The 109,601-nt window shown below is 63.8% G+C and carries 118 protein-coding genes and 1 pseudogene (1 of these 119 running past the window's edge); 71 read left to right on the top strand and 48 right to left on the bottom strand.

The genetic code is table 11. The annotated features are described in order from the left end of the window. Together ACK4FH_RS00005 and ACK4FH_RS00010 are read right to left on the bottom strand one after the other, a co-directional pair. A pseudogene (locus ACK4FH_RS00005) lies at window positions 1-181 on the bottom strand (ATP-binding protein); the annotation flags it as partial. Continuing rightward, on the bottom strand, window positions 162-740 hold the full coding sequence (locus ACK4FH_RS00010; RefSeq protein WP_409809797.1) for a hypothetical protein: 579 nt from the start codon (window positions 738-740) through the stop codon (window positions 162-164). The pseudogene ACK4FH_RS00005 and the gene ACK4FH_RS00010, both read right to left, overlap by 20 nt. Here ACK4FH_RS00010 and ACK4FH_RS00015 point away from each other — a divergent pair. The 4 genes from ACK4FH_RS00015 (at window position 732) to ACK4FH_RS00030 (ending at window position 2,999) form a co-directional block, all read left to right on the top strand. Next, window positions 732-1,205 (top strand): MaoC family dehydratase, encoded by a 474-nt coding sequence (locus ACK4FH_RS00015; RefSeq protein WP_409809800.1) that lies wholly within the window; start codon window positions 732-734, stop codon window positions 1,203-1,205. The genes ACK4FH_RS00010 and ACK4FH_RS00015 overlap by 9 nt on opposite strands. A 4-nt stretch (window positions 1,206-1,209) precedes the next feature. Further along, on the top strand, window positions 1,210-1,695 hold the full coding sequence (locus ACK4FH_RS00020) for a MaoC family dehydratase (protein WP_409809803.1): 486 nt from the start codon (window positions 1,210-1,212) through the stop codon (window positions 1,693-1,695). A 15-nt stretch (window positions 1,696-1,710) separates the two neighbouring features. Further along, on the top strand, window positions 1,711-2,388 hold the full coding sequence (locus tag ACK4FH_RS00025; RefSeq protein ID WP_409809806.1) for a dienelactone hydrolase family protein: 678 nt from the start codon (window positions 1,711-1,713) through the stop codon (window positions 2,386-2,388). Window positions 2,389-2,504: 116 nt separating this feature from the next. Beyond that, window positions 2,505-2,999: a glutathione peroxidase gene (locus ACK4FH_RS00030; RefSeq protein ID WP_409809809.1), complete on the top strand. Its 495-nt coding sequence runs from the start codon at window positions 2,505-2,507 to the stop codon at window positions 2,997-2,999. 151 nt (window positions 3,000-3,150) lie between these two features. Here the strand turns inward: ACK4FH_RS00030 and ACK4FH_RS00035 are convergent, their stop codons facing one another. The 7 genes from ACK4FH_RS00035 to petA all read right to left on the bottom strand — a co-directional run bounded on the left by ACK4FH_RS00035 (window position 3,151) and on the right by petA (window position 9,296). Next, on the bottom strand, window positions 3,151-3,798 hold the full coding sequence (locus tag ACK4FH_RS00035; RefSeq protein WP_409809812.1) for a class II aldolase/adducin family protein: 648 nt from the start codon (window positions 3,796-3,798) through the stop codon (window positions 3,151-3,153). Beyond that, a complete protein-coding gene (gene mtnA / locus ACK4FH_RS00040; protein WP_409809815.1) occupies window positions 3,782-4,888 on the bottom strand; it encodes an S-methyl-5-thioribose-1-phosphate isomerase in 1,107 nt (368 codons plus the stop codon). Before mtnA ends, ACK4FH_RS00035 begins: the two co-directional genes overlap by 17 nt. Window positions 4,889-4,912: 24 nt before the next feature. Beyond that, complete coding sequence (locus tag ACK4FH_RS00045) at window positions 4,913-5,440, bottom strand: adenine phosphoribosyltransferase (RefSeq protein ID WP_409809818.1); 528 nt, start codon at window positions 5,438-5,440, stop codon at window positions 4,913-4,915. 197 nt (window positions 5,441-5,637) lie between these two features. Then, complete coding sequence (locus ACK4FH_RS00050; protein WP_409809821.1) at window positions 5,638-6,531, bottom strand: S-methyl-5'-thioadenosine phosphorylase; 894 nt, start codon at window positions 6,529-6,531, stop codon at window positions 5,638-5,640. A 112-nt stretch (window positions 6,532-6,643) separates the two neighbouring features. Next, window positions 6,644-7,426, bottom strand: coding sequence for a cytochrome c1 (locus tag ACK4FH_RS00055; RefSeq protein ID WP_409809824.1), 783 nt, complete (start codon window positions 7,424-7,426; stop codon window positions 6,644-6,646). 26 nt (window positions 7,427-7,452) lie between these two features. After that, on the bottom strand, window positions 7,453-8,742 hold the full coding sequence (locus ACK4FH_RS00060) for a cytochrome b (protein WP_409809826.1): 1,290 nt from the start codon (window positions 8,740-8,742) through the stop codon (window positions 7,453-7,455). A 14-nt stretch (window positions 8,743-8,756) separates the two neighbouring features. Next, window positions 8,757-9,296 (bottom strand): ubiquinol-cytochrome c reductase iron-sulfur subunit, encoded by a 540-nt coding sequence (gene petA, locus ACK4FH_RS00065; RefSeq protein WP_409809829.1) that lies wholly within the window; start codon window positions 9,294-9,296, stop codon window positions 8,757-8,759. Between the two features lie 265 nt (window positions 9,297-9,561). Between petA and ACK4FH_RS00070 the strand changes: the two genes are divergently transcribed. After that, window positions 9,562-10,032, top strand: coding sequence for a tRNA (cytidine(34)-2'-O)-methyltransferase (locus tag ACK4FH_RS00070; protein ID WP_409809832.1), 471 nt, complete (start codon window positions 9,562-9,564; stop codon window positions 10,030-10,032). A 37-nt stretch (window positions 10,033-10,069) separates the two neighbouring features. Next, entirely contained in the window at window positions 10,070-10,954 is an 885-nt protein-coding gene (gene hemF / locus ACK4FH_RS00075) for an oxygen-dependent coproporphyrinogen oxidase (RefSeq protein ID WP_409809835.1), read from the top strand. A 122-nt stretch (window positions 10,955-11,076) separates the two neighbouring features. Here hemF and hemN read toward each other — a convergent pair whose 3' ends face one another. The 5 genes from hemN to ACK4FH_RS00100 form a co-directional block, all read right to left on the bottom strand. After that, a complete protein-coding gene (gene hemN, locus ACK4FH_RS00080; RefSeq protein WP_409809838.1) occupies window positions 11,077-12,426 on the bottom strand; it encodes an oxygen-independent coproporphyrinogen III oxidase in 1,350 nt (449 codons plus the stop codon). Between the two features lie 304 nt (window positions 12,427-12,730). Then, the gene (locus ACK4FH_RS00085; RefSeq protein ID WP_409809840.1) at window positions 12,731-13,267 is read right to left on the bottom strand and encodes a hypothetical protein; all 537 of its coding nucleotides are present in this window, start codon (window positions 13,265-13,267) and stop codon (window positions 12,731-12,733) included. A 22-nt stretch (window positions 13,268-13,289) separates the two neighbouring features. Next, on the bottom strand, window positions 13,290-14,543 hold the full coding sequence (locus ACK4FH_RS00090; protein WP_409809843.1) for a CCA tRNA nucleotidyltransferase: 1,254 nt from the start codon (window positions 14,541-14,543) through the stop codon (window positions 13,290-13,292). 77 nt (window positions 14,544-14,620) lie between these two features. After that, complete coding sequence (locus ACK4FH_RS00095; protein WP_409809846.1) at window positions 14,621-15,286, bottom strand: CoA pyrophosphatase; 666 nt, start codon at window positions 15,284-15,286, stop codon at window positions 14,621-14,623. Between the two features lies 1 nt (window position 15,287). Next, complete coding sequence (locus ACK4FH_RS00100) at window positions 15,288-15,938, bottom strand: DUF1285 domain-containing protein (RefSeq protein WP_409809849.1); 651 nt, start codon at window positions 15,936-15,938, stop codon at window positions 15,288-15,290. Window positions 15,939-16,100: 162 nt separating this feature from the next. Between ACK4FH_RS00100 and ACK4FH_RS00105 the strand changes: the two genes are divergently transcribed. The 8 genes from ACK4FH_RS00105 to ACK4FH_RS00140 all read left to right on the top strand — a co-directional run bounded on the left by ACK4FH_RS00105 (window position 16,101) and on the right by ACK4FH_RS00140 (window position 25,792). Then, on the top strand, window positions 16,101-17,111 hold the full coding sequence (locus ACK4FH_RS00105) for an AAA family ATPase (protein WP_409809852.1): 1,011 nt from the start codon (window positions 16,101-16,103) through the stop codon (window positions 17,109-17,111). A 13-nt stretch (window positions 17,112-17,124) separates the two neighbouring features. Next, entirely contained in the window at window positions 17,125-18,072 is a 948-nt protein-coding gene (locus ACK4FH_RS00110; RefSeq protein WP_409809854.1) for a DUF58 domain-containing protein, read from the top strand. A gap of 18 nt (window positions 18,073-18,090) precedes the next feature. Further along, a complete protein-coding gene (locus ACK4FH_RS00115; RefSeq protein ID WP_409809858.1) occupies window positions 18,091-20,895 on the top strand; it encodes a DUF4159 domain-containing protein in 2,805 nt (934 codons plus the stop codon). 8 nt (window positions 20,896-20,903) lie between these two features. Continuing rightward, a complete protein-coding gene (locus tag ACK4FH_RS00120) occupies window positions 20,904-22,979 on the top strand; it encodes a hypothetical protein (protein ID WP_409809861.1) in 2,076 nt (691 codons plus the stop codon). A gap of 90 nt (window positions 22,980-23,069) precedes the next feature. Then, entirely contained in the window at window positions 23,070-23,231 is a 162-nt protein-coding gene (locus ACK4FH_RS00125) for a hypothetical protein (RefSeq protein ID WP_409809864.1), read from the top strand. Further along, window positions 23,228-23,965, top strand: coding sequence for a metal ABC transporter ATP-binding protein (locus ACK4FH_RS00130; RefSeq protein ID WP_409809867.1), 738 nt, complete (start codon window positions 23,228-23,230; stop codon window positions 23,963-23,965). Before ACK4FH_RS00125 ends, ACK4FH_RS00130 begins: the two co-directional genes overlap by 4 nt. Then, window positions 23,962-24,831, top strand: a complete 870-nt coding sequence (locus ACK4FH_RS00135) for a metal ABC transporter permease (protein WP_409809869.1) — start codon at window positions 23,962-23,964, stop codon at window positions 24,829-24,831. The genes ACK4FH_RS00130 and ACK4FH_RS00135 overlap by 4 nt, the downstream gene beginning before the upstream one ends. Before the next feature lie 10 nt (window positions 24,832-24,841). After that, entirely contained in the window at window positions 24,842-25,792 is a 951-nt protein-coding gene (locus tag ACK4FH_RS00140) for a metal ABC transporter substrate-binding protein (protein WP_409809872.1), read from the top strand. A 7-nt stretch (window positions 25,793-25,799) separates the two neighbouring features. Here the strand turns inward: ACK4FH_RS00140 and ACK4FH_RS00145 are convergent, their stop codons facing one another. Both ACK4FH_RS00145 and ACK4FH_RS00150 read right to left on the bottom strand, forming a co-directional pair. Beyond that, window positions 25,800-26,546, bottom strand: a complete 747-nt coding sequence (locus tag ACK4FH_RS00145; RefSeq protein WP_409809875.1) for an SAM-dependent methyltransferase — start codon at window positions 26,544-26,546, stop codon at window positions 25,800-25,802. A 16-nt stretch (window positions 26,547-26,562) separates the two neighbouring features. Further along, window positions 26,563-27,066, bottom strand: coding sequence for a GNAT family N-acetyltransferase (locus tag ACK4FH_RS00150; RefSeq protein ID WP_409809878.1), 504 nt, complete (start codon window positions 27,064-27,066; stop codon window positions 26,563-26,565). A gap of 359 nt (window positions 27,067-27,425) precedes the next feature. On the opposite strand from ACK4FH_RS00150, the gene ACK4FH_RS00155 reads away from it, so the two are divergent. After that, entirely contained in the window at window positions 27,426-28,340 is a 915-nt protein-coding gene (locus tag ACK4FH_RS00155) for an SDR family NAD(P)-dependent oxidoreductase (RefSeq protein WP_409809881.1), read from the top strand. 64 nt (window positions 28,341-28,404) lie between these two features. On the opposite strand, the gene ACK4FH_RS00160 is transcribed toward ACK4FH_RS00155, so the two are convergent. Continuing rightward, window positions 28,405-28,728, bottom strand: coding sequence for a helix-turn-helix domain-containing protein (locus tag ACK4FH_RS00160; RefSeq protein ID WP_409809884.1), 324 nt, complete (start codon window positions 28,726-28,728; stop codon window positions 28,405-28,407). Between the two features lie 42 nt (window positions 28,729-28,770). Further along, window positions 28,771-29,706: a LysR family transcriptional regulator gene (locus ACK4FH_RS00165; RefSeq protein WP_409809887.1), complete on the bottom strand. Its 936-nt coding sequence runs from the start codon at window positions 29,704-29,706 to the stop codon at window positions 28,771-28,773. Window positions 29,707-29,849: 143 nt separating this feature from the next. On the opposite strand from ACK4FH_RS00165, the gene wrbA reads away from it, so the two are divergent. From wrbA to ACK4FH_RS00180, 3 genes are all read left to right on the top strand, one after another. Further along, window positions 29,850-30,461, top strand: coding sequence for an NAD(P)H:quinone oxidoreductase (wrbA, locus tag ACK4FH_RS00170; protein WP_409809890.1), 612 nt, complete (start codon window positions 29,850-29,852; stop codon window positions 30,459-30,461). 142 nt (window positions 30,462-30,603) lie between these two features. Then, a complete protein-coding gene (locus ACK4FH_RS00175) occupies window positions 30,604-31,314 on the top strand; it encodes a pirin family protein (RefSeq protein ID WP_409809893.1) in 711 nt (236 codons plus the stop codon). A gap of 25 nt (window positions 31,315-31,339) precedes the next feature. After that, entirely contained in the window at window positions 31,340-32,341 is a 1,002-nt protein-coding gene (locus ACK4FH_RS00180; RefSeq protein WP_409809897.1) for a glutathione S-transferase family protein, read from the top strand. Window positions 32,342-32,343: 2 nt separating this feature from the next. Here the strand turns inward: ACK4FH_RS00180 and ACK4FH_RS00185 are convergent, their stop codons facing one another. Both ACK4FH_RS00185 and ACK4FH_RS00190 read right to left on the bottom strand, forming a co-directional pair. Further along, window positions 32,344-32,709 (bottom strand): hypothetical protein, encoded by a 366-nt coding sequence (locus ACK4FH_RS00185; protein ID WP_409809900.1) that lies wholly within the window; start codon window positions 32,707-32,709, stop codon window positions 32,344-32,346. 130 nt (window positions 32,710-32,839) lie between these two features. Next, the gene (locus tag ACK4FH_RS00190) at window positions 32,840-33,241 is read right to left on the bottom strand and encodes an NUDIX domain-containing protein (RefSeq protein WP_409809903.1); all 402 of its coding nucleotides are present in this window, start codon (window positions 33,239-33,241) and stop codon (window positions 32,840-32,842) included. A 209-nt stretch (window positions 33,242-33,450) separates the two neighbouring features. On the opposite strand from ACK4FH_RS00190, the gene ACK4FH_RS00195 reads away from it, so the two are divergent. From ACK4FH_RS00195 to ACK4FH_RS00220, 6 genes are all read left to right on the top strand, one after another. After that, window positions 33,451-34,245: a hypothetical protein gene (locus ACK4FH_RS00195; protein ID WP_409809906.1), complete on the top strand. Its 795-nt coding sequence runs from the start codon at window positions 33,451-33,453 to the stop codon at window positions 34,243-34,245. Window positions 34,246-34,297: 52 nt separating this feature from the next. Then, the gene (locus ACK4FH_RS00200) at window positions 34,298-35,173 is read left to right on the top strand and encodes a class I SAM-dependent methyltransferase (RefSeq protein WP_409809909.1); all 876 of its coding nucleotides are present in this window, start codon (window positions 34,298-34,300) and stop codon (window positions 35,171-35,173) included. A gap of 181 nt (window positions 35,174-35,354) precedes the next feature. Beyond that, a complete protein-coding gene (locus ACK4FH_RS00205) occupies window positions 35,355-35,852 on the top strand; it encodes a response regulator (protein WP_409809912.1) in 498 nt (165 codons plus the stop codon). Window positions 35,853-35,863: 11 nt separating this feature from the next. Further along, window positions 35,864-36,424 (top strand): hypothetical protein, encoded by a 561-nt coding sequence (locus ACK4FH_RS00210; protein ID WP_409809915.1) that lies wholly within the window; start codon window positions 35,864-35,866, stop codon window positions 36,422-36,424. Further along, complete coding sequence (locus ACK4FH_RS00215) at window positions 36,421-36,921, top strand: response regulator (RefSeq protein ID WP_409809918.1); 501 nt, start codon at window positions 36,421-36,423, stop codon at window positions 36,919-36,921. Before ACK4FH_RS00210 ends, ACK4FH_RS00215 begins: the two co-directional genes overlap by 4 nt. Window positions 36,922-36,991: 70 nt before the next feature. Next, on the top strand, window positions 36,992-37,453 hold the full coding sequence (locus ACK4FH_RS00220) for an NUDIX hydrolase (protein ID WP_409809921.1): 462 nt from the start codon (window positions 36,992-36,994) through the stop codon (window positions 37,451-37,453). On the opposite strand, the gene ACK4FH_RS00225 is transcribed toward ACK4FH_RS00220, so the two are convergent. From ACK4FH_RS00225 to ACK4FH_RS00235, 3 genes are all read right to left on the bottom strand, one after another. Then, the gene (locus tag ACK4FH_RS00225) at window positions 37,450-38,958 is read right to left on the bottom strand and encodes an inorganic phosphate transporter (protein WP_409809924.1); all 1,509 of its coding nucleotides are present in this window, start codon (window positions 38,956-38,958) and stop codon (window positions 37,450-37,452) included. The genes ACK4FH_RS00220 and ACK4FH_RS00225 overlap by 4 nt on opposite strands. Before the next feature lie 110 nt (window positions 38,959-39,068). After that, window positions 39,069-39,455, bottom strand: a complete 387-nt coding sequence (locus tag ACK4FH_RS00230) for a DUF2177 family protein (protein ID WP_409809927.1) — start codon at window positions 39,453-39,455, stop codon at window positions 39,069-39,071. A 60-nt stretch (window positions 39,456-39,515) separates the two neighbouring features. Then, window positions 39,516-39,977, bottom strand: coding sequence for a YcgN family cysteine cluster protein (locus ACK4FH_RS00235; protein ID WP_409809930.1), 462 nt, complete (start codon window positions 39,975-39,977; stop codon window positions 39,516-39,518). A 199-nt stretch (window positions 39,978-40,176) separates the two neighbouring features. On the opposite strand from ACK4FH_RS00235, the gene ACK4FH_RS00240 reads away from it, so the two are divergent. The 10 genes from ACK4FH_RS00240 to ACK4FH_RS00285 all read left to right on the top strand — a co-directional run bounded on the left by ACK4FH_RS00240 (window position 40,177) and on the right by ACK4FH_RS00285 (window position 50,805). After that, complete coding sequence (locus tag ACK4FH_RS00240; RefSeq protein WP_409809932.1) at window positions 40,177-42,219, top strand: transglycosylase domain-containing protein; 2,043 nt, start codon at window positions 40,177-40,179, stop codon at window positions 42,217-42,219. Between the two features lie 72 nt (window positions 42,220-42,291). Then, window positions 42,292-44,088, top strand: a complete 1,797-nt coding sequence (locus tag ACK4FH_RS00245) for an ABC-F family ATP-binding cassette domain-containing protein (protein WP_409809935.1) — start codon at window positions 42,292-42,294, stop codon at window positions 44,086-44,088. A gap of 156 nt (window positions 44,089-44,244) precedes the next feature. Beyond that, the gene (locus ACK4FH_RS00250) at window positions 44,245-44,832 is read left to right on the top strand and encodes a DUF1214 domain-containing protein (protein WP_409809938.1); all 588 of its coding nucleotides are present in this window, start codon (window positions 44,245-44,247) and stop codon (window positions 44,830-44,832) included. Further along, complete coding sequence (locus tag ACK4FH_RS00255; protein ID WP_409809941.1) at window positions 44,829-45,350, top strand: DUF1254 domain-containing protein; 522 nt, start codon at window positions 44,829-44,831, stop codon at window positions 45,348-45,350. Before ACK4FH_RS00250 ends, ACK4FH_RS00255 begins: the two co-directional genes overlap by 4 nt. A gap of 97 nt (window positions 45,351-45,447) precedes the next feature. Further along, window positions 45,448-46,488 carry an ABC transporter substrate-binding protein gene (locus tag ACK4FH_RS00260; protein ID WP_409809944.1) on the top strand — a complete coding sequence of 347 codons (1,041 nt, stop codon included), beginning with the start codon at window positions 45,448-45,450 and terminating at the stop codon, window positions 46,486-46,488. Then, window positions 46,485-47,261, top strand: a complete 777-nt coding sequence (locus ACK4FH_RS00265; RefSeq protein ID WP_409809946.1) for an ABC transporter ATP-binding protein — start codon at window positions 46,485-46,487, stop codon at window positions 47,259-47,261. Before ACK4FH_RS00260 ends, ACK4FH_RS00265 begins: the two co-directional genes overlap by 4 nt. Beyond that, entirely contained in the window at window positions 47,258-48,064 is an 807-nt protein-coding gene (locus ACK4FH_RS00270) for an ABC transporter permease (protein WP_409809949.1), read from the top strand. The genes ACK4FH_RS00265 and ACK4FH_RS00270 overlap by 4 nt, the downstream gene beginning before the upstream one ends. 211 nt (window positions 48,065-48,275) lie before the next feature. Continuing rightward, entirely contained in the window at window positions 48,276-48,611 is a 336-nt protein-coding gene (locus tag ACK4FH_RS00275; protein WP_409809952.1) for a DUF2849 domain-containing protein, read from the top strand. Window positions 48,612-48,647: 36 nt separating this feature from the next. After that, window positions 48,648-50,306 carry a nitrite/sulfite reductase gene (locus tag ACK4FH_RS00280; protein ID WP_409809955.1) on the top strand — a complete coding sequence of 553 codons (1,659 nt, stop codon included), beginning with the start codon at window positions 48,648-48,650 and terminating at the stop codon, window positions 50,304-50,306. Next, a complete protein-coding gene (locus tag ACK4FH_RS00285) occupies window positions 50,293-50,805 on the top strand; it encodes a DUF934 domain-containing protein (RefSeq protein ID WP_409809958.1) in 513 nt (170 codons plus the stop codon). Before ACK4FH_RS00280 ends, ACK4FH_RS00285 begins: the two co-directional genes overlap by 14 nt. A gap of 125 nt (window positions 50,806-50,930) precedes the next feature. On the opposite strand, the gene ACK4FH_RS00290 is transcribed toward ACK4FH_RS00285, so the two are convergent. Further along, a complete protein-coding gene (locus ACK4FH_RS00290) occupies window positions 50,931-51,314 on the bottom strand; it encodes a phasin family protein (protein ID WP_409809961.1) in 384 nt (127 codons plus the stop codon). Window positions 51,315-51,482: 168 nt separating this feature from the next. Then, window positions 51,483-52,769, bottom strand: a complete 1,287-nt coding sequence (locus ACK4FH_RS00295; protein WP_409809964.1) for a D-amino acid dehydrogenase — start codon at window positions 52,767-52,769, stop codon at window positions 51,483-51,485. A gap of 103 nt (window positions 52,770-52,872) precedes the next feature. Between ACK4FH_RS00295 and ACK4FH_RS00300 the strand changes: the two genes are divergently transcribed. Then, the gene (locus ACK4FH_RS00300; protein WP_409809966.1) at window positions 52,873-53,562 is read left to right on the top strand and encodes a TetR/AcrR family transcriptional regulator; all 690 of its coding nucleotides are present in this window, start codon (window positions 52,873-52,875) and stop codon (window positions 53,560-53,562) included. After that, a complete protein-coding gene (locus ACK4FH_RS00305) occupies window positions 53,559-54,755 on the top strand; it encodes an Acg family FMN-binding oxidoreductase (RefSeq protein WP_409809969.1) in 1,197 nt (398 codons plus the stop codon). Before ACK4FH_RS00300 ends, ACK4FH_RS00305 begins: the two co-directional genes overlap by 4 nt. 9 nt (window positions 54,756-54,764) lie before the next feature. Here ACK4FH_RS00305 and ACK4FH_RS00310 read toward each other — a convergent pair whose 3' ends face one another. After that, window positions 54,765-55,907 (bottom strand): mechanosensitive ion channel family protein, encoded by a 1,143-nt coding sequence (locus ACK4FH_RS00310; RefSeq protein ID WP_409809972.1) that lies wholly within the window; start codon window positions 55,905-55,907, stop codon window positions 54,765-54,767. Between the two features lie 39 nt (window positions 55,908-55,946). Further along, the gene (locus ACK4FH_RS00315) at window positions 55,947-57,569 is read right to left on the bottom strand and encodes a peptide chain release factor 3 (RefSeq protein ID WP_409809975.1); all 1,623 of its coding nucleotides are present in this window, start codon (window positions 57,567-57,569) and stop codon (window positions 55,947-55,949) included. Window positions 57,570-57,734: 165 nt separating this feature from the next. On the opposite strand from ACK4FH_RS00315, the gene ACK4FH_RS00320 reads away from it, so the two are divergent. Then, a complete protein-coding gene (locus tag ACK4FH_RS00320) occupies window positions 57,735-57,953 on the top strand; it encodes a hypothetical protein (protein ID WP_409809978.1) in 219 nt (72 codons plus the stop codon). Window positions 57,954-57,979: 26 nt separating this feature from the next. Here ACK4FH_RS00320 and ACK4FH_RS00325 read toward each other — a convergent pair whose 3' ends face one another. Then, window positions 57,980-58,315, bottom strand: a complete 336-nt coding sequence (locus tag ACK4FH_RS00325) for a DUF1491 family protein (RefSeq protein WP_409809980.1) — start codon at window positions 58,313-58,315, stop codon at window positions 57,980-57,982. A 226-nt stretch (window positions 58,316-58,541) separates the two neighbouring features. On the opposite strand from ACK4FH_RS00325, the gene ACK4FH_RS00330 reads away from it, so the two are divergent. The 3 genes from ACK4FH_RS00330 to ACK4FH_RS00340 all read left to right on the top strand — a co-directional run bounded on the left by ACK4FH_RS00330 (window position 58,542) and on the right by ACK4FH_RS00340 (window position 60,933). Then, complete coding sequence (locus ACK4FH_RS00330; RefSeq protein WP_409809983.1) at window positions 58,542-59,633, top strand: hypothetical protein; 1,092 nt, start codon at window positions 58,542-58,544, stop codon at window positions 59,631-59,633. 304 nt (window positions 59,634-59,937) lie between these two features. Then, window positions 59,938-60,348: a DUF5330 domain-containing protein gene (locus tag ACK4FH_RS00335; protein WP_409809986.1), complete on the top strand. Its 411-nt coding sequence runs from the start codon at window positions 59,938-59,940 to the stop codon at window positions 60,346-60,348. Window positions 60,349-60,501: 153 nt separating this feature from the next. Beyond that, window positions 60,502-60,933, top strand: coding sequence for a SufE family protein (locus ACK4FH_RS00340; protein ID WP_409809989.1), 432 nt, complete (start codon window positions 60,502-60,504; stop codon window positions 60,931-60,933). On the opposite strand, the gene ACK4FH_RS00345 is transcribed toward ACK4FH_RS00340, so the two are convergent. Continuing rightward, window positions 60,891-61,460: a DUF6456 domain-containing protein gene (locus ACK4FH_RS00345; RefSeq protein ID WP_409809991.1), complete on the bottom strand. Its 570-nt coding sequence runs from the start codon at window positions 61,458-61,460 to the stop codon at window positions 60,891-60,893. The two genes, ACK4FH_RS00340 and ACK4FH_RS00345, sit on opposite strands and share 43 nt — an antisense overlap. Next, a complete protein-coding gene (locus ACK4FH_RS00350; RefSeq protein ID WP_409809994.1) occupies window positions 61,457-61,798 on the bottom strand; it encodes a helix-turn-helix domain-containing protein in 342 nt (113 codons plus the stop codon). Before ACK4FH_RS00350 ends, ACK4FH_RS00345 begins: the two co-directional genes overlap by 4 nt. A gap of 130 nt (window positions 61,799-61,928) precedes the next feature. On the opposite strand from ACK4FH_RS00350, the gene ACK4FH_RS00355 reads away from it, so the two are divergent. Beyond that, window positions 61,929-62,522: a helix-turn-helix domain-containing protein gene (locus ACK4FH_RS00355; protein ID WP_409809997.1), complete on the top strand. Its 594-nt coding sequence runs from the start codon at window positions 61,929-61,931 to the stop codon at window positions 62,520-62,522. On the opposite strand, the gene ACK4FH_RS00360 is transcribed toward ACK4FH_RS00355, so the two are convergent. The 4 genes from ACK4FH_RS00360 to ACK4FH_RS00375 form a co-directional block, all read right to left on the bottom strand. Further along, complete coding sequence (locus ACK4FH_RS00360) at window positions 62,497-62,970, bottom strand: hypothetical protein (RefSeq protein WP_409810000.1); 474 nt, start codon at window positions 62,968-62,970, stop codon at window positions 62,497-62,499. The two genes, ACK4FH_RS00355 and ACK4FH_RS00360, sit on opposite strands and share 26 nt — an antisense overlap. A gap of 79 nt (window positions 62,971-63,049) precedes the next feature. Continuing rightward, a complete protein-coding gene (locus tag ACK4FH_RS00365; protein WP_409810003.1) occupies window positions 63,050-63,595 on the bottom strand; it encodes a PAS domain-containing protein in 546 nt (181 codons plus the stop codon). Between the two features lie 79 nt (window positions 63,596-63,674). Continuing rightward, window positions 63,675-64,067: a MucR family transcriptional regulator gene (locus tag ACK4FH_RS00370; RefSeq protein WP_409815079.1), complete on the bottom strand. Its 393-nt coding sequence runs from the start codon at window positions 64,065-64,067 to the stop codon at window positions 63,675-63,677. A gap of 329 nt (window positions 64,068-64,396) precedes the next feature. Further along, entirely contained in the window at window positions 64,397-65,344 is a 948-nt protein-coding gene (locus tag ACK4FH_RS00375; protein ID WP_409810005.1) for an alpha/beta hydrolase, read from the bottom strand. 145 nt (window positions 65,345-65,489) lie between these two features. Here ACK4FH_RS00375 and ACK4FH_RS00380 point away from each other — a divergent pair, with 145 nt between their 5' ends. Together ACK4FH_RS00380 and ACK4FH_RS00385 are read left to right on the top strand one after the other, a co-directional pair. Beyond that, a complete protein-coding gene (locus ACK4FH_RS00380) occupies window positions 65,490-65,753 on the top strand; it encodes a hypothetical protein (protein ID WP_409810008.1) in 264 nt (87 codons plus the stop codon). Further along, window positions 65,750-66,541 (top strand): helix-turn-helix domain-containing protein, encoded by a 792-nt coding sequence (locus ACK4FH_RS00385; protein WP_409810011.1) that lies wholly within the window; start codon window positions 65,750-65,752, stop codon window positions 66,539-66,541. Before ACK4FH_RS00380 ends, ACK4FH_RS00385 begins: the two co-directional genes overlap by 4 nt. Window positions 66,542-66,544: 3 nt before the next feature. On the opposite strand, the gene ACK4FH_RS00390 is transcribed toward ACK4FH_RS00385, so the two are convergent. After that, the gene (locus tag ACK4FH_RS00390; protein ID WP_409810014.1) at window positions 66,545-67,627 is read right to left on the bottom strand and encodes a DUF2336 domain-containing protein; all 1,083 of its coding nucleotides are present in this window, start codon (window positions 67,625-67,627) and stop codon (window positions 66,545-66,547) included. Between the two features lie 160 nt (window positions 67,628-67,787). Between ACK4FH_RS00390 and ACK4FH_RS00395 the strand changes: the two genes are divergently transcribed. Together ACK4FH_RS00395 and ACK4FH_RS00400 are read left to right on the top strand one after the other, a co-directional pair. Continuing rightward, window positions 67,788-68,093 (top strand): hypothetical protein, encoded by a 306-nt coding sequence (locus tag ACK4FH_RS00395; protein ID WP_409810017.1) that lies wholly within the window; start codon window positions 67,788-67,790, stop codon window positions 68,091-68,093. 16 nt (window positions 68,094-68,109) lie between these two features. After that, window positions 68,110-68,379: a hypothetical protein gene (locus ACK4FH_RS00400; protein ID WP_409810020.1), complete on the top strand. Its 270-nt coding sequence runs from the start codon at window positions 68,110-68,112 to the stop codon at window positions 68,377-68,379. Here ACK4FH_RS00400 and ACK4FH_RS00405 read toward each other — a convergent pair. Continuing rightward, window positions 68,376-69,521 (bottom strand): saccharopine dehydrogenase NADP-binding domain-containing protein, encoded by a 1,146-nt coding sequence (locus ACK4FH_RS00405; RefSeq protein ID WP_409810023.1) that lies wholly within the window; start codon window positions 69,519-69,521, stop codon window positions 68,376-68,378. The genes ACK4FH_RS00400 and ACK4FH_RS00405 overlap by 4 nt on opposite strands. A gap of 272 nt (window positions 69,522-69,793) precedes the next feature. On the opposite strand from ACK4FH_RS00405, the gene ACK4FH_RS00410 reads away from it, so the two are divergent. Further along, window positions 69,794-70,729: an ABC transporter ATP-binding protein gene (locus ACK4FH_RS00410; protein ID WP_409810026.1), complete on the top strand. Its 936-nt coding sequence runs from the start codon at window positions 69,794-69,796 to the stop codon at window positions 70,727-70,729. After that, on the top strand, window positions 70,726-71,493 hold the full coding sequence (locus ACK4FH_RS00415; RefSeq protein WP_409810029.1) for an ABC transporter permease: 768 nt from the start codon (window positions 70,726-70,728) through the stop codon (window positions 71,491-71,493). The genes ACK4FH_RS00410 and ACK4FH_RS00415 overlap by 4 nt, the downstream gene beginning before the upstream one ends. A gap of 158 nt (window positions 71,494-71,651) precedes the next feature. On the opposite strand, the gene ACK4FH_RS00420 is transcribed toward ACK4FH_RS00415, so the two are convergent. Together ACK4FH_RS00420 and ACK4FH_RS00425 are read right to left on the bottom strand one after the other, a co-directional pair. Further along, window positions 71,652-72,800: an alpha/beta hydrolase family protein gene (locus ACK4FH_RS00420; RefSeq protein WP_409810032.1), complete on the bottom strand. Its 1,149-nt coding sequence runs from the start codon at window positions 72,798-72,800 to the stop codon at window positions 71,652-71,654. Window positions 72,801-72,867: 67 nt separating this feature from the next. Then, a complete protein-coding gene (locus ACK4FH_RS00425; protein WP_409810035.1) occupies window positions 72,868-73,989 on the bottom strand; it encodes a citrate synthase/methylcitrate synthase in 1,122 nt (373 codons plus the stop codon). 116 nt (window positions 73,990-74,105) lie between these two features. Between ACK4FH_RS00425 and ACK4FH_RS00430 the strand changes: the two genes are divergently transcribed. The 3 genes from ACK4FH_RS00430 to ACK4FH_RS00440 are packed head-to-tail and all read left to right on the top strand — an operon-like array spanning window position 74,106 to window position 77,350. Beyond that, entirely contained in the window at window positions 74,106-75,326 is a 1,221-nt protein-coding gene (locus ACK4FH_RS00430; RefSeq protein ID WP_409810038.1) for a citrate/2-methylcitrate synthase, read from the top strand. Window positions 75,327-75,369: 43 nt separating this feature from the next. Beyond that, on the top strand, window positions 75,370-76,038 hold the full coding sequence (locus ACK4FH_RS00435) for an NAD(P)H-binding protein (RefSeq protein ID WP_409810041.1): 669 nt from the start codon (window positions 75,370-75,372) through the stop codon (window positions 76,036-76,038). A gap of 58 nt (window positions 76,039-76,096) precedes the next feature. Then, window positions 76,097-77,350, top strand: a complete 1,254-nt coding sequence (locus ACK4FH_RS00440; protein ID WP_409810043.1) for an MFS transporter — start codon at window positions 76,097-76,099, stop codon at window positions 77,348-77,350. Between the two features lie 52 nt (window positions 77,351-77,402). Here ACK4FH_RS00440 and ACK4FH_RS00445 read toward each other — a convergent pair whose 3' ends face one another. Continuing rightward, the gene (locus ACK4FH_RS00445) at window positions 77,403-78,902 is read right to left on the bottom strand and encodes a flavin-containing monooxygenase (RefSeq protein WP_409810045.1); all 1,500 of its coding nucleotides are present in this window, start codon (window positions 78,900-78,902) and stop codon (window positions 77,403-77,405) included. Window positions 78,903-79,117: 215 nt separating this feature from the next. Between ACK4FH_RS00445 and ACK4FH_RS00450 the strand changes: the two genes are divergently transcribed. Beyond that, on the top strand, window positions 79,118-80,359 hold the full coding sequence (locus ACK4FH_RS00450; protein WP_409810048.1) for an MFS transporter: 1,242 nt from the start codon (window positions 79,118-79,120) through the stop codon (window positions 80,357-80,359). 35 nt (window positions 80,360-80,394) lie between these two features. Here the strand turns inward: ACK4FH_RS00450 and ACK4FH_RS00455 are convergent, their stop codons facing one another. Further along, the gene (locus ACK4FH_RS00455) at window positions 80,395-81,300 is read right to left on the bottom strand and encodes a crotonase/enoyl-CoA hydratase family protein (RefSeq protein ID WP_409810051.1); all 906 of its coding nucleotides are present in this window, start codon (window positions 81,298-81,300) and stop codon (window positions 80,395-80,397) included. Window positions 81,301-81,546: 246 nt separating this feature from the next. Here ACK4FH_RS00455 and ACK4FH_RS00460 point away from each other — a divergent pair, with 246 nt between their 5' ends. The 9 genes from ACK4FH_RS00460 (at window position 81,547) to ACK4FH_RS00500 (ending at window position 90,724) form a co-directional block, all read left to right on the top strand. Further along, entirely contained in the window at window positions 81,547-83,112 is a 1,566-nt protein-coding gene (locus ACK4FH_RS00460) for an AMP-binding protein (protein ID WP_409810053.1), read from the top strand. Window positions 83,113-83,237: 125 nt separating this feature from the next. Beyond that, window positions 83,238-83,729 carry an OmpA family protein gene (locus ACK4FH_RS00465; RefSeq protein ID WP_409810056.1) on the top strand — a complete coding sequence of 164 codons (492 nt, stop codon included), beginning with the start codon at window positions 83,238-83,240 and terminating at the stop codon, window positions 83,727-83,729. A gap of 116 nt (window positions 83,730-83,845) precedes the next feature. Next, window positions 83,846-84,298, top strand: coding sequence for a MaoC family dehydratase (locus ACK4FH_RS00470; protein ID WP_409810059.1), 453 nt, complete (start codon window positions 83,846-83,848; stop codon window positions 84,296-84,298). Between the two features lie 84 nt (window positions 84,299-84,382). Next, the gene (msrB, locus tag ACK4FH_RS00475; protein WP_409810062.1) at window positions 84,383-84,787 is read left to right on the top strand and encodes a peptide-methionine (R)-S-oxide reductase MsrB; all 405 of its coding nucleotides are present in this window, start codon (window positions 84,383-84,385) and stop codon (window positions 84,785-84,787) included. Window positions 84,788-84,798: 11 nt separating this feature from the next. Then, window positions 84,799-86,898 carry a S9 family peptidase gene (locus ACK4FH_RS00480; RefSeq protein ID WP_409810065.1) on the top strand — a complete coding sequence of 700 codons (2,100 nt, stop codon included), beginning with the start codon at window positions 84,799-84,801 and terminating at the stop codon, window positions 86,896-86,898. 68 nt (window positions 86,899-86,966) lie between these two features. Beyond that, window positions 86,967-88,508 carry a N,N-dimethylformamidase beta subunit family domain-containing protein gene (locus ACK4FH_RS00485; RefSeq protein ID WP_409810067.1) on the top strand — a complete coding sequence of 514 codons (1,542 nt, stop codon included), beginning with the start codon at window positions 86,967-86,969 and terminating at the stop codon, window positions 88,506-88,508. 54 nt (window positions 88,509-88,562) lie between these two features. Further along, the gene (modA, locus tag ACK4FH_RS00490; protein WP_409810070.1) at window positions 88,563-89,339 is read left to right on the top strand and encodes a molybdate ABC transporter substrate-binding protein; all 777 of its coding nucleotides are present in this window, start codon (window positions 88,563-88,565) and stop codon (window positions 89,337-89,339) included. Between the two features lie 7 nt (window positions 89,340-89,346). Further along, complete coding sequence (gene modB, locus ACK4FH_RS00495) at window positions 89,347-90,015, top strand: molybdate ABC transporter permease subunit (protein ID WP_409810073.1); 669 nt, start codon at window positions 89,347-89,349, stop codon at window positions 90,013-90,015. Beyond that, complete coding sequence (locus tag ACK4FH_RS00500) at window positions 90,008-90,724, top strand: ABC transporter ATP-binding protein (RefSeq protein ID WP_409810076.1); 717 nt, start codon at window positions 90,008-90,010, stop codon at window positions 90,722-90,724. The genes modB and ACK4FH_RS00500 overlap by 8 nt, the downstream gene beginning before the upstream one ends. 6 nt (window positions 90,725-90,730) lie before the next feature. On the opposite strand, the gene ACK4FH_RS00505 is transcribed toward ACK4FH_RS00500, so the two are convergent. Beyond that, entirely contained in the window at window positions 90,731-91,588 is an 858-nt protein-coding gene (locus tag ACK4FH_RS00505; RefSeq protein WP_409810079.1) for a TauD/TfdA dioxygenase family protein, read from the bottom strand. Between the two features lie 136 nt (window positions 91,589-91,724). On the opposite strand from ACK4FH_RS00505, the gene ACK4FH_RS00510 reads away from it, so the two are divergent. Beyond that, entirely contained in the window at window positions 91,725-92,516 is a 792-nt protein-coding gene (locus ACK4FH_RS00510) for a DNA-binding transcriptional regulator (protein ID WP_409810082.1), read from the top strand. Here ACK4FH_RS00510 and ACK4FH_RS00515 read toward each other — a convergent pair. Then, on the bottom strand, window positions 92,503-94,476 hold the full coding sequence (locus ACK4FH_RS00515) for a cellulase family glycosylhydrolase (protein WP_409810085.1): 1,974 nt from the start codon (window positions 94,474-94,476) through the stop codon (window positions 92,503-92,505). The two genes, ACK4FH_RS00510 and ACK4FH_RS00515, sit on opposite strands and share 14 nt — an antisense overlap. 74 nt (window positions 94,477-94,550) lie before the next feature. Between ACK4FH_RS00515 and ACK4FH_RS00520 the strand changes: the two genes are divergently transcribed. Further along, window positions 94,551-95,594: a serine hydrolase domain-containing protein gene (locus tag ACK4FH_RS00520; protein ID WP_409810088.1), complete on the top strand. Its 1,044-nt coding sequence runs from the start codon at window positions 94,551-94,553 to the stop codon at window positions 95,592-95,594. Window positions 95,595-95,652: 58 nt separating this feature from the next. On the opposite strand, the gene ACK4FH_RS00525 is transcribed toward ACK4FH_RS00520, so the two are convergent. Further along, complete coding sequence (locus ACK4FH_RS00525) at window positions 95,653-95,883, bottom strand: hypothetical protein (protein WP_409810090.1); 231 nt, start codon at window positions 95,881-95,883, stop codon at window positions 95,653-95,655. A gap of 75 nt (window positions 95,884-95,958) precedes the next feature. Here ACK4FH_RS00525 and ACK4FH_RS00530 point away from each other — a divergent pair, with 75 nt between their 5' ends. Both ACK4FH_RS00530 and ACK4FH_RS00535 read left to right on the top strand, forming a co-directional pair. Further along, window positions 95,959-97,200, top strand: a complete 1,242-nt coding sequence (locus ACK4FH_RS00530) for a serine hydrolase domain-containing protein (protein ID WP_409810093.1) — start codon at window positions 95,959-95,961, stop codon at window positions 97,198-97,200. 21 nt (window positions 97,201-97,221) lie between these two features. Next, window positions 97,222-98,127 (top strand): EamA family transporter, encoded by a 906-nt coding sequence (locus ACK4FH_RS00535; protein ID WP_409810096.1) that lies wholly within the window; start codon window positions 97,222-97,224, stop codon window positions 98,125-98,127. Between the two features lie 423 nt (window positions 98,128-98,550). On the opposite strand, the gene ACK4FH_RS00540 is transcribed toward ACK4FH_RS00535, so the two are convergent. Beyond that, on the bottom strand, window positions 98,551-99,420 hold the full coding sequence (locus ACK4FH_RS00540) for a TauD/TfdA dioxygenase family protein (protein WP_409810099.1): 870 nt from the start codon (window positions 99,418-99,420) through the stop codon (window positions 98,551-98,553). Between the two features lie 70 nt (window positions 99,421-99,490). Continuing rightward, complete coding sequence (locus tag ACK4FH_RS00545) at window positions 99,491-100,330, bottom strand: TauD/TfdA dioxygenase family protein (RefSeq protein WP_409810102.1); 840 nt, start codon at window positions 100,328-100,330, stop codon at window positions 99,491-99,493. 88 nt (window positions 100,331-100,418) lie between these two features. On the opposite strand from ACK4FH_RS00545, the gene ACK4FH_RS00550 reads away from it, so the two are divergent. Continuing rightward, window positions 100,419-101,120, top strand: a complete 702-nt coding sequence (locus tag ACK4FH_RS00550) for a Crp/Fnr family transcriptional regulator (RefSeq protein ID WP_409810105.1) — start codon at window positions 100,419-100,421, stop codon at window positions 101,118-101,120. Window positions 101,121-101,172: 52 nt separating this feature from the next. Here the strand turns inward: ACK4FH_RS00550 and ACK4FH_RS00555 are convergent, their stop codons facing one another. Then, window positions 101,173-102,171: an NAD(P)H-dependent flavin oxidoreductase gene (locus ACK4FH_RS00555; protein WP_409810108.1), complete on the bottom strand. Its 999-nt coding sequence runs from the start codon at window positions 102,169-102,171 to the stop codon at window positions 101,173-101,175. A gap of 229 nt (window positions 102,172-102,400) precedes the next feature. Here ACK4FH_RS00555 and ACK4FH_RS00560 point away from each other — a divergent pair, with 229 nt between their 5' ends. The 4 genes from ACK4FH_RS00560 to ACK4FH_RS00575 all read left to right on the top strand — a co-directional run bounded on the left by ACK4FH_RS00560 (window position 102,401) and on the right by ACK4FH_RS00575 (window position 105,653). Further along, the gene (locus tag ACK4FH_RS00560) at window positions 102,401-103,315 is read left to right on the top strand and encodes a LysR family transcriptional regulator (RefSeq protein WP_409810111.1); all 915 of its coding nucleotides are present in this window, start codon (window positions 102,401-102,403) and stop codon (window positions 103,313-103,315) included. A 92-nt stretch (window positions 103,316-103,407) separates the two neighbouring features. Further along, window positions 103,408-104,415, top strand: coding sequence for an NAD(P)H-dependent flavin oxidoreductase (locus tag ACK4FH_RS00565; protein ID WP_409810114.1), 1,008 nt, complete (start codon window positions 103,408-103,410; stop codon window positions 104,413-104,415). A gap of 95 nt (window positions 104,416-104,510) precedes the next feature. Further along, window positions 104,511-105,281 carry a helix-turn-helix domain-containing protein gene (locus tag ACK4FH_RS00570; protein WP_409810117.1) on the top strand — a complete coding sequence of 257 codons (771 nt, stop codon included), beginning with the start codon at window positions 104,511-104,513 and terminating at the stop codon, window positions 105,279-105,281. A 30-nt stretch (window positions 105,282-105,311) separates the two neighbouring features. After that, window positions 105,312-105,653: a DUF3703 domain-containing protein gene (locus ACK4FH_RS00575; protein ID WP_409810119.1), complete on the top strand. Its 342-nt coding sequence runs from the start codon at window positions 105,312-105,314 to the stop codon at window positions 105,651-105,653. 143 nt (window positions 105,654-105,796) lie between these two features. Here ACK4FH_RS00575 and ACK4FH_RS00580 read toward each other — a convergent pair whose 3' ends face one another. After that, complete coding sequence (locus tag ACK4FH_RS00580; RefSeq protein WP_409810122.1) at window positions 105,797-106,795, bottom strand: NAD-dependent epimerase/dehydratase family protein; 999 nt, start codon at window positions 106,793-106,795, stop codon at window positions 105,797-105,799. A 98-nt stretch (window positions 106,796-106,893) separates the two neighbouring features. Between ACK4FH_RS00580 and ACK4FH_RS00585 the strand changes: the two genes are divergently transcribed. Then, window positions 106,894-107,805, top strand: coding sequence for a LysR family transcriptional regulator (locus ACK4FH_RS00585; RefSeq protein WP_409810125.1), 912 nt, complete (start codon window positions 106,894-106,896; stop codon window positions 107,803-107,805). Between the two features lie 88 nt (window positions 107,806-107,893). Further along, window positions 107,894-109,117, top strand: a complete 1,224-nt coding sequence (locus ACK4FH_RS00590; RefSeq protein ID WP_409810128.1) for an acyl-CoA dehydrogenase — start codon at window positions 107,894-107,896, stop codon at window positions 109,115-109,117. Here ACK4FH_RS00590 and ACK4FH_RS00595 read toward each other — a convergent pair. After that, window positions 109,102-109,601, bottom strand: partial view of a class I SAM-dependent methyltransferase gene (locus tag ACK4FH_RS00595; protein WP_409810131.1) — the 3' portion only. The gene runs 178 nt beyond the window's last position; only the last 500 of its 678 coding nucleotides appear in the window; the start codon falls outside the window, past its right edge; the stop codon is at window positions 109,102-109,104. The genes ACK4FH_RS00590 and ACK4FH_RS00595 overlap by 16 nt on opposite strands.

The raw sequence follows: 109,601 nt of genomic DNA on the forward strand, positions 1-109,601 counted from the left end.
CGCCGATAAGCGCGATGCGGCCAGCACGGCGGGCCATGACTTCGGCCTGCACCCATTCGGCGCCGGCGCGGGTTTTCCCCGCGCCGCGGCCGCCAAGCACGAGCCATGTGGTCCACTCGCCTTCGGGCGCCAACTGATCGTCGCGCGCCCAGAAGCGCCAGTCATGCGCGAGAAGCGCCACCTCCCTCGGCGTCAGCGAGACGAGAAAGCTCTGTCTCAGCCATGACGGCAGCGAGGCGAGAGATGCGGCCTGCAAGCGAGGCGCGCAGAGCCTCGTCTTCGGCCCTGCTTCGTTCTCTGTCCGTTGTATGTTCATCTATTTTTGCACGCCTTGCCGCCTGTTCTATTTCATGAAGCTGGTCGATGGAGCGGGCCAGCGTTGCTATGCGTCTTGCCTGTTTTTCACCTTCGGATTCGTCGCGCGCCATCATGCGCTGCTGCTCAAGATCCGCGATTTCGCGGGCGATCACGGTTCGCAGCCGCGCGGCAAGCGCGCCTGCCTCTTCCTGCTCTGCGGACATGGAGGTGCCCTTCGCCGGTTTTTCTGCCGTCGTCATTTCGATCCACACAATTCTGGAGATAAACAGAAGGTGGGAATTGAGCGTGACGCTGACAAGGGGGGATATCTCGCCGCGTGCAGATTTTTTGTGTCGCTCGCGAAAAACGGCGGACTTGCGCGGGCCCGCACAAACAGGGAAGCTTCCGGCCACAGAAATTGGCAGGCAGGCGACATGCGGCAACCGAAATATTACTGGGAGGATTTCCGCCCCGGCGAAGTGGCGGAATTCGGCGGGAAGACCGTCAGCAAGGAAGAGATTATCGAGTTCGCGAGCGAGTTCGACCCGCAGCCCTTTCATCTGGATGAAGAGGCGGGGCGGCAATCCATTCTCGGCGGGCTTTGCGCGAGCGGCTGGCACTCATGCGCGATGATGATGCGGATGATGTGCGATGCCTATGTGCTGGAGAGCGCCTCGATGGGCGCGCCGGGCGTGGACGAGGTGCGGTGGAAGAAGCCGGTCTATGCGGGGGATACGATCAGGCTCAGGCGCACCTGCCTCGAACGGCGGGCATCGAAAAGCCGGCCGGAAATGGGGCTGACGCGGTTCCGCCTCGAACTCGTGAACCAGAAGGGCGAAGTGGCGCTCTCCTCCGAGGGCTGGGCGATGTATGGGCGGCGGCACCCCGGCGCGCCGGTGGAGGCGTAAGGTCATGCCCTGGTTCGAGGACACCAAGATCGGCAGCAGGCTGGAGCTTGGCAGCCATGTATTCACGGCGGAGGAGATCATCGGTTTTGCGCGGAAATACGATCCGCAATATTTCCATGTGGATGAGGAAGCGGCGAAGGCGGGGCCCTTCGGCGGGCTCACCGCCAGCGGCTGGCACACATCGGCGACATGGATGAAGCTGATGATCCGCGCGAGGCAAGGCGCGAAGGAGCCGCCGGATGCTGATGGGCGCGTGCCGCCCGCGGGCGGGCCCTCGCCCGGCTTTCTCGAGATGAAATGGCCGAACCCCGTTCGCCCCGGCGATACGATCACCTATGCTTCGGAAGTCGTGGACAAGATCGACATGAAAACGAGACCCGAATGGGGCATCGTCAGAAGCCTCAATACGGGCGTGAACCAGCGGGGCGAGCCCGTGCTCAGTTTCATCGGACAAGGGCTCGTGCAGAGGCGCACACCGCGAGGAAAATAAAAGGGAGGAGAGGACATGGCACATAAAGGCAAGATGGTGACGCTGACGAGCGGCGATGGCGCGGATATCCTCTGCTATCACGTGAAGGCGGAGGGCGCGCGCAAGGGCGGGCTCGTGCTCATCATGGAAATTTTCGGCGTGACCGCGCATATCAAGGATCTCTGCGACGGCTATGCGCAACGCGGCTATGACGTGCTGTCGCCGCAGCTCTACGACCGGCAGGTGACGGATTTTCAGGCGACATACAGCCAGGAAGACATCCAGCGCTCGCTTGAGCTGCGCGCGGCGAACACATACGAGAACACGGTGCTCGATGCGCAGATGTGCATCGACCGGTTGCGCGCCGACGGCAACGAAAAGGTGTTCATCACCGGCTATTGCTATGGCGGCTCGGTGAGCTGGGTGGCGGCGTGCCGCGCGACGGGGCTCGATGCGGCATCGTGCTATTATGGCGGGGCGATCAAGCAGTTCATCGGCGAGAGCCCGAAATGTCCGACCATCTGCCATTTCGGCGAGAAGGATCACGGCATTCCGATGGAGGATGTGCGCGCAATCGAGGCGGCGCATCCGGACGTGAAGGTCTATGTCTATGATGCCGACCACGGCTTCAATTCCGACCGGCGCAACAATTACGACAAGGCGGCGGCGGAACTGGCGCTGAAGCGGACGCTTGCGCTGTTCGACGGGGTGTGAGGGGGAGCCTTCATATCTATCTTCCGCCGCGCCCCCTCACCCTTCCGCGGGCTTACGCCCGCTCCTTCCCTCTCCCCGCTGGGGAGAGGGATCATTCGGATGAACAGGACATCGCCATGAGCGACGCCGGGAAGACGATCCATGATTTTGAGCTGAAGACGCTCCGGGGTGAGCCGCTGCCGCTTGCCGAGCACAAGGGGAAGGCGGTGCTTGTCGTCAACACGGCGTCGAAATGCGGGTTCACGCCGCAATACAAGGAGCTGGAGGCGATCTGGCAGAAATACCGCGATGAGGGGCTGCTCGTTATCGGCGTGCCGTCCAACGATTTCGCGGGCCAGGAGCCGGGGAACGCGGAGGAGATCGAGCAGTTCTGCGAGATCAATTTCGGCGTCGATTTTCCGCTCACCGAAAAGGTGCATGTGACGGGCGCGGACGCGCATCCACTGTTCAAGTGGCTGGGCGCCCAGGGCGGCATTCTCTCGAAGCCCCGCTGGAACTTCTACAAATATGTGATCGGGCGGGACGGGAAGCTTGTCGACTGGTTTGCGAGCACGACGGCGCCGGGCTCGGCGAAGGTCGAGAAGGCTATAAAGAAGGCGCTGGGGAAGTAGGAGCCCCCTCACCCTTCCCACTACCGCTGCGCGGTAGCGGGCGCCTTCCCTCTCCCCCTAAAGGGGGCGAGGGAGAGAAAGGACGCACTTAATCCCTCTCCCCTCCGGCGAGAGGGAGGGGGCCGTCGTCAGACGGCGGAGGGGTGAGGGGCTACGGCCTCCGCCCGTAAGTCCTGAACTTCTCGACATTCAGCGCCATCTCTTCATCGGAAAGAAGATCCGGCTCACCGAGCTGGAGGGCGTGGAAATATTGGGTGGCTAGGGTTTCGACTTCATGGGCGAGGTGGAGGGCGGCTTCGACGGTCGGCCCGAAGGCGATCTGGCCGTGATGGGCGAGGAGTGAGGCGCGTCGGCCCTGAAGCGCGGCGACGGCATTTTGCGCGAGCTCCGCTGTGCCGAAGGTGGCGTAGTCCGCGACGCGGATGTTTCGTCCGCCGGCCACCGCCACCATGTAGTGGAAGGGCGGGATTTCGCGTTTCATGACGGCGAGCACGGTCGCGAAACCGGAATGGGCGTGGACGATGCCGCCCGCTTCCGGGAAAGCTTCGTAGATCGCCGCATGCATCTGCCATTCGGAAGATGGCGCGTGGGGGCCGGCGAGCACCTCTCCGTCCATCGCGATTTCGGAAATATCGTCCGGGGAAAGCTCCGTATAGGGAATGCCGGATGGTGTGATGAGGATGGTATCGCCATGGCGCGCGGAGACATTGCCGGACATTTGCGGCGAGAGGCCCGTCGCCGCGAGGTCGCGCGCGGCGGCGATGACGCGACTGCGAAGCGAGCTAGGCTTGTCCGCCATTGCGGCGCTCGGGGTAAAGCGTGAGGAGGCCTTCGCGGCTGGCGGCGCAGACGCCGCGCTCGGTGATGAGGCCGGTGACATATCGCGCGGGGGTGACGTCGAAGCCGTAATTCGCCGCCGGGCTGCCGGGCGCGGAGATTTCGACGGTGACGATCTCGCCCTTGTCCGTCCGCCCCGTCATATGCGTGACCTCGCGCGGGCTTCTCTGCTCGATCTCGATTTCGCGCACGCCGTCCGACAGGGTCCAGTCGACGGTGGTGTGCGGCAGCGCGACATAGAAGGGAACGCCGTTCTCATCCGCGGCGAGCGCCTTCAGATAGGTGCCGATCTTGTTGGCGACATCGCCTGTGGCGGTGGTGCGGTCGGTGCCGACGATGCACATATCGACAAGACCATGCTGCATCAGATGGCCGCCTGCGTTATCGGGCAGGATGGTGTGGGCCACGCCGTGGCGGCCAAGCTCGAAGGCGGTGAGCGATGCGCCCTGATTGCGCGGGCGCGTCTCGTCGACCCAGACATGGACGGCAATACCCGCATCATGCGCCATGTAGATGGGCGCAAGCGCTGTGCCCCAATCGACGCAGGCGAGCCAGCCCGCATTGCAATGGGTGAGGATATTGACCGTGGCGCCCTTTTTTGCTTCCGACAGGCCGCGAATGATGCGCAACCCGTTCTCACCGATCTGGCGGCAGATCTCCACATCCTCGTCGCAGAGGCGGGCGGCGGTCGCATAGGCGGCTTCGACGCGGGCCGCGCCGGAGAGGGGCTGAAGCGCCTCGCGCATCGCATCGAGCGAATATTTCAAATTCACCGCCGTGGGGCGCGTGGCGAGCAGCGTGTCGTAAGTGCTGGCGAGCGCATCGTCCGACGCATCAATGCGGAGCGCGAGACAGAGACCGTAAGCGGCGGTGGCGCCGATCAGGGGTGCACCGCGCACCAGCATGTCCTTGATGGCGCGGGCGGCATCATCCGGGGTTTCGAGGCGGACGACCGCAAATTCATGCGGCAGGCGCGTCTGGTCGATGATCTCGACGGACCAGCCGTCATCGGCGAGCCAGATGGTGCGGTAGTGGATGCCGTCGATCTTCATGGTCTCGTCCTTTCGGGGACGGGTTCAGTGGCCTTCAAAGGCGCAGAGCGAGAGCACTTCGATGTCGAGCGCCTCGAGACGCTGACGGCCGCCAAGCTCCGGCAGCTCGATCACGAAGCTCGCCGCGGCGACGGAACCGCCTGCACGCGAAAAGAGCTTCACCGCGGCTTCCGCCGTTCCGCCCGTCGCAATCAGATCGTCGATCAGCAGGATGCGGGCATTCGGCGCGACGGCATCGGCATGGATTTCAACCGTATCGGTGCCGTATTCGAGATCGTAGTCCTGGCCGATCGTCTTCCAGGGGAGCTTGCCCTTCTTGCGCACGGGAATGAAGCCGAGGCCAAGCTGATGCGCGACCGCGCCGCCGAGAATGAAGCCGCGCGCCTCGATGCCGGCCACCGCATCGAAGGTGCCCTTGCTGTGCAGCGCCACCAGCGCATCGACCGCGCCGCGAAAGCCCTCCGGGTCCGACAGCAGCGTGGTGATGTCGCGGAACTGGATGCCTGCTTTCGGGTAGTCCGGGATGGTGCGGATGAAGGTCTTGATGTTCATTTTCGTCGCTGTCCGTTTCCTGCGGTGCTGGCGGGTGACTCGCCTTCCGATTTCCTCGCTTACCCCTCCCCAAAATTCACTTCGCGAATTTTGGGGAGGGTGGGAATTTTATCTTAGTCCTTCGATTGAGCTGCCAATCGGCTTTCGCCGGGATGACACTCTTTATTTCGAGATGCGCCGTGGCCAATCAAACCTCCTCACGCGCCGTGCAGCACGCGGCCGGCGACGGCGTCGAGTTTCTTCACGAGGTCGGGGTCGCGCTGCGCGGGCGCGGTGATGAGGGCGGTATCGAGGACGCGGTCATGGCCTTCGGGCGAGGGCGTGCGCTCGGGCCCGAAGCTCTCGGCGACGGAGCGGATCAGCGCGCGGGCATGGCCGGCATTTTCCTCAAGCACGCGCACGACATCGGACACTTCCACATGGGCGTGGTCCGGGTGCCAGCAATCGTAGTCCGTGACCATCGCGACGGTCGCGTAGCAGATCTCGGCTTCGCGGGCGAGCTTCGCTTCCGGCATGTTGGTCATGCCGATGACGGAGCAGCCCCATGAACGGTAGAGATTGCTCTCGGCGAGCGTCGAGAATTGCGGGCCTTCCATGACGAGATAGGTGCCGCCGCGCCGGTGGCGGATATCGTACTTCCTGCAGGCGGCCTCGATATGGTTGCCGAGCCGGGCGCAGACGGGATGTGCCATCGAGACATGGGCGACGAAGCCTTCGCCGAAGAAGCTCTTTTCGCGCGCGAAGCTCCTGTCGATGAACTGGTCGACGATGACGAAGGTGCCGGGCGGCAGCTCTTCCTTGAGCGAGCCGACGGCGGAGACGGAAATGATGTCGGTGACGCCCGCGCGCTTCATCGCGTCGATATTGGCGCGGTAGTTGATGCTGGAGGGCGAATGGGGATGGCCGCGGCCGTGGCGCGGCAGGAAGACCATTTCCACCGCGCGGCCGTCGCCAAGCGGCAACTCGCCGAAGTGGAGCGCATCGGAGGGCTCGCCCCACGGGCTTGCCACATGCTCCCAGCGATCGTTGCGAAGGCCCGGAAACTCATAGACGCCGCTGCCGCCGATGACGCCGAGTACGGTTTTGGTCACGCTTGTCTCCTCAGGAACTGCAATGCCGGTCCGGTATAACAAACCACGGCGACGGCGCCATGAAAAAGGGCTCCCGAAGGAGCCCTTTTCCGCAAGTCATGCCGCGCGGCGATCAGTGGGCGTCGGCCCAGACCTTGCGCATGGCGAAGTAGAGAACGCCGGTCAGCGCGATCAGATAGATCAGCACCTGGAAGCCCATGCGGTGGCGCTGCTCGAGCTTGGGCTCGGCGGTCCACATCATGAAGTGGGTGACGTCCGCCGCCATCTGCTCGACGGTGTTGGGCGTGCCGTCTTCATAGTCGACCAGACCGTCCGAGAGCGGGTTCGGCATGGCGATGAGGTGGCCGGGGAAGTACTTGTTGTAGGTGCCGGTCGTGACCTCGAAGCCTTCCGGCGCCTCTTCGTAGCCGACGAGCAGCGAGTAGACGTAATCCGGGCCGCCGAAACGCGCCTTGTTCATCAGCGACAGGTCCGGCGCATAGGCGCCGAGCGCGGCGGCAGAGGCTTCGCGGTTCGGGTAGGGCTTCGGGAAGCGGTCCTTGGGTTCGCCCGGACGCTCATACATTTCGCCTTCCGAGTTCGGACCGTCGATGACGGTGATCTCGGCGGCAAGCGCCTTGACCTGGCCTTCGGTGAACTCCGGCCCGCCCGGTTCCATCAGGTTGCGGAAGCGGACGAATTCCATCGCATGGCAGACGGCGCAGACTTCCTTGTAGACCTTGTAGCCGCGGCGCAGCGCATCGCGGTCGTAGGTGCCGAAGAGGCCTTCGAACGACCACTGCATGTCGATCGGCTTCTCGGCTGCAGCCGCGGCCTTTGCAGGCTCGGCGGAGAAGAGCGAGAGGCCGAGCGCAGCAACAGCGGCGAGCGATACGGCACGGAAGAAGGTGTTCATTGTCTTTTTCACTTTCTTCTACCCCCTCAGCTCGCGGACTTTTCCGCCGGCAGCACCGACGCGGCGATGCTCTCGGGCAGGGGTTCCGGTTTCTCGATCAGCCCCAGCACGGGGAAGACCACAAGGAAATGCAGGAAGTAGTAGGCCGTCAGCACCTGCGAGAGATGCGTGACCGTGAAGCCGCCATCGCCCACCGGGATCAGGATGTCGTCCGGCATGGCGCCGCCGCAATAGCCGAGGCCGAGGCAGACCAGCACGAAGATCCAGAAGAACTGGCGATAGAGCGGACGGAACCGCGCCGAGCGCACCTTCGACGTGTCGAGCCAGGGCAGAACGAAGAGGATGGCGATGGCGCCGAACATGGCGATGACGCCGCCGAGCTTCGAGTCGATCGGGCCGATGTCGAAGGTGACGGCACGCAGGATCGCGTAGAACGGCAGCAGGTACCATTCGGGCACGATATGCGCGGGCGTCGAGAGCGGGTTCGCCACGATGTAGTTGTCCGGTTCGCCGAGCGAGTTCGGATTGAAGAACACGAAATAGGCAAAGAGGATCATGAAGATCGCCATGCCGAAGGCGTCTTTCATCGTCGCATAGGGCGTGAAGGGCAGTGTGTCCTTCTTCGGGTCCTTGACCTCGATACCCGCCGGATTGTTCTGCCCCGTCACATGCAGCGCCCAGACGTGAAGGATCACGACGCCGGCGATGAGGAAGGGGAAGAGGTAGTGCAGCGAGAAGAAGCGGTTGAGCGTCGGATCGCCGACCGCGAAATCGCCCCAGAGCCAGGTGCGCAGGCTTTCGCCGACAAGCGGGATGGCGCCGAACAGGTTGGTGATGACGGTGGCGCCCCAGAAGCTCATCTGGCCCCAGGGAAGCACGTAACCGAAGAAGGCAGTGGCCATCATCAGCACGTAAAGCAGCACACCGAGAATCCACAGCACTTCCCGCGGGGCCTTGTACGAACCGTAATAGAGGCCGCGGAACATGTGGATATAGACGGCGATGAAGAACATCGACGCGCCGTTCGCATGAACGTAGCGGATGAGCCAGCCGTAATTCACGTCTCGCATGATGTGCTCGACGCTGGCGAAGGCGAGTTCGGTGGTCGGCACGTAATGCATCGCAAGCACGACGCCGGTGACGATCTGGATCGCGAGGCAGAGGGTGAGAATGCCGCCGAAGGTCCACCAGTAGTTCAGGTTCCGCGGCGTCGGGTAATCGACGAAGCTGTCGTTGACCAGGCGCAGGACCGGAAGTCGCGCATCGAGCCAGCGGGTGAAGCCGTTTGACGGCGTGTAGGTGCTTTGACCGCTCATTATTATGTGCCCCCTCAGCCGATCAGGATTCGCGTGTCGGACAGGAATTCATACGGCGGCACCTCGAGATTGAGAGGAGCCGGTCCGCGGCGAATGCGCCCCGACGTATCGAAGACCGAGCCGTGGCAGGGGCAGAAGTAGCCGTTGTACTCGCCTTGATATTTCAGCGGCACACAACCGAGATGGGTGCAGACGCCGATCAGCACCAGCCACTGGCGCTCCAGCTCGCCGGACGGACCGGGGCGGACACGGGCATCGTCGGCCTCGGGATCGGGTAGCGACTTGATGTCCACGGCGTCGGCCGCGGCGATTTCCTCTTCCGTGCGGTGACGGATGAAGATCGGCTTGCCGCGCCATTTCACCGTGATCTCCTGACCGACGGGAATGCCGCCGAGATCGAATTCGGCGGAGGCGAGCGCCAGAACCGAGGCGTCGGGATTCATCTGGTCGATGAGAGGCCAAACGGCAAAGGCCGCGCCGACGGCGGCCATGGATCCGGTTGCCACATACAGGAAATCGCGCCGTGTGGGCTCGTCCGCGTGGGTATCTGCCACGGTTCAGGTCTCCTCGTTGAATTGGCCGAACGCCGCAATCATCGCCTTTTGGAAACGATGTCCCCGGACGGGGCCTCCCCCCTTGGACGGAGGAGTCAGGCACGGCGCCGAACATACCGTTACATGGCACGAAAGACCGGCGAATCCCCTGCTTTCGCCCCATGCATTGCGTGGTTTTGTGGCATCCAATCGGCATGTTGTCCAGCCCCGCCGCGCCTGTGGCAGGATGACGCATCGCCGCAGTCCCCTCCGCCGGAAGAAGCCCATGCGTCTTGCCCTTTATGAACCCGATATTCCACCCAATCTGGGGACACTGATCCGGCTGGGCGCATGCCTCGGCGTGGCGCTCGATGTGATCGAGCCATGCGGCTTCCCCTGGGACGACCGCGACCTGAAACGCGCGGCGATGGACTATGGCGCGCTGGGCGAGGTGACGCGGCATAGTTGTTGGGAGTCGTTCGCAACAAGCCGGCCGGCGGGGGCGCGGATCGTGCTGCTGACGACGAAAGCGGCCGAACCCTTCACGCGCTTTGCCTTCCGGCCATCCGACATTCTTCTTCTGGGGCGGGAGAGTGCCGGCGTGCCGGACGCGGTGCATGAAGCGGCGGATGCGCGCATTCTCGTGCCGATGCGGCCCCCTGCCCGCTCGCTCAATGTGGCGCTTGCGGCGGCGATGGTTCTTTCCGAGGCGCTCAGGCAGACAAATGGCTTTCCCGGCGGCTTTGCGGGCGGGTAAGTAGGGGCCTGGTTCCGCAAGACAAGAAGAAGACGAGATGACCGACGAGACGATGATTGCCGCGCGCAAGGCGCGGGCCGAGGCCTGGTTCCGCGAACTGCGCGACATGATCTGCGCCGAGTTCGAGCGGCTCGAAGACGAGCTGACCGGGACTTTCGCGGAGCGGCCTGCCGGGCGCTTCGAGCGGACGCCGTGGAAGCGCGGCGACGGGAGCAAGGATGAAGGCGGCGGCGAGATGTCGGTGATGCATGGCCGCATCTTCGAGAAGGTGGGCGTTCACATCTCGACCGTGCATGGCGAGTTCTCCGAAGAGTTCCGCAAGCAGATGCAGGGCGCGGAGGACGATCCGCGCTTCTGGGCGAGCGGCATTTCGCTCATCGCGCATATGCAGAACCCGCGTGTGCCCGCCGTCCACATGAACACGCGGCATGTCTATACGACCAAGAGCTGGTTCGGCGGCGGCGGCGACCTGACACCCGTGCTCGATGTGCAGCGGCGCGAGGATCATCCCGATACGGTGGAATTTCACGCGGCCTACAAGGCAGCCTGCGACAGGCATGATGCGGACTATTATCCGCGCTTCAAGAAGTGGTGCGACGAATATTTCTTCTTGGCCCACCGCAACGAACCGCGCGGCACGGGCGGGATCTTCTACGACCACCTCAACACGGGCGACTGGGACAAGGACTTCGCCTTCACGCAGGATGTTGGCCGGGCGTTTCTCAGCGTCTATCCGAAGCTCGTCCGCCGCCACATGAACGAGGCGTGGACGGAAGCGGAGCGCGAGGAACAGCTCGTGCGGCGGGGGCGCTATGTCGAGTTCAACCTGCTCTACGACCGCGGCACGGTGTTTGGCCTCAAGACGGGCGGGAATGTGAATTCGATATTGTCGTCGATGCCGCCGATGGTGAAATGGCCGTAGAGAAGTTAAATCTGTCATTCCGGGATTCATTCCCGGGACCCAATCCACATCTCCGCAAGATCAAATGCCAATGGGTCCCGGCAACAAGTGCCGGGATGACGCCTGTTTGATTGGCGCGTGCCTCACACCGCCTTCGAATGCCTTGCCGCGCCCTTGCCCAGATATTCGTCGAAGACGGCGCAGACGGCGCGGACAAGGGGGCGGCCTTCGTCGGTGATTTCGAGGCGGCGGCCGGTGCGCGTGACGATGCCGTCTGCTTCGAGCGACGCGAGGCGGGAGAGGTCGGCATCGAAGCTTTCGGCCTCCACGGCATGCATCAGCGCGATTTCCTCGAGGTCGACGGACATATCGCACATGAGGCGCTCGATGATGGCGCGGCGGAGCTTGTCCTCGCCGCTGACGGCGATGCCGCGCGTGACGGGCAGGCGCCCCTCGCGCACCGTTTCCTTGTAGCGGTCGATCGCGATTTCATTTGCGGCATAGCCTTGCGGCAGCGCGCCGATGGAGGAAGCGCCGAGGCCGATCAGCACCGGGGCTTCGTCCGTCGTATAGCCCTGGAAATTGCGGTGGAGCGCGCGGGCGGCCTGCGCCTTCGCCATCGCGTCATCCGGCAGGGCGAAATGATCGAGGCCGATCATGACATAGCCATGCGCGGCGAGGCGCTCCGCCGCCGCCTCATATTGCTCCCAGCGTTCCTCGATGCCCGGCAGCGCCTCTTTGGGGATGAGCTTTTGATGCGGCTTCATCCAAGGGACATGCGCATAGCCGAAAAGCGCGATGCGCGAGGGACGGAGGGCGGCTGCCTTGTCCACCGTGCCGAGTAGGCTTGCCACAGTCTGATAGGGCAGGCCGTAGCAGAGGTCCATGTTGATCGCGGAGACGCCATGCGCGCGCAGCCAGTGGATCACGCGCGCCGTCACGTCATGCGGCTGGATGCGGTTGATCGCCTTCTGCACGCGGGCGTCGAAATCCTGCACTCCGATAGAGGCGCGGGTGACGCCGGCCCGCGCCATCGCCGCCACGTAAGCCTCGTCCGCCGTGCGCGGATCGAGCTCGACGGCGATCTCGGCATCGAGCGTCACATTATAACTTTCGCGGAGATGGGCGAGCGTGCGGCCGAAATCGCCGGGCGTCAGCAGCGTCGGGCTGCCGCCGCCGAAATGGATGTGGTCGATCCGCATGCGCGCGGGGAGCGCGCGGGACACGAGGCGGGCTTCGGCGAGCAGCGCATCGAGATAATCGGCGACCGGCGCGTATTTCCGCGTTGCCTTTGTGTGGCAGCCGCAGAACCAGCACATCTCGGCGCAATAAGCGATGTGAAGATAGAGCGAGAGAGGCGATGCCGGATCGAGCGCGGCGAGCCAGCGCGCATAAGTATCGCCGTTCACCGCAGGAGAGAAATGCGGCGCCGTCGGATAGGATGTGTAGCGCGGCACGGCCAAGTCGTACCGCCTGATGAGATCCTCGCGCATGAGGGAAGCGTAAGGCGCGCGCGGGGACCCGCCTATGGCCACAATTGCCGCAGGGAAATTTGTCGCAGTCGCCTGCTTGTGCTCCACCCTCCCCTTGAGGGAGGGTCGGAGAATTCAAGCGAAGCGCAGAATTTTCCGGGAAGGGGGACTCCGCTGTCAGCGCCTGACTCGCCTTCCGTTTCCCCCGCCTACCCCTCCCCAAAATTTGCGATGCAAATTTCGACCCTTCCTCAGGGGGAGGGTTGGGCAGATGGCAAAGGCAATGCCTTTGGCTAACGCAACCTTCGCTGTCGCGAACCGCCTCTCACTCCTCCGCTTCGATGACGGAGCGGAGCATGTCTTTCAGATTGCCTTTGGGGGCGAAGTCCCAGCCGCCGCCATAGGCGATGTCGTCGACGAGCCAGGCATTGCCGGCGCCTGCGACAAGCATGACGCGATCCTTCCACTGCACCGGCTCTTCCGCGTCGTGCACGAGCTGCACCTCACACTCGATGAGGCGTTCGCTCTTTTCGTCGCAATCGGAAATCTCGTAGCCGGTCGCGCCCTCGAACAGCGAGGAGAAGATGTCGCCTTGCAGATAGGGTGGTTCTTCATTGTTGGTGCGTGCGGTGTGGCGGCGCTCGGCCTCGGCGGCCTGGGCGAGCAGGCTGTCGAGATCGGGCGAGATGACGGGGCGGAGCCTTGCGCGCATATCCGCCTCCGGCACACCGCCGGAACGCTCGCTCAACACGATGTCGTAGAACGTGGCGGCGGCGCGCGTCGCATCCGCCTCCTGCTCCGTCTCGCTGCAGGCGGCAAGCGATGCTGCAACGCAAAGCGCGAGAATAGCCTTACGGATCATGGGCTCCCCTCCCTTTTGCCATTCAGTAAACAGTGGCCTGCACCACTGCTTTCAGGCGTTCGATGATGGAGAATTCATCGTCGATGAAGTCGCTGTCAATCCACCATTCCTCGACTTCCCTCCGTACGCGGCCGATTTCCGGGCCTTCGGGGACGCCGGCGGCCTTTATCATGTCTCCGGTGAGCGGCAGTTCGGGCTTCTGCCAGCTATCGGCCATGGCAAGAAGGGCGCGCCACTGAAAGGTGTTGTGGCCGGGGCGGTCTTCGGCCCAGCCGAGCAGCACGCGGTCCTTGAAGAGATCGCGGCCCATGAGATAGAGCGCGCGGCGCACCTCGCGCATGGAGAGGTAGCAGACGATCTTCGTCTTGTCGGTGAGCATCGCGGTGAGGCGGTCGCGATCCTTGTTGGAGAGTTTGAGACGCGCGGCGAGCGCCTTCACGCCCGCCTCGTCGAGATCGAGCATGGCGCCGAGGCGCGGGATCGGATCGGCGTCGAGTACAAATAGCTGTTGCACCTCGATGCCGACGAGTTTTTCAAAGCGGTCGAGGCGGCTCGCCTCGGGCAGCACCACGGCGAGGATGCCCGATGCCGCCATCTGGCGGAAGGCGGCGCCGGCTTCATCGGCCCTGGCGATTTTCAGCAGTTCGTCGCGGACGCGCTCGCCCGAAAGCTGACGCAGGCCCTCGCGCTCCTCGGCGCAGGCGCGCAGGCTCGCGACGTCGGGCTCGCCCTTGCCATACCAGGCATGGAAGCGGAAGAAACGCAGGATGCGCAGATAGTCCTCGCGGATGCGCTGATGCGCGTCGCCGATGAAGCGCACACGGCGCGCCTTCAAGTCTTCGCGGCCGCCAAGCGGATCGTGCACCGTGCCATCGGCATCGCAATAAAGCGCGTTGATGGTGAAGTCGCGGCGCTTCGCATCTTCCAGCCAGTCGCCGGTGAAGGCGACATCGGCGCGGCGGCCATCGGTCGCCACATCGACGCGGAGCGTGGTGATTTCGATATGGCGCGTGGGCGTGACCGCCGTGATGGTGCCATGCTCGATACCGGTGGGGACGACCTTGATGCCCTTCGCCTCGAGCAGCGCCTTCGCCTTTTCCGGCGTTTCTGTCGTGGCGATGTCGATGTCGCTCACCTTTTCGCCGATCAGCGCGTTGCGGACGCAGCCGCCCGCAAAACGCGCCGAGCCGCCGCCCGCATGGAGCGCATCCATAACCGCCCTGGTGTCGGCTTCGTTCAGCCAGGCCGCACGGGCCAGTTCCTTGTCGGCGCTCATCGGTGACTTTCCTCACTCACTGTTCTTGATCGTTGCCCCCACATTATTGAAGAGGGGTCGCGGGGCCTCTGAGGCATTCAGTCGCCATAAAGCCGGTCATACATGTTCTTCAACATGCCGGCGGTGGCCCCCCAGATATAATGACCATTATAGGGCATCGCATAATATTCGCGACGCCTGCCGCGCCAGACCGCGCTGTGGCGCTCGTGATTGGCGGGGTTCATCAGGAAGGACAAGGGCACCTCGAAGGCTTCCGCGACCTCATGGGGGGAAATGGTGAGGCTGAAGCCCGGCCGCACGAAGGCGACGACGGGCAGGATGCGGAAGCCGGTGCCTGTCTCATAGGCATCGAGATAGCCCGCCACCTCTACATATGAGCGGTGGAGGCCGACCTCTTCCTCGGCCTCGCGGAGCGCGGCTTCGGCGGGCGTTTCGCCGGGGTCGATCTTGCCGCCCGGAAAGGCGACCTGGCCCGAATGGGTGCCGAGATGATCGGCGCGGCGCGTCAGCAGCACATGGGGGCCATGCGCATGTTCGATGATGGGCACGAGAACGGCGGCGGGCCGCAGCGAGGCGCGCTCCTCCGGCTCGACCCAGACATTGCCCTCGGGCGGCTGCCTTTCGGGCGGATTGAGGTCATGGTCGCCCCTGAGGCCCGGCAGGCCGTCTGCCGCCAGAAGCGCGGCCAGAGCCGGGGGCTCCCGGTCGGTGCGGGAGAGAATGAGATGACGATGGGCGTTCATGTCAGAGCGTCACTTCTTCCGCCGGCTGGATGGGGAAGAAGGTGCCGCCGGACCAGATGCCGAACCATCTCCTGCCCTCATGCTCCTCTTCCACGCCCAGTTCGACGAGGTCGTAGAACACCGCGCGGTTGATGAGCGCGTCGAGGCGGGCGCGGACATGGACGTAAGGTGCGGGCTCGCCGGTCTCCTCGCCGATTTCGAATCGCATGGGGTGATCGGGTCCGGCCACGGTTTCATCGCCGACATTGGTGGTGAAAGTGAGCACCTGATCGCGGCCCTTTCCTTCCACCTTCATGGCGACGGCAACGAAGGGCGCGTCGTCCACCTTGATGCCGACCTTCTCGACCGGCGTGACGAGATAGTATTTCCCGTCCTCGTCATGGCGCAGAACGGTGGAGAAAAGGCGCACCAGCCGCTCGCGGCCGATCGGCGTTCCCAGATAGTACCAAGTGCCGTCGCGGGCGATGCGCATGTCGAGATCGCCGCAGAATTCGGGATTCCAGAGGTGAACCGGCGGCAGGCCCTTTGCTTTCTTTCCGGCCTCCTCGGCGGCGGCGAGGCCCTTCAGCCCGCCCGGCGCGCTGCCGGAAGCGCGGCCCTGGGCACTTGGCTTTTCGCCGTTTGCGGCTGTCTTTCCGGTCACGGCGGCCATATTTCCTCTCCTCGCGCGATATTGATCTTCGATTTCGTGCCCCACGCCCCGGAATCCGGCCATATTATCGTCACGAAGGCCCGCGCCAATGGCGGCGCGCAACAAAACAGGGATGTGGCATGACGGCGGGTGCGAACCCGCCCGTCACCAATATGTAGGTCAATGCAGACACTGAGTGAAGCCGACACGGGAACCGAATCCGCTGCCGTCCGGGAAATCGAGGAAACGGGCGCGAAGATCGCCGCCGCCCGCGAGGCCATCGGCGAGGTTATCTACGGGCAGGAACAGGTCATCGACCAGACGCTGGTGACGGTGCTGGCGGGCGGCCATGCGCTGCTGGTCGGCGTGCCGGGGCTTGCCAAAACGCTGCTCGTTCACACTATGGGACAGGTACTCGGGCTCGACGACAAGCGCGTGCAGTTCACGCCGGACCTGATGCCCGCCGATATTCTCGGTTCCGAAGTGCTGGAGGAAAGCGACAAGGGCACGCGGAGCTTCCGCTTCATCAAGGGGCCGGTGTTCTGCCAGCTCCTGATGGCGGACGAAATCAACCGCGCGAGCCCTCGTACGCAATCCGCGCTTTTGCAGGCGATGCAGGAAAAGCAGGTGACGGTGGCGGGTGTGCGCTACGAACTGCCCGCCCCCTTCCATGTGCTTGCGACGCAGAACCCGCTGGAGCAGGAAGGCACCTACCCGCTGCCGGAGGCGCAGCTCGACCGCTTCCTCATGCAGATCGACGTGATGTATCCCGATCTCGAAAGCGAACGGCGGATGCTGCTCTCGACCACGGGCGAGACGGTCGCCAGCGCGCGCAATGCGATGTCGGCGGCGGACCTGATGGCAGCGCAGCGCCTCGTGCGGCGCGTGCCCGTGGGCGAGAAGGTGGTGAACGCCATTCTCGACCTCGTGCGCGCAGCGCGGCCGGAAGAAGGCGCGTCGGAAGAAGTCGAACGCCATGTCGCCTGGGGCCCCGGCCCGCGCGCGAGTCAGGCGCTGATGCTGGCGGTCCGCGCCCGCGCACTTATCGACGGGCGTTTTTCGCCTTCGATCGAAGATGTGAAGACGCTTGCAGCCCCCGTGCTTCGCCATCGCATGGCGCTCAATTTTTCGGCGCGCGCCGAAGGCGTCACGGTGAGCGGCGTCATCGACAGGCTGTGCCGCACTATCGGCTGAACGAAAGATCGACATGACTGCCACACCGTCACACGCGGCGTCTCCCGGTGCGATCGGCCTGCGCGAACAGGCCGAGGCGCTGAGCGAGGCCATGCCGCCGCTGGTGACGGAAGCCGAGCATGTCGCCTCCACCATCGCGCAGGGCGTTCACGGAAGGCGGCGCACCGGCATGGGCGAAACCTTCTGGCAGTTTCGCCGCTACCGCGAGGGCGACGCCGCGTCATCGGTCGACTGGCGCCACTCGGCGCGCTCGAACCATCTCTTTGTGCGCGAGACGGAGCGCGAGGCAGCCGAAAGCATCTGGATCTGGCGCGACGGTTCGGCCTCGATGGATTACGCATCCGACTTTGCGCCTTGCAGCAAGAAGGACCGGGCCACCGTTCTCGCGCTCGCGCTTTCCTCGCTTCTTGTGCAGGGCGGCGAAAGCGTTGCGGCACTCGGACACGGTTTTGCGCCGGCGCCGGGGCGCGCCGCACTCCGCCGCATGGCCCATGCGCTGATCGACCATGCCGATGGCGACGACGACGCGGCGAAGCGCGGCAGCCTGCCGCCGGCAGAGCGCGTTCCGCGATATGCGCAGCTTGTGCTCATCAGCGATTTCCTGTCGCCTGCCGACGAGATCATCGCGCGCATGAAAGCCTATGCGGCGGACGGCATTCGCGGCCACATGATCCAGGTGCTCGATCCGGCGGAAGAAGACCTGCCCTTTTCGGGCCGCACCGAATTCGAAGGCGTCGAGGAAGACCTCCGCCTGATGGTGGGGCGTGCGCAAAATCTGCGCGAGGCCTATCACCAGAGGCTCGAAATCCATCGCAACCGTATCATCGAGATGGCGCGGCGCGTGGACTTCACCTTCGCGACACATCGCACCGACCGTGGCCCGCAAACGGCGCTGCTCGCGCTTTACTCGGCGCTATCCGGCGCACTTCTGGCGCGCAAGGCGCCCCGGGCAGGTCAATAGATGGCTGGCTGCTAGATCATGCTTGCGCTCGGTCTCCTCTCCTTTGCCGCACCTTGGATGCTGCTCGGCCTTGCCGCGCTGCCCGCGATCTGGTGGCTGCTGCGCATCAGCCCGCCGCTACCCAAGCGCGTGCGCTTTCCCGCGATCCGCCTTCTTGTCGGCCTTGTGCGCGAGGAGGACACGCCGGCGCATACGCCGCTCTGGCTGCTGATCCTGCGCATGACGATTGCGGCGCTGATCGTGCTGGCGCTGGCGGAGCCCGTGCTGAACCCGGCAAGGCCGGCCGCGGGTTCGGGACCGCTTGTCATCATCGTCGACAATGGCTGGGCATCCGCCGCGCGCTGGAGCGACCGGCGCTTCACGATGGATGGGCTCATCGCCGATGCGCGGCGCGCCGACCGCTCCGTCCTCGTCGCGGGAACGGCGCCGGAGATCAACGCGCCGACGCTCAATTTCGAATCCGCCGGGGACGCCAATGCACGCGCGCGCGCCATTGAGCCGCAGCCGATCGAACCGGACCGCATCGCACTCATCGAACGTCTCGAAGGCGCGGCGGTGCTGACGCGCGGCGCCGAGATCGTCTGGATCGGCGACGGGCTCGACTATGGCGCGGCGGCGCAATTCGCCCGGCGTCTTTCCGCCCTGGCGGGCGATGGCAGGCTGACGCTGATCGAACCCGCGCCGGGCCAACGCGCGCTGGCGCTGCTGCCGCCGGAGCGCGACGCGGGCGGGATCGTGCCGCGCGTTCTGCGCGCGGAGGGAACAAGCTTGCGCGAAGGCGCGGTTCGCGCACTCGACAGCGACGGCAATGTGCTTGGCGAGGCGCGGTTCGCGCTTTCTGAGGGCGAGGTTCTGGCGCCGGTTCCCTTCGACCTGCCGCTCGAACTCCGGAACCGGATCTCGCGCCTCGAAATTGCGGGTGAGGCGTCGGCGGGCGCGGTCATTCTTGCCGATGAAAGCTGGCGGCGGCGCAATGCCGGCATCGTCTCGGGCGCAAGCGCGGAAGAGGCGCAGCCGCTGCTCTCCGACGTCTATTATGTACGGCGCGCGCTCGCGCCTTACGTAGAGCTGCGAGAGACGGCGAATGAGCGCGATGCGGAAGCTGCCATCGACGAACTTCTTTCCGCGCCGCTTTCCGTGCTGATCCTTGCCGATATCGGCAATCTCACCCAGCCCACGCGCGAACGCATCGACGCATGGGTCGCAAGCGGGGGCATGCTGATCCGCTTTGCGGGGCCCCGCCTTGCCGAGCATGGCGACGAGCTTGTGCCGGTGCCGCTGCGGACCGGCGGCCGCGCGCTGGGCGGCGCGCTGTCATGGAGCACGCCGCAGAGCCTTTCGCCGTTCGAGGAGGACAGTCCCTTCTTCGGCATCGACGTGCCGGAGGATGTGAGCGTTTCGCGGCAGGTGCTGGCGGAGCCGGTGCCCGACCTTGCGCGCCATACATGGGCACGGCTTGCCGACGGAACGCCGCTCGTGACCGCCGCACAGCGCGGCAAGGGAGCGATCGTTCTCTTTCATGTGACCGCCAATCGCGACTGGTCGAGCCTGCCGATCTCCGGCCTCTTCGTGGAGATGCTCAGGCGCGCGGTCGAACTTTCGCAGGGCGTGGTCGCGCAAGGCGGCGATGGCGATACGGGCAGCGCGCGGGAGCGGCAATTGCTGAGCCCGCTGACGACGCTCAACGGTTTTGGCAGGCTCGGGACGCCGCCCGCAACGGCAACGCCGATCGCGGCGGAGCGCCTCACAAGCGCGGAACGCAGCCCCCGCCATCCGCCCGGCTTTTACGGGCTGGCGGGTGCGCCGCGCGCGCTGAACCTTGCAACGGCCGACCATGAACTGACGCCGCTTGGCGAGGTGCCGGGCATCAGCGAACGCCGCTCCTTCGAAGGCGGCCCGGAGCTTCGCCTTGCCGCAGTGCTGCTCGTGCTCGCGCTCTTCCTTGTGGTACTGGACACGCTTGCCGCGCTCTGGGTGACCGGGCTTTTCGAGACCGAGAAAATCCGCCGGGTACGCTTTGCATCGCGGGCGGCACCTGTGCTGCTGGCCGTTCTGCTGGTGCTTCCGGCAAGCGATGCCCTGGCGCAGGAGAACGACGCTTTCGCGCTCAAGGCGACGCTCGACACGCGGCTTGCCTATGTCATCACCGGAGACAGCGAACTCGACGCGGTGAGCGAGGCGGGGCTGTTCGCGCTGAGCCAGGCGCTTCGTGCCCGCACCGCCTTCGATGCGGCAGAGCCGATGGGCGTCAATATCGAACAGGACGAACTTGCCTTCTTCCCCCTGCTCTACTGGCCGATGTCGGGGATGCAGCCCGATCTGACGCCGCAGGCGCTCGGCAAGATCAACACCTACATGAAGAATGGCGGCACCATTCTCTTCGATACGCGCGACGGCGACCGCGCGGCGGGTGGCGATGTGCCGCCGGGCATGGCGGCGCTCAGGCGGCTGCTCGGGCAGCTCGACCTGCCGCCGCTGGAGCCCGTGCCTGCCGATCACGTGCTGACGAAATCCTTCTATCTGATGCAGAATTTTCCCGGACGCTTCGACGGCGGCGAATTATGGGTCGAGGCGCGGACGGGCGACGACGAACTTCTCGTCAATGACGGCGTTACCACCATCGTCGTCGGCTCGAACGATTTTGCGGCCGCATGGGCGCGCGATGCGAGCGGCCGTGCGCTCTATGCGGTGACGCCGGGCGGCGAGAGGCAGCGCGAGATGGCCTATCGCTTCGGCATCAATCTCGTGATCTACGCACTGACCGGCAACTACAAGGCGGACCAGGTTCACGTGCCCGCGCTTCTCGAACGGCTTGGCCAGTAGGAGCGCGCATGGCCTGGCACATCGTTTTCGAACCGCTTGCACCCGTCGCGCTCATTCTGACGCTGGCGCTGCCCGGCGTTCTGCTGCTCGTCTATTCGGCATTCCGCCGTGCGCGCGGCGCGCCGCTGCGCACCGTGGCGCTCGCCGTGCTTGTGATCGCGCTGCTCAACCCGACGATCCGCAGCGAGGAACGCGAGGCGGTGGCCGATGTCGCGGCGATCATCGTCGACCGCAGCCAGAGCCAGGACATCGCCACCAGGCCGGAACAGACGCAAGCGGCGCTCGAACGCATCACATCGCGGCTTGCCGAGGAAGACGGCATCGAAACGCGCGTGGTGGAAGCGCGCAGCGACCCGAACGATGCAAACGGCACGGCGCTTTTCCGCGCGCTGGAAGAGGCGCTGGCCGATGTGCCGCGCGAGCGTGTGGCAGGCGCCATCCTCATCACCGACGGGCAGGTGCATGACGTGCCGAAGAGCGCCGCCGAACTCGGCTTCGATGCGCCGGTGCACGGGCTCATCACCGGGCGGCCGGGCGAACGCGACCGGCGGCTGCATGTGCTCGAAGCGCCGCGCTTCGGCATTGTCGGCGAGCCGGTGGCACTTTCGTTCCGCGTGGAGGAAACCTCGGCCAGCGACGGCGCGACCGGCGAGACGGCGCGCGTGACAATTTCCATCGATGGCGAGCGCGTGGCGGAGAAGATTGCCACGATCGGCGCCACCGAGACCGTGACGCTGTCGCTTGAGCGCGGCGGACCCAACGTGATCGAGATCGAGGTGGAGGAAGGGCCAAACGAGCTGACGCTGCTCAACAACCGTGCCGTCGTCGTTGCCAATGGCGTGCGGGACCGCTTGCGCGTGCTGCTCGTTTCGGGCGAGCCGCATCCGGGCGAGCGGACATGGCGCAATCTTCTGAAATCCGATCCGTCGGTCGATCTCGTTCACTTCACCATTCTCAGGCCGCAGGACAAGCATGACGGGACGCCCGTCAACGAGCTTTCGCTGATCGCCTTTCCGACGCATGAGCTGTTCGACGAGAAGCTCGACCAGTTCGACCTCATCATCTTCGACCGCTACAAGCGGCGCGGTGTGCTGTCGATGGCGTATTTCCTGAATATCGTCGATTACGTGGAAGGTGGCGGCGCGTTTCTGGCGGCGGACGGACCGGCTTATGCCACGCCCTTTTCTATTGCGCGCACGCCGCTTGCCGCCATTCTGCCGGCGCTGCCGACCGGCGAGACGAGCGAGGGCGGCTTCAGGCCGGGGATCACGCCGAAGGGCGCACGCCACCCCGTGACCGCCGGTCTGCCGGGCAGTGAGAGCGAGACGCCGAGCTGGGGCCGCTGGTTCCGCACCATCGACGTTACGACCGAGACCGGCGACATCGTGATGGAAACGCCGGACGGCAAACCGCTGATGGTGCTGGCGCGCGCGGGCGAAGGCCGCGTGGCGCAAATTCTTTCCGATCACATCTGGCTCTGGTCGCGCGGCTATGAAGGCGGCGGGCCGCAAGCTGAGCTTCTGCGCCGCCTGGCGCACTGGCTGATGAAGGAACCGGACCTCGAGGAAGAAAACCTCTCCGCCGCCATGCAGGCAGGGATGCTGACCGTGCAGCGCCGCACCATGCAGGACGAGGCGGCGCCCGCGCGCGTGACGCTGCCTTCCGGCGGGACACGCGAGATCGAGATGCAGGAAGTGGCGCCGGGGCGCTTCGAGGGCGTGATGGAGGCGAGCGAACTCGGGCTCTACCGCGTGCGGCAAGGCGAGTTGTCGGCGGTCGCCGCCGCCGGGCCGCTCAACCCGCGCGAGATCGCCGATATGCGCGCGACCGACGCCCTTCTCCGCCCGCTTGTGGCGCAGACGGGCGGGGGCATCTGGTGGACGGGCGACGACGCCGGCGGCGTGCCCTCGATCCGCGCGGTCAGGGCGGGACAGGATGCCGCGGGCAGCGGCTGGATGGGGCTTCGCCGCAACGAGCAGTTCCATGTTCATGCCGTGCATCAGGCGCCGATACTTGCCGGACCGCTGGCGCTGCTTCTGCTTCTCGGCACGCTTGCTCTCGCCTGGTGGCGCGAGGGGCGGTGACCCACCCATCTGTGCGGCTTGCGTTTCGGCGGAAAGATGCCTAGTTTCGCGATGTTATAATATTACAGATCAGCAGCCGGAGCGGATTTCGTGGGCCATCGCGACACCGGACTTAGCCATGCGCCCGGCCATGCGCGGCAGCGCGCGCCGCGTATCTCCGCCTTTGCGGCGGGGATCGGGCTCAGGCTCGCCGTGGCGCTCGGCGCCGCGGCGCTTCTCTGGCTTGCCGTTTTGTGGGCGCTCGCAAGATGAACGCCTATCGACATGCCGTTCCCGCCATCGAGCTTGCCGATCTCACCGTCGCCTATGACCGCGAGCCGGCGGTGCATCACCTGACCGGCCGTTTCGAGCCCGGCAGCCTCACCGCCATTGTCGGCCCGAACGGCGCGGGGAAATCGACGTTGCTCAAATCCATCGCCGGGCTCGTCAGCCCAAGCGAAGGCGGCATCGCCATCGAAGTCGGCGCGCGCGAGCGGATCGCCTATTTGCCGCAGCTTGCCGAAATCGACCGCAGCTTTCCGATCAGCGTGATCGACGCGGTGTCGCTCGGCCTCTGGCGCGACATGGGCATGTTCCGCGCGATCACGGGGGCGCATGTGACGCGGGCGCGGGCCGCGCTTGCCGCTGTCGGCCTCGAAGGCTTCGATGCGCGGCAGGTGGGCACGCTGTCGGCGGGGCAATTGCAGCGCGTGCTTTTCGCGCGGCTGATGCTGCAGGATGCAGGCGTGGTGCTGCTCGACGAGCCGTTCGCGGCGGTGGATGAGCGCACGGCGGGCGAGCTGCTCGATCTCGTCGGCGTCTGGCACCGCGAGGGCCGCACCGTGATTGCCGTGCTGCACGATCTTCAGCGCGTGCGCGAGGCATTTCCCGAGGCGCTGCTGATCGCGCGCGAGCCGGTGGCCTGGGGGCCGACAGATGAGGTTCTCACGCCGGACAATCTGCGCCGCGCGCGCTACATCTCCGACGGCTGGAGCGATGCGGCATGATCTATGATGCGCTGATCGCCCCCTTTGCCGATTACGGCTTCATGCGCCGGGCGCTTGTGGCCTGCATGGCGCTTGCCATTGGCGGCGGGCCCATCGGCACGTTTCTCATTCTGCGGCGCATGAGCCTGATGGGCGATGCGATGAGCCATGCCATCCTGCCGGGCGCCGCCATCGGCTTTCTTGCCGCCGGGCTTTCGATCTGGTGGATGAGTCTCGGCGGACTTCTTGCGGGTCTTGCCATCGTGCTGCTGGCGGCGCTCATCAGCCGGACGACGGCGCTGCGCGAGGACGCAAGCCTTGCGGGATTCTATCTCATCAGCCTGGCGCTTGGCGTATTGCTCGTCTCGTTGCGCGGTTCGAATATCGACCTTCTGCATGTGCTGTTCGGCACCATTCTGTCGGTGACGGACGATGCGCTGCTCCTCATTGCCTCCATCGCCACGCTCACCGTGGTGACGCTTGCGGTGATCTACCGGCCGCTCGTCATCGAATGTTTCGACCCCGCATACCTTCGCGCGACGACGGGCGGCGGCACGATCTGGCATTTCATGTTCCTGTCGCTGGTGGTGGTGAACCTCGTTGCGGGGTTTCAGGCGCTCGGCACGCTGATGGCGCTGGGGCTGATGATATTGCCCGCCGCTGCCGCGCGTTTCTGGGCGGGAGCGGTCTGGTCGCTGGCGGCGCTGTCCTCGGCGCTTGCCTTTCTTTCGGGCTTTGCGGGGCTCCTCCTCTCCTACAATTTCAACCTGCCGTCGGGGCCGTCGATCGTGCTGACCGCCGGCCTCTTCTATGTCGGCTCCATCATGCTCGGCACGCGGGACAGCCTGCGTACGCGCTATTTCCCGCGGGCCCATTTCCACGAGTAAGGAGAAAGCGATGAAACATCTGCTTGCGCTCTGCCTCACGCTTGCGCTCGGCTTTACGGCCCTGCCCGCGCGCGCGGAAGAACCCGCGCCGCTCAAGATCGTCACGAGTTTCAGCATTCTTGCGGACATGGCGAAGAATGTTGCGGGTGCGCGCGCCACCATCACCTCGCTTGTCGGGCCCGATGCGGATGCGCATGTCTTCGAGCCGGGGCCTGCCGATGTGGCGATGCTCGCGGAAGCCGATGTTCTCATCATCAACGGACTCGGCTTCGAGCCCTGGCTGGTCAGGCTTGCAGCCTCTGCCAAGAGCAAGGCGAAATTCGTGACGGCGAGTTTCGGCGTGAACCCGATCGACCTCGAAGAAGGCCATCACCATCATCACGGGCACGGGCACAGCCATGACAAGGACGGCCATCCGGCAGTACCGCAGGATTTCGATCCGCATGCCTGGCAGGATCTGCGCAACGGCATCATCTATGTCCGCAATATAGCGGATGCGCTGGCCGAGAAAGACCCGGCGAACGCAACGCTCTATCTTGCGAATGCGGAAAGCTACATCACGGAACTCAAGAAGCTTCATGAATGGGCGCGCGCGGAAATCGGAAGGCTGCCGAAGGAGAAGCGCAAGGTCATTACCACGCATGATGCCTTCGCCTATTTCTCGAAAGCCTATGGCGTCGAGTTCCTTTCGCCGGCCGGCGCCGGCACGGCTTCGGACCCGAGCGCCGAGGCGCTGGCGCGGCTCGTCGACCAGATGCGGCGCGAGAATATCCGCGCGCTCTTCATGGAGAACATGGGCAATCCGCGCATGATGGAAACCATCGCGCGGGAAACGGGCATCGAGAATGGCGGCACGCTCTATTCCGACGCGCTGTCGGCGCCGGGCGGGCCGGCACCGACCTATGTCGCGATGTTCCGGCACAATGTGCCGGTGCTGATCGAGGCGATGCAGAAGAATTGAGGGCGGATCAGCGCGCCATCAGGGCGAAGGTGCCCCAGCCGAGATATGCGCGCGTACAGGTAGCGTAGCGGACGGGCTCGGATGCGAGTTTGGCGCGGATTTCACCTGTGAGTTCGTCGCGGGGATTTTCATCGAGCCAGCGGCGCATGGTGAGCCATTTCGCGGCTTCGTATCTATCCCAGCCTTCACGGTCTGCCAGCACCATTTCCACGACGTCATAGCCGAGATCGCGGAACGAGTCGAGCAACCCCGGCAGGAAATGAAAGTCGGCAATCGAACCCGCGAGGCAGCCCCTTGCAACGTCTTCGGTGGGCGGCAGCTCGAGCCAATAGGGCTCGCCTATCAGGATGATGCCGCCGGGCTTGAGGCTCTGTGCGAGGAGCGCGATCGTGCCCGCGACGCCGCCGCCGATCCATGTGGCACCGACGCAGGCGGCAACGTCCGCCTTTTCGCTTGCGACATAGCCCGCTGCATTGCCATGAACGAAGGCGACACGATCGGCAACGCCGAGTTCTTCCGCGCGGCGTTTCGCTTGTTCCGAGAAGAGCCTGCTTAAATCGACGCCCAGGCCGGTGACGCCATGATCGCGCGCCCAGGTGCAGAGCATCTCGCCCGAGCCGCTGCCGAGATCGAGCACATGCGTGCCGGGCGCGAGCCGCAGGACCGCGCCCAGCGTGGCGAGTTTTTCCGGCGTGAACGGATTATGGATGCGGTGCGCGCTTTCCATGATGTTGAAGATGCGGGGGATATCCATAGCGGCGCCTTTGCAATCAGCGGTCTGGCTTCGCGATCGGGCCCTTGGCGCGGGTGAAGGCGCCGATGTCGAGCTCGCGGTAGAGCAGCCGCGCGGGATCGACCGGACCCGGCATGGTGAGGCGGCCGGACGGCACGGGGCCGAAGCCGACCTTGGCGTAGTATGGTGCGTCGCCCACCAGGATCACCAGCCTGTGCCCAAGCTTCTTCGCGTCGGCGAGGCCCTTTTCCATCAGCTTGATGCCGCAGCCCTTGCCGCGCAGCACGGGATCGACCGCGAGCGGACCGAGCATGAGGCCCGGCACGCCGCCGATGACGACCGGCCAGAAGCTCAAACTGCCGACCATGCGCCGCTCCGCCCCCTCGCCCGCAAAGGCGACATAGCAAAGCTCGGGCACGGGATGATTGCCTTCGCGCAGGCGCTGCGCGGTTTTCGCGTAGCGGCCGGGGCCGAAGGAGAGGTCCAGCAGGGCTTCAATGGCAGGCCGGTGCTCCGGCCGCTCGGCTTCTATCTCGAACATGGGTGTCTCACGGGGCTCAGCGAAGGGTCATGGAGGTCAAGGCGCTCACCCCTCGCGGGCCTGGCCGCCGCTCAGGCGGAGGCAAGGACCGGAATGGCGCGCGCGGAAAGGCGGCGGGGGCGGCGATGCGCCCCTTCCCTCTCTCGTCGTCGCTGCTCTGCGAGCCTCAGCGCCATGATGCGGTCCCCTGGTGCCGGGGCGCGAGACCCCGGAAGATCAGGCGGATAGCACGGGGCGGGTTTCCCGTAAAGCGGCTTTGGCGCGGCGGACCGCCGCTGCGGCAGGGCTAAAAAGGCTGGAATGGCGCCCGGCGCTTCGCTAGCTTGCCCGCAATCAATGACAACCGAGAGGGAAACGTCATGGGAATTCTGGAAGGCAAGGTGGTGCTCGTCACGGGTGCCGCGGGCGGCATCGGCAAGGAATGCGCGATGATCGCGGCGAAGCAGGGCGCGAAGGTCGTCGTGAACGATCTCGGCGGCAGCGTGAAGGGCGGCGATGCGGGCGATGCGAGCGCGGCGCAGAAGACGGTGAACGAGATCAAGGCGGCGGGCGGCGAAGCGGTTGCCAATTCGGACAGCGTGTCGCTGAAATCGGGCGCGGAAAACATGATCGCGCAGGCGCTCGACACCTATGGCGCGCTGCATTCGATCATCAGCCCGGCGGGCATCCTGCGCGACGGCATGTTCCACAAGATGCCGGACGAGGACTGGGACGCCGTTCTCGAAGTGCATCTGAAGGGCAGCTACAACATCACGCGCGCGGCGATCAATCATTTCCGCGAGAAGGAAGAAGGCAATTTCGTCCTCTTCACCTCGACGAGCGGCCTCATCGGCAATATCGGCCAGGCGAACTATGCCGCGGCGAAGATGGGCATTGCAGGTCTCTCGCGCATCATCGCAATGGAAGGGGCGGCGAAGAATGTGCGCTCCAACATCATCGCGCCTTTCGCCTGGACGCGCATGATCGCCACCATTCCGGTGAAGGACGAAGCGTCTGCGAAGCGCGTCGAGCGCATGAAGAATGCGATGCGGGCGGAACAGGTCGGCAATTTCGCGGTCGCGCTCGCCTCGCCCGGCTGCACGGCAAACGGGCAGATCTTTGCGGTGCGCGGCAATGAGCTGGTGCTCTTCTCGCAGCCCCGGCCCGTGAAGTCAGTCGCGCGGATCGACGGCTGGACGCCGGAAACGATCCTCTCCCATGCCTTCCCGGCGATGGAAGGCGGCTATACCGACCTCGGCGCAACCGGCGCCGTGTTTACGTGGGAGCCTGTGTAGGCGTTACACGCTGGATTGAATGCGGAAAAGGCGGGCTTCAGGGCCCGCCTTTTTTGTTCGTGTTTTAGTTTAACACTTGAAGTCCATGCTTGCGGACGACAGTGAGCAGTTTGAGCGCCATGCCGCTCGGTTTCTTTGCGCCAGTCTCCCACTTCTCGACTGTACTCTCGCTCGTATTGAGATAACGGGCGAAGACCGGCTGGCTTACCTTGTTCCGCTCGCGGATGCGCTTGATCTCGGCGGGTGCAATTTCCGCCGGCACTTCAAGATGACGCGCATCGAAGCCGCGCATCGTCGTCTTGTCGAGCGCGCCCGCCTTGTGCAGCGCTGAGGCTGCCGAATGCAGTGCGCCTGAAATGTCGCTCTGGTACTTTTTCGTGTTCGCCATGACATGTACTCCCACGACACAGGATAGCATCAGGCGACCTCTTCAAGAAGCTTCCGTCGCCTCATGCCCCGCACCCCATGGCGCCTTCCCCGGGCCGAATTTCTCTACTGTGAAATCCACGAAGGCGCGGGTTTTGGCGGAGAGGTGGCGGGAGTGGGGGTAGATGGCGTGGAGGGTGAGCGAGGGCACGGACCAGTCTTCGAGAACGCGGGTGAGAGTGCCGCTTTTCAGGTGGTCGCAGCCGATGAAATCCGGCAGGAGGGCGAGGCCCGTGCCGGCGGCGATGGCATCGAGCATCGCATCCGCATTGTTGCAGAGGAGACGGGCCTTCAGCTCCACCTGTTCGCGCTCGCCTTTCTCATTTTCCATTTCGAGATGGGTGGGGCGCGCGAGCAGCGTGTAGAGCAGGAAGGGATGGCCTGCGAGATCGGCCGGGCGTTTCGGCACCCCGTGCTTTTCAAACCAGGACGGCGCACCGACGATGTGGCGCTCGACGGGGGCGAGCTGGCGCGCGATCAGGCTTGAATCCGTGAGCGCGGAAATGCGAAGGGAAACGTCGAAGCCTTCCTCGATGAGATCGACGCGGCGGTCGTTCAGCGCGAGGTCCACCGTCAGCTCCGGGTGGCGGGCGAGAAATTCCGGCAGCACGGGGCCGAGCTGGCGGATGCCGAAGGTCATGGGCGCGTTGACGCGCAGCGTGCCCCGCACCGCGCCCTCGACGCAGTTTGCCTCCTCCACCGCTTCGGCGGCCTCCGACACGATGCGGCTTGCGCGCTCGAAGACGACGGCGCCCGCTTCGGTTAGGCTGATGCGCCGCGTGGTGCGGTTCAGCAGGCGGACGCCAAGCTCGTCCTCAAGCTGCGAGACCTGGCGGCTCACCATCGACTTCGACAGGCCGAGCGCATCCGCCGCCGCGGTGAAGCCGCCCGTTTCCGCCACTTTCACGAAGACCGCGAAGCCATTGAGATCGAGCGCCATGTTCCGGCTTCATTGTTCCTATATATGCAACAATATGTTTCATCATATGGGAATTATATTCTCCAGCAAATCAATTACATCCGATCCATCGAATTCAGCAATGCCCCTTCCCTGATGGACGGGGTCTTCCGATGGAGGGAAGAATGAGCGGAAAAACGAAGATCCTGGTGCTCTATCACAGCGCCTATGGCCATATCGAAACGCTGGCGAAGGCTGTCGCGGAAGGCGCGGGCTCGGTTGCCGGCGCGGAAGTGACGCTGAAGCGCGTGCCCGAGACCATGCCCGAAGAGGCGATGAAGAATGCGGGCATGAAGGTCGAGCAGGATGCGCCCGTCGCCACCCCGCAGGAGCTTGCCGATTACGATGCGATCATCTTCGGCACGCCGACCCGCTTCGGCAACATGACCGGGCAGATGCGGACCTTCCTCGACCAGACCGGCGGGCTCTGGGCCAAGGGCGCGCTGGCGGGTAAGGCGGGCTCCGTCTTCACCTCGACCGGCACGGGCGCGGGCAACGAGACGACCATCACCTCGTTCCACTCGACGCTGCTTCACCACGGCATGGTGATCGTCGGCCTTCCCTATCCGGTCGGCACGGAACTTTTCGATATTTCCGAGGTGCGCGGCGGCTCGCCCTATGGCGCCTCGACGCTGGCGGGCGGCGATGGCAGCCGCCAGCCCACGGAGAAAGAACTCAGCCTTGCGAAGAAGCAGGGCGCGCATGTGGCCGCGATCGCGGCGAAGCTCGCGGCCTAGGTACGAATACAAACTCCAGAGGCTCCGTATGGGCAGTACCGCGTAACGGAGCCTCGGGCCCGGCCGGCCGCTTTCCGCTCCCCTCCCTCCCCCGAGTGTGGGGGCCGGCCGGGCACCTTTCCTGAAGAAAGGCAGGACCACCATGATCGAAGTTCGCGATTTCAATTCTCTCGGCGGCGCCAATCACGGCTGGCTCGACGCGAAGCATCACTTTTCCTTTGCGCGCTATTACGACCCCAAGCGCATGGGCTGGGGGGCGCTGCGCGTCTGGAACGACGATCTCATCCGCGCGAAGACCGGCTTTCCGCCGCATCCGCACCGCGACATGGAAATCATCACCTATGTGCGCGAAGGCGCGATCACGCATCGCGATCACCTCAACAATGAAGGCCGAACGGTGGCGGGCGATGTTCAGGTGATGTCGGCGGGACGCGGCATCCAGCACGAGGAATGGAACCTCGAGGACGAGGACGCCCGCATCTTCCAGATCTGGATCGAGCCTAACCGCGAGGGCATCACGCCCCGCTGGGAGACGGCGCGCTTTCCGAAGGATGGCCGCAAGGGCGTGCTCGTGCCGCTCGCAAGCGGCAAGAAGGATGCGCCGGCCGAAGCGCTCTGGATCGCGCAGGATGCCGAAGTGCTCGGCGCGACACTGGACGCGGGCACGAGTGTGACCCATGTCATGGAGAAGGGCCGGCTCGCCTATCTCGTGCCGGCAAGGGGCCGGATCGAGGTGAACGGCGTCGAAGTCGGCGAGCGTTCCGGCGCGGCGATCCGCGATGTGGATCTGCTCACCATCCGCGCACTCGACGATGCGGAGATCGTGCTCGCCGATCTGCCGCCGGAAGAATAATCAACACGGATGAAAGGACGGAACGATGGGACTTCTGGTCGAAGGAAAATGGACCGACAAATGGTACGACACGAAGTCGACCAGCGGCGCTTTCAAGCGGCAGGAGTCCTCGTTCCGCAACTGGGTGACGGCGGATGGAAGCGCGGGGCCCACGGGCGAAGCGGGCTTCAAGGCGGAGGCGGGGCGCTATCACCTCTATGTCTCGCTCGCCTGCCCCTGGGCGCATCGCACGCTCATCTTCCGCAAGCTGAAAGGGCTCGAGGACAAGATCAGCGTGAGCGTCGTCGATCCCTTGATGCTGGACGAGGGCTGGACGCTGAAAGGCGCGGACGATGCGGCGGTGCCCGATTTCGTGAACCGCAAGACGCGGCTCTATGAAGTCTATCTGCTGGCCGACAAGGATTATACCGGCCGCGTCACCGTGCCGGTGCTGTGGGACAAGCATCGCCAGACCATCGTGACGAATGAATCCGCCGAGATCATCCGCATGTTCAACTCCGCATTCGACGGGATCGAAGGCGTGAATGCGGCGCTCGACTTCTACCCGGAAGAACTGCGCAGCACGATCGATGCGGTGAATTCAGCTGTCTACGACCATGTGAACAACGGTGTCTACAAGGCGGGCTTTGCCACCGAGCAATCCGTTTACGAGAAGGAAGTGACGGTGCTCTTCGAGGAACTCGACCGGCTGGAAGCGCGGCTCGGCAAGCAACGCTATCTCGCGGGCGACAGGATCACCGAGGCCGACTGGCGGCTCTTCACGACGCTGATCCGCTTCGATGCCGTCTATCACGGCCACTTCAAGTGCAATCTGCGCCGCATCGCGGACTATCCGAACCTCTCGAACCATATGCGCGAACTATATCAGGTGCCGGGCATTGCAGAGACGGCGAACATGGATCACATCAAGCAGCACTATTACGGCAGCCACAAAACGATAAACCCCACGGGCATCGTACCCGCGGGGCCCAACGAGGATTTCACCGCGCCGCATGACAGGGCGCGTTTCGGGGCACGGCTCGGCTGACGTCACTGCAGCGCCTTATTGCGCGCCTCGGCGACGCGATCCACCGCCGCTTCGCGGTGGCGGTTCTCGTCATAGCGCATGGGCCGCGGCAGCGCGAAGTGATAGGCCTCCAGCGCCTCGCCGCTCTGCCGCATCGCGCGGTCGAGATCGAGAAGCACGCAAGCCGAATTCCGGCCGCGCGCCTGACCGATGGAAATGCAATGGCGCACCGAATTGCGAAGCGCGCGATGCTGTTGATAGTCGAGCGCGGCAAGCGCCTCGCGCTCGGCGGGCAGCGCCGCCCAGTTCACCTGTTCCTGCGCGCTTGACGCCGCTGGCGCGACGAACAGAAAGGCCGCAGCGAGACCGGAAAGAAAAAGGCTCTTCATCCATCGCTCCCATCATTCATCGCCCCCGCAGATCAACCGATAGAACCGAAATGTGGCAAAAAAAGTCTGGATGGCCGGGTCAAGCCCGGCCATGACGGACTGGGGAAGGAATTTCCAATTCCTTTCCCGCCTACCACAACTCGTCCGGCGTGTGACCCAGCATGGCTTCGGCGATGCGCCGCGCTGTCGATGGCGTGACGCCTTCGGGCAGCGCATCGGGAGGGAAGAAGCCGCTTTCCGCGATCTCCAGAGAGCGGCGCGGTTCATGCGAATAGGCGCCATGCGGCACGACATAAAGCGCCACGTGATCCGACTTGAACTCGCGGAAATTCGCGTAGAGGCCGGCCAGCCGCGCCTCGCCTGTGAGCGTCACGCCCACTTCCTCTTCCAGCTCGCGGCGAAGCGAGGTCAGCATGGTTTCGCCGCGTTCCACCCCGCCGCCCGGCAGATACCAGCCATGAATATAGGTATGGCGGACGAGGAGAACGCGGCCTTCGGCATCAAGTACGAGGCCGCGGACGCCCGCCGTCAAAGGACGGCGCACCCGCCAGTACAGGCGGAGAAGCAGGCGGGCCAGGTGCCAGATCAGTATTTTCGGGTTCGGCATGGGCGGCAGACTAGCATGTCCGTTTCACTTATGCCGCAGGGGCCTTTAGATGTCGTCAACCCTATGGCCTTACTGTCTGGCGCAGGGCGGCGCGCTTCAGCCGCCGGGGCAAGACGTTTGGGCAATACCGGGTCATGGGTCTTTTTTCGCTGTTCAAGGGCAACAAGAAGCTCGAACCGCCGCCTGCGGAGGATGCGCCGCCGGTGACGCCCGCTGCCATGCAGCGTGCGCTGCGCGCGACTTCCATCACCAAAGGTTCCTACAACGCCGCCGAACTCGGCGAGCGGATTGCAACGGCGCTTTCGACCATCGAGACTTCGGTACTTGCGATCGACGCGATCATGGACCGGCTGCGCGAGGCGGCGGATCTCGTTGCCGATGCGGGCACGAGCGCAGATGACGGCAGGCGCGCGCTGCTGGCCGGGCGCTATGACGAACTCCGCGAAGAAATCGACGCCATTGCCGGTTCGGCGACGCATAACCGCGTCAACCTGATTGCCGGCAGGCGCATCGGCGGCAAGCAAACGACATTCGACATCGCTTTCGATGATGAGGCGCGCTCCGGCGTCGCCATTCCGATCGTCAATCTCACGACCGGCGAAGCGGGTCTGTCCCTGTCGCCGCCGCGCGATGCCTTTGCGCCGGACGAGGAAGTGGCGGCGATCGCCGCCGAGATCGAAGCCGCCCGCGCAACGGCCGCCCGCGTCAGCGACCGCCTTGTCGACCATGCGGCGCTCATCTCCGAGCGGCTTGCGCGCCTCATGGAAATGGCGGGCCCGCGCGAAATCGGAACGCGGCTGCCGACGGGCGCCGACCCGCCGGAAGAAGCCGCACCGGCCATAGACCCCGCCATGGCGGAAGTGGAAGAAAAATTGCGGGCGCTTTCGGAGCGGCTCAACGACCGCGAACCCCTGGTCCGCAAGGCCTGATACGCACCCCGTTTTCCGTGCTATCAATGGCCTCCAGCAAGGGAAGCCGCTCATGTCATCGCCAGAACAGAAAAACGAAGCCAAAGGCCCGAATGCCGACCAGATCGAATACTGGAACGGCGATGCGGGCGAGAAATGGGCGCGGCACCAGGACAGGCTCGACGCCATGCTCGCGCCATTTTCAAAGGCGCTGCAGTTGCTTGCTGCCGTGGAACCCGGCGAGCGCGTCATGGATATCGGCTGCGGCTGCGGCGCGACCACATTCGACCTTGCAAATGCGGCGGGAGACGGGGGAAGCACGCTCGGCGTCGATATTTCCGGGCCGATGATCGCGCGGGCGAAGGAACGCGCCGCCGCACTTCGCAGCAAGGCGGAGTTCCTGCTCGCCGATGCGGCGACGCATGATTTCGGCACAAGGCAATTCGACGTGCTTGCCTCGCGCTTCGGCATCATGTTTTTCGACAATCCGGCTCCCGCCTTCGGGCATATGCGCAAGACGCTTGCGCCGGGTGGCCGGACGGGGTTCGTCTGCTGGCGGCCCTTCCGCGAAAATCCCTGGGCTGCACTTCCGATGATGGCGGCGCTGCCGCATCTGCCGCCACAGGAGCCGCCGGTGCCCGGCGCGCCGGGCCCCTTTGCCTTCGACGATGCAAGCCGGTTCCACGATGTGCTGTCGCAAGCCGGTTACAGCGCGATCGACATTCAGCCTTTCGATGCGGAGCTGACGCTGGGCGCAGGCGCAGACGCCATCGAAACAGCGCTCAACCAATCGCTCGAGATCGGGCCGCTGGCGCGCGCGATGAAGACCATGCCGGACGCCATGCGCGATACGGTGAGCGATGCCGTGCGCAAGGCGCTTGCCGCCAATGTGAATGATGGCGAGGTGCGCCTGCCCGGCGCGGTCTGGCTCGTCTCGGCGAAGGCGTAAGATGTTTCCGGTTCCCCATTAACCATCCCTCAACACTCTGCACCCCGAACACATTGGAATCGTTCCCTTATTCCGGTTCCTCTTTGTTAAGACCTTGCCATTAGGGTTGACGCATGGAAGCGACTTGGCGCCGGGACCGTGCTCTTTTGAGGCGCGCCTGGCGAGCTGGGGATATTGGGGCATGACGGAATCCGTTTTCGGCAAGATCAGCGTTCTTGTCGTCGATGACAGCGCCTATATGCGCCATCTGCTGATGACGCTGCTTCAGGCGCTCGGCGTCGGCGAAATTCATCTGGCGATCAACGGCGAAGAAGCCTGGGAACTTCTGAACTCGAAGGAACCGGACATCGTCATTACCGATGCGGCGATGGTTCCCGGCGACGGGTTCATGTTCGCCAAGCGGTTGCGCAGCCTTCGCGGGCTCGCGCTCGGCATGATCCCCATCATCATGGTGTCCGGCCATACCGATCTCGAATCCGTGGAACGGGCGCGCGATATCGGCATCACGGAATTTCTGTCGAAGCCGATTTCGGCGCGCGGCCTTTACGAACGTCTCATTCAGGTGATCGACCGCCCGCGCACCTTCGTCGAAACGCCGACCTATCGCGGACCCGACCGGCGCCGCCGCGATACGCCATTCGACGGCAAGGAACGCCGCGGCTCCGTCGCGCTGCTTTGAGGAGAAGCATCATGGAAGAACGCAGCATCACATCGCGTCTTGCACGCCATCTTGCAGGCCACGACGCCGCCACGGGCGAAACGCCGCCCGATGTCCGCTTCATCCGTGTGCCGTCCATCGCCGAACGCAAGCTCGGCGCCGACTATGTCGCGCCGATGCGCCTCGATCCGCGCGTTCTCAACCAGATGCAGTCGACGATCCGTACGCTGGAAACGAAATATGCCGAAGCCTTGTCGGCGCAGGTTGCCATGCTGCAGCTCCTTGTCGAACCGGCGGTGAAAGGCGATTCGGACGCGCGCAGGCGCCTCTATTCGCTCTCGCACGACATGCGCGGCCTTGCCGGCACGTTCGGATTTCCGATTGCCGGCCGCTTTGCCGACTCGCTCTGCCGCTTTGTCGAGAATTGCCACGAGGAAGACTGGCGCGATGGATCGGTCATCCGATACCATGTCGATGCGATCCGCGATGCCGTCGACAATCCGGGCACCGACCCCGCCATCACGATGGAAACGCTCAATGCGCTTGAGCGGCTGATCAAGACGACGCGCGGCAACCGGAAAATGGCCGGATGAACGGCGAGCCGACCAAAGCGGACCCGGATTTCCTTCGCCGCCTGAAAGTGCTGGTCGTCGAAGACAGTGCCGAAATGCAGCGGCTGCTGACGGCGCTTCTGGCTTCGATGGGCATTGGCCATGTCGTCGTGGCGCTGGATGGCGAGCGCGGGCTTGCCGCCTTTGCCGCGGAATGTCCCGACATCATCATCACCGATGGCGCGATGACGCCGATGGATGGCTTTGAGATGACGCGCCGCATCCGCGCGAGCGGCGCGGGCCAGGCGGCCAATCCCGATGTGCCGATCCTGATGATTTCCGGCCATGCCGGCCGCGAAAACGTGGCCTATGCGCGCGATCAGGGCGTGACCGACTATCTGGTGAAGCCGCTCTCGGCGGAAATGCTCTATGAAGCCATCGTCGCCGCCGTCTCGCGGCCGATCCATTTCGTCGAGACGCCCGGCTATCGCGGGCCGTCGCCGCGCCGCACGCTCGATGCGCGCCGCGCCGACACCTGAACCCGTCAAGCGACTCCCCTTTCTCCCCGAGTCACGGCAAACTGCGGCCACCGGCCAAACCGGGGGAACCATGCTGCAACGGCTCGCCACATCGCTTCGCTTCTACTTCGTCGCCCGTCAGTCCGAAATCGAACGGCAGGCAGGCGCCATCCCCTATTCGATTGTCGACGGACAGGTGGCGGTGCTGCTGGTGACATCGCGGCGGACGGGGCGGTGGCTGTTTCCCAAAGGCGGGCTGATGGAAGGGCTGACGGCGCACGAATCCGCGGCGCGCGAGGCGCTGGAGGAAGCGGGCGTGGAAGGCGATGTGCTGGCCACACCGCTTGGCACATGGCGCTCCATCAAGCGGCGCGGTGTTCATGTGACGCCGATCGAAGTCGACATGTTCCCGCTGCGCGTGACACGGCAACTCGACAATTGGCAGGAACAGTCGCAACGCCGCCGCCACTGGGCAAGCCTGCGCGAAGCGCAGCAGCTTCTCCGCGACCCCTATCTTGCCGATCTTGCAATGAGGCTGCGCGAGTTGCGCTAGAGGCTCGAAGCCATTTTCATCAGCCAGTAGATGACACCGGCGAGGAAACCGGCAGCCGGCACCGTGATGACCCATGCAGCCGCGATGGTGATGACATGGCGGCGGCGGACAAGGCGGCGCTTTTCGCGCTTGGCCTGTTTCCTGATTGCATCTTCCGGCGTTTTCGACAGCGATGACGGTTCGCTTGCCTTTGGCTTCGGCGCCTTCACGCCATCGGCGTTCAGGCCGAGATTGGCAAGCATCTCGCGCAGGAAGCCGACGCCGAACACGCCGCCAATGGCGATATGCGTCGAGGAAACAGGCAGACCGAGCGCGGAGGCGATCAGCACGGTGATGGCGGCGGCGAGCGCAACGCAATAGGCGCGCGGCGCATCCATCTTCGTGATCTTCGCGCCGACGGTGCGGATGAGGCGCGGGCCGAACAGTGCAAGGCCGAGCGATATGCCCATAGCACCGATCAAGAGCACCCAGAGCGGCAAGGCGACATCGCCCGTGGCGGCGTGCCCGCTTTCGGCGGCGGCGACGATCGCGGCAAGCGGTCCCACCGCATTCGCCACATCGTTTGCGCCATGTGCGAAGGAGAGCAACGCGGCAGCAAAGATGAGCGGCAGGGTGAAAAGCGTCGCCACATGCTTGCGGCGGTTTTCGAGTTTCGGTGCATGGCGCTTCACCCAGGGACGGGTGGCAAGCGTTGCGACGATGAAGGCTATGATGCCGAGCAGCCACACGGTTTCCGTGGAGGGCTTCCAGATTTTCGACAGGCCCTTCAGCGAGAGATACATGGCGAAGACGCCCGCCATGAGACCGATCATTACCGGCACCCAGGTCTGCGCGGCTGCAAGCCTGTCCTCGCGGAAAAGAACTCGCCACTTGATGAAGGCAAGCAGCCCCGCGGCGATGAGGCCGCCCATCACCGGCGAGATGACCCAGCTCGCTGCTATAGCGCCCATCGTGCCCCAGTTGACGATGCCGAAACCCGCCGCGGCGATGCCCGCACCGAGAACGCCGCCGACAATCGAATGTGTGGTCGATACAGGTGCGTTGAGGAATGTTGCGAGGTGCAGCCACATGCCTGCGGCGAGGAAGGATGCCATCATCAGCATCACGAAATCGCGGACCGGGAATTCGGCTTGCGGCACGATGATGTTGCGGGAGATCGTGTTCACCACGTCGCCGCCCGCAAGGATGGCGCCCGCCGCCTCGCAGGTCGCGGCGATGACGAGCGCGGCGCCCAGCGGCAAGGCGCGGCTGCCGACGGCGGGGCCCATATTGTTGGCGACGTCGTTCGCGCCGATATTGAGCGCCATGTAGCCGGCGATGACGCCGCCCGCGATGACGAAGAGGCTCAAGGGGCCGGCAGGGACAAGGCCCAGCATGAAAAGGAAGACTGCGATCAGGAAGACAATGGCAAGGCCCGGTGCCGCGATTGATCGCGACAGGGCCAGTGTCGCCTCTTCCAGACTGCCGACCTTCTTCAGATCCTTGTCGAGCGTACTCTTTGCCACCTGCCCCCCAAACCCGCGGTTTTCGAGACCGTTTCGCCGGGAGGAGCCTTTATCATTCCGGGCAGCGTCCGCCTAGCCGGTGTGACATTTTTTTGACAGTTTGATGACGGTCAGAGGTTGCGGATGGCCAGATAGCCAGCCAGAGCCGCCGTGGCCGTCAGGAACATGCCCCAGGCCATGTCCACCGCCGCCATCTTCCAGGGCCAGCCCTTGAGTGTCGCCAGATTGGTCATGTCATAGGTGCCATAGGCCAGAAGGCCGAGCAGCGCGCCGCGCAGAACCGCGCCTTTCCAGCTTTCGGCAGGAAGCACCGCGAAGAAGACCACACCCGCCACATAGAAAAGGTAAAAGCCCGCCGCGGCGCCGAAATCCGGCACATCGCGCATCAGATGGCCGATGGAGCGGGCGTAGAAGTCCTTTGCGATATAGGCGAGCCAGACATAGTCGATGGCCAGAAACACGAAAGCTGTGGCCAGATAGGCGATCGCATAGGTCATGGGGCGCTCCTCCGCGGGATTTCAGAGTATACGCGGTGCGGCGGGAAACGGATCAGCCACCTATTCCGGCGCCATCAGGGGCCAATCGACAATCCGGGATTCCAGATCCTCCATATCGGCCTCGTCTTCATAGAGAAACCGTCCGTGAACGGACATGCCGGCAAGGCGCACCGCCTCATACTCGCCGGACCGCAGCGGATGCCACCAGGGCAGATCCTTGCCTTCCTTCAGGAGCCGGTAGGCGCAGGAGGGCGGCATCCAGTCGATGTCCTCCAGGTTCTTCGGCGTGAGGGTCACGCAGTCGGGCACGAGGGTCGAGCGGTTCGCGTAGTCCTTGCAGCGGCAGGTCTCGGCATCGAGCAGGCGGCAGGCGATGTCGGTATATTCGATTTCGCCCGTGTCTTCGTCCTCCAGCTTGATGAGGCAGCACTTCGCGCAGCCGTCGCACAGGCTCTCCCACTCCTCGCGGTTCATCTCATGGAGGCGCTTCACGCGCCAGAAGGATTCGGGTGTGTCTTTCATTTCGGGACAGAACCCCGCCAAGCGCGATTTGTCAAAGGGCTCCGCCGCCCCCTGATTGCCCCCATCCCGCCCTTTTTCATGCACAAAGTTCGGCCAGTCTCGTTTTGATCCACGGTTCTGCTTCCGGGGGCTGGCATGACACTCGCATGAGACAGCGTTCCAGAAGACGCCCGCAACAGGACCATCGAGGCGGTTAACCTTGTCCGAAGACGACGAAACAGATCCGCATTATCCCATGCGCGCTGCCGTGAAGCGCGCGCAGGAGAATCGCGAGCTGCCGCCGGAAGACGACAAACCGCGCGGCCGGAAAAAGGCGAGCCTGCCCATGCGAATGCTCGCCTGGTTCTCGTTTGCCTTCACGGCGGTCTGCGTCGGCTTTGCCGCGCTCGTCTTTCTGACGCTTCCCGAACTTCAGCGCGCCATCGAGCGCGGGTATACGGAAACGCTTTCCATTCGCGTACTGAACGCGGCGGATGAGGAAATCGGCATGCGCGGACGGCGCACGACGCCGACAGTGCCGCTCGGCGAAATGCCGCCCTATCTCGTCAAGGCCGTGCTTGCGACGGAGGACCGCCGCTTCTACGAGCATGGCGGTTTCGACAAGCGTGGCATCGCGCGCGCCATGTGGAGCAATATCAAGGCATTCTCCTTTGTCGAAGGCGGATCGACGATCACGCAGCAGGTTGCGAAGAATCTCTATCTCGACAACAGCCGCACCATCTGGCGCAAGGCGCAGGAAGCGCTGATTGCCATCTGGCTCGAGAACAATCTGACGAAGGACGAAATCCTCACGCTCTATCTGAACCGCATCTATATGGGTGCCGGCAATTACGGCGTCGATGCGGCGGCACATTACTATTTCGGCAAATCGGTGCGCGATGTCTCGCTTGCCGAGGCAGCCATTCTTGCCGGACTTCCCAAGGCGCCGAGCCACTTTGCGCCGACGAACGATCTCGAACGCGCGCGGTCTCGCGCCAATCAGGTTCTCGACCGGCTTGTCAGCGCCGGCAGCCTGACCGAGCAGGAAGTTTCGGGCGCCCGCGCCTATCCGGCCGAGGTTCTGCCGCGCACGAAGGAAGCGGGACGGGAATATTTCGTCGACTGGGTGGCCGAGCAGACGCGGCAGCTCTTTCCCGGCATGACGGGCCGCATCACCGTGCGGACGACACTCGACCCCAAGCGCCAGAGTGCGGCCGAAGATGCGGTGCGCAAGGCGATCGAGGAAATGGGCGGCCAGCGCAATGTCTCGCAAGGCGCACTTGTCGCGCTGGCGCCGGACGGCGCGGTGCTGGCGCTTGTCGGCGGCAAATCCTATGTCGAAAGCCAGTTCAACCGGGTGACGCAGGCAAAGCGCCAACCGGGCTCGGCCTTCAAACCCATCGTCTATCTCGCCGCGCTCGAAGCCGGGTTCACGCCGGACAGCCCGGTAACGGACGAACCCGTTTCGCTGGGCGGCTGGACGCCGCGCAATGTCGCGGACCGCAACTGGGGAACGGTGACGCTCTCGACCGCGCTTGCCAATTCGGTCAACACGATCACGGTGCAGGTTGGCGACAGGATCGGCATGGACCGGATTCTCGGCGCGGCCCGCAAGCTCGGCATCGAAAGCCCGCTGCCGCGCAACCTTTCCATCGCGCTCGGCAGCGGCGAAGTAACGCTGCTCGAACTCACCTCCGCCTATACGGCCTTTGGAAACGAGGGCCGCCGCGCCGCGCCCTACGGCATCCGCGCCATTGAGGCGGAGAACGGCGATGTACTCTTTGCGCATCAATCCGCCGTGAAACCGGCAATCACCTCGACGCAAGCGCATGACATGACGTACATGCTTTATCAGGTCATGACGGAAGGCACGGGCCGCTCGGCCGCACTCAGCGGCCGTCTCGCCGCCGGCAAGACCGGCACCAGCCAGGACAATCGCGATGCCTGGTTCATCGGCTATACGGGCCACGAAACGGCAGGCGTCTGGTTCGGCAATGACAACAACTCGCCGACCGAGGGTGCGGGCGGCGGCAATTTCGCGGCCATCGCCTGGCGCAACTACATGAACGCCGCCGAGCGCAACATGGCGCCGGCCCCCCTGCCCGGCGCCGTGCGCTACCGGGATGCCTCTTTCGTGGCGGCGACGACGCCCCGAAGCGGCTTCTTTGCCGAACTCGCCGATCTCTTCAATGCGGCACCGAAACTCGAAGGGCGCGACAGGAGCGACCGCGGCAGGCCGGATTTCCGCGTCGGCGGGCGCTGAACCGCACAGGCAATTGCGCCGCTGCGCGCGATACGCCATACAGGCGGCGTCGAACAACCGGAAATCCAGATTTTGGCCGCGCCTCTCCTTGCCCTTCGCGATATCCGCACCGTTTTTGCCGATCAGGTTCTGATCGCGGGCGCGAGCTTTGCGCTCGCCGCGGGCGACCGGCTGTGCCTTGTCGGGCGGAACGGCAGCGGCAAGTCGACGCTGCTGCGGATTGCGGCAGGGCTTACCGAGCCCGATGGCGGCGAGGTTTTCCGCCAGCCCGGCACGCGCATCGCCTATCTCGAACAGGCGCCCGACTTCGGCGGGGCGGAGAGCGTTCTCGATTATGCGATGTCGGGCGGCGCGGAAGAACACAAGGCCGCCGCCGCGCTGGACGAGCTGAAACTTTCGCCATCGGCAAGCCCGGCCACGCTTTCAGGCGGCGAAGGGCGCAAGGCGGCGCTTGCCCGCGTACTTGCCGAAGAGCCGGACATTCTGCTGCTCGACGAACCGACAAACCATCTCGATCTGCCCTCCATCGAATGGCTCGAGACGCGGCTCTCGCAGTTCCGTGGCGCCTTCATCCTCATCAGCCATGACCGCGCCTTCCTCCGGCGGCTCGCGGCGGGCTGCCTCTGGCTCGACCGCGGCATCATCCGCCGTCTCGACAAGGGCTTTGCCGCGTTCGAGGAATGGGTGGAACAGATACTCGCCGAAGAGGAAGTGACACAGCGCAAGCTCGACAAGCTGATCGAGCAGGAAACGCAATGGTCGCGCGAAGGCATTTCCGCGCGGCGGACGCGCAACCAGGGACGTCTCAGGCGGCTCCACGCGATGCGCCGGGAGCGCGCGGCGCAGGTGCAGCAGACGGGCCGTGTGGAGCTTGCAGCCGAGGCGGGACAGGCATCCGGCTCGCTTGTCGTCGAGGCGAAGAACATCACCAAGGTCTGGCCGCAGCCCGATGGCAGCGAGCGTGTGGCCGTGCGCGACTACTCGACGCGCATCATGCGGGGCGACAAGCTGGGCTTTATCGGCCCGAACGGCGCGGGCAAGACGACGCTTCTGAAAATTCTCACCGGCGCGCTCAAGCCTGACAGCGGCCATGTGCGGCTCGGCACCAATCTCACGCCTGTCTATATCGACCAGTCACGCGCCTCTCTGAACCCTGAGGCGAGCCTCTGGGATACGCTGTGCGAAGGCGGCGGCGACCAGGTGATGGTGCGCGGGCGGCCGAGGCATGTCGTTTCCTATCTGCGCGATTTCCTGTTTCGCGAGTCGCAGGCGCGCCAGCCCGTGAAGGCGCTTTCGGGCGGCGAACAATGCCGCTTGCTGCTGGCGCGGGCGCTCGCCAAACCGTCGAACCTTCTCGTGCTCGACGAACCGACAAACGATCTCGACATGGAGACGCTCGATCTCTTGCAGGAAATGCTGTCCGATTACGATGGCACTGTGCTGCTGGTGAGCCATGATCGCGATTTTCTCGACCGGGTGGTCACGTCCGTTGTGGCGCTCGATGGCGAGGGCAATGCGGAAGAATATCCGGGCGGCTATACCGACTGGCAGCGCCAGCACAGGGAGCGCACAAAGCCGGAGCAGAAGCAGGCGGCTGCGGCACCGAAGGCGGAGCGCGCGAAGGCGCAGACCAAGCTCAGCTACAAGGATACCCGCGCGCTGGAAGATCTGCAGAAGCGGATGCCGCAACTTGAAAGCGAGATTCTGGCGGCGGAGAAAAAGCTGGCCGATCCCGACCTCTACACGCGGGATGCCGACGCTTTCCATAAGCTCAGTACCGCGCTCGACAGGCTGAAAGCGGAGCTTTCGGCGGCGGAAGAGCGGTGGCTCGAGCTGGAGATGAAACGCGAGGAACTGGCTGGCGACTGACGGCCGATCCGGCACCCGTTAACCAGACCGCGATAATCCCTTTGACTGTTTCATGACGGCACGATTGGATGATGTTCGTGCTGATTCGCTCATGGGGGTGTAGCGGGACAGCAGACCAAATGACCTTGGGTCCAGAAGGACCCACAGGGGGGATTGTTGAAGCTGGCCCTGAAGCTTTTGGCTACGGTGCTCGTGGCGCTCGCGTTTGGCGTGGGATCTGCGCTGCTTGCTGTCCGCTCGGGCGGACTGGGCAAAGCTGTCTCCTCCGGCCCCTGGGAAACCGACCTCACCATCGGCAGCGCCGACGCCGATCCCTATATACGGGCGCAGGTGGCGGTGGCGGGGCTCCTCGCGCTCAACCGGAACGAAACGATCTACTTCACCGCCGCGCGCGACGGAGACGGCAATCGCCTGCGTAGCGACTGCAGCTACAAGGTCGAAGGATACGACCCGCCGGCACGCTGGTGGAGCATCACGCTTTATGGCGAGGATCACTATCTCGTTTCGAATCCGCTGCAACGCTATTCCTATGGCGGCGAGACGGTGGCGCGGAACGAGGATGGCAGCTTCACCATCATGGTCGGGCCCGAGGAAACGGACGGAAACTGGATTCCGACGGGCCAAGGCCATAGCGATGCCACATTCACCCTCACTCTCCGGCTCTACAACCCGGACGAAAATGCGGCGCGCAAACCTTCCGGGATCGTGCTGCCGCAGATTGCCAAGGAGGCATGCGCGTCATGAAAACCTGGCCACTCTGGATCGCAGGCACCGTTGCGCTTGCCGCCGTGTTCCACATCCTCACTGTGTTTGCCCTGCCCTATGGCATCATGAACCGCGCCATGGCCGGCATTTCCTCGCAGGCGGGCGGCGTGAACCAGGCGGTCTATCCCGACCGGGCGACATCGGACTCGCGCGGCATCGTGCGGCCGAGCCCGGACCTGCTCTATACGGCCTGCGTCTATGACGTATCGGACCGGCCGCTGCGGTTGACCTCGCCCGTGCCGGACACCTACTGGTCGCTTTCGGCCTTCGCGTCCAATACCGACAATTTCTTCGTGGTGAACGACCGGCAGGTCCGCAACAAGCGCATCGAGATCATCCTGACGGGGGATGAAGGACTTATTGTCGAGGGCGGTCAGCCCGTCATCGTCGCGCCGAGCACGCGCGGCATCGTGCTTTTCCGTTCGCTGGTCCCTTCGGAGGAAGCGGTGGTCGAGATCGACACGCTGCGCCGGCAGGCCAATTGCGAGCCGCTTTGAGGCTAGTTTGAGTCGCGGCCCGCTGTAGCCCTTGGGCACGGGCACTGTTACCATTCTTCCCAACGAGAGACGACGCGCCTTCCCCGGGGAGACTTCCATGAACCGCAATTTCATCATCGGCTGCATTGCCGCCGCCGTGGCCGTTGCCCTGGCCATCATCCTGGTGGTGCGGCCGGGGGGCGATGCCTCGGGCGGCCTCAAGACCGTCACCTTCGCTACCGACTGGAAGGCGCAGGCGGAACATGGCGGCTTCTATCAGGCGCTCGCCAATGGCTATTACGAGGAGGCGGGCCTCAATGTGCGCATCCTTCAGGGCGGGCCCGGCGTGAACGTGCCGCAGCTTCTGGCGGCACATACCGTGGAGTTCGGACTCGGCTCCAACAATTTCATTCCGCTCAACATCGCCGCGGCGGAAGCAGGCGCGAAGGCGGTGATGGCCTCGTTCCAGAAAGACCCGCAGGTCTTCATCACCCATCCGCGCGACGACGTGAAAAGCATTGCCGACATGAAGGGCAAGCCGATCATGGTGTCGGATGCGACGGTGAGCGCCTTCTGGCTGTGGCTGAAATCGAAATACGGTTTCGAGGACGGTCAGATCAGGAAATACACGTTCAACCTCGCGCCCTTCCTCACCGACACGAGCGCGATCCAGCAGGGCTATCTTTCCTCCGAGCCCTACATGATCCGTCAGGAAGGCGTGGAGCCGCAGGTCTTCCTTTTGTCCGACTATGGCTATCCGGGCTATGCCGCCTTCATTCTTGCGAGCGACCGGATGATCGCCGACGACCCGGAGACGGTGCAGGCTTTCGTCGATGCGAGCATCAAGGGCTGGGTCAGCTATCTCTATGGCGACCCTTCGCCCGCCAATGCGCTCATCAAGCGCGACAACCCGGAAATGAGCGATGAGGCGATCGCCAATGCGATCGCACTGATGAAGGAAAACGGCATCGTCGATTCCGGCGAGACGGGCGAACTCGGCGTGGGCGCAATGACCGATGCACGCTGGCAGCGCTTCTATAACGAGATGGTGGAAGCGGGCGTCTATGACGCGAACCTCGACCTTCACAGCGCCTATACGCTCGAGTTCGTCAATCGCGGCGCGGGTCTCGAGCTGAAGAAGGAACTGACGGGCGAATGACGGCGGCCGGGGCGGAAGCAACGTCCTCTCTCATCGAACTCAGCGGCATCGGCAAGACCTATGCGAATGGCACGGCTGCGCTGACGGGGGTGGATGCCGCCGTGCGCGAGGGCGGATTCGTGTCGCTTGTCGGGCCTTCGGGCTGCGGCAAGAGCACGCTGCTTCGGATCATTGCGGGGCTGATCGCGGAGGATCACGGCAAGCTCGACTGGCCGGCGTCCGGCGCGCGGCCGCACGACATCGGTTTCGTCTTTCAGGATGCGACGCTGATGCCCTGGGCAAGCGTTGCCGACAATGTCTATCTGCCGCTGAAGCTGAAAGGCGTGGGCCGGACGGAAGCGGGGCCGCGCATTGCGGAGGCGCTTTCGCGCGTCGGGCTTTCCGATTTCGCATCCGCGTTCCCGCGCGAGCTTTCCGGCGGCATGAAGATGCGCGTCTCCATCGCGCGGGCGCTGGTGACGGAGCCGCCGGTGCTGCTGATGGACGAGCCCTTTGCGGCGCTCGACGAATTCACGCGGGAGAAGCTCGACGGCGATCTTCTGGCGCTGTGGCAGGCACAGGGCTTCACCACGATCTTCGTGACGCACAGTATATATGAGTCCGTGTTCCTTTCGGAGCGCGTGCTGGTGATGGGCGCGCGGCCGGGGCGCATTCTTGCGGAAATCGAGATCGGCGAGCCCTATCCGCGCGGGCGCGATTTCCGCGAGTCCCCGCGCTATGTGGAAATCTGCGCACGGGTGAGCGCGGCGCTGCGCGAGGGGGCGGCGATATGAAGCGCGCCGACACGCTTTCCGCGCGGTTCATTCGCATTGCCGTGCCGGTGACGGCCGGCATCGTCTTCCTGCTCGTCTGGGAAGCCTTCGTGACGATCCGCGAGATACCGCGCTTCGTGCTGCCGGCGCCTTCGGTGATCTTCGAGAGCCTTGTCCAGAATTTCGGTTCGCTGATGGCATCGCTCTGGGTGACGCTGCGCGTGACCATTGCGGCCTTCCTGCTCGCCATTGTCGGCGGTGTCGGGCTCGCCATCGTGTTCTCGCAGAGCCGCGCTGTCGAAACCGTGCTCTTCCCCTATGCCGTTGCGCTGCAGGTGACGCCGGTGGTTTCCATTGCGCCGCTCATCATCATCTGGGTCGGATATGACCGGGTCGAAATCGCCGTGCTGATCCTTGCCTGGATCGTCGCCTTCTTTCCGATCCTGTCCAACACGACGCTGGGCCTGCGCTCGGCGGACCACAATCTGCGCGATCTCTTCCGGCTTTATGGTGCCTCGCGGCTGCAGGTGCTGACGGAGCTGCAGCTTCCTTCCGCCCTGCCCTACATCCTTGCGGGCCTCAAGATATCCGGCGGGCTGGCGCTGATCGGAGCGGTGGTGGCGGAGTTCGTGGCGGGTTCGGGCTCGGGCAACGGGCTTGCCTGGCGGATCGTGGAGGCAGGGAACCGGCTCGACATTCCGCGCATGTTCGCGGCGCTCTTCCTGCTATCGGCGCTCGGCATCACGATCTTTTTCAGCCTGAGCCTGCTCGAAAACCGGTTGCTGCGGCGCTGGCATGAAAGCGCGGTGCGGCGGGAAAATTAGGCCGTCCAATCGCATCGGCGGAAATCCGCCGGATTCTTAATATACTCTTTTTTTATGTAATATATAAATATTCACACGATCATTGACGTTTATTGAGAAAAAACCCATCTTAGGCGGGAAATAGCCCGGTCCCCTTGCGTCCGGGCGCGCGCGCCCATATTCCTTCGCCGGACAAATCGCGGCGCGCATTTCCGGCATCAGGGACGCTTACATGGCTCAACACACCCGCAAGGGCGCACAATTTCAGGCAGTGACGGCAAACCGCCTCGCAGACGGCATCGTGGTCTATCTCACGGAAAATGCTGAATGGTCGGAGTCGCTACAGGAGGCCGCCGTGGCCGAAGGCAAGGAGGCAGCGGAAGCGCTGCTCGCCAGGGCCGCCCCCACCGTCGAGAACAACATCGTGGTCGAGCCCTATCTCTTCGAAGTCATCCAGGAGGATGCCGGCATCCGCGCTGCAAGCGTGCGCGAAACGATCCGGCAGGCTGGCCCGACGGTGCGGCTCGATCTCGGCAAGCAGGCGGAACTTTCCGGCGTTCATAGTTGACCGACACGTTGAGCCGCAAGGCAGAGGCAGAAGTACATGTATCGTTACGACGAATTCGACCAGCAGATAGTCAATGAGCGCGTGGCGCAGTTTCGCGGCCAGGTCGCGCGGCGCCTTTCGGGCGAGATCACGGAAGATGAGTTCAAGCCGCTGCGCCTGATGAACGGCGTCTATCTGCAGCTTCATGCCTATATGCTTCGCGTCGCCATTCCCTATGGCACGCTCTCCTCGCGCCAGCTCCGGATGCTCGCGCATCTCGGCCGCAAATATGACCGGGGCTATGGCCACTTCACCACGCGCCAGAACCTGCAATACAACTGGCCCGCGCTGAAAGACATGCCGGACCTGCTCGCGGAGCTTGCGACCGTCGAGATGCACGCGATCCAGACATCGGGCAACTGCATCCGCAACGTGACGTCCGACCAGTATGCGGGCGCGGCGAAGACGGAGATCGAAGATCCGCGCATCGTTTCGGAAATTATCCGGCAGTGGTCGACCTTCCACCCTGAATTCTCGTTCCTGCCGCGCAAGTTCAAGATCGCCGTGTCCGGCACACCGGACGACCGCGCCGCGATCCGCGTGCACGATATCGGCATCCAGATCGTGCAGGATGCAAAGGGCAATATCGGCTATGAGGTCTATGTCGGCGGCGGGCTTGGCCGCACACCGATGATCGGCAAGAAGCTCGCCGATTTCGTACCGAAGGAAGACCTGCTCGCCTATCTCGAAGCCGTCATGCGCGTCTACAACATGTATGGACGGCGCGACAACATGTACAAGTCGCGCATCAAGATCCTCGTGCATGAGATCGGCGCGGAAGAAATGAAGCGCCAGGTCGATGCGGAGTTCGCCGAGCTGAGGAAGGCGGGGACGCTGCATCTGCCGCTGGAAGAAGTGGCGCGGATCGAAGCCTATTTCCGCCCGCCGGCCTTCGATGAGCTGCCGAACGAAAGCACGGAACTCAACAAGGCGGTGCTCGCCGATCCCGGATTCGCCAATTGGGTGAAGTCGAATATCGCCGAACACAAGGTGCCGGGATATGCCATCGTCAATATCTCGCTGAAGCCGATCGGCGGCACGCCGGGCGACTGCTCGTCGGACCAGATGGACGCGGTGGCCGACATTGCGGAAAAATACAGCTTCGACGAGCTGCGCGTGACGCATGAACAGAACCTGACGCTTGCCCATGTGCGCAAGAAGGATCTCTACGCCGTTTACGAGGCACTGAAGAAACACGATCTCGCAACGGCGAATATCAATCTCATCACCGACCAGATCGCCTGCCCCGGCCTCGACTATTGCGCGCTTGCCAATGCGCGGTCGATCCCGATCGCGCAGCGCATTTCCGAACGCTTTGCCGACATCGCGCGGCAGCACGAGATCGGCGAACTCAAGATCAACAATTCGGGCTGCATCAATGCCTGCGGCCACCATCATGTCGGCCATATCGGCATTCTCGGCGTCGACAAGAAGGGCGTCGAATATTACCAGGTGACGCTGGGCGGCGCGGCGGACGAGAAGACGGCGATCGGCGATATTGTCGGCCCGGCCTTCACCGAAGGCGAGATCGTGGACGCGATCGAGAAGATCGTGAACACCTATCTCGGCATCCGCAAGAACGGCGAACGCTTCATCGACACCTATCGCCGCGTCGGCATCGATCCGTTCAAGGAGAACCTCTATGCAGCTCATTAAGAACGGCGCGTTTGTCGAGGATCAGTTCGTGACCGTCGGCGACGACGAGGCGCTGCCTGAGGGCGCCGCTATCGTATCGCTCGAACGCTGGCAGGCCGAGCGCGAGACGCTTCGCGCGCGCAATGCGCCCGTCGGCGTGCGCCTGAAAAGCGGTCAGGAACCTTCAGTGATCGCAGGCGATCTAGACAAGCTCGCGGTCGTCGCACTCGAATTTCCGGCCTATCGCAATGGCCGTGCCTATTCCTATGCGCGGCTCCTGCGCGAGCGCCATGGCTACAAGGGCGAGCTCAGGGCGGTCGGTAATGTGCTGCGCGACCAGTTCCAGTTCATGATCCGCTGCGGCTTCGATGCGCTGGAAGTTGCCGACAACATCACGCCGGAAATCTTCGCGGAATGCGCGGGGTTCTTCACCGCCTTCTATCAGCCGGCGGCCGACGGCAAGGAGACTGTTCTTTCGCTTCGCCAACGCCTTGCCGCACGGGCACAGGCGGCAAGCTGACCGCAGGGCGGTACGGCACACAAAAAGCCCGGCCCTCTTTCGAGGCGCCGGGCTTTCTTACGCAACCTTACTTTCCCGCGGCAATGATACGCAACTCGGGGGGCTGTTGCCGCGGACTCGCGCTATTACGCAGCGCGGAGCTTTTCGAAGGCTTCGGTGAACTTCGCCGCATAGGGATTCACGGCATCGCGCACGGTCGACACGGTGAGCTCGTTCAGCTCGCGCGCGGCGTCGATGTTGCGCTTCAGCGTGGCGCGGACATACTCATTCTGGAGTTCGACCGCCGACTTGAGGCTGCCCGACTTGAGCACGGCGCGGGCGGTTTCGACGCCTTCCTCGAAATTGGTGCGGGCGAGCGTGGCGATGATACCGGAAGCAGCTTCGATCGCGTTCTTCGCTTCGGCCATCGGCGCGGCCTTGGCGGTCGTGGTCTTGGCCGATGCCTTCCTGGCGCGCGGCTTTGCTTTGGTCGTCTTTGCCTTCGTGGCCTTGGGGGTCGCTTCAGTCATTTCAAATCTCCTGTATCGCGTGGCCGCTCCCATTGGTTGGGAGCGTTTCCCCGCACATACCGGCGCGCCGGATTTGTGCGCTGCACAATGAGATAATGACCCCCTGCCCCAGCGTCAAGAGAAATTTGTGCGATGCACAATAACCGGCCCCGCCCAGGGTGCTTGTGCTCAAAATCGGCTTATGGAGAAAGGACTTAGGGTGGGTTGCGGCGCAGGGTCGCAGATCAGGGAAGCGAGCGCCGCGGCGCTGCCGGGACCGAGCGTCCAGCCCAGCGTGCCGTGGCCGCTGTTGACGAAAAGCCCGCTGATTCCCGGCACCTCACCGATCACCGGGCTGCCATCGGGCGTCATGGGGCGCAGCCCACACCAGAACCCGGCCTCCTCCCGCCGCGGCCCGACCTGCGGCAGCACGCCTTCCAGCGCATCGAGAACCGAGCGGGCACGGGCGGGCTCCAGCGTCAGATCATAGCCGCCGACTTCGGCCTGTCCGGCGGCGCGGATGCGATCCCCCAGGCGGCTGATGACGATCTTGCGTTCCTCATCCGTGATGCTGACTTCGGGCGCATTGCCCTCGGGCGCGGGGAGCGTCACCGAATAGCCTTTCAGCGGATAGATGTAGGAGCGGATGCCGAAGGGGCCGAGGAGCGCGCGTGTCTCCGTGCCGGCGGCGATCACCACGGCGTCCGCCGCTACCGCGTCCTGCGTGGTTTTCACGCCACGGACCTTTGAACCATCGGTCAGAATGCGCGTGACGCTGGTATTGCTCAGAAATTTGACGCCAAGGCGCGCCGCGCCATCGGCGATACCGCGCGAGAAGAGATGCGCATCGCCGCTGCTGTCGGACGCCGCGTAGAGACCGCCTGCAATGTCGCCGCGCTGCATGGCGGAGCCGAGTGCGGGTTCGAGCGCGGCGCATTCGGCCGGCGTCAGCAATTTCTGCTCGAGGCCCATGCGCGTGATGATCGCGGATTCCCTTTCCGCTTCCTTCATCGCATGAACGTCGCGGAAGATGCGGAGAATGCCCTTCTCCTTGCGCTGGAAATCGAGCGGTGTACCGGCTTCGGCAAACGCACGCTCATAGGCCGCGAGGCGCGCGCGGGTGAGCAGCGCAATTTCGAGATTGGGCGGAATGCGCTCCGCCCGCGCCGAGGCGCGGCAGCGGAGCAGGAACTTCAAAAGCCAGAGCCATTGCTCGGGGTCCATTTTCGGGCGAAGGCGGAACGGCGCATCGTCGCGGCCGAGCCAGCGCAGGATCAGAGCCGGGATTTCCGGCCCGGCCCAGGGCGCAACCTCACAAGCCGAGAGCTGGCCGCCATTTGCGTAGGAGGTGCCGAGCCCCGCCCCTTCGCGCGCCTCGATGAGCGTGACCTTCAAGCCGCGCAGCGCCAGTTCATAGGCGGTCGAGGCGCCGACAATGCCGGCGCCGATGACGATGGCAGAACAGGGGACTTTCACCGGGACAACACCTTGAGGACTTCCGCCGCAGCGCGGCTCATGCCGATAGGCCTAGCAAAGCCGCGCCGCTTTTGCGACGGCAAAGACGACGCGGCGCGCTCCCTTGACGGCGAAGAGGAAGCGCGATATATGTCACCGTATGGTGACAAAAGGCAAGACACAGGCAAAGCCGCGCGACCGGGAAAAGACCGGGCAGGCCATTCTCGATGCGGTGGGCCGGCTGATCCTGCGCGACGGGCTTTCCGGCGTCGGCATCAACGCCATCGCCCGCGAGGCGGGCGCGGACAAGGTTCTGATCTACCGCTATTTCGGGGATCTCGACGGGCTCTACAGCGCCTATGCCGAGAACGGCGATTTCTGGTGGACGGTGGAGGACATGCTGGCCGCCGCAGAAGGCGCGGCGACGCTTGGCGAAGCGCTGAAGGCGGGGCTGCGTCACCACGCAGCGGAAATGCGCAAGCGGCCGGTGACGCTTGCCGTGATCGCCGCCGAACCCGCCAACCGCAATGCGCTTGTCGTCGCACTGGAAGAGGTGCGCGAGCGGCGGGCCATCGAAACGATGGAGGCAATCGCCGCGCGCTACGGCATGCCCGAAGGCGCCGACATTGCGGCGCTGACCGGACTTCTTGCCGCCGCGATCGACTATCTCCTCGCCCGGGCGCGGACGATCCGCGTCTATGGCGGTGTCGAGATCAAGACGGAAAAGGACTGGGAGAGAATTTTCGCAACCATCGACGCGATGATCGACGGCGCTCTGGCGTCTGCGCGTCCCAAAGGGAGGAAACGGCCATGACAGTTTCGACGACGCGGCGGCGGCTGCTGCAGGGCGCGGGCGCCATCACGCTTGTTGCCGTTGGCGGCGCCATCTGGCGCGCGCACGACCGCGAGGTGTTTGCCACGCCATCGGGCGCACCCTACGACCCCTGGGTCATGTGGCAATCGCCCGACCATGCGGGAACGCCGATTGCGCTTGTCGCGGCGGGCATTCTCGCCTCCAACCCGCACAACACGCAGCCCTGGATATTCCGCGTGAGCGAGGACCGCATCGAGGTGCTTGCGGACACGACACGCCATCTCGGCACGTTCGACCCCTATTTGCGGGAAATGCATATCGGGCTTGGCTGCGCCATCGAGAATATGGTGCTGGCGGCGCCTGCCAATGGATATGCGGCGACAGTGGAGGCCGCGCCGGGCTCGCTCCGCGACATCGAACGCGGCGGTATGGTGCGCGCGGCGGTGATCCGCCTCGCACCGGGCAATGGCGCAAGCGACCCGCTTTACGACGCGATCCCTCACCGTCACACGAACCGCTATGCCTATGACCGCGCGCGCGGCTTCCCGGAAGACCTGCTGCGCCGCATAGCCACCATGCCAGTGGAGAACGGCGTGGCGGTGTCGCTCTTCACCGAGGGCGAGACGTTCGAGGCCCTCGGCCGGACGATCATCGAGGCCACGGATGCGATCGTCGCCGATGACGAGATGATCGAGGACAGCCACCACTGGTTCCGCGACGGGCCGCGCGAGATGGCGCGTGAGCGCAGCGGGCTCGAGCTCGACACGGCGGGGCTTGCGCCGGCGCTGCTCGCCGCAGCAAAGTTCCTGCCCGCGCTTCCCGCCAAACAAAGCCACGGCGCCTGGGCGGACCAGACGCGCGACACGCATATTCCGACGGCGGCGCTCCTTGGCACGATCTCGCTGCGCGACCGCTTCGACCGGCCGCAGACGCTTGCCGCCGGGCGCATCTGGCAGCGCATCCATCTCGAAGCAAGTGCAGCGGGCATCGCCATGCATCCGCTCAACCAGCCGGTGGAGATGGCGGACCGCGACCGCCAGCTTGCGCGCGATGCAGCGTGGGATGCACGGCTCGTCAGCATCGTCGGCGATCCTCAATGGCAACCGACCTTCGCCTTCCGTGGCGGCTATCCGACGCGCGAGGCGATGGCAAGTGCAAGGCGGAATGTGGAGCAAGTGAGCGAGGCGGGCTGAAGCGCGCCTTTATGCTTTCAGCAGCGGCGCGACTTCATCCGCAGGAAGCGGCAGCGTCTCGACATAGAGGGACTGGCTCGGGAAGGCGAAGCCGGCGCCTGCACCCTCTACGATCTGCTTGATGCGAAAAGCGAGCGCCTCTTTCACTGCAAGCCATTCGCCCCAGACGGTGGATTTCGTGAAGCAGTAGACCATGATGTCGATGGAGGAGTCGTTGAAGCTGTCGACCTTCACGAAAAGCGGTGCCAGCGGCGGCTGCACGAAATCCTCGGTCGATGTCAGATAGTTTTCGATGTCGGCCACGATGCGGCGAAGCTGATCGTGCGTGGTGCGGTATTCGACGCCGATCTTCCAGGAGATGCGCCGCGCGGTCATGGCGCTGTAGTTGACGACCGAATTGTCGGAGAGCTTCTGGTTCGGCACATAGACCGGCGCGCGGTCGAATTGCCGGACCAGCGTCGAACGGAAGCCAATCTTTTCAACAAAGCCTTCAACCACGCCATCGACCTTGATCCAGTCGCCCAGACCGAACCGCCGTTCGATCAGGATCGACATGCCGCCGATCAGGTTCTTGAAAAGATCCTGCGCGCCGAGGGCGACCGCCACGCCGAACAGGCCGAGGCCGGCGATGATCGGCGCCACCTGAATTCCCCATGTCTGGAGGATCGTCGCACCCGCGACCAGAACGACAGCGGTCTTCCCGCCGGCGATAAGCCAATCCAGGATTTCGGGTGTTAGCACACGCTCCAGTAGGCGCAGACCCCGGCTGACCGGGCCGATGCAATTATAGATCGCCCAGAAGATCGCAACAATGATGAGCGAACGGTTCAGGTGTTCGGCGATCTGGCCGGTCGTATCCTCGAAATCGAGATATTCGGTGGCGAAGAAAAAACCGAGCGCAAGAAAGAGGAAGCGCAGCGGGCTCTTGATCGCATCGCGGATGTAATCGTCGATCTTCGTCTCCGTCCGCTCGACCCAGCGGTCGGCGACCCTTATCACGAAGCGGGTGAAGAGCCCGCGCAGCACGTAGAAGGCGCCGAATATGGCGATCGCGACCAGTATGTCGCCGACATTGTGGCCGAGGACGCCTGTGCGCCAGACATCGACGACAAGTTCCCAGTAGTTTTCGAGATTGGTCAGCGTGGTCTGCATGGCAATCGGAATTTATCCAGGGCGGAAGTTGAGGCAGAGTTATGCAGCGGCCGGCGCGCGCTCGCGCGTGGCGGAAAAGCGGATCTTCGGCCACTTCTCGAGCGTGTAGCCAAGCTCCCAGGCGCTCTTGCCCATGAAGACGGGAGCGCCGTCGCGGTCCGTCGCCATGTTGCCGCGATGGGCTTCCATGAAACGCTTGAGCTCGGCGGGGTCTTCCGCCGCGACCCAGCGCGCGGTTTCGTAGGGCGACGGCTCGAAATGCACCTTGATGTCGTATTCGCTGGCGATGCGCGAGGCGAGCACTTCAAGCTGGAGCTGGCCGACGACGCCGACCACCCAGTTCGCGCCGATCTCGGGCTTGAAGACCTGCGTCACGCCTTCCTCGGCGAGGCTTTCAAGCGCACGGCGCATATGCTTTGCCTTCATCGGATCGTCGAGGCGGATGCGGCGGAGGATTTCCGGCGCGAAGTTCGGGATGCCGGTGAATGTCAGGTCTTCCGTCTCGCTCAGCGTATCGCCGACGCGGATGGTGCCGTGGTTCGGGATGCCGATAATGTCGCCCGCATATGCCTCGTCCAGCAATTCGCGGTCCTGCGCGAAAAAGAGGATCGGATTGTGGACGCCGATGGTCTTGCCGCTGCTGGAAAGCTTGAGCCGCATGCCGCGCCTGAACTTGCCCGAGCAGATGCGCATGAAGGCGATACGGTCGCGGTGGTTCGCGTCCATGTTCGCCTGCACCTTGAAGACAAAGCCAGTTACTTTTTGCTCGGTCGGCTCCACCATGCGGTTCGCGGCGGGCTGCGCGCGGGGCGGCGGGGCAAGGCGCACGACCGCATCGAGCAGCTCGCGCACACCGAGTTTGCGCAGCGCGCTGCCGAAATAGACCGGCGTCATGTGGCCGGCGCGATATTGCTCGATGTCGAAGGTCGTGCTGCCTTCGCGCGCGAGTTCCATTTCCTCGCGGAACTTCGCCAGCTCATCCTCACCCAGATATTCGGCGATCTTGTCTCCGCTCAGGCATTCGGGTTCCTCGTCGCTACCTTCGGCACCGGGCTTTATATAGGGGATGAAGCGGTCGTTCTCGGGATCGAAGATGCCGCGCAGGAGGCCGCCCATGCCGGCCGGCCAGATCATCGGCACGGTGTCGAGCGCGAGTTTCGAGGCGATCTCGTCCATCAGCTCGAAGGGGTCCTGGCCTTCGCGGTCGATCTTGTTGATGAAGGTGATGATCGGTACGTCGCGCAGGCGGCAGACTTCAAAGAGCTTCAGCGTCTGCGCCTCGATGCCTTTCGCGGCGTCGATCACCATGATGGCGCTGTCGGCGGCTGTCAGCGTGCGGTAGGTGTCTTCGCTGAAATCCTCGTGGCCCGGCGTATCCAGCAGGTTGCAGGTGATGCCCTTGTATTCGAAGGTCATGACGGCGGACGTTACCGAGATGCCGCGGTCCTGCTCGATCTTCATCCAGTCCGAACGCGCCCGCCGGTTGTCGCCGCGCGCCTTGACCTGACCGGCGAGGCGGATCGCCCCACCCTTCAGGAGCAGGTTTTCGGTCAGCGTGGTCTTGCCCGCGTCGGGATGGGAGATGATGGCGAAGGTCCGGCGGTTCCGGACCTGCGTTTCCACCTCGCCTCCCGGCCGGGCGGCGGCTTCGGTCGTACTCAATTCTGAAGTCTCCGGTTGGATTTGCGGCGGACCCTAACCCAAAGCCCCGGAAATCGCCACCCGCGACAATTGGGCCGCGTCCCCGCGACAAATGGCCAAATCCGCGTCAGGCTGGGCCCGTGCGATTATGGTTCATCGTCATTTCACCTGTCGAAAGTCCGCCCCATGACCACAGCCAGAGACATTCTGATGCCGCATATCGATGCGGGGCTTGCCGAAGCGAACGAAAAGAAGATGTCCAGCGATGCCGTCGCCCGCATCCTGTTCGAGCAGGCGCTGCGCATCTGGAAGGAAAGCCGCTCGCCGGAAGACATCCGCGCCGAACTTCTCGAAGCGGCGGACCATCTGGACCCGGATGAAGACTTCATGTTCATGCGGCCTTGAAGGGGGCATGCGTCCCTGAGCAGGGCTCAGGCCACTTTTTCCTGAAGGAAGTGGCGGCCTTCGCGGTCTTCGATCTCGACCACCCATATGTCGGGATCGAAGCTGCGCTGCTTTTCGATCCAGGCATCCGCTTCGGCTTCGGGTGCCTTTGGCCGGGCAATCCAGATGAGTTCGCCCTCCCCGTCCCGGGCGGGGCTCAAGACCTGCGCCTCGCCATCGAGCGTATTGAGCTTCACAAGGACCGACCCCGAACTTGTGTCGCCCCGGCGAACCACCATGGCGGCGACGCCAGCCACCTCGCAGCGGCGGATCAGCGCCTTCACCCAGATTTCCGCCTTCAGCCGCGGCGCCCGCTCCATCATCCCATCCACTTCCGGCCGAAAGGTGCGAATTTCCGCCGCTTATGGCCAATTCAGCACCCCAGCGGCTTTATGTCATTCATCCTTAACACGTTTCCTGTTTGCGGCAGGCGACGAGCGGGACTAGACTCATTAGTATCTCATTAAGGCAAGCGGCCGGGGGCGCGATCTTGCCGGTAAATGTCCTCCGTCTCAGGGGTTGGGGGCTGCCGTGACCAGGGGTATCAGCGTGACTCAATCATTCGGGATTTTCGGGGCTTCACTTCGCACTCTCGGTCTCTCGGTTGCAGCGGCGATTGCAATCGGCGGCTGCACGGTGGTCGAAGGCGGCAAGGACGCAGCCAGCGCGCCTGCGCCGGTGGCGGCGCCCGTCGCTGCGGAAGTGGCGGCACTTGCCAATGACGGCATTGCGACCGGCGGCATTTCGAATATCGCCTCGGCCAATATTCCGATCCCGCTGCCATCGCCGCGCCAGCAGGTGCCGGTGCAGGTTGCATCGGCCGATCCTTCGGCCGGTATCGCCTCCCTGTCGGCCAAGCCGCAGCTTGAGCAGCTTGCGGGCGTCTATGCGAAATTCGGTTCGGCCATTGCCGCTGTCGGCGAAAGCCGCCTCAACACGCCGGCCGATGTGCGCCGCGCGCTGGCGGCGCTCCGCTTCTCGCAGCCGGACGCTCTGGCGGAAGGCTGGTATGCGGCGCATGCGCTGATTGCAGCCAATGAAGCATCCTTCGCTCAGGGCATTCGCGATGAAGTCCGGATGCGCGGCAAGACAGCCGTTCTCGAGGCACTGCGCAGCGACGACAATTACATTCTTCAGGTGCGTGGCGCCCGTAATGCGACCGATGCTGTCGCCGCCGCACTTCGCAGCGAGAATGCGCGGCTTGCCGCGCTTTCGGCCCGCTTCAAGGAAACCTCCTATGCCTTCCAGAAGCAGCGCTGGGGCATGACAGAGCCGCTGCATGGCACCACCAAGACGGCCGATGCCAGCAACGCGGCCACCAGCGTCACGGAACGCGCCAGCGCAATGCTTGCCGCCCTGTCGCCGGTCAAGCCCGCCCAGGCCTATTCGCCGAGCGTGATGAACCGCGTGCTGACGCTTGCCGCCTATCAGGTGATCGACGGCTCGATGGAAACCGGCGCCAGTTCAACCCGCAATCCGACCGGGCGCTGCCTGAACTGGGCCCGCCTCAATCTCGACCAGTGCGTGGCCGCAGCGCGCTTCCCCTCGGAAGAAGCCTATTGCGCAGGCAAGCACGGCGTCGAAGAGGTGCGGGGCTGCTGGGCGCAGGCGGTTCCCGCCTCTGTGCTCGCCGCGCAGTAAAGGCACAAGCCGGAAAACCGCGCCGCGCTGCGGGCGTTCAGCGGCACGAACAATTTGAATCGAATGCCGGAAACATTTGAAGGAAATACGCCTCAAATTTGAGGCGTATTTTTTTTGTTTTTTATTTTAATTAGACTATAAATACTTGCTTTTTGTAGTACTCAAATAAACCAATGCAATCTTTCTACAGTATAAAATCTCGTTCTTCTTCAATTTTACTGATCTCTTTAACCGGGCAGCAGTGCGCTCCTTCCTAGGCTCGCCTCAGGTTCACGGACGACATCTTTGGGAAGGGATCATCGTCATGTCTTTTGTACTCAGAGCCGCGTTCTGGCTCACGGTTCTTGCCTTTCTGCTGCCCGCACCTGACGGCGAAGGCACGGCGCAGATCGCCGCCCGCAATGGCGGCATCGTTCCGGCGGGCTATGAAGCCGCGGCGGCCGAAAACGAAATCGGTGCAGGCGAAGCGCTCGCGCTTGCCGCCCGGTCCGCGCAGGACGTCATGGGATTTTGCGGTCGCAATCCCGAGGTCTGCGAGAAAAGTCACGCGATCGCCGGTCACGTCATGCGGCAGACCACGCATTACGGCAGCCTTGCCATTGTCTGGCTGACAGAGAAGGCAAAGGACTACCAGCAGGAAGGCCCTGCGGAAGCAATCGGCACGCGCTCGGTTGCCCGGCCCATGGCTGCCCCCGACTTCACGACCGGCGCCTGACCTCACCCATCAGGTTGCCCGTCGGCTTCCCGGCGTCTCCTAGGGCGTCCCGGCGGCCAACAGCGCCCCGCGGTTCAGGCACCGCGGGGCGCTTGTTCTTTGAGACAGGGGCCGCTATGTCCTGAGCATGTTGACACTGACGGTCAGGACGGAATGGGCATTCAGGATCTCATCGACGATTTCGCCTTCCTCGAAGAATGGGAAGAGCGCTATCGCTATGTGATCGAGCTCGGCAAGGGGCTCGAACCCCTGAGCGATGAGGAACACTCGCCCGCGAACAAGGTCGAGGGCTGCGTCAGCCAGGTCTGGCTCGTGAACGAGACGCGCAAGGACAAAGCCGGAAAGACCGTGCTTCATTTTCGCGGCGACAGCGATGCGCATATCGTGCGCGGTCTCATCGCCATCCTGATGCGGCTCTATTCGGACAAGGCGCCGGCCGAGATAATCGAGACCGATGCGCGCGACGTTTTTGCGAAGCTCGGGCTCAATGAGCATCTGACGCCGCAACGCTCGAACGGACTTTATTCGATGGTGGCGCGGATTCAGGCGGATGCGCGCGCCGCACTCGGCACCGCCACGGCCTGAGCCCCCTCCGCCATGCCGTAATGATCCGCCAGGCGGTCGAGCGCAATCTGCAGCACGAGCTTGCCCGCGCGCTTCGGCCAGCCGAGATCGCGCTCCGCTTCTTCCAGACCCTGCAAGTGGCAGCAAACGCCGATCAATATGTCCGAAAGGCCCGGCCCCACGGCCTTCAGCGCATGGGCAACGCGCTCACGCGCGGCAAGCGCCTGAACGGTCAGATCGCCGGGATCGCGCGGGGCGGCGCGGCCGCGGCGCACGGGGCTTGCCCAGTCGGCGGTCACGCGCGGCATCATCAGACCGAATGTGAAGTCGCGCCGCAGGCGCTCGCCAACCTCGAACTGCGTTTCGGTCAGCAGGGGCTTGCCGTCGCGCCCTTTCCGATGGCGAAGCCAGCCGAGCGGCGACTCACCTTCATTGATGTCGACCTCGATATTTTCCGTGCCCATCCGGATGGCGCGGCGGGCCATGATCCTGTGCTGATCGAGGAAGCGATCCGCACTCTCGCCGGTTTTCATTTCGGCATCCGTCATTGCGGGCTCCGGTGTTCTGGCGTGCCGCGGAGGCGATCCGACAGTTCGTCGAGCAACCGGTCGAAGCTCGCGTCGTCACGCCTGTCCTCGATCCGCCGGCAGGCATGGGCGGCGGTGGTCCGGTCGCGGCCGAAATGCTGGCCGACCAAGGCGAGGCTGACGCCGTAAATCACATGGCTCAGATACATGGCGACCTGCCTTGCCTGCGCCACCGAGGCGCTACGCCGTGTGGGCGAGCGCAGTTCCGCGACGGGCACGTTCCATGCCCGCGCGACGGCCTCCTGCGTCTGCTCTATGCATAGCTTCCCGTCCGTTTTGCCGTAACGCCGCCTATCCATCCTTTTCCTCCCTGCCTCGATGCCGTCCTTGAGCCGGGCTACCGGCCTCGCAGGAGAATTTTACTTATTCTGTACAAAGCGGGGATAAGTTGTGTAATATTTTCGAACCATCACATTGGGAGGCCGCCCGGTGCGCACGAGGATTCGACAATTCCGCAAGGCACGTGGCCTGACCCAGACCGAACTGGCGGCGGCGCTGGGCACGACGGCGGCAACCGTGTCGCGGCTCGAAACCGCCGACATGACGGTTTCGACCGACTGGCTGGAGCGGCTGGCGGGGGCGCTTGGCGTCGATGTCAGGGAGCTGATCGGCGGGGAGAGCGGGGTTCTAGCCTGTCAGGCGGAACTGCGGCGCGGCGGGCGCGTCGTCACACTTGCCACGGGCATCCCGCTTTCGCCGTCAATGGCGGAGGGTGCGCGGGAGCCGCTTGCCTTTCTCGTCGCGGAAGAGATGGGCCTCTACATGGCGGGCGACATGCTGGTTGCCGACCGGGTACAGGCGGAGGAAGCGGGAGCCCTGCTCGGCCGCGACTGCATCGCCGCGGACATGGAAACGGCGCGGCATTTCGGACGGCTGGTGGAAACCGCGGGCAGGCGATGCGCGATCGTGCCGCCGGAGGCAGGTGCGGCGGCGATCATTCTCAATGAGACGGACTGGGTTGCGCCGGTGGTGGCGCTGCTGCGGCGCTTTCCGCCAGTCAGCCCGCGCCGTTCCGGCAGGTGACGGTCACGCTGGCGGCCTTGTCTTCAGTGCCGCCGCAATCCATGCCCGGAAAGCACATCGGCGCAGGGGCGCCGGCGAAGTGGAAAGCGATATAGGCATCATTGCCGCGCGACGCATCGACAACGCCGGCGAGATGATAGGTTCGGGTCTCGCCGCGCGAGAGCGTCAACACCGTGCCGACCGAAGGGTCGGACAGCGGCACGTAATTTTCACCGTCGAAAGTGATGCTTGCCGTGCCACCGACATCGCCGATGTCGCATTGGGCATGGAGATCGGCGGGGCCTTTTTCCGCACCGGTGATCATGAAGATGGCGCTTTCGCCTTCGGCGAGCTTTGCCTTGCCGCCCTGTAACACGGCATTCGCCTGCGCGGCTGCAGGCGCGAGCGCCAAAACGGCGAAAGACGCGGCAGCCAAGGCCAGACCGCGAAGCGAAACTGAATACGCCATGACGAAAACGAACTCCCGGCTAGTCCCCCGGTTCAGTCTGCACCGGGCGCGGGGAGGCAATCAATCCCGTACCGGACGATCAGGCGATGTGAAGATTGGCCCTGCCGGCAAGCGCGTGCGCCTTTTCGGACTGCATGAACGCATCGTGCCCCAGCACCATGACGATGCGGCCTTCGCCGTTCACCAGCGGCAGACGCAGCCAGAACTGAAAGATGTTCGGTTGCTGCCACGGCGTGAGCGGCACGACGCCCTGTGCCGGACGGCCACCCAGAATGACTTCACGATAGGCGGCATCCCAATATTCGGTCTGATCGCCTAGATCATATTCATCGAGGTGATGGCCGGTGATTTCGACACCCAGATAATCGCGAAGACGGGTTCCGGCGAGGCGCACCTTGAGACGCGGCGCATCGCCCTCCACCACTTCGAGAATGCTGAGGGATGGCAGAAGGCGCCTCAACTCCGCAGGCTGAATGTCGGCGCGCGTCGGATAGCGGCCATCATTCGCCTTGGAGCGCCAATAATCGAACAGTTCCTGCTGCTCCGGCACAATCAATTGCGCCCTGATTGCCTGCCCCGTGCCGGTCAGCGGCCTGTCCCCCGAGAAATGGCGGCAAGCCGCCAAAGTGCCGAATCATCAAGCCTGAGTCTGGTCCGCTATGCGGCGCAGCGCAAGGAGATTGCCGGAGCCGGATAGCGGCATGCTATTTCGAACTTCGCCGCGCGTTCTGTCCGGCCTGGCCGAGTCCCATCTTCTTCGCAAGGCGGGAGCGGGCCTGTGCATAATTGGGGGCGACCATCGGGTAGTCGCGCGGCAGGCCCCATTTCTTGCGATATTCGTCCGGCGTCAGATTGTAGTGGGTATGGAGATGTCGCTTGAGCGACTTGAACTTCTTGCCGTCCTCCAGACAGATCAGATAGTCCGGCGTGATCGACTTGCGGATCGATACGGCAGGTTCAGACTGCGTCTGAACCGGCACCGCGCTACCTGCGGATGCACCATTCAGGGCGGCGAATACTTTGTGGATCAGACCGGGCAGCTCTTCCGGGGCAATTGAATTGTGTCCGACATAGGCCGAAACGATTTCGGCCGTCATATCGATAAGTTCCGCCTTTTCCGCCACCAGAGCCTCGTCATATTCGGCGCGCGCCCCTTCTCCGCTTCAGGGAATTCACGCCGCTTATCGAAACAATATTCGCAGATTCTATAACTCTTTGCTCGATTAGCAATCAAGCACTCAGTGAAAGACGGACTTCTTTTGCAGCATACGCGACCTATTTTGCCGCATTATAGCCGAATTAGTAGATGCCTGAAAAAGACAAGCGATTTCATCTCATTCGATACAATATAATTCACGAAGGGAAATGTTCGCGGGCTCCCGTTGCGTCAATCGCGCGGTGTACTTTCGTCATTTCAGACTGAAGATCAAATAGCGGAGTTTCGCTCCGCACTATTCCAGCGGGATGACAAATAGTCGCCCATCGCGGCAATCGCCTGCTCGCCTTCTGCAAGCATCTGGTAAAAGGCGTGCCAGACGTGAATCATGCCGGGCGCGACTTCGAGTTCCACCTCGACGCCGGCCGCCCTTGCACGCGCCGCGAGATCGCGCGAATCATCGAGCAGCACCTCATCGTCGCCCACCTGGATCAGCAGGGGCGGCAGGCCGCGAAGATCGGCAAGGTTCGGCGAGGCAAGCGGATTGCGCGCATCGGCCCCCGCGAGATAAGTCGCGGCAAGCTCCCTGATGCCCGCCGGCGTAATCATCGGGTCTGCCTCGGCACGCGATTCATAGGAGCCGGTGGCGCAGGTGAGGTCGGACCAGGGGCTGATGAGCGATGCAGCGGCCGGCATGGGCAGGCCCGCATCCCGCGCGGCAAGAAGCGTTGCCAGCGTGAGGCCGCCGCCCGCGCTGTCGCCCGCGATCGCGATGCGCTGCGGCGCATGGCCTTGGCCGAGAAGCCAGCGATAGGCTTTCAACCCGTCATTGACGGCCGCCGGAAACGGGTGCTCAGGCGCGAGCGCGTAATCGACGCTGAGAATGCGCGCCCTGGCGTCGAGCGCGAGGCGGCCGGTGATGTGGCGATGCGAAACGGGCGAGCCGATGACATAGCCGCCGCCATGAAAATAGAGAATCGTGCGCTGCGTTTCCGGCGCGCCGGAAAGCGCCGCCGGCACATGCCACTCGGCATGAAGCCCGCCCAGATCGACCGGCTCGACCGATACGCCCCCTGGCATCGGAAATTGCTGCGCATTTCCGTCCATCACCTTGCGGCGCTCGGCAAGAGGCAGGTCGCCGCGCTTCGAGCGCTCGCGCACCAGGCTCTTGAGGCGCTCGATGCTCATGCCGCCCTTTCCTTCCTGCCGATTGGACATTCGCCTCTCCCTGTGTTCGGATTCTCTTGTCGATTCGCGCGTGGCGAGCCGTGGGTTGCAGGGATCGTAGCAGGCGGCGAAGATAGTGCAGCCGGAAAATCAATATGAAGCGGCGGCTGCCGAATTCGGGGACCGGAATTTGGACATGCCGGACATGGCCGTGACGATGCAGGCACAGGATGGTGCGGCGCAAGGCGATGTCACCTATTCGCGCGCCGCTTACGATATTTTCCTGCGCCTCGATGCGGAGCGCCGTGCGCTTGTCCGGCTGGCGGCGTCCGCGGAAGCAAAACGCGAGATCGCACCGGGTCTTTTCAGCAGCGATGCAGGACCGGGATTGCGCGTCGTCTTCATCCGCGATGCAGGACGAACGTCGGTCCTTGCGCTGACCGGCAGGAGCGCGGCATGAGCAGCACACGAAAAGACCATCAGAAGATAACCGGCGCCGACGGCGAGACGATGTTCGTGGTAGTGCCTGCGGGCGACTACGAGGCGCTTTGCCGGGCGGCCGACGACATTGAGGATCTGCGCGCCGCCGGGGCGACTCTTGCGCTCGGATCGGAAGGTCCGGCGCCAGTGCCCGCCATCGTTGCGCACCGGATCGCCGATGGCGAGAACCCTGTCCGGGTCTGGCGGGAATATCGCGGCATGAAGGCAATCGAACTGGCGCGCGCCGCAGCCATGAGCGCGCCCTATCTGTCCGAAATCGAAACCGGCAAGAAGGATGGCACCTTCCGCACCATGGCGGCGATTGCGCGTGTGCTGTCCGTGTCGCTCGACGATCTTGCGCCGCCGGCCGACGAGGAAGACCGGCGCGCCCGCGAAAGGGCAGCGATGCTTGACGGCATCCATGCGCAGATCAGAAAGATCGTTGCGCTCGTTACCGGCCCATCGGATTTCAACACGGCTGCGGTGCGCCGCGCGGTGACAACGCTTGCCGCCGATGCCGTATCGCTCAAGGCCGACGGTCTCGGGTCGCAGGACTGGCTCGACGGCATTCTGGATGGTGTGCGCGCCATTCTCGATCTCGTCGACCGGGCGGAAGGCGACATTATCGGCACGGCGCGGCAGGCGCGGCGCGAGCTGGAGGAGATCGTCTCGGGGCCGGATTTCAGACCGATGCCAAACGTGAGCGACGACACCGCATTTGAAGGTGGTTCGGTCGTGAGCTTTGCGCCATCAAGCGCGGCGGAATAGGCGTCAGGTTTCTGCCACACCGGACGGCAGAACTTCGTTCGCGAGCGCCGTATCCCAGCAATGCAGCGCAAGATCGGCACGGTCGGTCGAAATCGCGTCGTACAATTCGCCGATCCGTTCCAGATCGCCCTTGGCGGGCAGGCCGCCGCCTTTTCGCATGTCGACCGCCATCACGATCAGATCGCCGAATTCCTTGCGGTTCATGCCGACCGCCTTCGCGAAGACCGCGAGAGGTTCGCCGCCGTGATCGCTCAGAATGCGGAACATGGTCTCGGGGCGAATATTCGCTTCCATCGCGAGGCTGCCCGAGAAATCGTCGATACCGGGACCGAAGAGCCGCGCGAGACGGGCCTTTGGGACCGGCGCCGGGCGGCGGACGACCGACAGGGCGATATCGAGCGGAGTGTCGGCGAAGGTAGCCGCCAGAAGATCTTCCATCGCCTCATGAATATTCTGCCGCTCGACGGTGAAGCGGTTGAGGATTTCGAGACGCATTGACGATGGCACCCACCAGAACATGAGCTGCGCGAGGCGGAGCGTGAGTTCGGAACGCGCGAGCAGCGGAGCCTGCAGCTCCGGCTCGGCGGCGCTGCGGCGGGCCAGCGTTTCGACGGCACGGTGAGAGAGTTGCGAGGTGCGGTTCTCAAGCAGCGAAACGATGAGCGGCGTATCGCCCAGTTCGATCAATACATCGGCGACGGCGCTGGAAAGATCGCGGCGCGCGGCAAGCAGGGCTCGATGTTCGTCCATACCTTCGCGCGCGACATGCACGAGGTCGCCATCCTTCAGCAGCAGACTTTCGGTGAGGATCGGGCGGGCGATTTCCGTCTTGTCGAATGCGAGCGCGAGCGCGAGTTCGCGCGGCCCCTCGACCTGCGGCGCGAGGCGCTCGGCGAGACGAAGACGCGCGGTGTCGTCGAGCCGCGTCGCAGCATAGGCGAGCACGCTGTCGAGGACACTGCGTTCCTGCGGCGAGGTGAGCGAGGCAGGAAGCAGCGCAACATCGGTGAGGCGGCGCAGTGCCGCTTCCCTTGTGCGTTGCCCATCCTCGGCCCTGGCCGCCATGCTGTAGCTTTCAAGCGCCATTACGCAGATCCCGTAAATTCCGGCTGCCTGCCGGAAGGGCTATCTCACCATCCCGGTCTTAACGCTCCGTAAAGCATGAGGCAGATCGAGGTTCTCCTTTGCGGTTGGAGGCCGTAGCCCTATCCTCGCCGGGACCGCCTTCAGACGGAGCCTGCCTTTCATGCCGCGCCTTTTCCGCCTATCCATGCCGCTTTTCCTCGCCGTACTGCTCGCGGGCTGCGGCATGGGCAAGAGCGAATATGCCGATGAGCCGAACTACAAGGCCGGCTATTCCGATGGCTGCTGGACGGCGACTTCCCAGGTGCCGGGCGACCCTTCGACCATCACCCGCAACGAGGAAGCCTGGAAAGCCGACAAGGCCTATAATGCGGGCTGGCGGTCGGGCTATTCCGCCTGCCGCATCCGCGAGAGCGGCGGCTCGATGGACATGCCCGACACGAGCGGCCGCGGCACCGGCCCCCGATAATCAGACAGGAGCCTTCATGCGCCTCATTCTCGGATTGATCGTTCTCGCCCTGATCGCCGTCATCGCCGTGCCGGTGGCCTATTACGGCGAGGTCGACCCCTGCCGGATGCTCGCCAAGGACATGGCACATGAAGCCTATGGGCCGCTTGCGGAACTCGTCGGCAACGACCCCGACGACGTGCCGGCCAGCATGGAAAGTTCCATGCGTCTGGTGACGAGCCAGATGACAGGCCGCGAATGCGCCGATTCCCTTTGGGAGCGGTGGACGAAATCAAGGGAACGCTAGGCGCTCTTCCTCGCCTTTTCGGCAAGGGCGGCCGGCACGGGCTCCGGCTTGACCGGATCCGATGGATCGGCGATCTCGCGCCAATGGGTGCCGGGAATTTCCTCGATCAGCGCTGCGCCCGCGATGGCGAAGGGGAGCTGGAAGCCGGGCTTGGCTGCCGCCTGCACCGCACGGCGCGCAAGCAGCACCGCTGCCTCCGCCGAATAGATATGAGCCTCGGGTGTCTCGAGCCGCGCGCAGAAGCGAATCCCCTCCGGCGTGCGCGCCTCGCCCCAGACCACGGCACGGCCGTTTTTCAGTTCAGCCGATGTCGGCGAGAGCCGGCCTTTCGACACTCTGCGCTCGAGCCGTTTCACGCCCCAGCCGCGCCGGAACAGACGCATGGCTATGCGGCCCTTGGCGAAAACGCGGGCGGCGCGCTCCGGCAGCACCTCGTAACTCTCCATCGTGGAATAGGTGCCGCGATGGCGCATGCCTGTCGCCTCGCCGCGCCAGGGCGCAAGCCATGCCGTTTCCGGGCCATCGCCGAAATCGACCTCGATGCTGCGCTCCCCCGCCCGCGCCGGTGCGAACTGGCCGTTCTTCATCGTTTCGCCATCGGCCGTCAGGGCGGCCACGAGGCGCCGTGCCTCGGGCAGTGTCGGCGCGCCGCGCTTCACCGCAATAGTGACGGCGCGCGCGCCGCGCAGGATTTGGGCCAGACGTTCGGCCACCGTGTCGATCGCCGCATAATCGAAGCCCGCGCCCGCCATCACCATGACATTGGCGCGCTTGGCCACTTCGTCATGCGCGGCAATGGCGGCGATCTGCGTCCGCTCGCTCGTCATGTCGATATAATGGGTGCTGGTCGCAAGGCAGGCGTCGATCAGCGACAGGAGGTCGCCGCCTTCGAGCGGGCCGCAATTCACGACGACGCCGACATCGTCGAGCTGTGCCGCGATGCGCGCCTTGTCGCCAAGCGTGAAGGTGCGCGGCTCAGCAAGCGCGTTATCCGCTTCCTTTGCGACCGCCGCCGCATGCTGCGCGACGCCGGCGATGTTCCGCCCGGCGGCGACATGGGAAATGCCACGGCGCATGGCGGCGCGCGAGGCGAGCGCGCCCATGAAACTGTCGACGCCGTAGATCATTATGCGCGATTTCATTTTCCCGCCCCTGAACGGGCTGCTCCGCTCCCGTCGTCGTATTATTGTTACGGAGAGGAAGCGCCAGCCGCAACGCAAAGCGGGCGCCGAAGCGCCGCCCGGCGCGACTTGTTGCCGGTAATGTTAATTTCTGGCACCAGACCCGGCGCCCTGCCGCCCCGCCCTTGCGAAAAGAATCATTTTCCCGCCCCCAAAAAGGGTTTAATTCAAACCAACCATCCCCATATGGTCGTGACCCGCATTTCCGCTTCCCCGCCGGACCCATAATTCCGATGCATGTACCTGTTCCCGCGATCGAGGTTCGTGGCCTCGCCAAAACCTATCCCGACGGCTTCCAGGCGCTGAAAGGCGTCGATCTTGATATTCATTCCGGCGAAATCTTCGCGCTGCTCGGGCCGAACGGCGCCGGCAAGACGACGCTCATCAGCATCGTCTGCGGCATCGTCAATCCGAGCGCGGGGAGTGTCCGCGTGTCCGGCCACGACATCATCCGCGACTTCCGAGCGGCGCGTTCGCTGATCGGTCTCGTACCGCAGGAACTCACCGTCGAATCCTTCGAAAGCGTGATGGCGACCGTGAAGTTCAGCCGCGGGCTGTTCGGCAGGAAGCGCGACGACGCGCATATCGAAAAGGTGCTGCGCGATCTGTCGCTCTGGGAAAAGCGCGACAACCGCGTGATGGAACTTTCGGGCGGCATGAAGCGCCGGGTGATGATCGCCAAGGCGCTGGCGCATGAGCCGAAGATCCTGTTTCTCGACGAGCCGACGGCGGGGGTCGATGTGGAGCTTCGCCGCGACATGTGGGAGATGGTGCGGCGGCTGCGCGAAAGCGGCGTCACCATCATCCTGACCACGCATTACATCGAAGAAGCCGAGGAGATGGCGGACCGGATCGGCGTCATCAATCATGGCGAGCTGGTGCTGGTGGAGGAAAAGAACCGGCTGATGAAGCAGCTGGGGCGCAAGGAACTTTCGGTTCATCTCCAATCGCCGCTTGAGGCTATTCCCACAGCGCTTGCCGGGCGGCCGCTCGAACTCGCCGATGGCGGGCATACGCTCGTCTACAGTTTCGACGCGCGGGCGGAAGAGAGCGGCATTCCCGAACTCCTGAAAGCGCTCGGTGAAAACGGCATCGACTTCCGCGACCTGCGGACGCGGGAAAGCTCGCTCGAGGAAATCTTCGTCAATCTGGTGAGGGCGCGCGCATGACGCTCAACTTTCACGCCATTCGCGCAATCTATGTTTTCGAGATGGCGCGCACCTTCCGCACGCTGATGCAGAGCATCATCTCGCCGGTGATCTCGACATCGCTCTATTTCGTGGTGTTCGGCGCGGCAATCGGCTCGCGTATCCAGGAAGTGGACGGCATTTCCTATGGCGCCTTCATCATTCCGGGCCTTATCATGCTTTCGCTTCTGACCGAGAGCATTTCCAATGCGTCCTTCGGTATCTACATGCCGAAATACTCCGGTACGATCTACGAAATCCTCTCGGCGCCGATTTCCGCCGTCGAAACCGTGATCGCCTATGTCGGCGCGGCGGCGACGAAGTCGCTCATCCTTGGCGTACTCATTCTCATCACCGCGCGCTTCTTCGTGGACTACGAAATACAGCATCCGTTCTGGATGGCGGCGTTTCTCGTGCTGACCGCACTCACCTTCTCGATGTTCGGGTTCATTCTGGGCATCTGGGCGGACAGTTTCGAGCGGCTGCAGGTGGTGCCGCTGCTGATCGTCATGCCGCTTACCTTTCTCGGCGGCAGCTTCTATTCGATCACCATGCTGCCGCCCTTCTGGCAGACGGTGACGCTGTTCAATCCGGTGGTCTATCTCGTGTCGGGCTTCCGCTGGAGCTTCTACGGCTCGTCCGATGTCGGCGTGGAACTGAGCGTGATCGCCATTCTGGGCTTCCTCGCGCTCTGCACGGCGATCATCTGGTACATCTTCAGGACGGGGTATCGGCTGAAGGTGTGAGGTTTCGTCACGTTTCAGACGACGCTCGTCAAACCCAATTGTGTCATGCCCGGACTTGATCCGGGCATCCAGGGATATTTGCTCCCTGCCTTGCCGCCCTGGATTGCGGGGTCAAGCCCGGCAATGACGATGTTGGCTAGATATGGCTTTGGCATGCTTCAACGCGCCGTGGCCTCCAGCTCCTTCAACCATGCGAAAATCAGCGGCGCCGCGCGGAGCATCGACTCCTCGTGGCCGGCATCGCCGACATTGACCGCTGTCGCATCCGCGCCGCGCGAGCGGAAATCTTCCTTCGCATGGGTGGCCTCTTCCGGCACGACGTCGGCATCCGCTGCGCCGTAGTAGAGTCGCACCGGCGCTTGCGGCGTCCAGCCGGTGAGGCCCGCCGCCGCAATCGTATCGAGCAGCCAGTGCGAGCCGCCTTCATCGAAGGCCGCGAGAAATTCCGGCGTGAACATCTCGCGCGGGTTCTCGGGCAGCGCGGCGACGATCTCGTCCGGCTCATGCGGTGTGCCAAAGAGCCTTTCGACAAGGGCTGCATGGTCCGCTGTCAGCGCCGTCTCGAGCGGATGGGCATAGTGATGCGCGTGGCTCCAGGCGAGATACGAGAGATAAAGCGAGTGCGAAGGCGCGCCGCCCTTCATCGCGGCGGCGAGCGAAACGTTGCGTATGTCGAGTGCAGCGGCGACGGGCGCGGCGGCTAGCACCGCTTCTCCCCTCGCCTCCATGTCGCGCTGGGCGGCGAGCGTGACGTGGCCGCCTTGCGAGAAGCCGCTTAGAAAGACAGGTGTGCCCGGCGCGTCCGGCAATTGCCGCGCGGCGGCTATGAGCGCCGTTACCGCTGCAACATGCTCCGGCGTCACGTAATAGCCGTGGATGCGCATGCTGTCGCCAAGGCCGAGATAATCCGGCGCGAGCAACATGTAGCCATTGCCCGCGAAGAGGATCGAAGCGGCGGCGCCCGTCACATCGAGGCGGGAGGGAACGGCCTCGCGGCTGGTCGACGTGCCGTGATGGAAACTCACGATGCGCTTCGGCGTCGTGCCGCGCGGCAGGGCGAGAAGTCCGCTTGCCATGACATGATCGCCATTTTCCAGTTCGACCGGATAGGCGATGCGGTAGGTGTCCACCGCATGGGCGACGGGCACGCCGCCGAGCCCCGCGAGCCTCAGCAATATCCAGCTTTCGATGCGGGAATAGGTCTTGAGCGGCGTCAGTTCGATGCCGGGCGGTGCCTCGACGGGCGGCGGCGTGCCATAGCCTGCCAGCAGCACCGCAGCCGCCGCGATCCACGCACGAATGGTCACAGGCTCCTCCCCCGATATTCCTCCGTCAGAGGACTATCGGGGGTACGGGCAAGGGGTACAAGGCGGATTATGCCGCCGCGTGCTCTTCCGGCCAATCGCCGACATAGACCGACTGCGGGCGGATGAGGCGGCCGACGCGTTCCTGCTCCATCACATGCGCGGTCCAGCCGGCGATGCGCGCCATGGCGAAGACGCTGGTGACGGCATCGCGCGGGATGCCGAGCGCCTCGAGCAGCACGGCGGTGTAATACTCCATATTGGTGTCGAGGCGCTGGCCGGGCTTTGCCTTTCGGAGCGCGGCAAGTGCCGCCACTTCCACCTCGCGCGCGAAGCGGACGCGATGATTGCCATTGGTCAGGATCGTCACCGCCTTGTTGAAGACATTGGCGCGAGGGTCGCGCACCTTGTAGACGCGATGACCGAAGCCCATCAGCCTTTCGCCGGATGCGAGCGCCTTTTCAAGCCAGGGTCCGATATTCTCGCTGGTGCCGATCTCGTCCAGCATGTCGAGCACGGGGCCGGGCGCGCCGCCATGAAGCGGGCCCTTGAGCGCGCAGAGCGCGCCGACGATGGCCGAGACGGCGCCTGCGCGCGTGGCGGCAATGACTCGGGCGGTGAAGGTGGAGGCATTCATGCCGTGGTCGGCGACCGTGACCATATAGGCGTTGAGCGCTTCCACTTCGGCGGCGCTGGCGGGCGCGCCTCTCAACATATGGAGGAAATCTTCGGCGTGACCCGCCTTCGCATCCGGTGCGACGGGGGCCTTGCCCTCCGCCGCGCGGCAGAGGGCTGCCGTGAAGACTGCGGCCGCGCCCGCAAGGCGGATGTGGTCGGGTTCGGCGCCCTCGCCCGCCTCATCGCCCAGAAGCGACAGGCCGGTGCGGAGCCCTTCGATGATGCTGCGGCTGCCGCCGAGCGACAGAAGACCAGGCACGAGCGCGAAGGCCGCGCCTCGCGCCCGGCCGAGACGCGATCGGACCTCATCCGCCGAGGGCGCCGGGTCGAGCCCCGCCGCCGCCCAGAGGGCCGATGCCGCGCCCTCGAAATCGTGGCTCGCGGCGAGTTCCTCCACTTCATGGCCCGCGACGATCAAGCGGCCGGCCTCGCCATCGACATGGCTCAGGCGGGTTTCGGCAGCCACCACATTGTCGAGGCCGCTGGCGCTGGCGGGACGGGGATTGGCACTCATCATCTCACTCCTTTGCTCGCTTCGGCCCGGAAGGCGGGCCCTTGACCTCAAAGCTGGAGATGGGTTGATTGCTGGTCAATCTTGATTAAGATAATCAATATATAGAAAGACCGCTCATGCCCGACGCGCCCGAAAGCCTCTACCTGACCGCTCGCGAGGCCGCAGCGGAGCTCGGCATCTCGCTGCCGACGCTCTACGCCTATGTCAGCCGCGACCTGATCCGCTCCGAGCCTGTGCCGGACAGCCGGGCGAAGCGATACCGGGCAGAGGATGTGCGGGCGTTGAAGCGGCGGCGCTCGGCGGAGGCGCAGGAGGCGGGCGCGGCGCCGGGGACGCTGAGCTTCGGACAGCCGGTGCTCGATTCAGCGATCACACTGATTGCCGACGGGCGGCTCCACTATCGCGGCTCGGATGCGACAGCGCTTGCGAAGAATTCGAGCCTTGAGCAGGTGGCGGCGCTGCTCTGGGGCTGCCGCGATGTGCAGCCCTTCACAAAGGATGCGGTTTTCCACCCGTCCGAGCGGCTGGCCGAGCTTGCCGCCTCGCTGTCTCGTGTGCCGCGGATCGAGCGGTGCCTGTCGCTCCTGCCGCAGGCGGCGCTCGAAGATGCGGCCGTCTACAACATGACGGATCGCGGGCTTGCCGCGACGGGCGCGCGGCTGCTGCGCTATGTGGCCGCCGTGATCGCGGGTGAAGCCCCGAGCGACAAGCCGGTGCATGAGGTTCTCACCCGCGCGCTGACGCAGGGTGAGCGGCCGGCCGCCGAACTCATCCGCACGGCGCTTGTTCTCTCCGCCGATCACGAGCTGAATGCGTCGGCCTTCACCGTGCGCTGCGTGGCAGGCACGGGGGCGACGCTTTATGCCGCCGTGCAAGCGGGAATATGCGCGGCGCAAGGCCCTAGGCATGGCGGGCTTTCGGGCCGCGTGGAAGGTTTGTTGCTCGACATGGCGAACCGGCTCGATGTGGAAGACGCCGTGGTGCAGCGGCTGAAGGACAATGATCCGGTGCCGGGCTTCGGCCATCCGCTCTATCCGGATGGAGATCCGCGCGCGAAGGCGCTGCTCGCCATGACAAAGGAAAAGTACGGAGACGATGCGAATTTTGCGCGTGCCGAGCGCGTCATCCGTGTGATGGCCGAAGCGGGCGGGCTCAAGCCCAATATCGATTTTGCCATTGCAACAGTGGGCGCGGTGCTGCATCTGCCGCGCGGCGCGGGCCTCAGCATCTTCGTGCTGGGGCGCACCGCCGGATGGATCGGCCATGCAATGGAACAATATCGCACGGGGCTGATGATCCGCCCGCGTGCGCGCTATACCGGCGAGGCGCCGCGCTGACGCGCATGCTAGTCTTCGCACCACAGGTTTCGGGGAGGGCATCATGAGCGGAAGAACGGCACTTGTTGCAGGCGCGACGGGATTGATCGGCGGACATCTCGTACCGCTGCTTCTCGCAGATCCGGCCTATGAGAAAGTGGTGGCACTCTCGCGCCGCCCATTGCAAGGCATCGCCTCGGCAAAACTTCAGACGATCATTTCGGATTTCGATGCGCTGGATTCAGCCCTTTCAGGTATTGCCGCCGATGACGCCTTTTGTGCGCTCGGCACCACGATCAAGGCGGCGGGCAGCCAGGAAGCATTCCGCAAGGTCGATCACGACTACATTGCCGCCTTCGCGCGTGCAGCGAAGGCGGCTGGCGCCAAACGCTTCCTCCTCGTCTCGTCGATGGGGGCGGATGCGAATTCCCCGATCTTCTATGCGCAGGTGAAGGGCGAGACCGAGCGCGCCATCCGCTCCATCGGCTTCGAATCCATGCATATCTTCCGGCCCGGTCTGCTTCTCGGAGAGCGCAAGGAAAAGCGCAGGGGCGAGGAGATCGGCGCGGCGCTGACGCCCTTCCTCAACCCGTTGATGCTCGGGCCGCTTCGCGCCTACCGCTCGATAAAGGGAGAGACGGTGGCGCGCGCCATGAAAGGCGCCGCGCTTTCCGGGGGAGCGGGCGCCCATATCCACACCCATGATGCGATGATGCGATTTGCAGGGGTTTGATTTCGATCTCCTGTGATAGAGTTCCAAAAAAGAATTGATATCCCGGAGGCACCCCCCAATGACCGCAGAAGCGGCGGCAACGCCGGAACCGGCCGAAATCGCTGCGGCCCGGCGGCAGCGGCTCAACCTCTATCTCGGCGGACAGGCAAGCTGGTTCATCAGCCTTGGTATCCAGTTCGTCATTTTCCCCTATCTCGTGACGCAGGTGCTGAACGAGTCGCCGTCGCGCGTCGGCATTGCGCAGATGTCGCTGATGGCGCCCGCTCTCTTCTTCATGCTGCTTGGCGGCACAGTCGCCGATCATGGCGATGCACGGCGCATCCTCATCCGCGTTCACATGATCGCGACGCTGCCGCCGCTCGTGCTGGCCGGCATCTTCCTTTATGACGGGCTGACCTATCCGGTCCTCATCGTCTACGCGCTGGTGATGGGCACACTCGGCGCCTTCGCCATTCCGGCCCGCGACAGCGCGCTCACGCGCGTTGCAGAAACGGGCATCCAGCAGGCCGTCACCATGGCGATGGGCGTGCAGATGGGCTCGCAGCTTGTCGGCATGCTGTTTGCCGCGATGGCCGCGATCACCGGCACGCCCGCGCTGCTGCTGTTTCAGGCATTCGTCATGCTGACGGGGCTCTGGGCCTCGGCAAAACTCACGCCGCTTCCGCCCACCAATGTCGCGACCGCCAGCCGCTACGCGCAAATCGTCGACGGCATCAAGACGGCTGCCGCACAACCTATCGTCGCCACCGTCATCGTTCTCAATTTCGCGGTCGGCCTCTTTTATGTCGGCAGCTTTCTTGTCGTGCTGCCTCTGATGATCCGCGAAATCTATGCGACGAGCGACGGACAGTTCACCCTGTTCTTCTCGATCATCAATATCTGCTTCTGGGGCGGCACAATCGTCGCGAATATCGCGCTCTTGCGGATCGGCCATATCCATCATCGCGGACGGGTGATGATGGGATCGCTTACAAGCGGCCTCATCATTCTGGCGCTGTTCCATTTTCCGGTGCCGTTCTGGGCGATCTGCCTGCTCGTTTTCTGGTGGGGCATCGGCGCCGGCACCACGATGACCATGGGCCGCACCATCGTGCAGACCGCCGCCTCGGGCAATCATCTCGGCCGTGTGCTTGCCGCCTATCAGCTCGGTTTCTCGGGCGGTGCGCCGCTTGGCGCGCTGATGATGGGATTGCTTGTCGGCTGGCTCGGCATTTTCGACGCCGTGCTGGTGCCCGCCACCATCATGATCGGTGTGCTGGGGCTGCTCTATCTTTTCACACCGATCTGGAGCTATCGCGCGGAAGCGGAATGAAAAACGGGCCGGCGTTCGACCGCCGGTCCGTTCAATTCTTCCGCAGGAGCAATCAGCTTGCCAGCCGCTCCGGCTCGCGGCTCTCCGCCTTCTTCGCGGGCTTCGAGAACTCCATCGCGCCGTCTTCGACCTCGCCGAATTTCAGCGCCATGATGTCGAGCGCGTAATTCTGATAGAGCTTCCAAGGCTTTTTCGAGCCCTGCTTCGGGAATTTGTCGACCGAACGCTGCACATAGCCGGACGAGAAATCGAGCCAGGGTTCTTCCTTCACGTCCGGGTCGTTGAGACGCGGCGTCGCCTGCTTCGTGCCCGTCTCATCCATGTGGTTGAGAAGACGGCAGACATATTCGCAGGTGAGATCGCATTTCAGCGTCCAGGAAGCATTGGTGTAGCCGAAGGCCGAAGCAAAGTTCGGCACACCGCTATACATCATGCCCTTGTAGCTCATCGTGTCGGCAAAATTGATGTGCTTGCCGTCGACATGGAGTTCGATACCGCCAAGCACCTTCAGGTTGAGGCCGGTCGCCGTTACCACGATATCGGCTTCGAGTTCCTGGCCGGACTTGAGCAGGATGCCCTTTTCGGTGAAGCGCTCTATATGATCAGTGACGACCGATGCACGGCCCTGCTTGATCGCATCGAAAAGGTCGCCATTCGGTACGAGGCAGAGGCGCTGGTCCCAGGGATTGTAGGGCGGCGTGAAATGCGTCTTCACGTCATAGTCCGGCCCGAGCTGCTCGCGCACGCCGCGCAGGATCATCTGCTTCACCTTTTCAGGTTTCCGGCGGCTCAGATTGTAGAAGAACATGCCGAGAAGCACGTTCTTCCAGCGCGTGATGCCGTAAGCGACTTTTGCGGGCAGATTGCGGCGCAGCCAGTTCGCGACGCCGTCTTCCGCCGGGCGCGAGACGACATAAGTCGGCGTCCGCTGTAGCATGGTGACATGGGCGGCGTCCGCCGCCATTTCCGGCACCAGCGTGACCGCCGTTGCGCCGGAGCCGATCACCACAACGCGCTTGCCGGCATAGTCGAGGTCTTCCGGCCACTTCTGCGGGTGAACGAGACTGCCCATGAAGCTCTCCACACCTGCGAAGTCAGGTGTGTAGCCCTTCTCGTAATCGTAGTAGCCGCTGCACATGAAGATGAAATTCGCGGTGAGGCGCACGGGCTCCTTTGCCGCGCCGCGCTCTGTATCCACGGTCCAGACAGCATCCTCGCTCGACCAGCTTGCATGCTTCACCATATGGCCGAAGCGGATATGGCGGTCGATACCGTTGTCGGCTGCCGTCTCGCGGACATATTTCAGGATCGAAGGCCCGTCGGCGATCGCCTTCGCCTCCGTCCAGGGTTTGAAGGAATAGCCGAGCGTGTACATGTCGGAGTCCGAGCGGATGCCGGGATAACGGAAAAGATCCCAGGTGCCGCCGATGCTGTCCCGGCCTTCCAGGATCGCATATGTCTTGCCGGGGCAGTTCTTCTGAAGATGAAAGGCAGCGCCAATGCCGGACAGACCGGCGCCGACGATCAGCACGTCGAAATGTTCATTCGTCATGGGCCAACAAAGCTCCAGCGTGACGCAGGGGATAATGGAATTTCTCTGACCCTTCTCTAGCCGCTTGCGGGCCGGAATGCACTCTTTTTTATTTACAAGTTGGTAAGTAGCGGTTCCCTCCAACAGGCCCGGCCCGGAACCTGCCATTTTTGGTTTTGGCAGGGTGGGTGTAGTAAGGTTCCCGAACCAATATTCGCGTTTTCAGGGATTCGTGAATGACATCGCCGGTCCGCGATCACCGCGCCGACCACCGCTGGTACATGGCCGGCTTGTGGGGCTATTTCCTTGCCGGCGGCATCCAGGGGGTGCTGTTTCCCTGGATCATTGCCTTCGTGCTGCATGAAAGCTCGGAACGCGTCGGCATTGCGCAGATGTTTTCGATGCTGCCCATGCTGCTCATCGGCATGTTCGGCGGCGCGGCAGCGGACCGGGCGGAGCTTCGCGGCCATCTGATGCGGCTACAGTCAATTGGCGTGTTGCCGCCGCTCATCCTCGCCATGCTGGTCTATAACGGCATCGTCAGCTACTGGATCATGCTGCTATATGCCGTGACGCTGTCGACACTTGCCGGTTACATCATGCCCGCGCGCGACTCCATGCTGTCGCGCGTTGCGATGAACAGCCTTGGCGGCAATTTCCAGCGCGCGGTGGCGCTTGCCATGAGCGGGCAGTTTCTCGGCCAGGTCGGCGGCTATGCGCTGGGCAGCCCGGCGGAATATATCGGCGCCTGGCCGCTTCTCATTCTGCAGAGTTCGCTTCTTGCCTTCGGCGCCTTTGCGACATCGCGGCTTGCGCCTGCGCCGCCGCAGCCCCGCGCCAGCCAGAAGAAATCGCCGCTGCGCGATGTAAAGGAAGGGCTTGCCGCCGTCTGGCAGCACGATCGTATCCGCCCCGTGCTGCTCTTGATGTTCTTTTCCGGCATCCTTTTCATGGGTGTCTTCATGGTGCTCTTCCCGCTGCTCATCCGCGACGTCTATCAGGGCGGATCGCGCGAGATCAGCTTCATCTTCATGTCCTTCTTCGGCGGGATCGGGATTTCATCCTTCGTGCAGTCGCGCATGAAGCCGATCCGGCGGCAGGGCCGCGCCATCATGCTCGCCATGTGCACAGGCTCCGTCGTAATGGTGCTCGTCCATTTCCATCCGCCGATCTGGGGCCTGTTCCTGCTCGCGCATGGCTGGGGGCTGGCCGCCGGCGTTTCCATGAGCCAGTCGCGCGCCATCGTGCAGGAAAGCGCGTCGGACGCGCTTCGCGCACGGATGCTGGCGGGCTTCAATCTCGGCACGATGGGCGGCGGGCCGATCGGCGCCGTGCTGATCGGCTTTGTCATCGCCGCCATCGGCCCGATCGACGCGGTGCTCGTGCCCTGCGGGCTGATGATCTTCCTCTGGGCGGCGATCTATTTCTTCACGCCGCTCTGGCGGCTCGAAGCACCACAGAAAAAAGCCTCGCCCTGAGGGCGAGGCTTCCGTTTCTCCAAAGCCTTCCGGCCTCAGCTGTATTTGCGTTCTTCCCACCAGGGGTAGAAGGACGGCATGTCCTGCGACACCTTGCAGGGATAGGTCGCCGGGCGCTTTTCGAGGAAGGACATGACGCCTTCCTTCGCGTCGGCGCTGGCGCCGCGCGCATAGATGGCGCGGCTGTCGATCTTGTGCGCTTCCATCGGATGGTCCGCGCCGAGCATGCGCCAGAGCATCTGGCGCGTGAGCGAGACCGACACCGCGGCCGTGTGGTCGGCGATTTCCCTCGCCAGTTCGCGCGCGGCGGGAAGCAGGTCTTCCGCCTTGTGGATCGAGCGGACGAGACCGCCCTTCAGCGCCTCTTCCGCACCGAAGACGCGGCCCGAATAGGTCCATTCCAGCGCCTGGCTGATACCGACGACACGCGGCAGGAAGTAGCTCGAGCAGGCTTCCGGCACGATTCCGCGCCGCGCGAAGACGAAGCCGAACTTCGCATTCTCGGAGGCGAGGCGAATATCCATCGGCAGTTGCATGGTGACGCCGACGCCAACGGCCGCACCGTTGATGGCGCCGATGACGGGCTTCAGGCTTTCGAAGATGCGCAGCGTCAGGCGGCCGCCGCCATCGCGCACGCTTTCATGGCTCCAGTCGATCTCGCCATTTGCCATGACCGGCGTGTTCGCCTTTTCGGGACGGTCCTCGCGTTCGGCATAGTCGAATGTCTTGGCGCCGGCCGAGAGGTCCGCGCCGGCGCAGAAGGCGCGGCCTTCGCCCGTGACGATGATCGCGCGGACATTGTCATCCGCATCCGCCTTGTCGAAGGCGTCGATCATTTCGAACATCATCTGGCCGGTGAAGGCATTGAGCTTGTCCGGGCGGTGCAGCGTGAGGGTCAGGATATTGTCCTTCACCTCATATTTGATCGTCTCGTAGGCCATTCATTATTCTCCCTGTTGATGGCATTCAGCTGAATTCTTCTGCCTCTTTGCCGGGCCTTTGCCTTTGCCGCTGCGTCAACTTTCCTTTCGCGCCAAAGTAAGTTGACGTAACCGTCATCTTGCGGTGTCTTTGCGCCAAGCGGCCCGAAAATCCCGGGCCCAGATATAACAATGGACTCGCAGAAAAGCGAAATCCGGGTGGAGCGCAAGCGCCGCCTTTCAGCCGATGCCGGGAGACGACCAGACATGCATCCTTCCACACATGCGCAAACCAACCCCGACAAGCCGGCCTATATCATGGCCGCGACGGGCGAGACGGTGAGCTACAAGGAGCTCGACGAACGCTCGAACCAGGTGGCGCAGCTTTTCCGCGCTGGCGGCCTGAAGCCGGGCGATGCCATCGCCATCTTCATGGAAAACAATGCGCGCTACTTCGAAATCTGCTGGGCGGCGCAGCGTTCGGGCCTCTATTTCACCTGCATTTCCTCGCGGCTGACGGCAGGCGAGATCGAATATATCGCTGCCGATTGCGGGGCGAAGATGTTCTTCACCTCTAAGGCGCTCGAAAAGACGGCGCGCGAACTTGTGACCGGCAATCACCTGCCCGGCGTCCAGCGCAAGTTCGCGATCGGCGGCAGCGTCGAAGGCTATGAGGACTACGAGGCGGCGCGTGACGCCATGCCGAAGACGCGCATTGCCGACGAGACGGCTGGCATGGACATGCTTTATTCGTCGGGCACGACGGGCCGGCCGAAGGGCATCCGCATTCCGCTGTCGGGCGGCGCCATCGACGAGGTGGCGAGCCTCACCATGCTGGCGCAGTTCCTCTACGGCATGGACGAGAACATGCGCTATCTCTCCCCCGCGCCGCTCTATCACGCTGCGCCGCTGCGCTATTGCATGACGGTGAACCGGCTCGGCGGCACGGTGATCGTGATGGAGCATTTCGATCCCGAAGAGGCGCTGAAGGCGATCGAGAAGCACAAGATCACCCATAGCCAGTGGGTGCCGACCATGTTCGTGCGCATGCTGAAAATGCCGGAAGACGTGCGCAGGAAATACGATGTGTCGTCGCTCAAGGTCGCGATCCATGCCGCCGCGCCCTGCCCCATCCCCGTGAAGGAGCAGATGATCGACTGGTGGGGCCCGGTGATCTTCGAATATTACGCAGGCTCGGAAGGCAATGGCTTCTGCGCGCTCAACTCCGAAGAGTGGCTGGCGCACAAGGGTTCTGTCGGCAAGCCGCTGCTCGGCAAGCTCCATATCTGCGACGAGGAAGGCAACGAGCTTCCCGTCGGCGAAGCGGGCACGATCTATTTCGAGGCGGAAGACCCGAACGCACCGCAGTTCCAGTATTACAACGACCCGAAGAAGACCCAGGAAAGCCGGCACCCGAAGCACAAGCACTGGTCGACGCTCGGCGATATCGGCAAGGTGGACGAGGACGGCTATCTCTACCTCACCGACCGCAAGGCCTTCATGATCATTTCGGGCGGCGTGAACATCTATCCGCAGGAAGCCGAGAACATTCTCGTGATGCATCCGGCGGTCGCCGACGTCGCGGTGATCGGCGTGCCGAACGAGGATTTCGGCGAGGAAGTGAAGGCGGTGGTGCAGCCCGCGAACTGGGCGGATGCCGGCCCCGCGCTCGAGGCGGAGCTGATGGAGTTCTGCAAGAGCCAGCTCTCTGCGATCAAATGCCCGCGCTCGATCGACTTCGAGGAGGAACTGCCGCGCCATCCGACCGGCAAGCTCTATAAGCGCCTCATCCGCGACCGCTACTGGGGCAACAAGGACAGCAAGATCGTCTGAGGGCGTGTCCGGCATGGCGACAGGAACGGGCGTCCCGCAGGGCGCCCGTTTCGTTTTGTGCCGGTTTTCGGGGAGAGCTGCCGCACTTGTGATAGTTTAGGGTGATTCACTCACAGGAGGCAGAGATGGGCAGGAAGACGCGCGGCCTGAAATGGGCTTTCGTGGTGGCGGCGGGCATGTTCGCGGCGATTTTCGCAGGCGGCGAGATCGCGCTCGCCCAGACCTCCGAAATGCACATGCAGGGGCATGGCTGCCGCAATCTCGGCAAGTCGAACAAGGTCTTCGACCGCAATTACTATATCTATTTCGACAGCAATTCGAGCGTCGTCGACGCCAAATACAAGAGCGACTTCAAACGCATCGTACGGCTCGCCGAGGGCCAGAAGGCAGGCCAGATCTGCCTGTTCGGCAAGGCCAGCAAGATCGGCGACCAGCAGGGGAATATCCGCCTTTCCCACCGCCGCGCCCAGAATGTGGCGGATGAATTCGTGGCTGCCGGCTGGCCGCGCTCCAAGATCGTCATCGTGGCCGAGGGCGAGGCCTGGGGCTGGCTGCAGGAAACGCTGACCTGGGATGCGAAGGAAGACCGCCGGGTCCGCATCCGGCTTTCGCGCTGAGGCGGGGTCCCGGGGCTCTTCCGGGCTTGGCGGGCGCTTGATCGCCCGCTAACGTGCCGTCCGAACAGGCTCCCACGGGGCCGGACCAGACGACAATCACCCAAGGGGAGAGCCGAATGCGTGTATTCGATACGGTTGCAGACTACGTTGCCGAAAAAGGCAATGAGATCGGCGTCAGCGAGTGGGTTCTGATCGACCAGGACCGCGTTAACAAGTTCGCCGATGCGACGGGCGACCATCAGTGGATCCATATCGACCCCGAGCGCACCAAGAAGGAACTCGGCATCGGTACGATCGCCCATGGCTACCTCACGCTGTCGCTGCTGCCCTATCTCATGGGCAAGATCAGCGGTGTGAAGAGCGCGACGCGCGGCATCAATTACGGCTCGAATTCGGTACGCTTCACCAACATGGTGCCCGTGGGCAGCCGCGTTCGCTGCCGCGTGAAGCTGAAGGATGCGGCGCCGAAGGCTGGCGGCATGCAGGTCATCAATGAAGTGACGATGGAGATCGAAGGCCAGGAACGCCCGGCCATGATCGCCGAAACGATCAGCCTGATCTTCGAATAAGGCGACAGGGCGCGCCGCGCGGCTTGCCTGTGCGGTGCGCCCTTCCCATATCTTTCGCAACGGACACCGATACGGAAGACGACAATGGCCGACCACAAGATCGTGAAAGACGATAATGAGTGGCGCAGCAACCTGACGCCGGAGCAATATGCGATTACGCGCTGCTCGGCGACGGAGCGGCCCTTCACCGGCCCCTGGCTCGACGAGAAGCGGGAGGGCACGTTCGTCTGCGTCTGCTGCGGCTCCGAGCTTTTCCGCTCCGACACGAAATATGAGAGCGGCTCCGGCTGGCCAAGCTTCTTCGATGCGATCGGCCCCGGTGTCATCGCCACGAAGGAAGACACGAGCCACGGCATGCGGCGCATCGAAATCCTCTGCGCGAAATGCGACGCCCATCTCGGCCATGTCTTCCCGGACGGGCCGAAGCCGACGGGGCTGCGCTACTGCACCAATGGCCACGCGCTCGACTTCAAGCCCGACGCCGGCTGACAGCCCCCTCCATGAAACTCACGCCCCCCGCTTCCGCGCCGCGCGCCGAAAAGAGGCCGCAGCCGGACACGCATCACGGCATCACGCGCGTGGACGACTATGCGTGGCTGCGCGACGAAAACTGGCGCGAGGTGATGCGCAATCCCGATGCGCTCGACCGTGACATCCGCGCCTATCTCGAAGCCGAGAATGCCTATACGGAAGAAGCCCTTACGCCGCTCGCCCAACTCCGCGAGACGCTGTTCAAGGAGATGAAGGGCCGGATCAAGGAAGACGATAGTTCCGTTCCATCGCCGGATGGCCCATTCGCCTATTTCACGCGCTTTCTCGAAGGCGCACAGCATCCGCTTTTCTGCCGCCGCCCGCGCGACGCGGAAAGCGGCGAGACGGTGCTTCTCGACGCCAACAAGGAGGCCGAGGGCGAGGCCTATTTCAAGATCGGCGATGTGGACCATTCACCGGACCACCGGCTGCTTGCCTGGTCGTCTGACCGCAAGGGCTCCGAATATTTCTCCGTCCGCATCCGCGATCTGGATACGGGGAAGGATCTCGCGGACGAGGTGCCGGACACATCGCCCGGCATTGCCTGGGATGCGGCGGGCAAGAGCTTTCTCTACACGCAGGTCGATGACGAACACCGCCCGCTGAAAGTCTTTCGGCATGTCGTCGGCACGCCCGCATCGGACGACATGCTCGTCTATGAGGAAAGGGACGAAGGCTTTTTCGTTGGCGTGGGAAAGACGCAGAGCGGCAAGTGGCTCGTCATTTCCTCGCATGACCACCAGACGAGCGAATGCTGGTTGATTCCGGCGGTCGCGCCGGAGACGCCGCCGTGTCTCGTTGCACCGCGCGAGGATGGCGCCGAATACGATCTCGAACATGACGCCGCGCGCAACCGCTTCCTCATCCTTACGAATGCGGATGGTGCCGAGGATTTCAGGATTGTGGAAGCGCCGGAAGATGCGCCAAGGCGCGAGAACTGGCGCGACGTAATTCCGCACAGGCCGGGCATACTGATCCTCAATCATGTCGCCTTCCGCGATCATCACATCCGGCTCGAACGGCAGGGCGGATTGCCGCGCATCGTCGTGCGGCGTCTTTCGGATGGAGTGGAACACGAAATCGCCTTCGCCGAAGAGGCCTATGACCTCAACATGGGCGCGGGCTATGAATATGAGACGGCGCGGATGCGCTTCTCCTACAGCTCGATGACGACGCCGGCGGAGGTTTACGACTATGACCTCGAAACGCGCGAGCGCGTGCTGCGCAAGCGGCAGGAAGTGCCGTCAGGGCACAACCCGGCGGACTATGTGACGCGGCGCATCTTCGCAACGGCGGCGGATGGCGAAGAAGTGCCGGTGTCGCTCGTCCACCGCAAGGGCCTAGCAATGGATGGCAGCGCGCCCTGCCTGCTTTATGGCTATGGCTCCTACGGCATCAGTATTCCCGCGTCCTTCTCCACGACATGCCTTTCGCTCGTCGATCGCGGCTTCGTCTATGCGATCGCGCATATTCGCGGCGGCAAGGAGAAGGGCTATCGCTGGTACACGGATGGCAAGCGGCTCAAGAAGCGCAACACCTTCACCGACTTCATTGCCGCGGGAGAACATCTCGCAAAACAGGGATTTACCTCGCACGGGAACATTGTGGCGCAGGGCGGCAGCGCAGGCGGCATGCTGATGGGCGCCGCCGCCAATATGGCGCCGGACCTGTTCAAGGGTATCATCGCCGAAGTGCCCTTTGTGGATGTGCTGGCGACGATCCTCGATGCATCGCTGCCACTGACGCCGCCAGAATGGAACGAGTGGGGCAATCCGATCGAATCCCGCGCGGCCTATGAATACATGGCCTCCTACTCGCCTTACGACAATGTGCGGCCTCAGGCCTATCCGCATATCTTCGCGCTGGGCGGCCTCACCGATCCGCGCGTGACCTATTGGGAGCCCGCGAAATGGGTGGCGAAGCTCCGCGAGGCGCGCACGAATGACGGCGTGACGCTCCTCCATATCAACATGGATGCGGGTCATGGCGGCGCGTCCGGCCGCTTCGAGCGGCTGAAGGAAGTCGCCCGCGTCTATGCCTTTGCGCTGGCCGTCACGGAAAAAGCCTGACCGCCTGTTGCGCTCCGCGCGCCAAGCCGCTCTCATATGAGAAAATCTGACAGGCAGAGGGCAAGGCGTTGAGCGAGTGGATCTGGTGTTATTCGGACCGGCTGAGCGCCCGGCCCGGCGAGAGCGTTACCCTTCACATCTCGGCGACGGGCGGCACATGCGACATCGAGATCGCGCGGCTCGGCAAAAAGCGCGACGTGGTGTTCACCGAAAGCGGCATCAAGACCGGGCAGCATGATGTGCCGGTGAATGCGCATGTTCACGGATGCGGCTGGCCGCAGACGCATCGCATCACTACCGGAGACTGGAAGAGCGGCTATTATGAAATCCTGCTGAAAGCGGCGGATGGCGCGATTTGCCGCCACATGCTTTGCGTGAAAGCCGCAAAGCCTGCCGCAAAGGCCGTTGTCGTACTCTCGACCAACACCTATCACGCCTATAATTCTTGGGGCGGCGCGAACACCTATGCCTGGGTGGGCGGGCCCCACCCCGCCCCCTTGCCCACCGATCCGGCAGAGCATGCCATCGCCGCGCGGCTTTCGCTCGAGCGGCCTTTCTCGGCCGGGCTGATGCAGCCCGTTTCGCCACGACACCGGCTCGTGAATGAAAGGCGCCGCGGCTTTCGCGAGCGTGCACTGGCAGGCGAAGTCGCCCATGAAGCCAAGGCGGGCGGCAATGGCTGGGACTGCCCGTCCGGCTTCACCGACAAATGGGAACATGCCTTCGTTCAATGGGCGGAAGAGAACGGCGTCGAACTCGACTACCTCACCGATTACGACCTTGAAGCCGAGCGCGACGCGCTTGACGGCTACAAGGCGGCGCTCTTTGTGGGCCACAGCGAATACTGGTCCCGTGGCGAGCGCGAGGAAGCCGAACGCTTCGTCGATGCGGGCGGCAGGGCGATTATTCTTTCCGGCAATACCTGCTACTGGCAGTGCCGCTTCGAGGATGGCGGCCGGACCTTCGTCGCCTTCAAGGGCCGCGCGGAGGAAGAAGACCCCTATATGACCGATCCCGCGAAACGCCATCTCACCTCCGGCCTCTGGTCCGCGCCCTGGACGGGCGCACCGGAAGCGCAGCTTACCGGCCTCTCGTTTCTTTTCGGCGGCTATCACCGCTTCGGGCTCTGCACCGCGCGGGGCATTGGCGGCTATACGGTCTGGCGCGAGGACCATTGGGCGCTTAAGGATGCGGACCTTTACTGGGGCGATGTCTTCGGCGACGAGTGCCGTCTTGTCGGGTATGAGAATGACGGCTGCCCGCTGACCTTTGGCGAGGACGGGTTGCCCCGGCCCGTGGCGCGGCTCGGCGTGCCGGAGAATCTCGAAATCATCGCGACGGCGCCCGCAACGCTCAGCGAGCCTGAATCGCCTTATGGCGGCGTCGTGCCGCCTGAAGCCTGGGGGCCGCTGACCCGCGCCTTTGCAAGCTTCGACTCGCCCGCCAACCGCGCACGGATGATGCGCGGCCATGCGGTGATGGCGAGCTTCAGGCGCGGCAAGGGCGAGGTTTTCAATTCCGGCACGACCGAATGGGCCTATGGGCTTCAGGCGCGCAATCCCTTCGTGGAGCAGATCACGAAAAATGTGCTCGCGCGCTTTCTCGGTTGAGCGGATATAGTGGCGCCGCCCGGCTTCCGCCGGGCCGTCACCGGGAGCCTTCGCATGACATCCCTCTGGCCGGGCCTGCTTCTCGCCGCCGCGCTATTCGCGGCACCTGCGGCTGCGGATGAAAAGCCTCTTGTGGCAGCAGCATCGGACCTGCAATTCGCGCTGACCGAAGTTGCCGCCGCCTTCACGGAAACGACGGGGAAAGAGGTTCGGCTTTCCTTCGGCTCTTCGGGCAATTTTTTCCGCCAGATCAAACAGGGCGCACCGTTCGAGCTGTTCTTCTCGGCGGATGAGGATTTCGTGTCAGACCTCGCGAAAGACGGACTAACGGAAGATGATGGCGTGCTTTATGCCGTGGGGCGGATCGCGCTCTTGCTGCCGCATGGCTCGCCGCTGAAGGCGGACCCGTCGCTCGGCGATGTTCGCGAGGCACTCGATGACGGGCGGCTCAAACGGTTCGCTATCGCAAACCCGGAACATGCACCATATGGCATGCGCGCCGAAGAAGCGCTGCGCGAGGCGGACGTATGGGAAACAATCAGGGACAGGCTGGTGCTCGGCGAAAACGTGTCGCAGGCAGCGCAATTCGCGCTGTCGGGCAATGCGCAGGGCGGCATCGTTGCCTGGTCGCTGGCACTCGCACCGGAGCTTGCCGCGAGAGCCGATCACGTGCTCATTCCCGATCACATGCACCAGCCGTTGCTGCAGCGCGCCGCCGCGATCAAGGGCGCGGGCGCGACGGCGCGGGCATTCCTGACTTTCGTGCAAGGCGAAGAAGCGCGCAGCATCATGCGGCGCTATGGCTTCGTGCTGCCGGGCGAAGAGGCATAGGCGCAAGATGGACTGGGAAGCCTTCACCCTCAGCCTGCGGCTTGGCGCACTCACGGTGCTGCTGCTTGTCCCGCTTGCGATCCTTGCAGGGCGCGCGCTTGCCGTATCGCGCTTCCGGGGTAAGCCCGCCATCGAGGCGCTCGTGACGCTGCCGCTGGTACTGCCGCCCACCGTGCTCGGCTTCTATCTTCTGTCGGGCTTCGGCACAGGAAATTCTTTCGGCCGGGCGTTCGAGGCAGTTTTCGGCACATCACTCGTCTTCACCTTCGAGGGGCTGTTGCTCGCCTCGCTCATCGTCAACATTCCCTTCGCGATGCAGCCGATCCAGCGCGCTTTCGAGGCGGTGGGGCCGGAACTGCGCGAAGCGTCCGCAAGTTGCGGCAATGGCTGGTGGCGGAGCCTCTGGCGCATCGAACTGCCGCTTGCCTGGCCAGGCATTCTCACCGGCATGGCGCTCACCTTCGCGCATACGCTTGGCGAATTCGGCGTGGTGCTGATGGTGGGCGGCTCCATTCCCGGCGAGACGCGCACCGTTTCCATCGCGATCTATGACCGCGTGCAGGCATTCGACGAGGCGGCGGCAGGCGAAATGGCCGCCGTGCTGCTTGCGATATCGCTTGCCACCATCGCACTCACCTTCTTCCTCACGCAGCGCATCGGGCGGCGACATGGATAGGGGTCTCTCCGTTCGCGTGGCGCAGGCGGCGCCCTTCCCGCTCGAAGCGGCGTTTGATGTGGCGCCCGGCGAGGTGATGGCGCTTGTCGGCCCGTCCGGCAGCGGCAAGACGACGGTGCTCAGGAGCATTGCCGGTTTCCACAAGCCGCAGGATGGGCTCATTATCTGCAATGGCGCCTCATGGTTCGACAGCGCGGCACATGTTTCGCTCGCGTCGCGCGAGCGGCGGGCGGGCTTCGTCTTCCAGTCCTATGCGCTGTTTCCGCATATGACGGCGCTTCAGAATGTCATGGAAGCATTTGGCGACAGGCCGCATGGAGAACGCGAAGAAGCTGCGCGCGCACTTCTCGCCCGCGTTCATCTAGATACACATGGCGGGCGGCGCCCGGCCGAACTTTCCGGCGGCGAGCAGCAGCGCGTCGCCGTGGCGCGTGCGCTGGCGCGGCGGCCGGACGTGTTGTTGATGGACGAACCCTTTTCCGCCGTCGACCGGATGACGAGGCGCAAGCTTCGTCAGGAACTGGAAGAGCTGCGCCGCGAGCTGCCCATGCCCGTCGTTCTCGTCACGCATGATCTCGACGATGTGCGCCGCCTCGCCGACCGGCTTTGCGTCATGCACATGGGCCGCATCCTGCAGGCCGGGAAGACGGCGGATGTTCTCGCGCATCCGGCGGATGCAACGATCGCCGAACTTCTCGACATCGAATAGAAGCCGTCAGCGCGGCCGGTCGCCGATGATCGTCACGCGCTCCATGCGCCGCACGGCCGGCCAGTAGTCCGAGACTGCATAGTGCTGACAGGCGCGATTGTCCCAGAAGGCGATGGAATTCTTCTGCCAGCGGAAGCGGCACTGGTATTCCGGGATCGCCGCCTGCGCATAGAGATGGGCGAGCAGCGCATCGGATTCCGCGCGCTCCATGCCCACGATATATTGCGTGAAGGCGGTGTTCACATAGATACCCTTGCGGCCTGTTTCGGGATGCGTGCGCACGACCGGATGTTCGGCCATCGGGTACATCTTGTTCATTTCCTCGATTTCCGCTTCCGACATGCCGCGATTGCGCATCATCTTCCGGAAATGCGCAAAGTCGTGGATCGCAATGGCGCCGTCGATCCGCTCTTTCACGTCGTCCGAAAGGCCGTCATAGGCGGCATACATATCGGAGAAGAGCGTGTCGCCACCGACTTCGGGTACTTCAAGCGCGCGCAGCACCGAGCCGAGCGAGGGGCAGAGCCGCCAGGTCACATCGCTGTGCCAGACATTCTCGCGGCCCTTGCTGTCGCGGTCATGGGTGATCGCCAGCACTTCCGGGTAGCCGGGCTTCTGCGGCGCGAAAGGATGCACCTCAAGCTCGCCGAACTGGCGCGCGAATGCGAGATGCTCGTCCGTGGTGATGTCCTGATCGCGGAAGAAGATCACCTTCCAGTCGAGTAGCGCCTGGCGGAGCACGGCAAGCAGGCCCGCCGTCATTGGCTTCGACAGATCGATGCCGGAAATTTCCGCACCGATCGTTGGCGTCAGCGGTGCAATGGAAAAGGGGGCGGCTTCCGCCGCTCTGGCTGCCTGGCTCATGACTTTCTCCCGGAATGACCATTTCCCGTGCTCTGGGAGAAAGCCTAGCGCCGATGCGGCGGGCGCCGCGCCCTGAAAGTTTTGCGATTCCGTCTGGCGGAATTATAATTACCCGATTGCCACTTCGAGGACGACAATGCCGAAGCCAGCCGGAAATGCGGAAGGTGTGCAGCCCGTACAGAGGAGCTTCACACTGCTGGAAGCGCTGAATGGCGCGGGCCGCTCCACGCTCGCGCGCCTGCACGAAGCGACCGGCCTGCCGAAGCCGACCATCGTGCGCCTGCTCGATACGCTCATTGCGGCGGGCTATGTGCGCCGCGTGTCGCGCGTGGCGGGCTATGAACTCACCGAGCGCGTGCTCCGGCTATCGAGCGGCTTCCGGCATACCGATCTCGTGGTCGAAGCGGCGCGGCCGTTTCTCTCCGCTCTCACTGCCGCCTATAAATGGCCGGTAGCGCTTGCGACCTTCGACCGGGACGCGATGCTGGTGCGGATTTCGACGCGGCATGAAAGCCCGTTCAGCACAGATCCCGACTGGCTCAACAAGCGGCTTGCGATGATGCTTTCCGCGCTCGGCCGCGCCTATCTTGCCTTCTGCCCCGATGAAGAGCGCGAATTGACCCTCGCCGTGCTGAGATCGTCCAAGGCGGCGATGAATACAACGGCTCGCGACGAGAAATATGTGTCCGCGCTTCTTTCCGGCATCCGCCGTCAAGGCTATGCGAACACCGCGCCGATGCGTGGCGATCCCGCGATGGGCATCGCCATACCGATCATGGAGGGCGAAAAAGTCGCCGCCTGTATCACCATGCGTTACCTCGGCTCGACCATGAGCGAAGCGCAGGCCGTGGAGCGCTATCTCGCGCCAATGCAGCGCGCGGCGCAGGGCATCGCAACCGCACATGAAAGGCTCGTCAGCGCCGCGTGATTGAAACGCCGACCTTGCCCGAACCGACCGCATGGACAAAGAGGCGCTGGTTTTCGTCGTCGCGCCGCATCTCTCCACCTTCGACTTCCACGTCATACCCGTTCGGATACTGGATTGCGGGTACGAAGATCTCCGTCTCGCCATCGCCATCCACTTCATAGACGAAACGGAAGGCGCCGGTTTCGCGCTTGAACTTCATCTTGAGCGGGCGGCCCGCGACCACCCGTGCATAGGGCCGGACGAAGCCCTTAAGCGCGCGGCCTCCGCTGTTGATGTCGGACGGGTCTTCGCGCTGGTCGATGCTGTAGATCGACAGATCTTCCTGGTTCCAGCCATCGCCGACCGCCTGGTCGTTGCGGTTCGACGCGGTGTAATTCCATTGCGTCGAATTCATCAGAAGCTGGTCGAGCGCGTTGTACATGAGATCAAGCGCAATGATGTGCTTTTCCCAGGGGCCGTCCGTGCGGTCGCCCTTGTTCCATTCCCGGTAGGCGGCGGCATCGTCGAGATCGAAGGGAATACCGAATTCACCGAGCAGAGTCGGTGCACCCGTGCCAAGGTTGAGGCCATGCGAGGCATTTTTCAAATGCCCGAGCTGACGCACATAGGAGGCTTCGATTGCCTGCGCGCCCTCGGTCGTGCGGCCGGTATAGGGATTGATCTTGACGGGAAAGTCGAAGCGTTTGGTCGAAAGCGTCACGATATCGTACCAGTGGCTCGCATTCACGGTGCGCAGCGGTGTGTCCTGCGGGAAGCCGCGGCCGAGCCCTGCGCCGGGATCGAGTTCTGCAAAAAGCAGCCAGTCATCATTGATCGCGCGCATCCGCTCGGCCACGCGGGCGAAGAACGGTCCCATGAAATCATGTTCCATGTCATAGCGGTCGCCATTGCCGCGGCGAATGAAGAACTCTTCGTCGAGCGCCTCAATCTGCCCGCCCTCGATGCGGTAGACGCCGGCCCGCTCGAAGGGGCAGGCGCGGCCCTCGCGCCAGATCGAAACGCCATCGCCGTTCACAAGCACATCGCGCTTTTTCACCACGGCGCGCGCGTCCCAGTCGATTCCCATTTCCGGGATTTCGCGGGCGAGACCGCGCGCGGCGGCGAAGCCGTCCAGCGGTGACCAGGCAAGGCCCGGCCTCGCGGGGAACGGGTTTTTATCGCTCGGGCCGAGATGGCGATAGCTCAGATATTGCCCGACATAGCCGGAGCCCGGCTCGTTCAGCGAGTCGAAGCCGATGACATTCGTGAGATCCTTCACGCGCGCCGCGATCGCTTCCATCGCGCCGAGATAATGCTCCTGCAGATAGTCCTGCGCCGGGCGGCCTTCGACGAGGAAATCGGGGCAGAAGGTGTTGCCGGAGAAGAACAGCGTCCACATGATCGCGTTCGCCGGATATTTGTAGTTCTGCGACCATGTCATGGTCGGGTAGTTCTCTTCCTGCCTTCCGCCGCGCGCGAAGTCATATTTGTACTGCATGACATGCGCCGCGCCCGAGGCGTGGAACTTCGTGAAGTCGAGCCCCACCGCGTCGAAAAGCCAGCCCGGCGCGCCGTCGCCGCCCGTCATGCGGCTCCAGACGTCCTGATGGAAGTCGACAAAGACATACATGCCGTAGTCGCCGGCCATGCGGCAGAGCGAGGCGAAATAATCGAGATACGCTTCGTCGTAGCGGCCAGGCCCTTCATGCTCCACCGCTTCCCATGTCGTCAGCAGGCGCAAGCAATTGAAGCCCCAGGCCTTCAGCCGCGAGAAATGCTCGTCGGCTTCGGCGAGCGGAAAGGGCCTGCCGACAAAGGACACAGTGCGGTGATCGGAAAAATCGGTCGGGATGCTGGTATGCCCGTTCGGCGTGAAGGGCACCTTGCAGTCGCCGCCGAGATTGACGCCGCGCAGGATGCGCCACCGCCCTTCCCTGTCGCGGAACCACTCCCCATCGATCTCGAGCCTTGGCAGCGCCATCACGTCCTCCCCTTCTCCCTTGTTGTAATTGAGGATAGCGGGCACCATCGGCGCGCACAAACCGGGGGACGATCATGACCGCATTGCCGCCGCTGCCTGCGCAGCCCGAGGACACGCCCTGGCCGACCGGCGACTGGCCGAGGAGCGATCTGCCCACAAATATGGACCGGGCGCGCTTCCAGCGGCTGATGGACCATGCCTTTGCGGCGACGCCGCCCGCCGATCTCGGCGAGACATTTTGCGTGGTCGTCATCAAGGGCGGACGGCTGATCCACGAGCAATACGCGGCGAGCCACGGGCCGGATGCGACCTGCCCCTCATGGTCGAAGGCGAAAAGCATCACCCATGCGCTTGTCGGAATGCTGGTGAAGGACGGCAGGATCGATATTCACGCCCCGGCAGATGTGCCCGAATGGCGGCAGCGGGACGATCCACGCCGCGCCATCACCCTCGATCAATTGCTGCGCATGTCGAGCGGCCTTGCCTTCCGCGAGGATTACGTGCCGGAGCATCCCTCCGACGTGATCGAGATGCTATGGGGCGCGGGCAAGGAGGATGTGGCTCATTTCGCCGCGTCATTTCCGCTCGAGCATGAGCCGGGCAGCTTCTGGTCCTATGCGAGCGGCACGACGAATATCGTCGCCCGTGCGGCGGCGCGGGCTGCCAATGCCTTCGGGCCGGACTTTGAAGCCTTCATGCGGGAGCGGCTTTTCGGCCCGCTTGGCATGGCCTCGCCCATCCCGAAATTCGACCGGGCGGGCACCTTCATCGGCTCGTCCTTCTGCTATTGCACGCCGCGCGACTTTGCGCGCTTCGGGCTCCTTTATCTCCGGGACGGTGTGTGGGACGGAAAGCGCCTGCTGCCCGAAGGCTGGGTGGATTACGCCCGCACACCCACCTGGCAGCAGGCAGGCGCGGAAGAGCCCTATGGCGCGCATTGGTGGCTCGGGATTGCGGGCCCCGGCAGCTTTTCGGCGAATGGTTTTGAGGGGCAATACACGGTCGTCATTCCCGATCTCGACATGGTGATCGTCAGGAACGGCAAGACCTCGCTCGAAATGAAGCAAAATCCGAAAAAGTGGATCGCCGATATAGCCGATTGCTTCAGGACGGCCTGAAGCGGAAGCTCCAGAGGCAAAGCCCGGCGGTGATCGGCCCGGGCAGGATCACGCCGGATCAGTCGAGCGGAGTGCCGCCCGGACGGGCAGCGCATCCGCCCGCAATGTCCGCGAGATGGCCAATGCCATGGCCGCCCATGAAGATCGCTGCGACAAGCAGCCCGCCGAAGCCCTGTGCAGGCCGGAAGGCGGGCAAGCAAGGCGCAGGAAAGGCGGAAAAGGCATTGTTCCATGCCACGAGGCTAGGCGCGGCGGCGCGGAGGCGACAGGACCGGCGCCTGAATTTCATGGGAGCCAATTCGCGGGGCAAATGGTGTAGGCTCGGACAAACAGCCCGAAGCGGCAGGATAGAGGGGAGACGGCAATGAACATCATGGCGCGCATGACGAAACCCGAAGATGTGGGCCTCGATGGCGGACGGCTGGCGCTCATCCCCGAATATTTCTCGTCCTATGTCGATCGCGGCAAGATTGCCGGCTTCCAGACACTCGTCGCACGGCATGGCGAGATCGCCCATTTCGAGGTGCGCGGCAACCGCGACCGCGAACGCGGATTGCCGATGGAGCGCGACACCATTTTCCGCATCTATTCGATGACGAAACCGATCACCAGCCTTGCGCTGATGATGCTCTACGAGGAAGGCCACTTCCAGCTCAACCATCCGGTGTCGCGCTACATCCCTTCCTTCAAGAAGCTGCGCGTCTGGGCGGGCGGCACGGCGGAGAAATACGAGACAGTGGAATGCGAGCGGGAAATGACGATCCGCGATCTTCTCACGCATACATCCGGCCTCACCTATGGCTTCATGCAGGAACATCCCGTCGATGCGCTCTACCGCAAGGCCGGCATCGAGGGCGCGAACACGGTGAAGCTCACGCTCAAGGAAACGGTGGAGGCGATTGCAGAGCTGCCGCTTCTCTTTTCGCCCGGCCAGTATTGGAACTATTCCGTCTCGACCGATGTCTGCGGTTATCTCGTGGAAGTGCTGTCGGGCCGTACGCTCGATGAATTTCTTGCCGCGCGCATCTTCGCGCCGCTCGGCATGGTGGACACGGGCTTCTTCGTGCCTGAGGAAAAGCTCGGCCGCTTCGCGACCAATTATTTCCGCAATCCGGTGACGAAAAAATCCGGCATCATGGATATGGGCGACGAGACAAGCGCCTATGCGCAGCCGCCTCGCTTCCTTTCCGGCGGTGGCGGCCTGACCTCCACCATGACGGACTATTACCGCTTCTGTCAGATGCTGCTGAATGGCGGCGAACTCGACGGCGTGCGCATCTGTTCGCCCAAGACCATCGAGTTCATGACCATGAACCATCTGCCCGGCGGGCAGACCATTAAGAAGATGTCGCGCTCGGCCTTCAGCGAACTTGCGGCGGAAGGTGCCGGCTTCGGTCTCGGCTTTCAGGTCACGCTCGACCCGGCAGAGGCGCAGCATATCGGCTCGCCCGGCAATTTCTCCTGGGGCGGTGCGGCCTCCACCTATTTCTGGATCGACCCGGAGGAAGACCTGATCGCCATTTTCATGACACAGCTCTATCCCTCCTCCACCTATCCGTTCCGCCCGCAGTATCAGCAGCTCGTCTACGGCGCGATCACCGAATAGCGCGAAAGTCCAAACTGCATCATGCCGCTCTGGATCGCGCTCACCGTCGCGGCCGCCTTTTTGCAGAATTTGCGCTCCGCGCTGCAGAAGCGGCTAACGGGGGACATGTCGGCGACGGGCGCCACCTATGTGCGCTTTCTCTATGGCGTGCCAGTCGCCGCGCTCTACTTTGCCATCGTGATGGGGGTGACGGGCGCGGGCATGCCGCAGGCGCATGGCACGTTTTTCCTATATGCGGTGGCGGGCGGGCTCGCGCAGATCTGGGGCACGGTTCTGCTGGTCGCGCTTTTTGCCTATCGCAATTTCGCCGTCGGCACGACCTACTCGAAAACCGAGACGATCCAGACCGCGCTGTTCGGCATCATCGTGCTGGGCGATCATCTTAGCCTCGGCGCCTTTCTTGCCATTCTCATCAGCCTCGCAGGCGTGATTGCCATTTCGATGGCGCAATCGCGGCTGACGCTCGGCGCCTTCTGGCGCTCACTTGGCGACAAGCCGACGCTGATGGGCATTGGCTCCGGCGCCTGCTATGGCATTGCCGCCGTCTGCTACCGTGCGGCCTCGCTCTCGCTCGATCACCCGGATTTCCTTGTTTCGGCGGGCTATACGCTTGTGGCCGTGCTCACGATCCAGACGGCGGTGATGACCTCATGGCTCTCCATGCGCCATCGCACGGAGCTGCGTATGGCGCTTCGCACATGGCGCGTGAGTGCGCTTGTCGGCCTTGCGGGCGCGCTCGCCTCGATCGGCTGGTTCACCGCCATGACGATCCAGAACGCGGCCTATGTGCGCGCGCTCGGGCAGATCGAACTTGTCTTCGCCTTCATCTCCTCGCGCTTCATGTTTCGCGAAAAGACGAGCGCGCTCGAGCTTGCGGGCATCGTGCTCGTCGTGGGCGGCATTGTGATGCTTGTTATCTGGCGGTAGCCCCGCTTCCCCGGGGCGCGGCGGAATGCCGGCCCCGGGGGCTGGCGGATCGTGGAATAACGGGCTGCCGCGGCGTGGGGGGGCAAGGGGTCGCCGGCAACTCTTCCGCGTCCGCCGCGCGGACATGCTCGGGTGGCATGCCGGCGGAGAGGGTGCCTTGCGTCAGACCGAGAGCGAAGCGTCGTCGCCACGCCTGGGGGCACTGAACACGCGGCAATCTTCAGTCTGGAACAACTGTCGGAATTTGCCCGGACAGGGTCTGGGGGCATTGGCACCGGACAACTCCCGATGCAATGACAGTAGATCAGCCGGACCCGCGATCAAAGAAGATTCATCCGTGGACGCATGATTCTACCATCGCATCCGAAACGATGTATCAGCGCGGCACAAGTGCTCAATAATTGGGCAGCAAAACCGCCTCACTTAATGAGGGACATCACCGGCGACGGTTGTACGATGCATCACACGCAGATGACCGTCATAACCGCCATCGGCAAAATGGAGAGTGCACCTGTTGTCCCACATGGTCAGCATGTTCTCGCGCCATTTGTGGCGATAGACGAACTGGTCCTGCGTCATATGCGTGTAAAGAAAGCCAAGAATGGCAGCGGATTCCGCATGAGTCATTCCTTCAATGCCAACCGTATAGACGGGGCTCACGAAGAGCGCCTTGCGGCCTGTGACGGGATGCGTACGGACAAGCGGATGCGGCCAGGTTTTCTCCGCATCCTTACTGACAAGAATCTTCATAGTGCGCTTTTCTGTTTCCTGCGCGAAGACGCCGTTCGGTCCATAGGGCAATGCGGCTGAATGCACGGCGGTTAGCCCGGAGAGCACCTTCTTCATTTCATCCGAGAGCGCGTCGTAAGCTCGGGTGCAATCCGCATAGAGCGTATCGCCGCCAACGGGCGGTATGACTTTCGAGTGGAGCAGCGTCGCGGCAGGAGGCTCCTCCTGAAAGCTCCAGTCCGAATGCCAGCCCGCGCCGAAATTGCGCGCCTTCTCGTCCGGCTCGCGGCGCAGTTCCAGAATATGCGGATGGTCTTCCATCGGTGCGATGAAGGGATCGTGGCCGAAGGGACCGATCTGCAGCGTGAAGGCTTCGAGCTGATCGTGTGTGAGCGGCTGACCGGGAAACCAGATAACCGCATGGCGCGCCCAGGCCTGCTTCACCTCCGCCAGCGTTTCCGGCGGCAGCGGCTTTGAAATATCGAGGCCGGTGATCTCTGCACCAAACCCGCTTTCATTCGGCCGTACATGGATCGGCGTGGCCTGCGCCCTTGCCTGCGACATGGGTCTCACTCCCCTTATTGCTTTTCCCTGGGGAGAGAGTGCCATATCACCGCCTCGGGCAGAACCCCGCTTACTGGAGCGGGCCGCCGGCAATCGTGATGCGGTGCATCAAACGCTTTTCTCCGTGATAATCGTTCACGGCGAAATGCCAGGTCGCGCGGTTATCCCAGAAGGCGACCGAGCCCGGCTTCCATTCGAAGCGGCAGGTGAATTCGGGCCGCACCGCATGGGTATAGAGATAGTCGAGCAGCGGCTTGCTTTCGAAGGCGGTCCAGCCTTCGAAATGCGTGGTGAAGGCGGGGTTCACATAGAGCGCCTTCCGGCCGCTCAGCGGATGCGTGATGACAACGGGATGCACCGCCTCGCCGACCAGGTTTTCGCCCTTGAAGCCTGCCGCCTGATCCGACGACTTGTAGGCGCCGGCAGCGCCGAAGACATGCGCGTTGGAGTGCACCGCGCGCAGGCCTTCGAGCGTCTTCTTCAGGCCCGGCGACAGCGCCTCATATGCCTTGTACATATCGGCGAACATCGTATCGCCACCGGCATCGGGAAGCTCGCGCGCAACGAGTATCGAGCCCATCGCCGGTTCCTGATCGTAGGAATGATCGGTGTGCCAGCCGCCGCCGACATTGACGAACTGGTTCTTCTCCTTGCGCACTTCGGCGATCTCGGGATGGCCGCCATTCGCGGGGAAGAACTTGTTGATGTCAATTTCGCCCCAGCGCCGCGCGAATGCGATGTGTTCTTCCGGCGTCAGCTTCTGGTCACGGAAGAAGATCACGCCATAGTCGCGATAGGCGGCGCGGATCGCCTCCATGCCGCTGTTCGTGGGGTCGGCCAGGTTCACGCCCAGCACTTCGGCGCCGCAGCCCGGCGTCACCTTCCTGATGATCACGGTTTCGAGACCCATGATTTTCCTCCCGGCGGGTTTTCCTGCCCTTGAGGATAAGAGGCCCGGAGGACTAGATTGTTACTTGCGTAACATTTTAGGAAAATTCATGCCGCCGAAACCGCTCCATGACCGCCTTGCCGAAACGCTTGCCCGTAATGGCTGGTTTGCGAAGCGCCCTTCCGCACTCAAGGTCCGGCTGATCGCGCTGGCGCAGGTCTCGACCGCCGAAGCCGGGCACTGGCTCTATGACACGGGCGACGAGGCGGAAGGGCTCTACGGCGTGCTCTCCGGCTCCGTCACCAGTCATGTCGTGCTCGACAACGGCGATAGCGTGCCGATCAGCATCTCGGGACCGGGCTCGATTTTCGGCTATGCGGCGCAGGTGCTGGGTGGGCGGCGTGTGACGACGGTGATCGCGCGCGAACGCTCCGAGATCATCTTCGTACCGCAACATGCGATTTCCGCGATTGTGCAGGAGATGCCCTCGCTCTGGCTCCACTTCGCGGAGCTTGCGACGGAGCAGCTTGTCTGGGCAGTGCGCGGCTACGCGGAACTGGTCCGCCTTTCCCCACGCGCGCGGATCGCAAGCCGTCTGCACGGCTACACCTTTCCCTGGGGCGGCGGCGGTGCGGCCACCGTCCCCATCCGGCAAGAGGAGCTTGCCGAACTGATGGGTATGTCGCGCAAGACGGTCAATCTCGTGCTGCGGGACTTCGAGAAGCAGAAGCTCATCGAAAGAGGCTATCGCAGTATCAGGGTTCTCGATCCGGCGGGGCTCCACCGGATCGCGATGGAAGCCGGGCAATGAAAAACCCGCGCCGTTTCCAGCGCGGGCTTCGCAACTTGCCTTGCCGTCAGGCTTATTCGGCGGCCTGCGCCACCGAAAGGCCCGCCATGCGGTTGAGGCGCGTCTTGATGATGGCTTCGGCTTCCGAAACCATCCGCGTGACGAGTTCCTGGCACGAGGGAATGTCGTGGATCAAGCCCTGCACCATGCCGGCCGACCAGATGCCGTGATCGGGGTCGCCCGCTTCATAGACGACGCGCCCACGCGCGCCGGAGACGAGATGTGCGATGTCCTCGATTTTCGCGCCGCCCTTCTTCTCGATGGCGACGACTTCCTGGCTCACCGCGTTCTTTGCCACGCGCGCCGTGTTGTGCAGCGTGCGGAAGATGAGGTCGGTCGAACGTTCGTCGTTGGCGACGATCTGTTCCTTGACCTTCTGGTGGATGGCGCTTTCCTTGGTGCACATGAAGCGCGTGCCCATGTTGACGCCTTCCGCGCCGAGCGCGAGGGCTGCAACGAGGCCGCGCGCATCGCCGAAGCCGCCGGATGCGATCATCGGGATCTTCACCTTGTCGGCCGCGGCCGGAATGAGGATCAGACCCGGAATGTCGTCCTCGCCCGGATGGCCCGCGCATTCAAAGCCGTCGATCGAGATCGCATCGACGCCCATGCGCTCCGCAGAGAGCGCGTGACGGACGGCGGTGCACTTGTGGATGACCTTGATGCCGTGCTTCTTGAAGTCATCGACATGTTCCTGCGGCTTGTAGCCCGCGGTTTCGACGATCTTCACGCCCGACTCGATGATCGCCTGACGATATTCGGCATAGGGCGGGGGCTTCAGCGCCGGCAGGATGGTGAGGTTCACGCCGAAGGGCTTGTCGGTGAGGCCCTTGCACTTCTCGATCTCCTTGCGGAGGTCGTCCGGCGTCGGCTGCGTCAGCGCCGTGATGAAGCCGAGCGCACCGGCATTGGACACGGCCGCGACGAGTTCCGCCCGGCCGACCCATTGCATGCCGCCCTGCACGATGGGGTGTTCGACCCCGAACAGTTCGGTGAATCTGGTTTTGATCACTTTTTCTCTCCCTCGCCGGAGGCCACCCTTCTTGTGGCTTGAGCCTCTCGTGAATATCTGGATGAGGCAGTTTTAGCAGAAGGTTTCGGCGCTTTGCACGAAGGGAATGGCGCGGCCGCGTGCGAAAAATACATTGCCGCAGCGTTCTCCTTGGCTTCCCAAACGCTTGAAACGGCGGGAAAACCGGCGCAGTCTCCCCTCCCAAGATCAAACATGTGAATGTTCAGCCATGAACAACGATTCCAACTGGGACGCGTACCGCATCTTCCTCGCCGTGGTCGACACGCAGAGCCTTTCCGGCGCGGGCCGCAGGCTCAAGCTCAGCCATGCGACTGTCGGCCGCCATATTGCCACACTCGAGAAGCGACTGGGCGCCAAGCTCTTCGTGCGCGAGCCGACCGGCTATGCGCTGACAGGCGCGGGCGAGCGCCTGCGCGCGGAAGTCGAGCCCATGTCGCTTGCCGCCGAGCGCGCGCTGCATGCCGCCCTCAGCGCCGATGGCGAGGCGCAGGGCCTCGTCCGCGTCGCCATTCCGCACAGCCTCGCGGCTTACTGGTTCATGCCCTGTCTCGGCGAATTCGAAGAACGCCATCCCGGAATCGAAATCGAGATCGTCAACGAGGTGACGCAGGTTTCGGTGAAGCGGCGCGACGCCGACATCGTGATCCGCCCCTATGGGCCGGGCCGCGAGAATGTCGTCGGGCGCAAGATCGGCCGCATCGGCGTCGGCTTCTATGCCTCGCATTCCTATGCTGATGCACATGGTCTCCCGTCAAAGCGCGAAGAGTGGAAAGACCATCGCATCATCGGCTTTGGCGGCCGCGCGGCGGAGGTCGAACTGGCGGACTGGCTTGCCCATGTGACGCAGGGCGCGCGCGTGGCGCTGCGCTGCTTCTCCGACGCCGATCTCGTACAGGCGGTGCGCGCAGGCGTCGGTATTTCCACCCTTGTCTGCATCGTCGCCGAGGCCTATCCCGATCTCGTCCGCATCGCGCCGCAGAAGCTCGCCAATGGCACGGAGATGTGGCTCCTTGCCCATCCTGACCTCCGCGACACGGCGCCTGTCCGCGCGGTTATCGATTTTCTCGGCGAAAAGGCCAAGGCCGACCGTGACAGGCTAGCGGGACGCAGCGTCACCACCTGATCGCTTTCAAACAGTGTTATGTTCAGGCTTGAACATTCCCGCGGGGGCGCATGCGGGCCATTATCCTCTGCAACAGCAGGAGGAATTCGCAAATGGCCCTACCCGACATTCTGAAGAACCGGCTCGAGCTGCCGGTGATCGGCTCGCCGCTCTTCATCGTTTCCGGCCCCGAACTCGTCATCGCCCAGTGCAAGGCCGGCATCGTCGGCTCCTTCCCTGCGCTCAATGCGCGGCCCGCGCATGTGCTTGAGGAATGGATCAGGCGGATCAAGGGCGAGCTTGGCGAATATCAGGCGAAGCACCCGGAAAAGAAGGTCGCGCCCTTCGCCGTCAACCAGATCTGCCACGCCTCGAACGACCGCCTGTCGCATGACATCGATGTCTGCACGAAGCTCGAAGTGCCGATCATCATCACCTCGCTCCGCCCGCCGGCCGAAGTCGTCGACAATGCGCACTCCTATGGCGGCAAGGTGTTCCACGACGTCATCAATGTGAAGCACGCGAAGAAGGCGGCGGAACAGGGCGTTGACGGTCTCATTCTCGTCTGCGCCGGTGCGGGCGGTCATGCCGGCACGCTCTCGCCCTTCGCGCTGGTGCGCGAGGTGAAGCAGTGGTTCAACGGCACGGTGATCCTGTCGGGCGCCATGTCCGACGGCTGGAGCATTGCAGGCGCGCTCGCCATGGGCGCCGATCTCGCCTATCTCGGCACGCGCTTCGTCGCGACGGCGGAGGCAAATGCCGAGCAGGGCTACAAGCAGAACCTGATCGATCATGCCGCCGACGATATCGTCTACACCAATCTCTTCACCGGCGTTCACGGCAACTATCTCGCGCCGTCGATCGCGGCGGCGGGGCTCGACCCGAACAACCTGCCGGAAGCCGACAAGTCGAAGATGAATTTCGGCTCGGGCGGCAACATGAAGCAGAAGGCCTGGAAGGATATCTGGGGTTCGGGCCAGGGCATCGGCCAGATCAAGGACGCGCCGCCCGTCGCCGAACTCGTCGAGCGGATGAAGCGCGAATATGTGCAGGCCTGCCGCGAATTCGCGGAACGCATGCCGCCGGAAGCCTTGAGCGCCGCCAAGGCCGCGGCAGAATAAGCGCCGTTACATCGAGACAAAATGAAAGCGGCGGGATCACTCCCGCCGTTTTTTATGCTCTTGCCATGCCGCCTCGCCTCGATGTGAATAGGCGCATGACAGACACGCCACATATTTCGGGCCTTCGCATTTCGCGAGAAGACATGTCGCTCCTCGTCCGCGGCGCGGCGATCGATGTTGCGCCGCATCGCCATCATGCGTTGCAGATCGCGGTGGGGCTTGCCGGCCCCTTCCGTTTCGAATGCGGCGGGACGGTGGATATGTATGAAGGCGTCATCGTCGCGCCGGGGGCGGAGCATCGGCTCGACAGTCTGGGAGGCGAGGTTGCCGTGCTGCTAGCCGAGCCGGAACTCACCGCCTCGCGCGCGGTGAGCACACGGCTCCTCGGCGGAAAATCCTTGGCGCCTCTGCCCGCGGACGAAGCGGAACGGTTCCGCACCCTTTGCCAGCGGGAAGAACTGCCCTCTCCTGCCGCGGTGCTCGGCCTTCTGGCACCCGGCGCATCCTCGCCCCGCGCGCTCGATCCGCGCATCGCCGCGCTTCAGGAAAAGCTCCGCGCCCTTCCGGAAAAGCGCGCCGCCCTTGGCGAGCTTGCGGCAGAGCTTGGGCTTTCCGAAAGCCGGCTGACGCATCTCTTCAAGCGGGAGACCGGCGTATCCTTCCGCCGCTATCTGCTCTGGCTTCGGCTCAGCGATGCGATGGCGCGGGCGCTGTCGGGCACCTCGCTCACAGAAGCCGCACATACCGCAGGCTTCTCGGACTCGGCCCACCTCAGCCGCACATGCCGGGATATGTTCGGCATCAATCCGCAGGCCGTGGCGCGGCATAGCCGTTTCGTTCAAGCGGGAAACGGGGGCGGCCCCTAAATTTCCATGAAATCCCGGAGGAGCCCTCACATGAATTCGAAACTTCGTGCCGCCTATGACGCCGAAATGAGCATCGCCAGGGCGCTCTATCATGAGCGGGACTATGAGCGATGCTTCGTTCACCTCGAACGCGCCCATATTCTCGGCCAACGCAACTATATCCCGCATGTCGTCAATCACTGGTGGATGCTGAAGGCCGGCTGGCGCAAGAGCGACGTGCGGGAAGTTCTGGGCCAGATCGTCCGTATCATCGGCTCGGCCGGATCGCTTGTCGGCGCCGTGCCCCTTGGCAATACGGGGCGGGCAAATGTCAGCGCCATCAAGCCGATGCCCATACCGGAAGATCTGGCCCGTTATTTCGAGGTCAGATGAGATAGTTCTGTGCCGTCACCTGCAGAAGCTGGATCGCATAGATGGAAAGCGCGGCGAAAGCGGCGAAGGAGAAGAACTGTTCGATACGGTTGCTGCTGGACATGATGTTTTCCTTTCGATGAGGGTTTGTTTCGAGGAGAGCGTTACGCGAGGACAGGGGTTTGCCGGGTGGTTCCATCCGGGAGGCAGTCGAGTCCGGCGAGCGATGCCGTCACCGCGATATCGAGCGGCGTATGGGGCTCGCGGCCCAGAAAATTCGTGAGCTTGGTATTGTCGAGGCAGACGGGTGTCTGCCAGAGGTAGCGCATCTCACGCATCTCCCGGAACGTCTCGACGAAGGGCGAGAGAAGCGTCAGCGCGAGCCAGGGAAGGCGCTTCACCTTGAGATCGGGATTGCGGCTCGCGTAGCGGATCGCATCCGCCATTTCGATGCCCTGTTCGAGCCAGTGGCCGCCGAAATGGAAAACCTCGAAGGGCCTGAACTCATCGCAGCGCATCAGCAGCCGCGCCGCCGTTTCCGCCATGTCGGGCAGATAGGCCCATTGATGGCCAACACGATGGGGGCCGGGATAGCTGATCGAGCGGAGCGTCTTGCCGGGCGTGACGAGCCCTTGCGCGAACCAGTTGTTGCCGGGCCGGGTGCCGCCGAAGAAATCTCCGGCACGAAGAATGAGAACCGGCACGCCTGCACGGGACGCGGCTTCCAGACGCTTCTCCATCTCGACGCGAAGCTTGCCCTTGCGCGTCTTCGGGTTCTGCGGCGCGTCCTCGGCGATCGGCGGAAAGGCATCGGGTCCGAAATTATAGACCGTGCCGGGAAAGAGGATGCGGGCGCCGGTTTCGCGGGCGGCGGCAATCGTGTTGTCGAGCATCGGCACCACGGTTCCGGCCCAGTTGCGATAGCCGGGCGGGTTCACGGCATGGACGATGAGGCTGGCACCTTCCGCCGCCTCGCGGACATCGCCCGCGTTCATCGCATCGCCCTTCACCCAGTCGATATAGCCCATGTCGCCAAGGGCGCGGGCAGCGGCCTTTGGCTTCCTGTGCATGGCCCGGACCTGCCAGCCATGCTGGCGGAGAGCGCGGGCCATTTCGCAGCCGAAGCCGCCCGTAATCCCCAGAATGAGTGCCGTCGACGCCATGTTTCCGTCTCCCGTTCAGCGTTTCGATGAAGGGAGAATGAGGTATTCATATTCGAATATGAATTGCCTAAATTTGACGAACCTTTATACATTTTCGTATGACTGACGTTTCGCCCGGCTGGGAACTCTATCGCTCCTTCCTCGCGGTCGTCCGGGAGGGCAGCCTTTCGGGCGGCGCGCGGCTGCTCGGCCTGACGCAGCCCACAGTCGGCCGCCATATAGATGCGCTTGAGCAATCGCTCGGTACTGCCCTCTTCACCCGCTCGCAGGGCGGCCTCGCGCCGACCGAGCTGGCGCTCGCCCTTGTGCCTCACGCCGAAGCCATGTCGATGGCGGCGGAAGCCTTGCAGCGCGCTGCCTCAGGCGAAGCGGAGGAGGACCGCGGCACGGTGCGCCTCACGGCGAGCGAAATGATCGCAACGGAAGTGCTGCCGCCGATCCTTGCGCGCTTTCACGAGGAGCACCCGCGCATAGCCATTGAGCTTGTGCTTTCGAACCGGACGGACGACCTCATCCGCCGCGATGCCGACATCGCCATCCGCATGATCCGGCCGACGCAATCTTCCCTCGTCGCGAAGAAATGCGGCGTGATCGGGCTTGGCCTTCACGCCCACAAGAACCTGATCCAGCGCCACGGCATGCCGCAAACGATCGAAGACGCCATGAAATGTCCGATCGTCGGCTTCGACCGCGAATCCTCGATCCGGCGCCTGAAAGACCTCGCCGGCTTCCCGCTCTCGCGCGAGATATTCAGCTTCCGCTGCGACAGCGATTTCGGCCAGTTCGCGGCAATCAAGGCGGGCGTCGGCTTCGGCATGTGCCAGTATCCGCTGGCGAAACGGTATCCCGATCTCGTGCCGGTTCTGCCCGGGGCCATCGAGTTCGAGCTCGATGTCTGGATCGCCATGCATGAGGATCTCAAGACCAGCCGCCGGATGCGCCTCATGTTCGACCACCTGGCCGCCGAAATGACCGCCTATGCGCGCGAGGCCGGGCGCCCTTCCGCCTGACATGCCCCTAACAAGCCGGATGCAGCCCCGCGCCTTGCCTGCTATATGAAGCGGCAACCAAGCCTTCCCCTGCGTTACGAGGAACCGCATGTCCCAGGCCGCCGCCAATTCCGCCACCGGAGAAAAGCCGAACCCACCGCTCGCGCCCTTCAACTGGGCCGACCCACTGCTGCTCGACGAACAACTGACGGAAGAAGAGCGGCTGGTGCGCGACAGCACACGCGCCTATTGCGAGGAAAAACTTTTCCCGCGCGTGAAGGACGCGAACCGCAACGAGATCTTCCATCGCGAAATCATGAACGAGATGGGCGCTCAGGGCATGCTCGGGCTGACCCTGCCGGAGAAATATGGTTGCGCCGGTCTTTCCTATGTCAGCTACGGCCTTGCGGCTCGCGAAGTCGAGCGCATCGACAGCGGCTACCGCTCGGCGATGAGCGTCCAATCCTCGCTCGTCATGCACCCGATCTATGCCTATGGCACGGAAGCGCAGCGCGAAAAATATCTGCCGAAGCTCGCGACCGGCGAATGGGTCGGCTGTTTCGGCCTCACCGAACCGGACCACGGCTCCGATCCGGGCTCGATGGTGACGCGGGCAAAATCCGTCGATGGCGGCTATCTGCTCAACGGCGCGAAAATGTGGATCACCAATGCGCCGATTGCCGACCTCGCAGTCGTCTGGGCGAAGACCGAAGACGGCACGATCCGCGGCTTCGTCGTGGAGCGCGGCTTCAAGGGTTTCGAGACGCCGAAGATCGAAGGCAAGTTCTCTCTGCGTGCCTCCATCACCGGCGAAATTTCACTGCAGGATGTTTTCGTGCCGGAAGAAAACCTGCTGCCGAATGTGCGCGGCCTTGCGGGGCCCTTCGGCTGCCTCAACCGCGCGCGCTACGGCATTGCCTGGGGCGCGATGGGCGCCGCCGAATTCTGCTGGCATGCGGCGAGACAATATACGCTCGACCGCAAGCAGTTTGGCCGGCCGCTTGCCGCAAACCAGCTCATTCAGAAGAAGCTCGCCGACATGCAGACGGAAATCACGCTCGGCCTGCAGGGCTGCCTGCAGCTTGGCCGCATGTTCGACGAGGGCAAGGCCGCGCCTGCCGCGATCTCTCTCATGAAGCGCAACAATTGCGGCAAGGCGCTCGACATCGCCCGCATCGCGCGCGACATGCATGGCGGCAATGGCGTTTCCGACGAGTATCACGTCATCCGCCATGTCATGAATCTGGAAGCCGTGAACACCTATGAGGGCACGCATGACGTTCATGCGCTGATCCTCGGCCGCGAGCAGACGGGTATTCAGGCGTTCTTCTGATTGGCGGGCAGCGTCAGCACCGCATACCAGGCATAGCCGCGATAGAGGGGGTGGAACGAAAGTTCCGCCCCAAGCTTTTCGGCGATGGCGCGCAGTACGCGCTCAAGATCGCCGCGCGGGCTGACATGGAATTTTGCGAGCCAGCCGCGCAGCAGCGCGCGGAACCAGCGCGGCAATCGTTCCTGCTGGCCGAAATCGACGATGTGAAGGCTGCCGCCCGGCGCGAGATTGCATATCGACTGTGCAAGCGTCGTCTGCCAGTCGGGGATCATGGAGAGCGTGTAGGAGAGGTAGATGCGCTCGAAGCGGCTGACGCCGAATGTCGCATAGGGGTTGAAGCGCGTCGCATCGCCATAGCCGAGCGTCACCTCAACGCTGGCGCGTTTTGCCGCGCGATGCGCAGTGGCCAGCATCTCGCGCGAAATATCCATGCCGTAGAAGGCAGCCTCCGGGTAACGCCGTGCCGCCAGCACGAGATTGCGGC

The sequence above is a fragment of the Parvibaculum sp. genome (assembly GCF_046297875.1).
Classification (GTDB): domain Bacteria; phylum Pseudomonadota; class Alphaproteobacteria; order Parvibaculales; family Parvibaculaceae; genus Parvibaculum.

Excerpts from the sequence above, each read along its gene's own strand:
- ACK4FH_RS00015 (WP_409809800.1), top strand. The coding sequence starts at position 732 with ATGCGGCAACCGAAATATTACTGGGAGGATTTCCGCCCCGGCGAAGTG.
- ACK4FH_RS00020 (WP_409809803.1), top strand. The coding sequence starts at position 1,210 with ATGCCCTGGTTCGAGGACACCAAGATCGGCAGCAGGCTGGAGCTTGGC.
- ACK4FH_RS00025 (WP_409809806.1), top strand. The coding sequence starts at position 1,711 with ATGGCACATAAAGGCAAGATGGTGACGCTGACGAGCGGCGATGGCGCG.
- ACK4FH_RS00030 (WP_409809809.1), top strand. The coding sequence starts at position 2,505 with ATGAGCGACGCCGGGAAGACGATCCATGATTTTGAGCTGAAGACGCTC.
- ACK4FH_RS00035 (WP_409809812.1), bottom strand. The coding sequence starts at position 3,798 with ATGGCGGACAAGCCTAGCTCGCTTCGCAGTCGCGTCATCGCCGCCGCG.
- mtnA (WP_409809815.1), bottom strand. The coding sequence starts at position 4,888 with ATGAAGATCGACGGCATCCACTACCGCACCATCTGGCTCGCCGATGAC.
- ACK4FH_RS00045 (WP_409809818.1), bottom strand. The coding sequence starts at position 5,440 with ATGAACATCAAGACCTTCATCCGCACCATCCCGGACTACCCGAAAGCA.
- ACK4FH_RS00055 (WP_409809824.1), bottom strand. The coding sequence starts at position 7,426 with ATGAACACCTTCTTCCGTGCCGTATCGCTCGCCGCTGTTGCTGCGCTC.
- ACK4FH_RS00060 (WP_409809826.1), bottom strand. The coding sequence starts at position 8,742 with ATGAGCGGTCAAAGCACCTACACGCCGTCAAACGGCTTCACCCGCTGG.
- ACK4FH_RS00070 (WP_409809832.1), top strand. The coding sequence starts at position 9,562 with ATGCGTCTTGCCCTTTATGAACCCGATATTCCACCCAATCTGGGGACA.
- hemF (WP_409809835.1), top strand. The coding sequence starts at position 10,070 with ATGACCGACGAGACGATGATTGCCGCGCGCAAGGCGCGGGCCGAGGCC.
- hemN (WP_409809838.1), bottom strand. The coding sequence starts at position 12,426 with ATGCGCGAGGATCTCATCAGGCGGTACGACTTGGCCGTGCCGCGCTAC.
- ACK4FH_RS00085 (WP_409809840.1), bottom strand. The coding sequence starts at position 13,267 with ATGATCCGTAAGGCTATTCTCGCGCTTTGCGTTGCAGCATCGCTTGCC.
- ACK4FH_RS00090 (WP_409809843.1), bottom strand. The coding sequence starts at position 14,543 with ATGAGCGCCGACAAGGAACTGGCCCGTGCGGCCTGGCTGAACGAAGCC.
- ACK4FH_RS00095 (WP_409809846.1), bottom strand. The coding sequence starts at position 15,286 with ATGAACGCCCATCGTCATCTCATTCTCTCCCGCACCGACCGGGAGCCC.
- ACK4FH_RS00100 (WP_409809849.1), bottom strand. The coding sequence starts at position 15,938 with ATGGCCGCCGTGACCGGAAAGACAGCCGCAAACGGCGAAAAGCCAAGT.
- ACK4FH_RS00105 (WP_409809852.1), top strand. The coding sequence starts at position 16,101 with ATGCAGACACTGAGTGAAGCCGACACGGGAACCGAATCCGCTGCCGTC.
- ACK4FH_RS00110 (WP_409809854.1), top strand. The coding sequence starts at position 17,125 with ATGACTGCCACACCGTCACACGCGGCGTCTCCCGGTGCGATCGGCCTG.
- ACK4FH_RS00115 (WP_409809858.1), top strand. The coding sequence starts at position 18,091 with ATGCTTGCGCTCGGTCTCCTCTCCTTTGCCGCACCTTGGATGCTGCTC.
- ACK4FH_RS00120 (WP_409809861.1), top strand. The coding sequence starts at position 20,904 with ATGGCCTGGCACATCGTTTTCGAACCGCTTGCACCCGTCGCGCTCATT.
- ACK4FH_RS00130 (WP_409809867.1), top strand. The coding sequence starts at position 23,228 with ATGAACGCCTATCGACATGCCGTTCCCGCCATCGAGCTTGCCGATCTC.
- ACK4FH_RS00135 (WP_409809869.1), top strand. The coding sequence starts at position 23,962 with ATGATCTATGATGCGCTGATCGCCCCCTTTGCCGATTACGGCTTCATG.
- ACK4FH_RS00140 (WP_409809872.1), top strand. The coding sequence starts at position 24,842 with ATGAAACATCTGCTTGCGCTCTGCCTCACGCTTGCGCTCGGCTTTACG.
- ACK4FH_RS00145 (WP_409809875.1), bottom strand. The coding sequence starts at position 26,546 with ATGGATATCCCCCGCATCTTCAACATCATGGAAAGCGCGCACCGCATC.
- ACK4FH_RS00150 (WP_409809878.1), bottom strand. The coding sequence starts at position 27,066 with ATGTTCGAGATAGAAGCCGAGCGGCCGGAGCACCGGCCTGCCATTGAA.
- ACK4FH_RS00155 (WP_409809881.1), top strand. The coding sequence starts at position 27,426 with ATGGGAATTCTGGAAGGCAAGGTGGTGCTCGTCACGGGTGCCGCGGGC.
- ACK4FH_RS00160 (WP_409809884.1), bottom strand. The coding sequence starts at position 28,728 with ATGGCGAACACGAAAAAGTACCAGAGCGACATTTCAGGCGCACTGCAT.
- ACK4FH_RS00165 (WP_409809887.1), bottom strand. The coding sequence starts at position 29,706 with ATGGCGCTCGATCTCAATGGCTTCGCGGTCTTCGTGAAAGTGGCGGAA.
- wrbA (WP_409809890.1), top strand. The coding sequence starts at position 29,850 with ATGAGCGGAAAAACGAAGATCCTGGTGCTCTATCACAGCGCCTATGGC.
- ACK4FH_RS00175 (WP_409809893.1), top strand. The coding sequence starts at position 30,604 with ATGATCGAAGTTCGCGATTTCAATTCTCTCGGCGGCGCCAATCACGGC.
- ACK4FH_RS00180 (WP_409809897.1), top strand. The coding sequence starts at position 31,340 with ATGGGACTTCTGGTCGAAGGAAAATGGACCGACAAATGGTACGACACG.
- ACK4FH_RS00185 (WP_409809900.1), bottom strand. The coding sequence starts at position 32,709 with ATGAAGAGCCTTTTTCTTTCCGGTCTCGCTGCGGCCTTTCTGTTCGTC.
- ACK4FH_RS00195 (WP_409809906.1), top strand. The coding sequence starts at position 33,451 with ATGGGTCTTTTTTCGCTGTTCAAGGGCAACAAGAAGCTCGAACCGCCG.
- ACK4FH_RS00200 (WP_409809909.1), top strand. The coding sequence starts at position 34,298 with ATGTCATCGCCAGAACAGAAAAACGAAGCCAAAGGCCCGAATGCCGAC.
- ACK4FH_RS00205 (WP_409809912.1), top strand. The coding sequence starts at position 35,355 with ATGACGGAATCCGTTTTCGGCAAGATCAGCGTTCTTGTCGTCGATGAC.
- ACK4FH_RS00210 (WP_409809915.1), top strand. The coding sequence starts at position 35,864 with ATGGAAGAACGCAGCATCACATCGCGTCTTGCACGCCATCTTGCAGGC.
- ACK4FH_RS00215 (WP_409809918.1), top strand. The coding sequence starts at position 36,421 with ATGAACGGCGAGCCGACCAAAGCGGACCCGGATTTCCTTCGCCGCCTG.
- ACK4FH_RS00220 (WP_409809921.1), top strand. The coding sequence starts at position 36,992 with ATGCTGCAACGGCTCGCCACATCGCTTCGCTTCTACTTCGTCGCCCGT.
- ACK4FH_RS00230 (WP_409809927.1), bottom strand. The coding sequence starts at position 39,455 with ATGACCTATGCGATCGCCTATCTGGCCACAGCTTTCGTGTTTCTGGCC.
- ACK4FH_RS00235 (WP_409809930.1), bottom strand. The coding sequence starts at position 39,977 with ATGAAAGACACACCCGAATCCTTCTGGCGCGTGAAGCGCCTCCATGAG.
- ACK4FH_RS00255 (WP_409809941.1), top strand. The coding sequence starts at position 44,829 with ATGAAAACCTGGCCACTCTGGATCGCAGGCACCGTTGCGCTTGCCGCC.
- ACK4FH_RS00260 (WP_409809944.1), top strand. The coding sequence starts at position 45,448 with ATGAACCGCAATTTCATCATCGGCTGCATTGCCGCCGCCGTGGCCGTT.
- ACK4FH_RS00265 (WP_409809946.1), top strand. The coding sequence starts at position 46,485 with ATGACGGCGGCCGGGGCGGAAGCAACGTCCTCTCTCATCGAACTCAGC.
- ACK4FH_RS00270 (WP_409809949.1), top strand. The coding sequence starts at position 47,258 with ATGAAGCGCGCCGACACGCTTTCCGCGCGGTTCATTCGCATTGCCGTG.
- ACK4FH_RS00275 (WP_409809952.1), top strand. The coding sequence starts at position 48,276 with ATGGCTCAACACACCCGCAAGGGCGCACAATTTCAGGCAGTGACGGCA.
- ACK4FH_RS00280 (WP_409809955.1), top strand. The coding sequence starts at position 48,648 with ATGTATCGTTACGACGAATTCGACCAGCAGATAGTCAATGAGCGCGTG.
- ACK4FH_RS00285 (WP_409809958.1), top strand. The coding sequence starts at position 50,293 with ATGCAGCTCATTAAGAACGGCGCGTTTGTCGAGGATCAGTTCGTGACC.
- ACK4FH_RS00290 (WP_409809961.1), bottom strand. The coding sequence starts at position 51,314 with ATGACTGAAGCGACCCCCAAGGCCACGAAGGCAAAGACGACCAAAGCA.
- ACK4FH_RS00305 (WP_409809969.1), top strand. The coding sequence starts at position 53,559 with ATGACAGTTTCGACGACGCGGCGGCGGCTGCTGCAGGGCGCGGGCGCC.
- ACK4FH_RS00310 (WP_409809972.1), bottom strand. The coding sequence starts at position 55,907 with ATGCAGACCACGCTGACCAATCTCGAAAACTACTGGGAACTTGTCGTC.
- ACK4FH_RS00320 (WP_409809978.1), top strand. The coding sequence starts at position 57,735 with ATGACCACAGCCAGAGACATTCTGATGCCGCATATCGATGCGGGGCTT.
- ACK4FH_RS00325 (WP_409809980.1), bottom strand. The coding sequence starts at position 58,315 with ATGATGGAGCGGGCGCCGCGGCTGAAGGCGGAAATCTGGGTGAAGGCG.
- ACK4FH_RS00335 (WP_409809986.1), top strand. The coding sequence starts at position 59,938 with ATGTCTTTTGTACTCAGAGCCGCGTTCTGGCTCACGGTTCTTGCCTTT.
- ACK4FH_RS00340 (WP_409809989.1), top strand. The coding sequence starts at position 60,502 with ATGGGCATTCAGGATCTCATCGACGATTTCGCCTTCCTCGAAGAATGG.
- ACK4FH_RS00345 (WP_409809991.1), bottom strand. The coding sequence starts at position 61,460 with ATGACGGATGCCGAAATGAAAACCGGCGAGAGTGCGGATCGCTTCCTC.
- ACK4FH_RS00350 (WP_409809994.1), bottom strand. The coding sequence starts at position 61,798 with ATGGATAGGCGGCGTTACGGCAAAACGGACGGGAAGCTATGCATAGAG.
- ACK4FH_RS00360 (WP_409810000.1), bottom strand. The coding sequence starts at position 62,970 with ATGGCGTATTCAGTTTCGCTTCGCGGTCTGGCCTTGGCTGCCGCGTCT.
- ACK4FH_RS00370 (WP_409815079.1), bottom strand. The coding sequence starts at position 64,067 with ATGACGGCCGAAATCGTTTCGGCCTATGTCGGACACAATTCAATTGCC.
- ACK4FH_RS00375 (WP_409810005.1), bottom strand. The coding sequence starts at position 65,344 with ATGTCCAATCGGCAGGAAGGAAAGGGCGGCATGAGCATCGAGCGCCTC.
- ACK4FH_RS00380 (WP_409810008.1), top strand. The coding sequence starts at position 65,490 with ATGCCGGACATGGCCGTGACGATGCAGGCACAGGATGGTGCGGCGCAA.
- ACK4FH_RS00385 (WP_409810011.1), top strand. The coding sequence starts at position 65,750 with ATGAGCAGCACACGAAAAGACCATCAGAAGATAACCGGCGCCGACGGC.
- ACK4FH_RS00390 (WP_409810014.1), bottom strand. The coding sequence starts at position 67,627 with ATGGCGCTTGAAAGCTACAGCATGGCGGCCAGGGCCGAGGATGGGCAA.
- ACK4FH_RS00395 (WP_409810017.1), top strand. The coding sequence starts at position 67,788 with ATGCCGCGCCTTTTCCGCCTATCCATGCCGCTTTTCCTCGCCGTACTG.
- ACK4FH_RS00400 (WP_409810020.1), top strand. The coding sequence starts at position 68,110 with ATGCGCCTCATTCTCGGATTGATCGTTCTCGCCCTGATCGCCGTCATC.
- ACK4FH_RS00405 (WP_409810023.1), bottom strand. The coding sequence starts at position 69,521 with ATGAAATCGCGCATAATGATCTACGGCGTCGACAGTTTCATGGGCGCG.
- ACK4FH_RS00410 (WP_409810026.1), top strand. The coding sequence starts at position 69,794 with ATGCATGTACCTGTTCCCGCGATCGAGGTTCGTGGCCTCGCCAAAACC.
- ACK4FH_RS00415 (WP_409810029.1), top strand. The coding sequence starts at position 70,726 with ATGACGCTCAACTTTCACGCCATTCGCGCAATCTATGTTTTCGAGATG.
- ACK4FH_RS00425 (WP_409810035.1), bottom strand. The coding sequence starts at position 73,989 with ATGAGTGCCAATCCCCGTCCCGCCAGCGCCAGCGGCCTCGACAATGTG.
- ACK4FH_RS00430 (WP_409810038.1), top strand. The coding sequence starts at position 74,106 with ATGCCCGACGCGCCCGAAAGCCTCTACCTGACCGCTCGCGAGGCCGCA.
- ACK4FH_RS00435 (WP_409810041.1), top strand. The coding sequence starts at position 75,370 with ATGAGCGGAAGAACGGCACTTGTTGCAGGCGCGACGGGATTGATCGGC.
- ACK4FH_RS00440 (WP_409810043.1), top strand. The coding sequence starts at position 76,097 with ATGACCGCAGAAGCGGCGGCAACGCCGGAACCGGCCGAAATCGCTGCG.
- ACK4FH_RS00445 (WP_409810045.1), bottom strand. The coding sequence starts at position 78,902 with ATGACGAATGAACATTTCGACGTGCTGATCGTCGGCGCCGGTCTGTCC.
- ACK4FH_RS00450 (WP_409810048.1), top strand. The coding sequence starts at position 79,118 with ATGACATCGCCGGTCCGCGATCACCGCGCCGACCACCGCTGGTACATG.
- ACK4FH_RS00455 (WP_409810051.1), bottom strand. The coding sequence starts at position 81,300 with ATGGCCTACGAGACGATCAAATATGAGGTGAAGGACAATATCCTGACC.
- ACK4FH_RS00460 (WP_409810053.1), top strand. The coding sequence starts at position 81,547 with ATGCATCCTTCCACACATGCGCAAACCAACCCCGACAAGCCGGCCTAT.
- ACK4FH_RS00465 (WP_409810056.1), top strand. The coding sequence starts at position 83,238 with ATGGGCAGGAAGACGCGCGGCCTGAAATGGGCTTTCGTGGTGGCGGCG.
- ACK4FH_RS00470 (WP_409810059.1), top strand. The coding sequence starts at position 83,846 with ATGCGTGTATTCGATACGGTTGCAGACTACGTTGCCGAAAAAGGCAAT.
- msrB (WP_409810062.1), top strand. The coding sequence starts at position 84,383 with ATGGCCGACCACAAGATCGTGAAAGACGATAATGAGTGGCGCAGCAAC.
- ACK4FH_RS00480 (WP_409810065.1), top strand. The coding sequence starts at position 84,799 with ATGAAACTCACGCCCCCCGCTTCCGCGCCGCGCGCCGAAAAGAGGCCG.
- modA (WP_409810070.1), top strand. The coding sequence starts at position 88,563 with ATGACATCCCTCTGGCCGGGCCTGCTTCTCGCCGCCGCGCTATTCGCG.
- modB (WP_409810073.1), top strand. The coding sequence starts at position 89,347 with ATGGACTGGGAAGCCTTCACCCTCAGCCTGCGGCTTGGCGCACTCACG.
- ACK4FH_RS00500 (WP_409810076.1), top strand. The coding sequence starts at position 90,008 with ATGGATAGGGGTCTCTCCGTTCGCGTGGCGCAGGCGGCGCCCTTCCCG.
- ACK4FH_RS00505 (WP_409810079.1), bottom strand. The coding sequence starts at position 91,588 with ATGAGCCAGGCAGCCAGAGCGGCGGAAGCCGCCCCCTTTTCCATTGCA.
- ACK4FH_RS00510 (WP_409810082.1), top strand. The coding sequence starts at position 91,725 with ATGCCGAAGCCAGCCGGAAATGCGGAAGGTGTGCAGCCCGTACAGAGG.
- ACK4FH_RS00515 (WP_409810085.1), bottom strand. The coding sequence starts at position 94,476 with ATGGCGCTGCCAAGGCTCGAGATCGATGGGGAGTGGTTCCGCGACAGG.
- ACK4FH_RS00520 (WP_409810088.1), top strand. The coding sequence starts at position 94,551 with ATGACCGCATTGCCGCCGCTGCCTGCGCAGCCCGAGGACACGCCCTGG.
- ACK4FH_RS00525 (WP_409810090.1), bottom strand. The coding sequence starts at position 95,883 with ATGAAATTCAGGCGCCGGTCCTGTCGCCTCCGCGCCGCCGCGCCTAGC.
- ACK4FH_RS00530 (WP_409810093.1), top strand. The coding sequence starts at position 95,959 with ATGAACATCATGGCGCGCATGACGAAACCCGAAGATGTGGGCCTCGAT.
- ACK4FH_RS00535 (WP_409810096.1), top strand. The coding sequence starts at position 97,222 with ATGCCGCTCTGGATCGCGCTCACCGTCGCGGCCGCCTTTTTGCAGAAT.
- ACK4FH_RS00540 (WP_409810099.1), bottom strand. The coding sequence starts at position 99,420 with ATGTCGCAGGCAAGGGCGCAGGCCACGCCGATCCATGTACGGCCGAAT.
- ACK4FH_RS00545 (WP_409810102.1), bottom strand. The coding sequence starts at position 100,330 with ATGGGTCTCGAAACCGTGATCATCAGGAAGGTGACGCCGGGCTGCGGC.
- ACK4FH_RS00550 (WP_409810105.1), top strand. The coding sequence starts at position 100,419 with ATGCCGCCGAAACCGCTCCATGACCGCCTTGCCGAAACGCTTGCCCGT.
- ACK4FH_RS00560 (WP_409810111.1), top strand. The coding sequence starts at position 102,401 with ATGAACAACGATTCCAACTGGGACGCGTACCGCATCTTCCTCGCCGTG.
- ACK4FH_RS00565 (WP_409810114.1), top strand. The coding sequence starts at position 103,408 with ATGGCCCTACCCGACATTCTGAAGAACCGGCTCGAGCTGCCGGTGATC.
- ACK4FH_RS00570 (WP_409810117.1), top strand. The coding sequence starts at position 104,511 with ATGACAGACACGCCACATATTTCGGGCCTTCGCATTTCGCGAGAAGAC.
- ACK4FH_RS00575 (WP_409810119.1), top strand. The coding sequence starts at position 105,312 with ATGAATTCGAAACTTCGTGCCGCCTATGACGCCGAAATGAGCATCGCC.
- ACK4FH_RS00580 (WP_409810122.1), bottom strand. The coding sequence starts at position 106,795 with ATGGCGTCGACGGCACTCATTCTGGGGATTACGGGCGGCTTCGGCTGC.
- ACK4FH_RS00585 (WP_409810125.1), top strand. The coding sequence starts at position 106,894 with ATGACTGACGTTTCGCCCGGCTGGGAACTCTATCGCTCCTTCCTCGCG.
- ACK4FH_RS00590 (WP_409810128.1), top strand. The coding sequence starts at position 107,894 with ATGTCCCAGGCCGCCGCCAATTCCGCCACCGGAGAAAAGCCGAACCCA.